Annotated in this window: 101 protein-coding genes, 1 pseudogene and 1 riboswitch (2 of these 103 cut by a window edge); of the genes and pseudogenes, 41 read left to right on the top strand and 61 right to left on the bottom strand. The window is 31.6% G+C overall.

What is annotated here, in order from left to right; all coding sequences use genetic code 11:
• The 7 genes from KA867_RS05630 to KA867_RS13580 form a co-directional block, all read left to right on the top strand.
• Positions 1 to 464 carry the end of an undecaprenyldiphospho-muramoylpentapeptide beta-N-acetylglucosaminyltransferase gene (locus tag KA867_RS05630; RefSeq protein WP_210137303.1) on the top strand. The gene continues 610 nt to the left of window position 1, outside the view, so only the last 464 of its 1,074 coding nucleotides appear in the window; its start codon lies off the left edge, out of view; it ends in the stop codon at positions 462 to 464.
• An 18-nt stretch (positions 465 to 482) separates the two neighbouring features.
• Positions 483 to 1,097, top strand: coding sequence for a phosphatase PAP2 family protein (locus KA867_RS05625; RefSeq protein ID WP_019468963.1), 615 nt, complete (start codon positions 483 to 485; stop codon positions 1,095 to 1,097).
• Positions 1,098 to 1,572: 475 nt separating this feature from the next.
• Positions 1,573 to 2,235 (top strand): response regulator transcription factor, encoded by a 663-nt coding sequence (locus KA867_RS05620; RefSeq protein WP_210137302.1) that lies wholly within the window; start codon positions 1,573 to 1,575, stop codon positions 2,233 to 2,235.
• Positions 2,232 to 3,587, top strand: coding sequence for a HAMP domain-containing sensor histidine kinase (locus KA867_RS05615; protein WP_210137301.1), 1,356 nt, complete (start codon positions 2,232 to 2,234; stop codon positions 3,585 to 3,587). The genes KA867_RS05620 and KA867_RS05615 overlap by 4 nt, the downstream gene beginning before the upstream one ends.
• Positions 3,588 to 3,771: 184 nt before the next feature.
• Positions 3,772 to 6,576, top strand: coding sequence for a 2-oxoglutarate dehydrogenase E1 component (locus KA867_RS05610; protein WP_210137300.1), 2,805 nt, complete (start codon positions 3,772 to 3,774; stop codon positions 6,574 to 6,576).
• Positions 6,577 to 6,589: 13 nt separating this feature from the next.
• Positions 6,590 to 7,873: a dihydrolipoyllysine-residue succinyltransferase gene (gene sucB / locus KA867_RS05605; RefSeq protein WP_210137299.1), complete on the top strand. Its 1,284-nt coding sequence runs from the start codon at positions 6,590 to 6,592 to the stop codon at positions 7,871 to 7,873.
• Between the two features lie 522 nt (positions 7,874 to 8,395).
• Positions 8,396 to 8,509 carry a transposase gene (locus KA867_RS13580; protein WP_210137298.1) on the top strand — a complete coding sequence of 38 codons (114 nt, stop codon included), beginning with the start codon at positions 8,396 to 8,398 and terminating at the stop codon, positions 8,507 to 8,509.
• A 501-nt stretch (positions 8,510 to 9,010) separates the two neighbouring features.
• Here KA867_RS13580 and KA867_RS05595 read toward each other — a convergent pair.
• Complete coding sequence (locus KA867_RS05595; protein ID WP_210137297.1) at positions 9,011 to 9,562, bottom strand: helix-turn-helix domain-containing protein; 552 nt, start codon at positions 9,560 to 9,562, stop codon at positions 9,011 to 9,013.
• Positions 9,563 to 9,674: 112 nt separating this feature from the next.
• On the opposite strand from KA867_RS05595, the gene KA867_RS05590 reads away from it, so the two are divergent.
• Positions 9,675 to 10,262, top strand: coding sequence for a LysE family translocator (locus KA867_RS05590; RefSeq protein WP_210137296.1), 588 nt, complete (start codon positions 9,675 to 9,677; stop codon positions 10,260 to 10,262).
• An 18-nt stretch (positions 10,263 to 10,280) separates the two neighbouring features.
• Here KA867_RS05590 and KA867_RS05585 read toward each other — a convergent pair whose 3' ends face one another.
• The gene (locus KA867_RS05585; protein ID WP_210137295.1) at positions 10,281 to 11,159 is read right to left on the bottom strand and encodes an AraC family transcriptional regulator; all 879 of its coding nucleotides are present in this window, start codon (positions 11,157 to 11,159) and stop codon (positions 10,281 to 10,283) included.
• Positions 11,160 to 11,283: 124 nt separating this feature from the next.
• On the opposite strand from KA867_RS05585, the gene KA867_RS05580 reads away from it, so the two are divergent.
• The 5 genes from KA867_RS05580 to KA867_RS05560 all read left to right on the top strand — a co-directional run bounded on the left by KA867_RS05580 (position 11,284) and on the right by KA867_RS05560 (position 16,064).
• Complete coding sequence (locus tag KA867_RS05580; RefSeq protein ID WP_210137294.1) at positions 11,284 to 12,150, top strand: sugar phosphate isomerase/epimerase family protein; 867 nt, start codon at positions 11,284 to 11,286, stop codon at positions 12,148 to 12,150.
• Between the two features lie 82 nt (positions 12,151 to 12,232).
• Entirely contained in the window at positions 12,233 to 13,126 is an 894-nt protein-coding gene (locus KA867_RS05575) for a sugar phosphate isomerase/epimerase family protein (RefSeq protein ID WP_210137293.1), read from the top strand.
• Positions 13,123 to 14,268, top strand: coding sequence for a Gfo/Idh/MocA family protein (locus KA867_RS05570; RefSeq protein WP_210137292.1), 1,146 nt, complete (start codon positions 13,123 to 13,125; stop codon positions 14,266 to 14,268). The genes KA867_RS05575 and KA867_RS05570 overlap by 4 nt, the downstream gene beginning before the upstream one ends.
• Positions 14,269 to 14,295: 27 nt before the next feature.
• Positions 14,296 to 15,303 (top strand): Gfo/Idh/MocA family protein, encoded by a 1,008-nt coding sequence (locus KA867_RS05565; protein WP_210137291.1) that lies wholly within the window; start codon positions 14,296 to 14,298, stop codon positions 15,301 to 15,303.
• Positions 15,304 to 15,497: 194 nt separating this feature from the next.
• On the top strand, positions 15,498 to 16,064 hold the full coding sequence (locus KA867_RS05560; RefSeq protein WP_210137290.1) for a dihydrofolate reductase family protein: 567 nt from the start codon (positions 15,498 to 15,500) through the stop codon (positions 16,062 to 16,064).
• 133 nt (positions 16,065 to 16,197) lie between these two features.
• On the opposite strand, the gene KA867_RS05555 is transcribed toward KA867_RS05560, so the two are convergent.
• Positions 16,198 to 16,398, bottom strand: a complete 201-nt coding sequence (locus tag KA867_RS05555) for a Mid2-like cell wall stress sensor domain protein (protein WP_210137289.1) — start codon at positions 16,396 to 16,398, stop codon at positions 16,198 to 16,200.
• Positions 16,399 to 16,611: 213 nt separating this feature from the next.
• On the opposite strand from KA867_RS05555, the gene KA867_RS05550 reads away from it, so the two are divergent.
• The 5 genes from KA867_RS05550 (at position 16,612) to brnQ3 (ending at position 21,952) form a co-directional block, all read left to right on the top strand.
• Positions 16,612 to 17,421, top strand: coding sequence for a VOC family protein (locus KA867_RS05550; protein WP_210137288.1), 810 nt, complete (start codon positions 16,612 to 16,614; stop codon positions 17,419 to 17,421).
• Between the two features lie 23 nt (positions 17,422 to 17,444).
• Positions 17,445 to 17,648: a DUF6501 family protein gene (locus KA867_RS05545; protein WP_210137287.1), complete on the top strand. Its 204-nt coding sequence runs from the start codon at positions 17,445 to 17,447 to the stop codon at positions 17,646 to 17,648.
• Between the two features lie 145 nt (positions 17,649 to 17,793).
• The gene (locus tag KA867_RS05540; protein WP_210137286.1) at positions 17,794 to 18,585 is read left to right on the top strand and encodes an ATP-binding protein; all 792 of its coding nucleotides are present in this window, start codon (positions 17,794 to 17,796) and stop codon (positions 18,583 to 18,585) included.
• Between the two features lie 12 nt (positions 18,586 to 18,597).
• Positions 18,598 to 20,487, top strand: a complete 1,890-nt coding sequence (locus KA867_RS05535; protein WP_210137285.1) for a vWA domain-containing protein — start codon at positions 18,598 to 18,600, stop codon at positions 20,485 to 20,487.
• A gap of 121 nt (positions 20,488 to 20,608) precedes the next feature.
• Positions 20,609 to 21,952 carry a branched-chain amino acid-like transporter carrier protein BrnQ3 gene (gene brnQ3 / locus KA867_RS05530; RefSeq protein WP_210137284.1) on the top strand — a complete coding sequence of 448 codons (1,344 nt, stop codon included), beginning with the start codon at positions 20,609 to 20,611 and terminating at the stop codon, positions 21,950 to 21,952.
• A gap of 278 nt (positions 21,953 to 22,230) precedes the next feature.
• On the opposite strand, the gene KA867_RS05525 is transcribed toward brnQ3, so the two are convergent.
• From KA867_RS05525 to KA867_RS05515, 3 genes are read right to left on the bottom strand one after another with little or no spacing between them, the layout of a single operon-like run.
• Positions 22,231 to 23,364 (bottom strand): toxic anion resistance protein, encoded by a 1,134-nt coding sequence (locus tag KA867_RS05525; protein WP_210137283.1) that lies wholly within the window; start codon positions 23,362 to 23,364, stop codon positions 22,231 to 22,233.
• 28 nt (positions 23,365 to 23,392) lie between these two features.
• Positions 23,393 to 24,013: a 5-bromo-4-chloroindolyl phosphate hydrolysis family protein gene (locus KA867_RS05520; RefSeq protein ID WP_210137282.1), complete on the bottom strand. Its 621-nt coding sequence runs from the start codon at positions 24,011 to 24,013 to the stop codon at positions 23,393 to 23,395.
• A 13-nt stretch (positions 24,014 to 24,026) separates the two neighbouring features.
• A complete protein-coding gene (locus KA867_RS05515; RefSeq protein ID WP_210137281.1) occupies positions 24,027 to 24,296 on the bottom strand; it encodes an acylphosphatase in 270 nt (89 codons plus the stop codon).
• A 331-nt stretch (positions 24,297 to 24,627) separates the two neighbouring features.
• On the opposite strand from KA867_RS05515, the gene msaA reads away from it, so the two are divergent.
• Both msaA and cspA read left to right on the top strand, forming a co-directional pair.
• On the top strand, positions 24,628 to 24,933 hold the full coding sequence (gene msaA, locus KA867_RS05510) for a regulatory protein MsaA (RefSeq protein ID WP_210137280.1): 306 nt from the start codon (positions 24,628 to 24,630) through the stop codon (positions 24,931 to 24,933).
• A 184-nt stretch (positions 24,934 to 25,117) separates the two neighbouring features.
• The gene (cspA, locus tag KA867_RS05505; protein WP_001831260.1) at positions 25,118 to 25,318 is read left to right on the top strand and encodes a cold shock protein CspA; all 201 of its coding nucleotides are present in this window, start codon (positions 25,118 to 25,120) and stop codon (positions 25,316 to 25,318) included.
• Positions 25,319 to 25,486: 168 nt separating this feature from the next.
• On the opposite strand, the gene lysA is transcribed toward cspA, so the two are convergent.
• From lysA to KA867_RS05455, 10 genes are all read right to left on the bottom strand, one after another.
• Positions 25,487 to 26,752 (bottom strand): diaminopimelate decarboxylase, encoded by a 1,266-nt coding sequence (gene lysA, locus KA867_RS05500; protein WP_210137279.1) that lies wholly within the window; start codon positions 26,750 to 26,752, stop codon positions 25,487 to 25,489.
• 3 nt (positions 26,753 to 26,755) lie between these two features.
• The gene (locus KA867_RS05495; RefSeq protein WP_210137278.1) at positions 26,756 to 27,829 is read right to left on the bottom strand and encodes an alanine racemase; all 1,074 of its coding nucleotides are present in this window, start codon (positions 27,827 to 27,829) and stop codon (positions 26,756 to 26,758) included.
• Positions 27,826 to 28,983 carry an amidohydrolase gene (locus KA867_RS05490; RefSeq protein WP_210137277.1) on the bottom strand — a complete coding sequence of 386 codons (1,158 nt, stop codon included), beginning with the start codon at positions 28,981 to 28,983 and terminating at the stop codon, positions 27,826 to 27,828. The genes KA867_RS05495 and KA867_RS05490 overlap by 4 nt, the downstream gene beginning before the upstream one ends.
• A gap of 222 nt (positions 28,984 to 29,205) precedes the next feature.
• Positions 29,206 to 29,925, bottom strand: a complete 720-nt coding sequence (dapD, locus tag KA867_RS05485; RefSeq protein ID WP_210137276.1) for a 2,3,4,5-tetrahydropyridine-2,6-dicarboxylate N-acetyltransferase — start codon at positions 29,923 to 29,925, stop codon at positions 29,206 to 29,208.
• Between the two features lie 22 nt (positions 29,926 to 29,947).
• Positions 29,948 to 30,670, bottom strand: coding sequence for a 4-hydroxy-tetrahydrodipicolinate reductase (dapB, locus tag KA867_RS05480; protein WP_210137275.1), 723 nt, complete (start codon positions 30,668 to 30,670; stop codon positions 29,948 to 29,950).
• Complete coding sequence (gene dapA, locus KA867_RS05475; RefSeq protein ID WP_210137274.1) at positions 30,667 to 31,554, bottom strand: 4-hydroxy-tetrahydrodipicolinate synthase; 888 nt, start codon at positions 31,552 to 31,554, stop codon at positions 30,667 to 30,669. Before dapA ends, dapB begins: the two co-directional genes overlap by 4 nt.
• Position 31,555: 1 nt before the next feature.
• Positions 31,556 to 32,545 (bottom strand): aspartate-semialdehyde dehydrogenase, encoded by a 990-nt coding sequence (locus tag KA867_RS05470; protein ID WP_210137273.1) that lies wholly within the window; start codon positions 32,543 to 32,545, stop codon positions 31,556 to 31,558.
• A gap of 60 nt (positions 32,546 to 32,605) precedes the next feature.
• Positions 32,606 to 33,814: an aspartate kinase gene (locus KA867_RS05465; protein ID WP_107383937.1), complete on the bottom strand. Its 1,209-nt coding sequence runs from the start codon at positions 33,812 to 33,814 to the stop codon at positions 32,606 to 32,608.
• A gap of 82 nt (positions 33,815 to 33,896) precedes the next feature.
• Positions 33,897 to 34,075: riboswitch (Lysine riboswitch) on the bottom strand.
• Between the two features lie 180 nt (positions 34,076 to 34,255).
• A complete protein-coding gene (locus KA867_RS05460) occupies positions 34,256 to 35,086 on the bottom strand; it encodes an aldo/keto reductase (protein WP_210137272.1) in 831 nt (276 codons plus the stop codon).
• Between the two features lie 612 nt (positions 35,087 to 35,698).
• Entirely contained in the window at positions 35,699 to 37,303 is a 1,605-nt protein-coding gene (locus KA867_RS05455) for an ABC-F family ATP-binding cassette domain-containing protein (protein WP_019468776.1), read from the bottom strand.
• 143 nt (positions 37,304 to 37,446) lie between these two features.
• Here KA867_RS05455 and KA867_RS05450 point away from each other — a divergent pair, with 143 nt between their 5' ends.
• The 6 genes from KA867_RS05450 to phoU all read left to right on the top strand — a co-directional run bounded on the left by KA867_RS05450 (position 37,447) and on the right by phoU (position 43,298).
• Positions 37,447 to 38,346, top strand: coding sequence for a CvfB family protein (locus KA867_RS05450; protein ID WP_210137271.1), 900 nt, complete (start codon positions 37,447 to 37,449; stop codon positions 38,344 to 38,346).
• Positions 38,347 to 38,673: 327 nt separating this feature from the next.
• A complete protein-coding gene (locus KA867_RS05445; RefSeq protein ID WP_210137270.1) occupies positions 38,674 to 39,633 on the top strand; it encodes a PstS family phosphate ABC transporter substrate-binding protein in 960 nt (319 codons plus the stop codon).
• Positions 39,634 to 39,833: 200 nt separating this feature from the next.
• Positions 39,834 to 40,763 (top strand): phosphate ABC transporter permease subunit PstC, encoded by a 930-nt coding sequence (pstC, locus tag KA867_RS05440; RefSeq protein ID WP_107383941.1) that lies wholly within the window; start codon positions 39,834 to 39,836, stop codon positions 40,761 to 40,763.
• Between the two features lies 1 nt (position 40,764).
• Positions 40,765 to 41,676, top strand: a complete 912-nt coding sequence (pstA, locus tag KA867_RS05435) for a phosphate ABC transporter permease PstA (protein WP_210137269.1) — start codon at positions 40,765 to 40,767, stop codon at positions 41,674 to 41,676.
• Positions 41,677 to 41,768: 92 nt separating this feature from the next.
• Entirely contained in the window at positions 41,769 to 42,650 is an 882-nt protein-coding gene (pstB, locus tag KA867_RS05430; protein WP_210137268.1) for a phosphate ABC transporter ATP-binding protein PstB, read from the top strand.
• A 3-nt stretch (positions 42,651 to 42,653) separates the two neighbouring features.
• Complete coding sequence (gene phoU, locus KA867_RS05425; protein ID WP_019468770.1) at positions 42,654 to 43,298, top strand: phosphate signaling complex protein PhoU; 645 nt, start codon at positions 42,654 to 42,656, stop codon at positions 43,296 to 43,298.
• Between the two features lie 107 nt (positions 43,299 to 43,405).
• Here the strand turns inward: phoU and pepF are convergent, their stop codons facing one another.
• A complete protein-coding gene (gene pepF / locus KA867_RS05420) occupies positions 43,406 to 45,226 on the bottom strand; it encodes an oligoendopeptidase F (protein WP_210137267.1) in 1,821 nt (606 codons plus the stop codon).
• A gap of 258 nt (positions 45,227 to 45,484) precedes the next feature.
• Here pepF and KA867_RS05415 point away from each other — a divergent pair, with 258 nt between their 5' ends.
• Together KA867_RS05415 and KA867_RS05410 are read left to right on the top strand one after the other, a co-directional pair.
• Positions 45,485 to 45,835: a hypothetical protein gene (locus KA867_RS05415; RefSeq protein WP_210137266.1), complete on the top strand. Its 351-nt coding sequence runs from the start codon at positions 45,485 to 45,487 to the stop codon at positions 45,833 to 45,835.
• Positions 45,836 to 46,012: 177 nt separating this feature from the next.
• Complete coding sequence (locus tag KA867_RS05410) at positions 46,013 to 46,768, top strand: MerR family transcriptional regulator (protein ID WP_210137265.1); 756 nt, start codon at positions 46,013 to 46,015, stop codon at positions 46,766 to 46,768.
• Positions 46,769 to 47,709: 941 nt separating this feature from the next.
• On the opposite strand, the pseudogene KA867_RS05405 reads toward KA867_RS05410, so the two are convergent.
• A pseudogene (locus tag KA867_RS05405) lies at positions 47,710 to 48,894 on the bottom strand (class I SAM-dependent methyltransferase).
• A gap of 204 nt (positions 48,895 to 49,098) precedes the next feature.
• On the opposite strand from KA867_RS05405, the gene KA867_RS05400 reads away from it, so the two are divergent.
• Positions 49,099 to 49,620, top strand: coding sequence for a DUF308 domain-containing protein (locus KA867_RS05400; RefSeq protein WP_210137264.1), 522 nt, complete (start codon positions 49,099 to 49,101; stop codon positions 49,618 to 49,620).
• Positions 49,621 to 49,947: 327 nt separating this feature from the next.
• Here KA867_RS05400 and KA867_RS05395 read toward each other — a convergent pair whose 3' ends face one another.
• From KA867_RS05395 to KA867_RS05350, 10 genes are all read right to left on the bottom strand, one after another.
• Complete coding sequence (locus KA867_RS05395) at positions 49,948 to 51,207, bottom strand: aminoacyltransferase (RefSeq protein WP_210137263.1); 1,260 nt, start codon at positions 51,205 to 51,207, stop codon at positions 49,948 to 49,950.
• A 32-nt stretch (positions 51,208 to 51,239) separates the two neighbouring features.
• On the bottom strand, positions 51,240 to 52,499 hold the full coding sequence (locus KA867_RS05390) for an aminoacyltransferase (protein ID WP_210137262.1): 1,260 nt from the start codon (positions 52,497 to 52,499) through the stop codon (positions 51,240 to 51,242).
• A gap of 292 nt (positions 52,500 to 52,791) precedes the next feature.
• On the bottom strand, positions 52,792 to 53,451 hold the full coding sequence (locus tag KA867_RS05385) for a type 1 glutamine amidotransferase domain-containing protein (RefSeq protein ID WP_210137261.1): 660 nt from the start codon (positions 53,449 to 53,451) through the stop codon (positions 52,792 to 52,794).
• A gap of 120 nt (positions 53,452 to 53,571) precedes the next feature.
• Positions 53,572 to 54,315: a tryptophan synthase subunit alpha gene (gene trpA, locus KA867_RS05380; RefSeq protein WP_210137260.1), complete on the bottom strand. Its 744-nt coding sequence runs from the start codon at positions 54,313 to 54,315 to the stop codon at positions 53,572 to 53,574.
• Positions 54,308 to 55,522, bottom strand: a complete 1,215-nt coding sequence (gene trpB / locus KA867_RS05375; protein ID WP_210137259.1) for a tryptophan synthase subunit beta — start codon at positions 55,520 to 55,522, stop codon at positions 54,308 to 54,310. Before trpB ends, trpA begins: the two co-directional genes overlap by 8 nt.
• A gap of 2 nt (positions 55,523 to 55,524) precedes the next feature.
• Positions 55,525 to 56,154: a phosphoribosylanthranilate isomerase gene (locus KA867_RS05370; protein ID WP_210137258.1), complete on the bottom strand. Its 630-nt coding sequence runs from the start codon at positions 56,152 to 56,154 to the stop codon at positions 55,525 to 55,527.
• A complete protein-coding gene (gene trpC / locus KA867_RS05365; RefSeq protein ID WP_107384588.1) occupies positions 56,151 to 56,933 on the bottom strand; it encodes an indole-3-glycerol phosphate synthase TrpC in 783 nt (260 codons plus the stop codon). The genes KA867_RS05370 and trpC overlap by 4 nt, the downstream gene beginning before the upstream one ends.
• Positions 56,917 to 57,933, bottom strand: coding sequence for an anthranilate phosphoribosyltransferase (trpD, locus tag KA867_RS05360; protein ID WP_210137257.1), 1,017 nt, complete (start codon positions 57,931 to 57,933; stop codon positions 56,917 to 56,919). Before trpD ends, trpC begins: the two co-directional genes overlap by 17 nt.
• The gene (locus tag KA867_RS05355; protein WP_210137256.1) at positions 57,902 to 58,498 is read right to left on the bottom strand and encodes an anthranilate synthase component II; all 597 of its coding nucleotides are present in this window, start codon (positions 58,496 to 58,498) and stop codon (positions 57,902 to 57,904) included. Before KA867_RS05355 ends, trpD begins: the two co-directional genes overlap by 32 nt.
• Entirely contained in the window at positions 58,495 to 59,904 is a 1,410-nt protein-coding gene (locus KA867_RS05350; protein ID WP_210137255.1) for an anthranilate synthase component I, read from the bottom strand. The genes KA867_RS05355 and KA867_RS05350 overlap by 4 nt, the downstream gene beginning before the upstream one ends.
• A 689-nt stretch (positions 59,905 to 60,593) precedes the next feature.
• Here KA867_RS05350 and KA867_RS05345 point away from each other — a divergent pair.
• Positions 60,594 to 61,685: a prephenate dehydrogenase gene (locus tag KA867_RS05345; RefSeq protein WP_210137254.1), complete on the top strand. Its 1,092-nt coding sequence runs from the start codon at positions 60,594 to 60,596 to the stop codon at positions 61,683 to 61,685.
• A 291-nt stretch (positions 61,686 to 61,976) separates the two neighbouring features.
• Here the strand turns inward: KA867_RS05345 and panD are convergent, their stop codons facing one another.
• Positions 61,977 to 62,360: an aspartate 1-decarboxylase gene (gene panD, locus KA867_RS05340; protein WP_210137253.1), complete on the bottom strand. Its 384-nt coding sequence runs from the start codon at positions 62,358 to 62,360 to the stop codon at positions 61,977 to 61,979.
• A gap of 125 nt (positions 62,361 to 62,485) precedes the next feature.
• On the opposite strand from panD, the gene KA867_RS05335 reads away from it, so the two are divergent.
• Positions 62,486 to 63,358, top strand: coding sequence for an oxidoreductase (locus tag KA867_RS05335; RefSeq protein ID WP_210137252.1), 873 nt, complete (start codon positions 62,486 to 62,488; stop codon positions 63,356 to 63,358).
• A 288-nt stretch (positions 63,359 to 63,646) separates the two neighbouring features.
• Here the strand turns inward: KA867_RS05335 and KA867_RS05330 are convergent, their stop codons facing one another.
• On the bottom strand, positions 63,647 to 64,918 hold the full coding sequence (locus tag KA867_RS05330) for a Y-family DNA polymerase (RefSeq protein WP_210137251.1): 1,272 nt from the start codon (positions 64,916 to 64,918) through the stop codon (positions 63,647 to 63,649).
• Positions 64,919 to 65,065: 147 nt separating this feature from the next.
• Here KA867_RS05330 and KA867_RS05325 point away from each other — a divergent pair, with 147 nt between their 5' ends.
• Positions 65,066 to 65,254 carry a 2-hydroxymuconate tautomerase gene (locus KA867_RS05325; RefSeq protein WP_107384581.1) on the top strand — a complete coding sequence of 63 codons (189 nt, stop codon included), beginning with the start codon at positions 65,066 to 65,068 and terminating at the stop codon, positions 65,252 to 65,254.
• An 888-nt stretch (positions 65,255 to 66,142) separates the two neighbouring features.
• Here KA867_RS05325 and KA867_RS05320 read toward each other — a convergent pair.
• Positions 66,143 to 67,120, bottom strand: a complete 978-nt coding sequence (locus KA867_RS05320; RefSeq protein WP_210137250.1) for an LCP family protein — start codon at positions 67,118 to 67,120, stop codon at positions 66,143 to 66,145.
• A 140-nt stretch (positions 67,121 to 67,260) separates the two neighbouring features.
• Between KA867_RS05320 and msrA the strand changes: the two genes are divergently transcribed.
• Positions 67,261 to 67,761: a peptide-methionine (S)-S-oxide reductase MsrA gene (gene msrA, locus KA867_RS05315; protein WP_026034773.1), complete on the top strand. Its 501-nt coding sequence runs from the start codon at positions 67,261 to 67,263 to the stop codon at positions 67,759 to 67,761.
• Positions 67,762 to 67,828: 67 nt separating this feature from the next.
• Here msrA and KA867_RS05310 read toward each other — a convergent pair whose 3' ends face one another.
• From KA867_RS05310 to parE, 11 genes are all read right to left on the bottom strand, one after another.
• Positions 67,829 to 68,740 carry a D-ribose ABC transporter substrate-binding protein gene (locus KA867_RS05310; RefSeq protein ID WP_210137249.1) on the bottom strand — a complete coding sequence of 304 codons (912 nt, stop codon included), beginning with the start codon at positions 68,738 to 68,740 and terminating at the stop codon, positions 67,829 to 67,831.
• Between the two features lie 15 nt (positions 68,741 to 68,755).
• On the bottom strand, positions 68,756 to 69,703 hold the full coding sequence (locus KA867_RS05305) for an ABC transporter permease subunit (protein WP_210137248.1): 948 nt from the start codon (positions 69,701 to 69,703) through the stop codon (positions 68,756 to 68,758).
• Positions 69,690 to 71,180 (bottom strand): sugar ABC transporter ATP-binding protein, encoded by a 1,491-nt coding sequence (locus tag KA867_RS05300; RefSeq protein ID WP_210137247.1) that lies wholly within the window; start codon positions 71,178 to 71,180, stop codon positions 69,690 to 69,692. The genes KA867_RS05305 and KA867_RS05300 overlap by 14 nt, the downstream gene beginning before the upstream one ends.
• A gap of 12 nt (positions 71,181 to 71,192) precedes the next feature.
• Positions 71,193 to 71,582 (bottom strand): D-ribose pyranase, encoded by a 390-nt coding sequence (gene rbsD / locus KA867_RS05295; RefSeq protein ID WP_107384575.1) that lies wholly within the window; start codon positions 71,580 to 71,582, stop codon positions 71,193 to 71,195.
• 49 nt (positions 71,583 to 71,631) lie between these two features.
• Positions 71,632 to 72,636, bottom strand: coding sequence for a LacI family DNA-binding transcriptional regulator (locus KA867_RS05290; protein WP_210137246.1), 1,005 nt, complete (start codon positions 72,634 to 72,636; stop codon positions 71,632 to 71,634).
• Positions 72,637 to 73,026: 390 nt separating this feature from the next.
• On the bottom strand, positions 73,027 to 73,593 hold the full coding sequence (locus KA867_RS05285; protein ID WP_210137245.1) for a hypothetical protein: 567 nt from the start codon (positions 73,591 to 73,593) through the stop codon (positions 73,027 to 73,029).
• Between the two features lie 436 nt (positions 73,594 to 74,029).
• On the bottom strand, positions 74,030 to 76,552 hold the full coding sequence (gene mprF, locus KA867_RS05280; protein ID WP_210137244.1) for a bifunctional lysylphosphatidylglycerol flippase/synthetase MprF: 2,523 nt from the start codon (positions 76,550 to 76,552) through the stop codon (positions 74,030 to 74,032).
• A 1,025-nt stretch (positions 76,553 to 77,577) separates the two neighbouring features.
• Positions 77,578 to 78,804 (bottom strand): AI-2E family transporter, encoded by a 1,227-nt coding sequence (locus tag KA867_RS05275; RefSeq protein ID WP_210137243.1) that lies wholly within the window; start codon positions 78,802 to 78,804, stop codon positions 77,578 to 77,580.
• A 387-nt stretch (positions 78,805 to 79,191) separates the two neighbouring features.
• Positions 79,192 to 80,637, bottom strand: coding sequence for a glutamine transporter AlsT (gene alsT, locus KA867_RS05270; RefSeq protein ID WP_210137242.1), 1,446 nt, complete (start codon positions 80,635 to 80,637; stop codon positions 79,192 to 79,194).
• A gap of 250 nt (positions 80,638 to 80,887) precedes the next feature.
• The gene (gene parC, locus KA867_RS05265) at positions 80,888 to 83,290 is read right to left on the bottom strand and encodes a DNA topoisomerase IV subunit A (RefSeq protein ID WP_210137241.1); all 2,403 of its coding nucleotides are present in this window, start codon (positions 83,288 to 83,290) and stop codon (positions 80,888 to 80,890) included.
• Complete coding sequence (parE, locus tag KA867_RS05260) at positions 83,287 to 85,281, bottom strand: DNA topoisomerase IV subunit B (RefSeq protein WP_210137466.1); 1,995 nt, start codon at positions 85,279 to 85,281, stop codon at positions 83,287 to 83,289. The genes parC and parE overlap by 4 nt, the downstream gene beginning before the upstream one ends.
• Positions 85,282 to 85,484: 203 nt before the next feature.
• Between parE and plsY the strand changes: the two genes are divergently transcribed.
• A complete protein-coding gene (gene plsY, locus KA867_RS05255; protein ID WP_026034743.1) occupies positions 85,485 to 86,093 on the top strand; it encodes a glycerol-3-phosphate 1-O-acyltransferase PlsY in 609 nt (202 codons plus the stop codon).
• A 654-nt stretch (positions 86,094 to 86,747) separates the two neighbouring features.
• Positions 86,748 to 87,044, top strand: a complete 297-nt coding sequence (locus KA867_RS05250) for a HesB/YadR/YfhF family protein (protein ID WP_019467977.1) — start codon at positions 86,748 to 86,750, stop codon at positions 87,042 to 87,044.
• A 200-nt stretch (positions 87,045 to 87,244) separates the two neighbouring features.
• On the opposite strand, the gene menI is transcribed toward KA867_RS05250, so the two are convergent.
• From menI to KA867_RS05235, 3 genes are all read right to left on the bottom strand, one after another.
• Entirely contained in the window at positions 87,245 to 87,706 is a 462-nt protein-coding gene (menI, locus tag KA867_RS05245; RefSeq protein WP_210137240.1) for a 1,4-dihydroxy-2-naphthoyl-CoA hydrolase MenI, read from the bottom strand.
• A 226-nt stretch (positions 87,707 to 87,932) separates the two neighbouring features.
• On the bottom strand, positions 87,933 to 90,635 hold the full coding sequence (gene acnA, locus KA867_RS05240) for an aconitate hydratase AcnA (RefSeq protein WP_040030120.1): 2,703 nt from the start codon (positions 90,633 to 90,635) through the stop codon (positions 87,933 to 87,935).
• A 260-nt stretch (positions 90,636 to 90,895) separates the two neighbouring features.
• Positions 90,896 to 92,539 (bottom strand): BCCT family transporter, encoded by a 1,644-nt coding sequence (locus KA867_RS05235; RefSeq protein WP_457313823.1) that lies wholly within the window; start codon positions 92,537 to 92,539, stop codon positions 90,896 to 90,898.
• Positions 92,540 to 92,756: 217 nt separating this feature from the next.
• Between KA867_RS05235 and mscL the strand changes: the two genes are divergently transcribed.
• Positions 92,757 to 93,107 carry a large conductance mechanosensitive channel protein MscL gene (mscL, locus tag KA867_RS05230; protein ID WP_107384942.1) on the top strand — a complete coding sequence of 117 codons (351 nt, stop codon included), beginning with the start codon at positions 92,757 to 92,759 and terminating at the stop codon, positions 93,105 to 93,107.
• Positions 93,108 to 93,544: 437 nt separating this feature from the next.
• On the opposite strand, the gene sbcC is transcribed toward mscL, so the two are convergent.
• The 8 genes from sbcC to sosA form a co-directional block, all read right to left on the bottom strand.
• Positions 93,545 to 96,571 (bottom strand): exonuclease subunit SbcC, encoded by a 3,027-nt coding sequence (sbcC, locus tag KA867_RS05225; protein ID WP_210137239.1) that lies wholly within the window; start codon positions 96,569 to 96,571, stop codon positions 93,545 to 93,547.
• Positions 96,568 to 97,701 carry an exonuclease subunit SbcD gene (gene sbcD, locus KA867_RS05220; RefSeq protein WP_210137238.1) on the bottom strand — a complete coding sequence of 378 codons (1,134 nt, stop codon included), beginning with the start codon at positions 97,699 to 97,701 and terminating at the stop codon, positions 96,568 to 96,570. Before sbcD ends, sbcC begins: the two co-directional genes overlap by 4 nt.
• A gap of 179 nt (positions 97,702 to 97,880) precedes the next feature.
• Positions 97,881 to 98,348 carry a CcdC family protein gene (locus KA867_RS05215; RefSeq protein WP_019467984.1) on the bottom strand — a complete coding sequence of 156 codons (468 nt, stop codon included), beginning with the start codon at positions 98,346 to 98,348 and terminating at the stop codon, positions 97,881 to 97,883.
• A gap of 285 nt (positions 98,349 to 98,633) precedes the next feature.
• Positions 98,634 to 98,792 (bottom strand): hypothetical protein, encoded by a 159-nt coding sequence (locus KA867_RS05210; RefSeq protein ID WP_210137237.1) that lies wholly within the window; start codon positions 98,790 to 98,792, stop codon positions 98,634 to 98,636.
• 314 nt (positions 98,793 to 99,106) lie between these two features.
• A complete protein-coding gene (locus KA867_RS05205; RefSeq protein WP_019467986.1) occupies positions 99,107 to 99,346 on the bottom strand; it encodes a YneF family protein in 240 nt (79 codons plus the stop codon).
• Between the two features lie 212 nt (positions 99,347 to 99,558).
• Positions 99,559 to 101,547 (bottom strand): transketolase, encoded by a 1,989-nt coding sequence (gene tkt, locus KA867_RS05200; protein ID WP_210137236.1) that lies wholly within the window; start codon positions 101,545 to 101,547, stop codon positions 99,559 to 99,561.
• Between the two features lie 76 nt (positions 101,548 to 101,623).
• Positions 101,624 to 101,872 (bottom strand): DUF896 domain-containing protein, encoded by a 249-nt coding sequence (locus tag KA867_RS05195; protein ID WP_019467988.1) that lies wholly within the window; start codon positions 101,870 to 101,872, stop codon positions 101,624 to 101,626.
• Between the two features lie 123 nt (positions 101,873 to 101,995).
• Complete coding sequence (gene sosA / locus KA867_RS05190) at positions 101,996 to 102,229, bottom strand: DNA damage-induced cell division inhibitor SosA (RefSeq protein ID WP_210137235.1); 234 nt, start codon at positions 102,227 to 102,229, stop codon at positions 101,996 to 101,998.
• Positions 102,230 to 102,370: 141 nt separating this feature from the next.
• Here sosA and lexA point away from each other — a divergent pair, with 141 nt between their 5' ends.
• Positions 102,371 to 102,994, top strand: coding sequence for a transcriptional repressor LexA (gene lexA, locus KA867_RS05185; RefSeq protein WP_019467990.1), 624 nt, complete (start codon positions 102,371 to 102,373; stop codon positions 102,992 to 102,994).
• 188 nt (positions 102,995 to 103,182) lie between these two features.
• Here the strand turns inward: lexA and KA867_RS05180 are convergent, their stop codons facing one another.
• The 3 genes from KA867_RS05180 to rpsN form a co-directional block, all read right to left on the bottom strand.
• Positions 103,183 to 104,199 (bottom strand): CAP domain-containing protein, encoded by a 1,017-nt coding sequence (locus tag KA867_RS05180; protein WP_348634802.1) that lies wholly within the window; start codon positions 104,197 to 104,199, stop codon positions 103,183 to 103,185.
• Positions 104,200 to 104,219: 20 nt separating this feature from the next.
• A complete protein-coding gene (gene guaC / locus KA867_RS05175; protein ID WP_210137234.1) occupies positions 104,220 to 105,197 on the bottom strand; it encodes a GMP reductase in 978 nt (325 codons plus the stop codon).
• A 191-nt stretch (positions 105,198 to 105,388) separates the two neighbouring features.
• Complete coding sequence (rpsN, locus tag KA867_RS05170) at positions 105,389 to 105,658, bottom strand: 30S ribosomal protein S14 (protein ID WP_210137233.1); 270 nt, start codon at positions 105,656 to 105,658, stop codon at positions 105,389 to 105,391.
• A gap of 224 nt (positions 105,659 to 105,882) precedes the next feature.
• Between rpsN and rpmG the strand changes: the two genes are divergently transcribed.
• Both rpmG and KA867_RS05160 read left to right on the top strand, forming a co-directional pair.
• The gene (gene rpmG / locus KA867_RS05165) at positions 105,883 to 106,032 is read left to right on the top strand and encodes a 50S ribosomal protein L33 (RefSeq protein WP_017724369.1); all 150 of its coding nucleotides are present in this window, start codon (positions 105,883 to 105,885) and stop codon (positions 106,030 to 106,032) included.
• A gap of 438 nt (positions 106,033 to 106,470) precedes the next feature.
• Positions 106,471 to 106,719, top strand: coding sequence for a hypothetical protein (locus KA867_RS05160; RefSeq protein WP_210137232.1), 249 nt, complete (start codon positions 106,471 to 106,473; stop codon positions 106,717 to 106,719).
• Positions 106,720 to 107,056: 337 nt separating this feature from the next.
• Here the strand turns inward: KA867_RS05160 and KA867_RS05155 are convergent, their stop codons facing one another.
• Positions 107,057 to 108,544 (bottom strand): catalase, encoded by a 1,488-nt coding sequence (locus tag KA867_RS05155; protein WP_210137231.1) that lies wholly within the window; start codon positions 108,542 to 108,544, stop codon positions 107,057 to 107,059.
• A gap of 223 nt (positions 108,545 to 108,767) precedes the next feature.
• Between KA867_RS05155 and KA867_RS05150 the strand changes: the two genes are divergently transcribed.
• Positions 108,768 to 110,213, top strand: coding sequence for an amino acid permease (locus tag KA867_RS05150; protein WP_210137230.1), 1,446 nt, complete (start codon positions 108,768 to 108,770; stop codon positions 110,211 to 110,213).
• A 203-nt stretch (positions 110,214 to 110,416) separates the two neighbouring features.
• Positions 110,417 to 110,731: a hypothetical protein gene (locus KA867_RS05145; protein ID WP_019467809.1), complete on the top strand. Its 315-nt coding sequence runs from the start codon at positions 110,417 to 110,419 to the stop codon at positions 110,729 to 110,731.
• Positions 110,732 to 111,326: 595 nt separating this feature from the next.
• On the opposite strand, the gene KA867_RS05140 is transcribed toward KA867_RS05145, so the two are convergent.
• The 4 genes in view from KA867_RS05140 to KA867_RS05125 are tightly spaced (at most 53 nt apart) and all read right to left on the bottom strand, a layout consistent with a single transcriptional unit that may run on beyond the window.
• On the bottom strand, positions 111,327 to 112,130 hold the full coding sequence (locus tag KA867_RS05140) for a Cof-type HAD-IIB family hydrolase (protein WP_210137229.1): 804 nt from the start codon (positions 112,128 to 112,130) through the stop codon (positions 111,327 to 111,329).
• 53 nt (positions 112,131 to 112,183) lie between these two features.
• On the bottom strand, positions 112,184 to 113,095 hold the full coding sequence (gene thrB / locus KA867_RS05135) for a homoserine kinase (protein WP_210137228.1): 912 nt from the start codon (positions 113,093 to 113,095) through the stop codon (positions 112,184 to 112,186).
• A 1-nt stretch (position 113,096) separates the two neighbouring features.
• Positions 113,097 to 114,158: a threonine synthase gene (gene thrC, locus KA867_RS05130; protein WP_210137227.1), complete on the bottom strand. Its 1,062-nt coding sequence runs from the start codon at positions 114,156 to 114,158 to the stop codon at positions 113,097 to 113,099.
• Between the two features lie 5 nt (positions 114,159 to 114,163).
• Positions 114,164 to 115,343, bottom strand: the 3' portion of a protein-coding gene (locus KA867_RS05125) for a homoserine dehydrogenase (protein ID WP_210137226.1). Its footprint extends 104 nt past the window's final position; 1,180 of the gene's 1,284 nt are visible here — the last part of the coding sequence; its start codon lies beyond the right edge, outside the window; its stop codon occupies positions 114,164 to 114,166.

The raw sequence follows: 115,343 nt of genomic DNA, 5'->3' as shown, positions 1-115,343 counted from the left end.
ATATTATTAGAGATAATTTAGATGCATTATTAAAAAATTATCAAGTCATTCATTTAACTGGTAAAGGATTGCTAGATCAATCCTTTACGAATAAAGAAGGTTATGTGCAGTTTGAATTTGTTAAAGACGATTTAACTGACTTATTAGCGATAACAGATACAGTTATTAGTCGTGCTGGTTCAAACGCTATATATGAGTTCTTAGCATTAAGAATTCCAATGCTCTTAATTCCTTTAGGTCTTGACCAATCTAGAGGAGATCAAATTGACAATGCGAAAAATTTTGAATCTAAAGGTTTTGGAAGAACGATTCCAGAAGACACTTTAACTGAACATAAACTTATCGATCAGTTAAAAGATATTGAAACACATCGTGAATCAATCATCACTCAAATGCAAACATACAAAGAAAGTTTTACACGCCAAGATTTATTTCATAAAATTGTTAAAGATGCAAATAACTAATATTAGGGAGGATACGCAATGAGTCGTTGGAAAAGGATAAGTCTACTCATTATTTTTACATTAATTTTTGGCATTATTGCATCCTTCCATGAATCTAGGTTAGGAAAATGGATAGACAATGAAGTTTACGAATTTATATATTCTTCTGAAAGCTTCATAACTACCACATTTTTCTTAGGAGTAACTAAAATTGGTGAAGTATGGGCAATGGTTTGTTTATCATTATTACTCATCGCCTATTTAATGCTAAAAAAGTTAAATATAGAGGCACTTTTCTTTGCTATTGCTATGAGTTTATCAAGTACTTTAAATCCATTATTAAAAAATATATTTGATAGAGAACGACCTACATTATTACGACTTATAGATATCTCTGGTTTTAGTTTTCCAAGTGGACACGCAATGGGCTCAGCTGCTTTCTTTGGCAGTACCATTTACATTGCTAATCGTGTCTTAAAAGGGAAAACAAAAGGGATAATGATAGGTCTTTCAGCACTATTTATTATTTTAATTTCATCATCAAGAGTGTATCTAGGTGTGCATTATCCTACAGATATCATTGCTGGTATTATTGGTGGTGCTTTTTGCGTCGTTTTATCAACATTGATATTAAGACACAAATTAAAAATATAAATGATAATTATACCTTGAGAAGATAAATCATAATAAAATAGAGTAAAAGGCAATTTCTATACAAAAATAGAAATTGCCTTTTTTAAATTCGTCTGAAATGATTTTATCTCAAACTTAATTTAATTGTGTCAAAAATTATTATAAAAACCGATTTCACACTGCAAAACCGGTTCTTATATATACGTTGTTTTACAACGTTAGTCTTTTACGGGCATATAAAAGGGGATATTTACGAAAATGATCATTCCTACTAAAACAAATATGTGTGGGGGGAATGTCTATGTAGTATTGATAATCATTTTCAATTACATTATACAATACTGAGAATAATTGTCAATTAGATTTTAAAAACTTTTCTAATCTTTTATTTCAACATTGTTACACTTAAACATATTCACCTTCTTATGTATTTTTAATACCCTGTTACTTTCTATAAACTGTTATTTCATATATTATATATTTTGAGGTGTAAGCAATGACAAAAATTTTAATTGTTGAAGATGAACAAAATCTTGCTCGTTTCATCGAACTAGAATTAGAACATGAAAATTATATAGTAGATATTGAATATGATGGCAAACCTGGGTTAGAAAAAGCTTTAACCAATGATTACGATTTAATTTTGTTAGACTTGATGTTACCTAATATTAATGGTTTAGAAATTTGTAGACAAGTAAGACAAAATAAAACCACTCCTATAATCATTATCACAGCTAAAAGTGACACTTACGATAAAGTAGCAGGATTAGATTATGGGGCAGATGATTATATAGTAAAACCATTTGATATTGAGGAATTATTAGCAAGAATTAGGGCAATGTTACGTAGACAGCCACAAAAAAACATCATAGACATGCAAGGCATTATTATAGATAGAGATGGCTTTAAAGTCACTGTAGATGGTAATACTTTAGATTTGACGAAAACAGAATATGATTTATTGACCTTATTAGCTGAAAATCGTAATCATGTATTACAGCGAGAGCAAATTATCGCAGATGTGTGGGGGTATGATTCAGAAGTTGAAACAAATGTTGTTGATGTATATATACGCTATTTAAGAAATAAGCTTAAACCATATGGCAAAGATAAAATTATCGAAACTGTACGCGGTGTGGGATATGTGGTTAGAAAATGAAACAACGTAAATTAAAAACCAAGTGGATGATTATTACAACAACTATTACATTTTCAACAATTTTTATCTTCAGTTTAATTATTATATTCTTTCTAAGTAATGCATTACGTCACAATGAACTTAGCGAAGCAGAAAGAAGTTCATCTGATATCATTCAACTCTTCGAAACTAAACAATTGAATGATATTACGCCATTAGATTTAAATGCATCGTTAGGTAATTTTCAAAAAGTGATTCTTTTTGATAAAAAGGGTAAAAAACAATTAGAAACTTCAAATGATAACAATATCGTTTATTCACCCAATTTTAAACCTAAAGAAATCAATACTGCTTTGATAAAAAAGTATCATAACAACGATTATTTAATTATTACAAATCGAATTAATACACAGCACTTTAAAGGATATAGTGTAATCATTCATTCTTTAGAAAATTATAATGCACTTGTTAATTCACTATATTTTATTGCACTCATATTTGGAGTTATTGCTACCTTTATCACTGCAATGGTAAGTTACTTCTTCTCAGCACAAATTACAAAACCATTAATCTTAATGTCTAATAAAATGCAGCAAATTCGTCGTGATGGTTTCCAAGAAAAAGTTGATCTAGTTACAAATTATGAAGAAACAGATAATTTAATCGTTACCTTTAATGAAATGATGTTTCAATTAGAAGAGTCGTTTAATCAACAGCGACAATTTGTCGAAGATGCCTCTCATGAGCTACGGACACCATTACAAATTATTCAAGGACACTTGAATTTGATACAGCGTTGGGGTAAAAAGGATGCAGCAATTCTTGAAGAATCTCTTGATATATCCTTAGAAGAGATGACTAGAATTACAAAATTAGTTGAAGAATTATTATTATTAACAAAAGATAATAACAACAGTAAAGAAAATGAAACAGAAAGCGTAGAAATTAATCAAGAGATAACTTCTAGAATTAAATCTTTAAAACAGCTACATCAAGATTATATTTTTGAATTTGAACCGTATCATAAACCACTTAATATAAAAATAGATCGTTATCAATTCGAACAAGTATTAGTTATCTTCATTGATAATGCTATGAAATATGATCAAGTTAATAAATATATTCAAATCCAGACAAATCTGCGAAACAAACAAATATCAATAGAAATCACTGACCATGGTGTTGGTATTCCAAAAGAAGATATAGATTTTATTTTCGATAGATTCTATAGAGTAGATAAATCTCGTTCCAGAAAATTAGGAGGAAACGGTTTAGGTTTATCGATTGCTAAAAAAATCATTGAATTAAATCATGGGACGATTCATGTAGAAAGTGAAGTAGGAAAATACACGACATTTAAAATCACATTTTGATTTTTAACCGGTTACTAATTCGACAGAAAATATGTTACGCTATAAAATGAAAATTCAATTAGCAGAACCAAATAAAATCAGGTTCTGCTTTTTTCATATAACTAGTTATTGACACTTTAATTTGGTTATATTTAATGCTATTATTGATTTGTAAGCGTTTTAACTATTTTGTGGAGGGTGTAATATGAGCAACGAAAGTCAGGTTACCCAGGCACCTGTAAATTTCGGGGCAAATCTTGGATACATTTTAGATTTATATGATTTGTATTTGAATGATCCGGCTTCAGTCCCTGAAGATTTACAAGTCCTATTTAGTACAATCAAAAACGGTGAAGCAAACATCGCAACAAATACAGCTGAAGGTCAACAAAATGCGACTAAAGCTGATAGCACGATTAAACGTGTTATGCGTCTCATAGATAACATACGTCAATATGGGCATTTATTGGCAGATATTTACCCAGTTAACAAACCTGTAAGAGAAAATCTTCCCAAATTAAATATTGAAGATTTTAATTTGGATAGAGAAACACTAGAGTCAATCTCAGCAGGTATCGTATCTGAACACTTTAAAGATATTTACGATAATGCATATGAAGCTATTGTTCGTATGGAAAAACGTTATAAAGGTCCTATTGCATTTGAATATACACATATCAATAACAATAGGGAACGTGTATGGTTAAAACGTAGAATAGAAACACCATACAAAGCGACATTAAACGATAATCAAAAGATTGAATTATTTAAAAACTTAGCACATGTAGAAGGCTTCGAAAAATATTTACACAAAAATTTTGTGGGCGCAAAACGTTTCTCCATAGAAGGTGTAGATACACTCGTTCCAATGTTACAACAAACATTAAGACTTGCTAGTGATGAAGGCATTCAAAACATACAAATTGGTATGGCCCACCGTGGTAGATTAAATGTACTCACACATGTGTTAGAAAAACCATATCAAATGATGATTTCAGAATTCATGCATACTGATCCAATGAAGTTCCTACCGAAAGATGGCAGTTTAGAATTAACTTCAGGTTGGTCAGGAGATGTGAAATACCATCTAGGCGGTGTCAAAACTACAGATTCATATGGTAGTGAACAACGTATTTCTCTTGCGAATAATCCAAGTCACCTTGAAATAGTTGCACCAGTTGTTTTAGGTAAAACACGTGCAAATCAAGATGATACTGATAAAGCTGGGGCTGTTCACACTGATTTCCATAAATCTATGCCGATATTAATTCATGGTGATGCTGCATACCCAGGGCAAGGTATTAACTTCGAAGCCATGAATTTGGAAAATTTAGATGGCTATTCAACAGGCGGTACACTTCACATCATCACTAATAATAGAATTGGCTTTACAACTGAGCCAGAAGATGGTCGTTCCACAACGTATTCATCTGATGTTGCGAAGGGGTATGATGTACCTATCATGCATGTTAATGCAGATAATGTTGAAGCAACTATTGAAGCAATTGAAATTGCTATGGCGTTTAGAAAAGAATTCCATAAAGATGTTGTCATTGATTTGGTTGGATATCGTCGATATGGACACAATGAGATGGATGAACCATCCATTACCAATCCGTTACCATACCACAATATTCGAAAACATGATCCTGTTGATGTACTTTATGGTCATCAATTAGTTCAAGATAATATTATTTCTGAGGATCAAATGAATCAAATCTTTGATGAAGTTCAAAAAGAACTCCGTGCCGCTCATGATGAAATAGATAAAAACGACAAGATGGATAATCCTGATATGCAAAAACCTGATAGTCTTGCAGAGCCACTTCAAAGTGTTGATGTAGATGTAAGTTATGAACAACTTAAAGAAATTAATGATGCAATGCTATCATATCCATCTAACTTTAATGTTCTTAAAAAATTAAATAAAGTCTTAGAGAAAAGAAGAGAACCTTTTGAGAGCGAAGAAGGATTAGTTGATTGGGCTCAAGCAGAACAATTAGCTTTCGCAACAATCACACAAAAAGGTACACCAATTCGCTTAACTGGTCAAGATAGTGAACGTGGTACATTCAGTCACCGTCACGCCGTACTTCACGACCCTGATTCAGGTGAAGAATATATCCCACTTCACAATGTTCCAGGACAAAAAGCAACTTTTGAAGTGCGTAACTCGCCACTATCAGAAGCAGCAGTTGTTGGCTTTGAATATGGTTATAATGTGCAAAATAAAGAGTGTATGACAATTTGGGAAGCACAATATGGAGATTTTTCTAATATGGCTCAAATGATATTCGACAACTTCTTATTTAGTGCTAGAGCCAAGTGGGGCGAACGTTCAGGTTTAACACTATTCTTACCTCATTCATTTGAAGGTCAAGGCCCTGAACATTCGTCAGCACGTCTAGAAAGATTTTTACAATTAGCTGGAGAAAATAACGCTACAGTAGTAAACTTATCAAGTTCAAGCAACTACTTCCATTTACTGAGAGCTCAAGCTGCTAGCTTAGGTACACAATCAATGAGACCACTAGTGGTAATGTCACCTAAGAGTCTCTTACGTAATAAAACGGTTGCTGATCCAATCGATAAATTTACATCTGGAAAATTTGAACCAATTTTACCAGAAGAACACGATAAGGATGCTGTTAAAAAAGTTATCCTAGCTTCAGGTAAAATGTTTATTGATTTAAAAGAATATTTAGCAAAAAATCCAAACAATTCAATTTTAGTAGTTGCCGTGGAAAGATTGTATCCATTCCCAGCTGAAGAAATTGAAACATTACTAAATGAACTACCTAATTTAGAAAATGTAGCTTGGGTACAAGAAGAACCTAAGAACCAAGGCGCTTGGTCGTTTGTTTATCCATATCTCAAAGAATTAACAACTGATAAATACGATTTAAGTTATCATGGCCGTATTCAACGTTCAGCTCCTGCTGAAGGTGATGGAGAAATACACAAACTTGTTCAAAATATGATAATCGAACAAAGCACAAAATTTAACTAGGGGGAAGTTAAGCATGCCAGAGGTAAAAGTTCCAGAATTAGCAGAATCCATTACAGAAGGTACCATTGCAGAATGGTTAAAGCAAGTCGGTGATAGTGTAGATAAAGGTGAAGCTATCCTTGAATTAGAAACAGACAAAGTAAACGTCGAAGTTGTTTCTGAAGAAGCTGGCGTATTGCAAGAATTACTTGCAAATGAAGGTGATACTGTAGAAGTTGGTCAATCTATCGCTGTTGTAGGCGAAGGAAGTGGCAATAATAATTCAGAAGCACCAAAACAAGACAATTCTGAATCACAAACATCTGATAGCAAGGAAGAATCAGAGCAACCACAATCAGAATCAGCATCTCAAAAGGATAATGATAGCGCTGCTGACGATTCGCAAGATAAAGGACAACGTGTGAATGCGACACCATCTGCACGTAAATATGCACGTGAAAAAGGCATTGACTTATCAGAAGTAGCAACACAATCAAATGACGTTGTTAGAAAAGAACATGTTGATCAAACACAAAATAATAAAAATGAACAAGCTGCACAATCATCAACTAAAGAAGAACCTAAAAAACAAGCAGCTCAACAAAATCCAACAAAACCAGTTATCAGAGAGAAAATGTCTCGCCGTAAGAAAACAGCTTCTAAAAAATTATTAGAAGTATCTAATAATACAGCAATGTTAACAACATTTAATGAAGTAGACATGACAAATGTGATGAACTTACGTAAACGTAAAAAAGAGCAGTTCATTAAAGATCATGATGGCACAAAACTTGGATTTATGTCATTCTTTACAAAAGCATCAGTAGCAGCTTTGAAAAAATACCCTGAAGTAAACGCTGAAATTGATGGTGAAGACATGATTACTAAGCAATTCTATGATATCGGTGTTGCAGTATCTACAGATGACGGTTTACTAGTACCATTTGTAAGAGATTGTGATAAGAAAAACTTTGCCGAAATTGAAGATGAAATTGCTAATTTAGCTATCAAGGCACGTGATAAAAAATTAGGTTTAGATGACATGGTAAATGGTTCGTTTACTATTACCAATGGCGGTATCTTTGGTTCAATGATGTCTACACCAATTATTAATGGTAGCCAAGCTGCGATTTTAGGTATGCACTCTATTATTACACGTCCAATTGCTATCGATGCAGATACAATTGAAAACCGTCCGATGATGTACATTGCGTTAAGTTATGATCACAGAATCATTGATGGTAAAGAAGCAGTAGGTTTCTTAAAAACTATTAAAGAATTAATTGAAAATCCTGAAGATTTACTATTAGAATCTTAATCCGCAACACAAAATAGTTTACTAACCCTAATACAACGGCGTTTATCGTCGTTGTATTTTTATGTATTTATGCATTTTGGAAAACTTCCCCCAAATTCCCCCCATAACGTAATTATTTTTAGAATCAGGCTACACTATTCATAATCAAAATAAAAAAGCACCTAATCAATATAGGTACTTTCAGATTGCCAACAAAGTCTCCGACTTTGTTGGCATTTTCTTTTATGCGCGCTTTCCACTGCCACTACCTTAGCCTGTAGTCTTCGACTAGTGCTATTCCCGCAGGAGTCGGCATAAATCACTGTCAATACCATATACGATAACTAAAGAAAAAAGTAGTTTTTCAGAACAAAATATTTCATCTATGATGAACATTATGATATTTATATTTGTCCTGAAGTTGAAAGTGTATCTTAATGTATCAAATGATTCAATATGTCTAAGGCGATTTAGATATAGTTGAAGATTTGTGGACACAGAAAAAATCAATATAAATTTTGACGTCAAACAACAGAGAGAAGATTGCGTGATGCAAAAGAACAGCATAGTATACGATGGACGAGATATAGAGGACTTGACAAAATTTCCATGGATACCACATTAATTTGTGTTACCATGAATATTAAAAAATCGTAATACAACTAGTAAAAGTACAAGTTATGGTCTGAAAGACTACTACTATTTTTGAAAAAACTATATAAATAGAAAATAAGACAAGTCTTTCGCAAATTAAAGTGAAAGACTTGTCTTATTTCTTAAAACACACAAATAATTTAGGTACTTTTGTTTTATATGAAAGATAATATTACTAATAATAAAGCACAAGCTAAGCAAATGTAACCAGTGACACTAGAATTTTGTTTTAAAAATATATAACTCAAAATAAAAATAGATAAACTTAGACTTAAGATAGATAGTCGAACAGATACATGAATGATATTAAAGTTTATGAAAATATGAAAAACAAATAATATTGTAGCAATTATTAACAATATTATTTCAAGTGGTTTTAAATCTTTCATTTGAGGATTGCCCATAATATTGTTCTCCCTAAATTTAACAAATTAAGCATATCCATATTATCAAACATGAAAAGTTGTAAAAACAGTCATTTCAATCAATTTATATTATTACATATTAATAATGAATAGTCATATGTAATCGTACAGCTACGTCGTGTTGATTCATATATTGATGGAACATATTTCCATTAAATTTAATAGCTTCATTTTTATGAATAACAAAGGTTTCTCCATCTAATTTAAGTGTTAAAGTACCTTCATAAACTGTGATATATTCCATTGTATTTGATCCATGGGGTGATCCATTCATTCGTCCTTCATCTTCAATAACAACCATATAGCTTTCAAATTTCTTTTCAATATCAAACTTAAAAAGAGGATATACTTTGTATTTATTATCTTCTGAGATTAAAGGTTGTATTTCTTCATTTAAACTTATTTTCTGTATAACATTGCCATTTTCTTGTGTTAATTCTGTGAAAGATATTTTTAAACCATTTGCTATCTTCCATAATGTAGTGATAGATGGAATAGATATCTTACGTTCTATTTGTCCCAACATTGTTTTACTTACACCAGTAGCTTCTGATAATTGTTCTAACGAATATCCATTTTGTTTTCTATATAATTTTAAATTCTCAGCAATAATATCATTTATTTCTCTCATCAATTTTTACACCTCTATTTACAATATAACGTACAAAGCATACACTTTAAAGACCGAAAATTATAACGTAAATTCAGACGTTATAATGTTTTTGTGGATAGGGGGGCTTACAATGTTAACAATATCTATGCTTATATATGCCGTTGTAGCAAGCTTTACACCTGGACCAAATAATATTATGGCATTATTTTTTTCTCAAAATTTTAATTTCAAAAGTAGTTTGCGATTTTCAATTGGTGTAGGATTAGGTTTCCTATTTTTATTATTACTATCTAATATATTTAACACAACAATGCATGCTGTTTTCCCTAAAATTGAATTATTGATGAAAATATTTGCATTTATATATTTACTTTATTTAGCTTTTAAAATTTCCATGAGTTCTATTTATGGGACGAAACAAACTTTTAATCACAAGCTAAGTGGTTTGAAATCTGGTGTAATGCTACAATTCATTAATCCTAAAGGAATCATTTATGCTTTAACAGTGATTTCCACTTTTATTACACCATTTTATACACATTGGCTAGAACAATTACCATTTATTATTTTATTGGCTGTTATTGGATTTTTTGGCACTTTGAGTTGGGGTGTTTTAGGCACCTTATTTAAATCATTTATAGCAACACATGAGCGCTTATTTAATTTTGTCATGGCTGGTTTATTAGTTTATGTTGCTCTGAATATTTTAATGCATTAGATATGAAATGATTTTATATTAATGATTATTATATTGCTGTAAAAATTCACGCGGACTACAACCATATGATGTTTTAAATCTTCTGTAAAAATTCGAATAATCAGTAAAACCACAATTGGTAGCTACTTGTTGTGGATTTTCTCCTTTTTTTAATAATCTTTGCGCATTTCGTAAACGTAAATTTAGTAAATAACGATATGGTGGATAACCAACCAATTTTGTGAATTGTTGTGTTATTTTGTGTCTACTTACAAAGAACTTATTTTCAAGTTGCTCTAATGAAATGACTTCACTGTAATGCAATTCCATATAATCTAATACCTGTCTAACTAAGTGACTAGATGGGTCATCACTATAATCAACGATACCTTCATTTTCTATTGCTGTTCTATTAAGTATGATTAAAAACTGTGTCAGTAAAGATCTAGCTGCTAAATCTTTACCAAAAGCTTGATTATCTTGTTCATTAATTAGACCTTGTAACAAATAATATAATTCTCTTTTTTGATATTCCGATAACTGCAATAGATATTTAAATTTAGATGAATATTTATCAAAACACACGCTCAAATCACAATTTTCTACAGAAAGTTCATTTAATATTTTGGCATCAAATCTCAATCCAATACGCTCAGCATGACCATCCATTTGTTCATCCAAACGATGAAATTCATACGGTGGAATAATAAGCATTGATCCAACCTCTAAATTAAAAGATTGTCCTTCTATGGTATAACGTAAATTTCCAGATAATGAAAAAAATATTTCATAATGATCATGATAGTGTAATTCATTTCCAAAATGGCCATCACTTATTCTGTGCCATGCGGCGTATTTACCTTCAAAAGGTAATGAAATTGTATCAAATTGATGGACAAATTCTTCTCTATTTTTCATGAATATATCCCTCCTGCTCAAAAAACATACTTTTTCCCATGATTTACAATGTTGTTAATTTTCCCTCAAATTATAATTATATTATAACACTAAAATATAAATATTTTTGAAAGGAAGAATGAATATGACATCTACACAAATTGGCGTTCAAATGATGATGCTCAAACAAAAAGTACAAGAAGAAGGATTGTATAACGTACTGAAGAAAGTTAGTGAATTAGGTTATAATGCGGTCGAGATTTCTCAAATCGACATGAATTCACAAAACATTGAAGAAATGCAACAAGCTATTAATGATTTCGGTATGAATATTGCAGCAATGTCCTGTGGTGTAGAAGATATATCTGCTAAACAAAAATATCCTGGTGATACTTTGCAAAATGATTTCGAAAAAATTGTAGCAGACTGTAAAGCTGTAAACTGTTCTATATTGAGAATAGGTATGTTACCAATTAACTATATGGGCTCTAAAGAAAGCACCTTACAATTTGCTGAAATCTGTGAAACTTATGCCAAAAGACTTAAAGAAGAAGGAATAGATTTATACTATCATGCACATAATTTAGAATTTGTTCAATACAATGGACAGTTTATGCTTGATTTAATGAGAGACAATACTCATTATTTAGGTTTCGAGTTAGATGTACATTGGATTTGGAGAGCAGGACTGAATCCCGTAGAGGTCATACCAAAATATGCGAATCGTATTCGTGCTATACATCTTAAAGATTATCGTGTAGGCGAAATAGATATGTCACAATATCCTGGTGAAGGTCATGAAAAAATATATTATATGTTGCATATGATTACTCAATTTGCTGAATTAGGAAAAGGTACTTTACCACTTAAAGATATTATTGAAATTGGACGTGAGAGCGGCAGTGAATATTTCTTTGTTGAACAAGACGAACTATATGGCGAAGATCCATATGATTGTTTAACAATTAGCCGTAACCATTTATATGATCTAGGTTATAAATCTTGGTTTTAACATATGCTTTTAAATAAGAAATATGTACTTATTTATCACCGGATAAGTAAGCGCTACCAAAAATGAAAAGGATGTTGATACGATGCTTAAAAATATTGAGATCTCTGGATTTTCTGATGAAATCGCTTCAGATTTTCAGACACAGTTAAAAACGGTAAATGAGCTAGGCATGAGCTATATTTCCTTGCGTGGTATTAATGATAAAAATATTGGCGATTACTCAGTAGAAATGATTAAGAAAGATGTACTTCCTCGCTTAAAGCAATGGGATATTGGCGTTTCTTCCATAGGTTCACCAATCGGTAAAATTTATATAAACGATGAAGATGCATTTCAAAAACAATTGGCAACGCTCAAAACATTATGTGAAATAAGTCAATTGCTCAATTGTCAGTATATTAGAATATTTAGTTTCTACATTCCTAAGGAGGACAATTTTGATGCTTATAAAGAGGTTGTGATTTCAAAATTAAAAGAATTTGCAAAAATCGCTGAGCAATACAATATTATACTGTTACATGAAAATGAAAAAGATATTTTTGGTGATATTGCTCGTCGATGTAAACTTATTCTTGATGAAGTAAACTCTCCAAATTTCAAGGCGATATTTGACTTTGCGAACTTTGTCCAATGTGGAGAAGATACACAATATTGTTATGACTTACTTTCAGATGACATAGCGTATATCCACATTAAAGATGCAGTATATAAAGATAATTTTAATGTACTTTGTGGTACAGGTGATGGTCAGATTGAAAGTATCTTAATACAATTTTTTGAATCAGGTTATCAAGGTTTCTTAACACTTGAACCTCACCTTGTAGTTTTTGATGCTATTAAAGACTTAGAATTAGAACATTCAACTGAAACAATTCAAAATTCTGCTGCAAAAGATGGCGCAGAAGGATACAAAATGCAATATGAAGCACTTTTAAAAATATTATCTAGTATCAATAAAAAGGAGAATACACAATGAAAAAAATTCGTTTAGGCATTATTGGTTTGGGCGCTCAAGGTAGTACGTATGCTGAATTTATTAACGCTGGTAAAGTACCACAAATTGAAATTGGTGCGATTTGTGACATCAATACTGAAAAGAAAAGTGAAGTAGAAAAACAGTATCCTAATGTACCATTTTATAATGATTATATCGCTATGCTAGAAAGTGGGGATGTTGATGCAATTGTCACAACCGTTCCTCATTATCTGCATACTGATATAGGTAAAGAAGCCTTAAAACGAGATATTCACGCTTTACTTGAAAAGCCGGCTGATATATATGCTGAAAAAGTGAAAGAAATAAGCGAATTAGCAGCATCCAAACCACATTTAACATTTGCTATATTCTTTAATCAACGCACAAATCCACTTTATCAAAAAGTAAAATCACTCATTGACGCAGGTGAAATAGGAAATATTCGTCGCACGAATTGGATTATTACTACTTGGTGGCGTCCTCAAGCTTACTATGATCAAAGTTCATGGAGAGCAACTTGGTCAGAAGAAGGTGGAGGTGTTTTAGTAAACCAAGCACCACACCAAATTGATTTATTACAGTGGCTATGTGGTATGCCAAAATCTGTGTTTTCAAATATTAAATATGGCTATCAGCGTGATTTAGCAGTTGATGATGATGTTACAACCATACTAGATTATGGAAATGGTGCGACAGGGGTGTTCATTACATGTACCCATGACATCATTGGCACCGACCGTTTAGAAATCACAGGTGATAAAGGGAAAATATTAGTTGAAGATAGTAAAACAATAACATTGACCCGTTTGAAAACATCCGAGACACAAATGAATCAAAATATGTCTTGGAAAGAAGCAGCTGAAATTTTTAAAGGCAATGGTTTAGAAAATATTTATGAGCAAGAAACATTTGAATTTGAAAGTGTTTGGGGTCAACAACATATGAATGTATTAGAAAATTTCGCTGCAAATATTATTGATGGTACGCCTCTAATTGCACCTGGAAAAGATGGTATAAACGGCGTAAATCTAGTAAACGCTATTTATTTATCTAGTTGGACAGGTAAAGAAGTAACAGTTCCAGTAAATCCCTCAGAATTTAAAGATGCATTAAATAAACAAATTCAAAACGAAGCACATTAAAAAATGTTGAAAATCGGAGCTGGTAATATGTTGAAAATTGGAATTATAGGACTAGGTGATATTTCAGCAATACATCTAAACGTGATAGAGACAAATTCCAATGTAGAATTAGTAGCTGCATGTGATATAGATAAAGCCTTGCAAGCTAAAGTACCTAACGTTCATTTCTTTACTGATTTTGAAGATATGTTGGATAAAGTGGAGCTAGATTGTGTACATATTTGCTTGCCGCATCATTTGCATGTATCTGCGACGGCTGCTTGTGTAGAAAAAGGTATACATGTGTTGCAAGAAAAACCTTTATCAATCAATGCTAAAGAAGGATTAAAATTAATACAATTAGAACAAAAAAATCCAGATACTAAAATATGTGTTTGTTTTCAAAATAGATTCAATGATACATTTCAAACTTTACAACAAATAGTAAAAAGCAACAAATTTGGTGACATTGTTGGTATAAAAGGAATCGTTACTTGGTTCAGACCCGAAACATATTATACTGACAAACCATGGCGTGGTAAATTAGATACTGCTGGTGGAGGCGTATTAATTAACCAAGCCATTCACACATTGGATTTAATGCAATTACTTTGTGGTCCTGTTGATACAATTAAAGGCAATGTATCACAATTGTTAGATTATCATATCGAAGTCGAAGATACTGCTTCTGCTCATATGAAATTTAAAAATGGCGCAAATGGTATGTTTTTTGCAACTAATGCTAATTTTGGCAATTCAAGTATTGAGCTTCAAGTCATTTTTAAAAATGAAAAATTTACAATTAAAGATAATATACTTACACGTGTCAATAAAGAAGGTTACAAAATCCATATTATTGAGGATAAAAAGCTACCAGGTACAAAATCGTATTATGGACCAAGCCATGGGACACTCATAAATCAATTCTACGAATCAATTTATGAAAACACCCAAAATTATGTACACGTCAATGACGCTTTACCATCTATTGCAATCATTGATGCGATACAAAAATCTTCACAAACAAATGAGACAATTCATTTTACTAGTGTTTAACATACAAATGAAATTTTGATTTATTGTGGAACATGACCATTAGCGATTAAAAACATACTCATTTCAATTTAATTAAAGAACCGGATAGAAATCTTTTGATCTTGATTTCTATCCGATTTTATTATCCTTTGGTTTATTGTAATTTGTAATTCTATAAACTATAATAAACATTACCAAAATAAGGAGTAATCACAATGCCTAATAATAAAATTATCTTAGATTTAGCGATTACATTGGATGGATATATAGAAGGACCAAATGGAGAAGTTGATTGGTGCATCATGGATGAAGAAATGAACTTCAATCATTTTTTAGAGCAAATTGATACCATTATATATGGTAGGAAAAGTTATGATTTATGGGGCGAATTTATGCCGAATTTAAATGACGATCAATTTGGGGAGAAAACGATGTGGGAACAAATTCATAGCAAGCATAAGTTCGTGTTTACTAACCAACATTATAACGATAAAGATCAAACAAAATTTATTAATAGTGACGATATCAGTGGAATGGTTTTTAAAATTAAAAAGCATAGTAATAAAGATATTTGGCTCTATGGCGGCTCAAATATTATTACAACTTTTATAAATCTTAACCTTATTGACGAATATAGACTTTCAATCCACCCAGTCATTTTAGGTTCTGGCAAACCGCTTTTTGAACATATTCAAAATCGTGTAAACATAGCTTTGTGTGACACACATGTTTATAAAAGTGGGGTTGTACAAATGATTTATCAAAAACTAGATGAAAAATAGAGTAGAAATATTAATCTCATGTTCAAAATAAAGGACGCATCCGTAGTAAATGGATACGTCCTTTATCTATTTAAAATTTACGATTTCAACCATCATTGTCATTCTTAATCTTGACTATTTAAACCCTTTTTATTTAAGCAATAAATACAAATAGTTCAATAATCGCAAGAATTAAAAACACTAGAAAAACAATGCCGTAAATATTATTTTTCTTTATACTTTCTTTGCTTGCTTTTCGTTGTTTTGCTTTGTTATTTATATTGGAAAAGAAAGTAATACCTGAATAAACTGCAATAAGTACTGTGACACCAAATAAAATCCATGTACCAATCATATATACAACCTCCTCTAGTAACTAAAATAAATATTTGAACATATAAAATAATTATTCCTATTATATACCTATATTAATACATTTCTGCTAATCCTCCAATGTTTAAAAATTACAATTTTGTAAATACAATCACAATCAGATACTTCATCATACAAATAACATGAAAAATAAGTTATAATGTATTGAAAAGATATGAATAGAGGGGTTAATATAATGAATGGTCTTAGAAGTGTTACTACAGGGACAAATGATTTAAGTAAAACCAAAGAGTTATTCTCAAACATACTTGGATTAAATGTGGCAGATAAAGGACAAGCTTTACGTTTTGGTGATGCTGAATTAAATTCAGGTACACGTATACATTTTGTAGAAGTACCAAACTATATTAACAATAACAACCATATTGAAAATATCGGATTGAGGGTTCCAAGTGATGAAGGAATTGAAGAATATCAATCTATTTTAGAACAACATCAAATTTCTTTCAGTTCGCCTACAGATTTAAATGGCCATAAATACTTCAATTTCCAAGATCAAAATGGTCAAACATTTAATATTTATTCCAATGAACATAATTCTGGCACACCATTAGGTATACCTACATTCGAAAGTAATGTAAACCCATTACATCAGATTCAAGGGCTAGGACCTGTAATCTTAAAAGTTAATGATATTGTACTCACACAATCTATTTTAACTAGAGTATTTGGCCTAGAACATTTTGCAGAATATACGCCTAGTGAAAATGCTGATTTTAAAATACAAGTTTTTCGTATAGGTGATGGTGGTTTAGGTGGTGAGCTACATGTTCACGCATCAAACGAGGAAATTTTAATGCCAGAACATGGTATATTAGAACAAATTGAATTCGGAATAGAATCTAAATCACAATTTCAAAAGACTATTGAAGAACTCGAATCCATAGGAATACCTTATCAAACGTTAGATCAAGAAGGCGAAAGATCACTAAGAATCACTGAAAAAAGTGGTATTACATTCATTTTAACCTTAGAAATTTCATAATAAAAAAGAGAGGATTTTTAGAAATGTTACACGAAACTTGGAAAGATCATACACCCATTAAAAAAGTAGAAGTTACACATACAGATGCACAAAAATTCACAGTCTCTGACATGTTAACTGTAGGAAAACAATATGATGTAATAAATGAAACTGAAGAATATTATCAAATCATCGACAACTCTGGGCTTGTTGGTGGCTACTTTAAAACCTACTTTAAAGAGATATAATTCACAGTATGACGCATGTACTATTGAAAATGTGCTTAAATTAATAAGACTAGGGCTATAATATCAAACATTATTCAAGCCCCAGTCTATTTTTAATGATATGGATTTTTTATAACTTATTTTAATTTTAAAGGAGTAAGAAACAATGACGAAATCACAATATATTAATAAAGATGAAACAGTATTTGATGATGCAAAATCATTGATGGCATTGAATAAGAACATTTTATTAAAAGGACCAACGGGCTCAGGAAAAACAAAGTTAGCTGAGACTTTAAGTGAAACAATACAGCGTCCAATGCATCAAGTCAATTGTTCAGTAGATTTAGATGCTGAAAGTTTATTAGGTTTTAAAACTATACAGACAAATGAAAACGGTACTCAAGAGATTGTATTTATTGATGGACCAGTTATCAAAGCAATGAAAGAAGGCCATATTCTTTATATCGACGAAATCAACATGGCAAAACCAGAAACATTACCAATTTTAAACGGTGTATTAGATTACCGCAGAAAATTAACAAATCCGTTCACTGGCGAAGTGATTAATGCTGCTCCAGGATTCAATGTAATCGCTGCAATAAATGAGGGATATATTGGTACATTGCCGATGAATGAAGCATTAAAAAACCGTTTTATAGTTATTCAAGTAGATTATATTGATGGAGATATTTTAAGTGATGTAATTAAAGATCAAAGCCAATTAGCAGATGATACGACAATACAAAAAATCATTAACTTTAATGAAGATTTACGAACAATGACTAAACAAGGCCAAATATCTGAAGAAGCAGCGAGCATACGTGCTTTAATCGATTTAAGTGACTTGGCTACCGTGATGCCTATAGAACGTGCGATCAAACGTACAATTATTGATAAATTAGAAGACGAACGTGAGCAACAAGCGATATTAAATGCGGTAGAATTAAATTTTTAGTGAGGGATATTTATGAGCGATCGTTTTATATTATTTAATGATGAACAGCTAGATGCAAAGCAAGTGATGATGCTGCAAGATTTAGCTCGATTATTACTTAAAAATGAACAAACACAAGTTAAAATTCAAAAATTCCCATATTACGATCCAATCAATAATATGTTAATAACGAGTTCTTTTTGGTCACATAGAAAAAAAGATATTGAAACAACAGGGCTTAAAACAGATGTTATGCTCGCAGCTTATGGCTACCAATTGATGGATGAAACAGTAGTCAACGAAGTTATTCATAATGATACATTTAACCATCCAAAATTTTTTCAACAACTGTTTAAATTACTAGAAGATAAAAGAATATTGAACGAAATTGTTAAGCAACGACCATCTACTAAAGATGCAATTCACATGCGTAATGAAATTAGATTAAGCTATACACATACTCAAATTAATGTATATAAAACAAAAAAGACATTTACAGATTTGCTCTTTTTATATTTAGAATCTTCGTTTTTAACTGAATACTTTTACGACGTACCTCAAATTGGTCCACAAATTGATGATATTCTGTTAAATATGTATCAATACTTGCCTAATTTTTTCTATAACGCTTCTTCTGAGGATAATATGTACTTAGCTGAACGGATCATGTTTCAAATTGATGATATCTTAAACGAAGATATGCTAAATGAATATTATCATTTACCTAAAAAAGTATATGAAGCAATTCATGAGCTTAATTTTGAAGATTTAAAACGAACAGATGCAAGTAATACTGATAATGCTTCAAACAATGATCATGATGAAGAAAGTGTCAGTGAAGATATTGAATCCAATCATCAAGATAGTGCTTCACAAGGTGGTGCATATTTAGAAATGGAACTTCATGAAGGTGAAAATAGTGATGTTATTGGCGATAATGACACTGCCAGAGAAGGTGACAGTGGTGATGATATGACAGATATGCAAACAAAAAAAGGTAAAGGTTCCACGAACCAAATAGAAAGTGATGAGGGCGGATCAATCGGCAATAATTCTGCTTTTGCATTAAAAGGCATAAATGCAAACGTTGACGTTAAATGGAATGTACCTGAAATACGACCTGAATATCAAAATGAATATCACGATGTTGAAAAAGAAGTACAATTTGAAACAAAAGATTTGATACAAATTATCAAAAAAACAATAGATAGAGAATACCAAGATGAGCGTCGAAATCTAACCAAAGGTCGATTACAAAAAAATTTATTAAATTGGTTTATTGATGATCAATATAAATTATTTTATAAAAAACAAGATTTAAGCCAAACTTTTGATGCAACATTCACATTGTTAGTGGATGCATCGGCAAGTATGCAGGATAAAATGTCTGAAACAATCAAAGGTGTCGTTTTATTTCATGAAACGTTAAAATCTTTAAACGTAAAACACGAAATTTTAGCATTTAATGAAGATGCATTTGATGCTGATGATACAAAACAACCTAATATCATTGATGAAATTATAGCTTATGATCAATCAACTATAAAAAGAGAAGGACCTAGAATAATGGCCTTAGAACCTCAAGATGATAATAGAGACGGTGTGGCAATTAGAATTGGAAGTGAACGTTTAATGCGTAGAGCGCATAATCAGCGTTTTCTAATCGTATTCTCTGATGGTGAGCCATCCGCTTATAATTATAGTCAAGATGGTATTCTTGATACTTATGAAGCTGTAGAAACAGCTCGTAAATTGGGTATTGAAGTTTTTAATGTATTTTTAAGTCAAGATCCAATTACAGAAGAAGTTGAAGAAACAATTCATAATATTTATGGTAACTATGCAATTTTCGTTGAAGGTGTAGAAAATCTACCAAGCCACCTTGCACCATTACTTAAAAAATTATTATTAAAATCTTTTTAGTACGTAATTTATTTATAAAATCACACATAAATTGAAATATTCAGAAATTTATATAGACGCATTCTTATAAATCGTGATAGAATAGTAAATATTATTTTATAGGCAAGAAGGAGAACGATTTATGAATAAAAATACATGGATTATAGGGTTTACACTGTTCGCTATGTTTTTCGGAGCAGGGAATCTTATATTTCCACCAAATTTAGGTTTAGATAGCGGCCAATTCTTTTGGCCTTCTATATTAGCATTTGCTTTGACAGGTATAGGATTACCATTATTAGGGGTAGTCGTTGGTGCTTTAGATAAACAAGGTTATATTGGTTCTTTAAATAAAATTTCGCCAAAATTCTCTGTTATATTCTTAATTATCATATATTTAACAATAGGGCCACTTTTTGCAATACCACGTACTGCATCAACGTCATTTGAAATGACAATTACACCAATTGCCCATACTAATAGCAGTTTAGCATTGTTTATATTTACAATTATTTACTTTTTAGTAGTTTTATATTTATGTATCAATCCAAATAAAATGGTAGATCGCATCGGTTCATTGTTAACACCTTTATTATTGATTACTATTTTAGCGATGATTATCAAAGGGTTTGTTGATTATGGTAGCAATTCACATAGTCAAGCAGCTGAAGCTTTCACTTCTAATTTTGCAGGATTTTCTCAAGGATTTACAAATGGTTATTTAACGATGGATGCTATTGCTGCTATCGCTTTTTCAATGATTGTAGTTAACGCGGTTAAAGCCACTGGTATCACGCATGCTAATAAAATTTTCAGACAAACACTATTAGCTGGTATTATTGCTGCAGTTGCACTTATGTTTATTTATATTTCTTTAGGATTTATAGGTAACCACATGGCTGTACCGCAAGAGAAAGTTGCAAGTTTAATTGCTAATGATCAAAATATTGGTACATATTTACTGACAACAATGGCAAGCACTGGATTTGGCGCTTTTGGGAAGTACTTGCTAGGTATTATCGTGGCACTTGCTTGTTTAACAACTGCTTGTGGATTGATTGTATCTGTTTCAGAGTATTTCAATAGAATATTCCCAAGAATTTCATACAAAACTTATGTTATCATCTTCACATTAGTGAGTTTTATTTTAGCAAACCAAGGATTAAATTCAGTGATTACGATGTCAGTTCCAGTTTTAAGTATTGTATATCCAGTAGCTATCACTTCAGTATTACTTATATTAATTGCACGTTTTGTTCCAACAAAACCAATTGCACAACAAATTCCTGTAGCAGTGGTTTCAATTGTTTCGATCCTTAGTGTGGTACATACACAAGGATGGATTAAATTAGGCCTTATTGATAACTTACCATTGAAAGATTATTCATTAGAATGGTTCCCAATTGCAGTTATCACTACAATTATTGGTTATATTGTAGCGCCATTGTTTAAAAAACAAGAAACGATTGTTTATGAAAAAGAATAATATAATCAAATAGCTAGGATATAGACATCCTTCATTAATAAATAAACGTCAATTTCTATTGAAATAGTAGAGAAATTGACGTTTGCTACATATTGGGATCGATTTATCATGCGAATCTTAGCGTATTAATGATGAGAGAAACGATTTTTGATTACAATTTAAGCCAATGCCACAACATACAAAATAAAATATTCAATTCAAGAAGTAAGCCTGTAAATGAATCATGGAAAGCATTCATTTACAGGCTTATTATGATGGACTTATATTTTAAATACTTTTTACTTTTCCTGTTTCATACCTAATAATTGATTCTTCATTTCTGTTTCTAATTGGTTTAATTCAGTTTCTGCTTGTCTACGTTTATTTCGACCTTGTTCTTGAATTTGGAGCGTTTGTTCAATCGTATCAATAATATCTTGTTGTGTTGTTTTTAAAGTTTCAATATCAACGACACCACGTTCATTTTCAGTAGCTGTAGCAACTGCATTTTGTTTTAATAGTTCTGAATTTTTGAGTAACAAATTATTTGTTGTATCTGTTACAGCTTTCTGGGCAGAAACTGCATTGCGTTGTCTCATTAACGTCAAAGCAATTGACATTTGATTTTTCCATAAAGGAATGCTCGTTAAAATGGAACTTTGAATCTTTTCTGCTAATGCATGGTTTACATTTTGAATCATTCGAATTTGAGGTGCTGTTTGTATAGCAATTTGTCTGGATAGTTGTAAGTCATAAATGCGTTTATCTAATCTATCTATAAACTGTTCCATATCTGATACAGCTTGAACATCCATTTGATTACCTGTAGATTCAGCTTGTGCGTTTAATTTAGGCACATCTTCCTGCTGTAGCATTTGTTGCTTTCTTTTAGCCGCTTCAATATACAGTGTTAATTCATCAAAATACGCTTTATTTAAATTATACAATTCATCTAGCATTCCTATATCTTTATTTAAATTATTTTTATGTTTGTCTAATTCAATAGAAATACGATCAATTTGAGAACCAACAGATTGCATTTTTGAAAAAATTTCATTTACTGATGCTTTTGTTCTTCTAAAAATACGTTTTAATTTCGATTGATTTTCTGGATTTAACTCATCAGGGTTTACAGATTTAAGTTTACTCATCAATCCATTTAAGGACTCTCCAACAGGACCAACATCTGTAGTTTTCACCTCATTAAGAATACGGTGAGAGAATTGAGACATATCAGATTGTGCAGTAGTACCATAATTTAATAAGCTATCATTATCCATTGGTTTTATTTGTTTACTCAATTCATCAATTTTCTGTTGATCTTCTTGAGTAAATTGTTTTGAGCTGTTGATAATTTCTGATTCATTTGCTGATTGTTCATCTATATATTTATCCAATGGATGCGAATTTAAAAAGTCTTGTTCTCTTACCATTTAATTTCACTCCATTTCTTCATGTAATTTACTTATGCCTTTTTTGTTCAATTTTATTTAATTCCATTTCTATATCTAGTTGACTATAATCTTCTTCATTAATTCTCTTTAAGTCCGCTACTAAAGTTCGTTTAACTTCATCTAATGTGATGCGAGTTTGTGCTAACTTTTGCTTTTCTTCTTCAGATTTTTTTGGAGATTTTGCTAATCTCGTATAAGCTTCAATGAGATTCAATGCATTATCAATATGAGAATAGAAAAAACTTTCTACTTTAAAAAACATTCTCGGTTGTTGTTTAACAGCAAAGTAAATAGCTCGAGATAATCTATATATTTCATTTACTTGTCTAAAATCTTTGATTGATCTCACATTAACAAAAGATTTTAAAATTCTTCTTATCTTGTCTTGAGCATTGTTTAATTGGCTATTTACAAAATGATAATCTCTTCGTGTTAAGCCAATTTCATTTAAATATTTTCTAGAAGTTAAACGCTGCGTAGGGAAGTAGAATGCTATAAACGCTAATGCAGAAATAAGAAAATCAAAAATAAAATTTAATTCTAATGCAAATATACTAGAAATCCACGCGATAACTGCTATTGGAAAAGCAATAATGGTCCCATAAATTCGCGAAATATTATATCTCAAACTTCATCTTCCTTTATAATGTACTAAATTTTTTCCATGATGGGTTCGTTTCTATTTCTTCAATTTCATAATCTTCAACTTGAGAAGCAGGTGAAGCACCCTCAATGATAGCGTTAATAAATGAAGTTAGTGATGACTCATCACTTTGGGCGTAAATTTCTACATAATCAGATATATTTTGAACAGTACCCACAACATTATATTTTCTCGCTATCTTCTCGGTATAATAGCGAAAACCAACGCCTTGAACTATACCGAATACTTTAATGTGTTTGCATTGCATATAATCACCTCTTATTATCATTATACGAAATTTTGTCATACAAAACTAATATTTTTGTCTGAACACCAATTGTCTATCCGTCAAAAGTATGAAACAGATAACTTGATTTTGTGTATGATACAGTTAAAATATTACACATAGCTATTTTGCAATATCATTTGATTATCGATGAATAACTGTATTTTTTAATATATTACTTACATATAGCTAATATGTGCAAATAAATCAAAATGAACATAATAAATCAAACTTAATATAATGTTGAGAATGAACGAAAACTGTGTTTGACGAAGTTAAAATATGAAGTTGAAAGTGAAAGGGTGTAATTTACATGTGGACAGTTGCAAAGATTCGAGCTGATTACGAAGGCTGGTGGTTATTTAGTGACTGGACTGATCATATCGTAGAACAATATCATTTTGAAAACTATGAGAAAATGCTAAATTACTATCAATCAATCATTGAAAATAGTAAAAAGCATTATGATAATTTCCTCGTTGGTAAATACAATATTCATGCATTTTATAATAATTGTGAATTAGGATTTTGTGAAGATTGTGATGAAGATTTACAGATTTTTTATAGTTATATTGTTTTAAATAATAATGATGTTTATTATAAATTACCGATTGTTTAATAAATTGTTTTTTCATAATTGCATTGCATTTTCAGCTATTATGGCTTATAATATGAGTCAAGCAATTGTTTTATTCCATATTGCAAAGAATATTGTAAGACAGATTTACACTGTGAAATTGTATTTTTTGTAATATGCGAATAATGCATATTGAATGAATATTAGTCTTGGAGGTTTCACATTTATGAAACAAGGTACAGTAAAATGGTTTAACGCTGAAAAAGGATTTGGTTTTATCGAAGTAGAAGGAGAAAACGATGTATTCGTACACTTCTCAGCGATTAACCAAGAAGGTTACAAATCATTAGAAGAAGGTCAATCAGTTGAATTTGAAGTAGTTGAAGGCGACCGCGGTCCTCAAGCTGCAAACGTTGTAAAACTATAATATAGATTGCAATATTGACTATAAAAAGAACCTTGTTAAAGGTTCTTTTTTAATATATAAATTAATAAATTGTAACTTAAAAAGCTCTTTTTAAAGTGAATACTCGTAAATCGGGTACTTTAAAAAGAGCTTTTATACATATGATTGGTTCTTTATAACACTAACAAGTTATTTTGTATCATTTATGATTAATTGTCGCAATGATTGTCGTTTTATAACTTCTCTCGCTTTACTATCTTTTAAAAAGAATACTGATGGTTTTTGCATTTGGTTATAATTAGAAGCCATGGAATAATGATAGGCACCAGTTGATAATACTGCTAGATAGTCACCACACTTAACTGTACTAGGTAACTTAGCATCTTTAATTATTATATCCCCAGACTCACAAAGTTTACCTGCAATTGTTACAGTCTCATCTTTAGGCTCATTCCTATTAACTAACAACGCTTCATACTGTGCATCATATAACGCAGTACGGATATGATCACTCATACCACCATCTACCGATACATATTTATTAACATTGGGAATCTCTTTGATTGTGCCAACTTCATATAATGTTATACCAGCTTCTCCAACAATGGATCTTCCAGGCTCTATTCCAATTTCAGGAAGAGGGTAGTCAAATTCAGTTGAAAATTGTTTAATTGCATCAGAAATTTCAGTAATACCTGTTTCGATAGGGAAACTAACATCACCCTCAACATACTTAATACTGAAGCCACCACCCAAGTTAATCAGCTCAACATTTATAGCATTTTCTTTTAACCATTGAATTACTATTTTTGCAGTTTTAATCATTGCTTCTGTGCCTTCAATTTGTGATCCTACATGAAAGTGAACGCCTTTTAATTTTAAATGTTTAGTGTTTTTTACTTTTTCAACTGCTTGTATTGCTAACCCATGTTTAATGGACAGACCAAATTTACTATCTTCCTGACCAGTTTGAATAAATTCATGGGTATGTGCTTCAACACCAGGGTTTAAACGTAATACAACATTAACCGTTTCACTCGCATACTTATCGATGAGTTCTATTTCTTCTAATGCATCAATAACGATGTAACCAACTTTACTTTCCAATGCATACTGTATCTCATGTTTTGTCTTGTTGTTACCATGAAAGTGTATATGCTGTGGATCAAAACCTGCCTCCAATGCTGTATACAGTTCTCCTTCAGATACTACATCAAGTTCAAGACCTTCTTCTTGTACTAATTTCACCATTTGTAGACAGGTAAATGCTTTAGAAGCATATGAAATGTTATAGTTCAATCCACTTTTCTGAAAAGCAGAGTGAAATCGTTGCATTTGTGTTCTGATTTGCTCTTCATCATAAACAATCGTAGGGGTACCGAAACTTTGTGCTATTGTTTTAAGACTTGTACCTCCCATTGTTAATTCGCCACGATCATTATATTCTACTACCATAATTTATCTATACTCCTTTATTAGTGAGTCATGATTCATTGCACTTAATTGTTCAGAATTCGCGCCAACACCTTTAAATGTAAACTCATCAACACGAATATCATTATTATATAATATTACTTCGTCTTGTGCATGCACGTTGTGATCAACTTCAACAAACATATGACTCATCATCAACGCACGAATAGGGTAACGCTTGCCATTGATAAGTGCCTCATGTTTTGCTCTTGATTTAAGAATACCATCTCCATAGCCAATATCAACTACTGCTAATTTTGTATGATTATATTTAGCTTCAAATGCAAAACTATAGCCACAATAATCTCCTTTATTTACTTCACGAATTTGGATGACATTACCTTTTACAGTCAAAGATTGTTCAATAGCATTTACATCAATCGATTGATAAGGTCTAGAGCCGTAAAGCGCAATACCGACTCGCGCATGTGTATGATTTTCAAGTACACCGTGTTCTCTATAATAGCTTGCACTGTTTTGTGCATGTATCATATCAAAGTGATAACCTTCGTCTATTAATGTGCTAACAACATCTAACCAAGCCTGACGCTCTACGTTATATTCAGATACATCAAATTCATCAGCATATCCAAAGTGGGTCCATAAACCAGTGATATGCATTTTATTTTTATTTGCATTTTTCATATGATGATGTATCACTTCTCTTATTTCATCAATATTTTTCAAACCTGAGCGGTGAAGTAAATTTTCAAATTCTAAATGCACTCGAATACCTTGTAAATCTTCAATATGTTCATAATAGAAGTTTAATGAGGGCAGGGTCATTTGAATCTGATAATCTCGCACTTTATCAAATTCATATACCGCATTCATTAAGAAAATTGTTGCATCAGGGGCTAATTGTCTAATGCGAACTGCTTCTCTTAAAGATGTCGTACTAAAGGTATTAATACCTGCTTTTAAAAATTGCTGTACAGCAAATTCCAATCCATAATGATAAGCATTATTTTTAACTACTGCCATAATTTGATTATTTTGGATTACTTTAAGCGCATTATTGTAAAATCGTTGAGCATCAACAGACCATATTGCTGTCATTGTGTTTCCACCTCACTATAGGATTTTAAAATCGCTTCATAATAATCTACAATTTTAATTAACATATGTTCATTAAAATTTAAATGGGCAGTATGCAAACCTGTTACAAAACCATTTGACTCGTCTCGTACACCGACAAAAATAAAATAACTAGGTGCAAGTTGACTATAAAAGCTAAAATCTTCGCCAAATAAATACGGTGTAGGCTTGTCTACTATTGTTAAGTCGGCAATATTCAGACCATTTTCAACATGTTTACGTAATTCAGGTGAATTATATGTTGGTGGATAGCCTTCTTCAAATTTCACTTCACAATCAACATCAAACAATAATTTTACACTTTCGGCAATTTTGTTCATTTGCTGTTTAACAGTTTCCAAATCATAGACATCATAAGTTCTAATTGTACCTTCTAAATAGCCATTGCTAGGAACTGTATTTATGGCTTCTCCAGCTTCAAAATGACCCATGTGTACAATATTTCTCTTTAACCCATTTAAATGGAATTGTTGTATCTGACCAACTTGACTTAAAACATGCTGCAGTGCTTCTCCTGCAGAATGTCCTTGCTCTTTGTCCGCAACATGACTTGATAGACCAGTTAAATAAAAACGATATTCTGTGGCACTTGCTGTAATTTCTTCATCACGAATCACAACTCGACCTTCATCTTCAAAAGGCATTACGTGAATACCAAATATAGCTTCGATAGGGTATTTATCAAAAGCGCCTGCACGAATTAAACGGTTTGCGCCACCTCCAGTTTCTTCTGCTGGCTGAAAGATAAATACAATATTTTGAGGTAGTGTACCTTGATCTGCCATAGATTTACATCGTTTAACAAATAGCATTAATGCAGTTGTATGTCCATCATGCCCACATGCGTGCATAACATTATCAGTTTTACTACGATACGGGACGTCATTCTCTTCATAAATAGGTAAGGCATCTATGTCCGCACGATAAGCAATCGTATGATTACCATTACCAGGAAGATAGGCAATCAAACCCGTTTCCAGTGGGCGATGATATTCAATACCAAGATCATCTAAAAATGTTGCAATATATTTAGTCGTTTCAAATTCATGGAGGCTTAATTCTGGATGTTGATGTAAGTGACGTCTGTGGGTTGTAACAAATTCTAACTCATTCATTAAAATCAAATCCTTTTAGTTATTGTAATATGTATAGGTATAAAATAATGCTCAATTAAGACGATTTATGTATAAAAAGGAGGTTAGACGATTTGCATAGTTACATATTGATATTCACATTAAAATAAATGTGTATATATCAATAATTACATGTTATTTCGTCTAAAACCTCCTATAAATATTAAAATTTCAGTTTTTATTAATTATCTATTTAATTTGAAATTAATCATTTAATTTTCTTAGTGCTGAAACAATTTCTCTTTTTGAATCTTCAACTTCACTTGTTTGCTTAATCACTTTTGCTGGTGTTCCAGCAACTACAGAACCAGCAGGAACATCTTGTGTAACGATTGCACCAGCTGCAACAATAGAACCTTCTCCAACACGAACACCTTCAAGTATCACTGCATTTGCACCAATGAGTACGTCATCTTCAATGACCACTGGTGATGCACTAGGTGGTTCAATCACGCCAGCTAATACTGCACCAGCTCCAACATGGACGTTTTTACCTGTAGTAGCACGACCGCCAAGTGTTGCGTTCATGTCTACCATAGTTCCTTCACCAACAACAGCACCGATATTGATAGTAGCACCCATCATAATCACTGCGCCATCTTCAATCGTAGCTTGTTCACGAATAAATGCACCAGGTTCTATACGTGCATTCGTATTGGTTAAGTCTTTTAATGGAATTGCTGAATTACGACGGTCCATCTCAACTTCTAATTCATCAATCACTGATTGATGATTTTCATAAAATTGCTTCCAATCATCTGCTTCACAAAAAATTACCTTAGAATCAGAACCACCAAACACTTTAAAGCTGTCAGGTAAGGTTACATTGTCAAACTGCCCATTCACATAAACTTTAAGTGGTGTAGATTTCTTTGCATCACTTATATATTGAATGATTTCTTCTGCCGTTAAATGTTGTACCATAATTTAATTCGCTCCTTAAAAGTTATAAATTATCAAACGTATAAAATGCATTTGATTTATTAATTAATTTTTCTGCTGCACCAATCGCTCCATTAGCAAAAATATCTTTTGATTGAGCACGGTGGGTGATTTCTATTGTTTCATCAGTACCTGCAAATAAAACATCATGTTCTCCAACAATCGTACCACCACGTATTGAGTGAATACCAATTTCATCTTGTGAACGCTTTTCATTTATTTCATGTCTGTCGTAAACTGGTGTTGTCTTTTCACGTAAGGACTCAATTACATCATAAAGTTTTACTAATGTACCACTAGGTGCATCCACTTTTTTATTATGATGTGCTTCTGTAAGTTCAATGTCAAAATCTTGAAGTAGGGGAACAGCAGCCTCCAAAATTTTAGTTAGTGCGTGAACCCCATAACTCATATTTGCACTGAAAAATACTGGCATTTCACTACTTAATTCTTTTAATTTTGCAATAATTTTTTCTTTTTCCCCAGTTGTTGCGATAACTAATGGCAAATTAAATTCATCATTTAACAAAGGCAACAATAACTCTGGATTTGAAAAATCGATTGCGACATCAGCATCTTTAACGTCTGAAATACGTTGGAACGTTGGATAAGGGTATGATTTTGATGGGTTAGGTACAATCACACCTTCAATTTGATGTCCTTTTTCTTCAGCTAATCTTGCTACCCTTTGATTCATGGCTCCATAGCCTATTAACACAATCTTCATGTATTGTCACCTGCTTTAAATTGTTCGTATGCTTGCTCTAACGTTTGACGTTCTGCATCTTGAAGCTTCACTAATGGAAGGCGTACTTCATAATTACCAAACCCTTCAACCGCTGTTAATGCTTTGATTGGAATAGGATTGACATCAACAGCTAGTGCATCTAATAGGGTTTGAATTGGTTGAAATTGTGAATTGATATCTTTTCCACTTTGCTTTGCATCGAATAAAGACTGAAACGCATTAGGAATGACATTTGCTGCAACAGAAATGACACCGTGACCACCTTTTTCAAAATATTCAACCACATTATCATCATTACCGCTGTACAAAGCAAAGTTATTTAAATCTAAACGTTTTTTCAATTCATCCATATATTCAAAATCATTAGTAGCATCTTTTAGCGCTACAATATATTCATTATTACTTAATGTTTCAACTGTTTCTGGATTAATAGTCATATTCGTACGCGAAGGTACATTATACAAAATGACAGGTAATTTTACTGCGTTAGCTATTGTTGTAAAATGTTCAATCAATCCACGCTGATTTGTTTTATTATAGTAGGGCGTAATCAACATAATACCATCTGCGCCAATTTCTCTCGCACGTACTGAAGCTTGGATAGATTTTTGAGTATTATTTGTACCCGTTCCAGCAATAACTGGTACTTTACCATCTACATAATTCACAACTGTCTCCAACACTTGATCTTTTTCTTCATCTGTTAAAGTAGGATTTTCAGCTGTTGTACCATTAACCACGATACATTTCGCATTATTTTCTAATAAATATTTCACATGTCTTCTAAGCGCATTTAAATCAACTTCATTATGTGTAAACGGTGTTGTTAGAGCAACACCTACACCTTCAAAAATATGTCCCATTTTATTTTACTCCTTTCAAACTCATTACTTGTTCTAGAATTTGTACTGCATTTAAAGCTGCACCTTTTAGTAAATTGTCTGAAGTACACCAAACATGGAAAGTATTATCTAATGAATCATCTCGACGAATTCTACCAACAAAAATTTCATCTTTGCCAGTAGCATTAACCGCTAATGGATATTCATTTTGTTCTGGATTATCAATAAGAACAACGCGTTGATCATTGTCAAAGAGTTGCTGAATCGCTTGAACTGAACTTTCACTTTCAAGCGTAACGCCCATATGCACACTGTGACTATCTTGAACAGGCACACGTACACAAGTTGCTGTTACTTTTAAATCATCATCTTTTAAAATTTTTCTAGTCTCATCAATCATTTTTTGCTCTTCTTTTGTATACCCATTTTCTAAAAAACTATCAATATGTGGTAACACGTTATTATAGATAGGGTGAGGATATGCTTCCGGCGCTTTGCCATTCGCACCTTCAGATAAGTCTTGTCTACCTTTTACACCAGATCCTGAAACTGCTTGATATGTTGTATAAGCTACACGATCTAAACCAAATGCTTCTTGTAATACCTTTAAAGGTACAACCGATTGAATAGTAGAGCAATTGGGATTAGCGATAATTTTTCTGTTTAAAACAGGTTCATTAACTTCAGGTACAATTAAATCAATGTCATCTGCCATTCTCCATTGACTAGAATTATCAATAACAATGGCACCAGCTTGTTCAAAAATAGGGGAGAAGTGGGCACTTGTACTTCCACCGGCACTCATTAAAACATAATCATAATGTTCACTTGCAGCCTCTTCAGTTAATTCTTTAACAATATACGTTTTGCCTTGGAATTCAATTGCTTCTCCTGCTGAACGTGCTGAAGAAAATAATACTAATTCATCAAACGGTATATTTTTACGATCTAATGTTTCCAACATTTTTCTTCCTACTAAACCAGTTGCGCCTGCTATTGCTAATTTTGTCATAGAATATACACTCCATTTTCATTTTTATAAAGTTTTTAAAATTAATTATTTTTAGAAAATTCAGATATCAAAAGTTTGATATAAAGCATGAACTGCACGTTCACCATTTTCGGAATCTATTACACATGAAATACTAATTTCTGATGTGGTGGTTTGATAAAAAGCAATATCATTTTCAATCAATGTAATAAATGCTTTTGAAGCAACACCAGACATATCTCGCATACCAGAACCGATTAATGAAAGTTTAACGTATCCTTCGTTAATCTTGAAGTCTAATGCATTAAACCTTTCTTTTAATACATCTAAGATGTTTGTTATTTGAACAGCGTCTGTATCTTTTATCGTAAAAGACATTTGCAATCCTTCCAAATTAATGATTTGAGAAATCATATCCACATTGACTGAGCCTTCTTCTAAATGATTGAATAAATCCGTCAATAATCTATTGTCCGGTAGGGGATAACTAATTGTAACATGTAACATGTGTGTATCTAATGCTACACCAGTAACTGCTTTTTTTTCTAATAATTCTGCTTGTGACATAATCCATGTTCCTTTCACATTTGATAAAGTTCTTCCTAAATACAGTGGGATGTTATAATTATTTGCTAATTCCACGCTTCTAGTTTCAAGTACACCTGCACCTAAAGCGCTCATTTCCATCATTTCCTCGTAAGATACATATGCTAATCGTTTCGCATCTTTGTAAACCCTTGGATCTGTCGCATACACACCGTCTACATCGGTATATATCTCACAAGTCGTTTGATTACTTGCAGCTAAAGCTACAGCAGTCGTGTCTGAGCCACCACGACCTAAGGTGGTTATTTCTAATTCATCATTAATACCTTGAAAACCTGCTATCACTAGTACATCATTGTTTTCAAAAGCTTGTTCAAATGTACTAGGATTGATTTCAGCAATTTTACTTTTCAAATGATGACCAACCGTTTTAATTCCTGCTTGATATCCAGTCATCGCTTTTGCGTTTACGCCGATATCGTTTAATACCATCGACAAATAGGAAACGGTCTGTTGTTCACCGGTTGTTAATAGCAAGGCCAATTCTTGATCTTTGGGTGTCGTAGTAAGCGTTGAAACATTAGCCATAAGCTCATCTGTTGTTTTTCCCATTGCACTAACGACAACGATAAGTTGTTCGCCTTCATCAACTCTTGTTTTTAACATGCCTGCTATATTTTTAATTTTAGTAAAATCACTTACAGATGAACCTCCAAATTTCAAAACACTTCTTTCCAATTCCATATCCTCCTCATTTGATAGGGGAGAATCACAGTGATATAAAAAAAGAACAAGTCCGGAATGCGAACCTGTTCTATAATTTATATACAAGTGATGCACTCCATTATTTTAAAATAATGACAGACTCTTAGCTCTTAACCATAAAGTCCAACTTGTTATAAGCTGCTATTATAACTGTTTCGGCATCTCACCCTTTCAAAATTAGCTGCTAGCAGACAGGTTCTTCTAAAATTTACTCATGATTGATGCGCCTCATCAAAACTTATTTAATTTTGTTTATGAATCATATTATACATATGCTTATATATACTGTAAACCGCTTTTACAAAGTTTTTTAAATTTACTGAAAAATCAAACTGTTTTATTAACGTTTTGCTAAATAAGTGTAATTGTATATTTTTAAAAATTTAAATATTAATATATCCAAATGTATGAACTATTAATTTAAAATTCTTCATAAGTGGCTGGATCTTGGTCTTTACGTCTGCCATCTGTACGTGTTAGTGCATTGATTTGCTCAATATCATTACTATCAAGATAAAAGTCAAAAATATCTATGTTTTGCAGTTGTCTTGATACAGTTGTAGATTTCGGAATAGGTACAACACCATTTTGAATATGCCATTTTAATATAACTTGAGGAATGGTTTTGTTATGTTTTGTAGCAATTTCGACAAGATTTTCATCATCAATAACACTAGAAGCACGACCTAATGGGCTCCATGCTTGAGTAACAATTCCTTTGGATGTGTTGTACTGAACTAATGCTTCTTGATTGAAATACGGATGTAATTCAATTTGGTTTACAGCTGGCAAAACACCCGTTTCTTGTTGTAGTGTTTCAATATGTTCTGGTAAAAAATTACACACACCTATTGATTTTATTAAGCCTGCTTTTTGTGCTGCAATCATTGCTTGCCAAGCTTCAACATATTTACCTTGTTTAGGATTAGGCCAGTGAATTAAATATAAATCAAGATAATCAACACCTAAGCGATAAATTGATTCCTGAATTGCAGTCAGTGCATCATCGTAAGATTGATAACGTCCAGGCAATTTTGAAGTAATCATAATTTGATCTCGTGAAACACTGCTCATCTCGATTGCTTTACCAACTGTTCCTTCATTTTCATAATTATAAGCTGTATCTAATAAACGATAACCTTGTTCTAATGCATTCACAATCGCATGTGCACCATGAGCACCATTTAACTTATATGTACCAAACCCAATTTGAGGAATCACTTGTCCATCTAACATATTTAACTGTTCCATTTACATACCTCCATAACGATATATGCTTTTGATTATATAATGCATAACCATTTATGACTAATATTTAGACTTCATAGTGAAGACAAATAAACTGATATATATCAATATCTCAGTTTCAGAACGTAGACAAACCTTTTGCGCCGATTTGCGAAGGGTTTATCTATTGTCTATTTATATAGCTTTTTCAAAATAGTAGGGGGATTTCAGACCATTATTGGCCATTTTACTAACCATATTGCCATTTTTAAAAGATTCATGGCAACACAAATTAGCATGGTATCCATAGAAACTTTGTCATTCAGAGACTATATTTAGTGTGATATTGGCAGTGATTTGGGCCGACTCCTGTGGGAAGCGCACTAGCCGAAGACTACAAGCTACGGCAGCGGTCGCGGAAAGCGTGCACAAAAAAACTGTCGACAAAGTCGGAGACTTTGTCGACAGCCTGAGCTAAGATATATTAATATCTCAGCTTCAACATATAATTTCATCCACTGATGATAATTTTCATATATGCTTAATAATGCTATTTGCAATCTAAGATCCACCATTGAAATATCCAATACTTTTAATCTAGGTGATGACTAATATAGTTCTATATTTTTAATGGTCTTATTTATTTAAAACGCCAGTTTCTTGTAAATAAGCTTCATATGATATTTCTTTTGATAAACCACCAGTAGGATTTAAGTCAATTACTCGATTCGCGATTGTGTTGATAAATTCAAAGTCATACGATGTGAAAATCATTGAACCTTTGAAATTTTTCAAACCATCGTTCACTGCAGTAATACTTTCTAAATCTAAATGGTTCGTTGGTTCATCTAGTAATAGAACATTCGCACTAGATAACATCATTTTGCTTAACATACAACGCACTTTTTCTCCACCAGATAAAACACTCGCTTTTTTCTTAACTTCTTCACCGCTAAATAACATGCGGCCTAAGAAACCTCTTAAGAATGTTTCAGTTTGTTCGTCTTCAGGCGCATATTGACGTAACCAATCAACAAGGTTCATATTTACACCTTCGAAGTATTCAGAGTTATCTTTAGGGAAGTAACTACGTGAAGTCGTAACACCCCATTTTACAGTTCCTTCATCTGGCGTCATTTCACCAGCTAATATTTTGAGTAATGTCGTTTTCGCAATTTCACTATCTCCAATTAAAACTGCTTTATCATTAGGATTCATTGTAAATGAAATATTATCTAACACTTTATTACCATCTATCGTTTTTGATACATTTTCTACAAATAGTAAATCATTACCGATTTCACGTTCTGGTGTGAATTTCACATATGGGTAACGACGTGAAGAAGGTTGAATATCATCTAGTTCAATTTTTTCTAGTTGCTTTTTACGGCTTGTTGCTTGTTTAGATTTAGATGCATTTGCAGAGAAACGAGCAACGAAATCTTGCAATTCTTTAATCTTTTCTTCTTTTTTCTTGTTTTGCTCTTGTGCCATTTTCATTGCTAATTGACTTGATTGATACCAAAAATCATAGTTACCTACGTATACTTTTATTTTTCCATAATCTAAGTCTGCAATATGTGTACATACATTATTTAAAAAGTGTCGATCATGCGATACTACAATCACTGTATTTTCAAAATTGATTAAGAAATCTTCTAACCAACTTATCGCAGGGATATCTAAACCATTGGTCGGTTCATCAAGTAGAAGTACATCAGGTTTACCAAACAAACTTTGTGCTAATAATACTTTTACTTTTTGGTTATTTTCTAATTCAGCCATTTTTTTATCTTGTAAATCTGCAGATATACCTAAACCAGATAATAAAGAACCTGCATCTGCTTCGGCATTCCAGCCGTCCATTTCAGCAAATTCACCTTCTAATTCTGCAGCTCTGATACCATCTTCATCACTGAAATCCGGTTTCATATAAATTTCATCTTTTTCTTTCATCACTTCATATAGACGTTCATGTCCTTTTATTACAACATCAATTACACGTTCTTCTTCATATGCAAAGTGATCCTGTTTTAAGATTGCTAAACGTTCGTCTTTCCCCATAGATACATGACCTGATTGTGCATCCAACTCACCAGATAAAATCTTTAAAAATGTCGATTTCCCAGCACCATTAGCTCCAATCAAACCATAACAATTTCCTTCTGTAAATTTAATATTTACATCCTCGAATAATTTACGATCACCAAATCGTAAACTCACATCAGTAACTTGTAACATGCATTTGCTCCTTTACGTTAATCTACCGGACAAATTATAACACACTTAAGAGGTAGTTTCGACCATTCACAATGAGTTGATGCTTGTTTCTTTATAGCATGTTATAATAGATAAGAATAAATTTAAGTACGAAGGAGAACAGTATGGCCCAAGAAGAGAAAAATATTGTAGGTTCCATTGAATTCCTTGAAGTTGTGGGATTAGAAGGATCTACTTACAAGTTACAAGGACCAAACGGAGAAGAAGTTAAACTCAATCAATCAGAAGTTAATGAAGAAGATGATTTAATCATAGGCGAGGAATATAGCTTTTTCATTTATCCTAATAGATCAGGCGCATTGTTTGCTACACAAAATATGCCAGACATTACTACTAGCAAATATGATTTTGTGAAAGTTTTAAAAACCGATCGAGATGGTGCACATGTTGACGTAGGTCTTCCAAGAGAAGTTTTAATTCCGTGGATTGATTTACCAAAAGTAAAAGATGTATGGCCAATACAAGGTGATGAATTATTAGTTACTTTACGTATTGATAGCGAAAACAACATGTTTGCTCGTCTAGCAACTGAAACAATTGTTGATTCAATGTACACACCAGTAAACGATGATACATTACAAAATAAAGTTATCGAAGCAAGACCATACAGAGTTTTGAGAATTGGAAGCTTCATGCTATCCAAAGATGGTCACAAAATATTCGTACATGAGTCTGAACGTAAATCTGAACCTCGCTTAGGTGAAAAGCTAGAAGTTCGAATTATCGGGCATAATGAAAAAGGGGAACTCAACGGTTCTTTTTTACCATTCGCACATGAAAGACTTGACGAAGATGGTCAACATATTTTTAATTTACTTGTAGAATATGATGGTGAACTTCCTTTTTGGGATAAATCAAGCCCTGAAGCCATTAAAGAAGTATTTAATATGAGTAAAGGCGCATTTAAACGTGCGATTGGTCATTTATATAAAAACAAAATTATAACAATTGAAACTGGTAAAATCACGTTAACTAATAAAGGTTGGAGCAGAGTTGAAGACTAGTTCTTTCTATATTAAATAGTGTGTAAATATTTATAATTTTATCCTGTACTACATAAATCAACATGTAGCACAGGATTTTTTTGTTTTTATATTACAAATCATGCGCTTTTTGTAATATTCATATTGTCACAAACGTTGTCATATCAAGGTTTAATTAAAAATATACGTTATAGATCTTATCATTGTGAATTTTGTAAACAAGGTCAATAAATACTTAACAAAACATTTACATTAACTATATTTGTATTTAATAAAAGGTGTGTAGTATAGGAACTGTAAGAAATACATATAACTTTTGGGTTATTCACTTATTAGGAGGATGTTTCAATGAAAAAATGGCAATTATTTGGTACTACTGTAATCGGTGCTTCACTTTTATTAGGAGCTTGTGGCGGCGGAAATAGCGATTCTGGTAAAGGAAGTGGAGAAGTTAAAGGTGATGGTTCATCTACTGTAGGTCCAATCATTGAAAAATTAAATGAAAAATTTGCTAAAGATAATTCAGATGTAACTGTATCAAATGGTACATCGGGAACTGGTGGTGGATTTGAAAAATTCATTTCAGGCAGCACTGATTTCTCAAATGCATCTAGACCTATAAAAGATGAAGAAAAGAAAAAATTAGATGATAAAGGCATTAAATATGATGAATTTAAAGTTGCACAAGATGGTGTAACAATTACAGTAAATAAAGAAAATGACTTTGTAGATGAACTTACGAAAGAGCAATTAAGCGAAATCTACTCAGGTAAAGCAAAAACATGGAAAGATGTTAATTCAAAATGGCCAGATAAAGAAATTAAAGCATTCTCTCCTGACCAATCACACGGTACTTACGATTTCTTCTCTGAAGAAATTATGGACAAAAAAGATATCAAAGCAGAGAAAAATGCTGACACAAATACAATTGTCCAATCAGTAGAGAAAAACAAAGACAGTGTTGGTTACTTTGGTTATAACTTCTATAAACAAAATAAAGACAAATTAAAAGAAGTTAAAATCAAAGATGAGAATGGCCAATTAACAGAACCAACTAAGAAAACAATCCAAGATGGTTCTTACGCATTAAGCAGACCACTTTATATCTACACTAACGAGAAAAAATTAAAAGATAATGAAGGATTCCAAGACTTCATGAAATTTGTCATGAAGGATAAAGGAAAATCAGCTGAGGAAGCAGGATTCGTTGCTTTACCTGAAAAAGATTACACAGAACAACAAAGTAAATTAAAAGACATCATTGGTAAAGATAGCGACAAAAAAGACAGCAAAAAAGAAGATAAATAAACATAATAGCAATTTTTAAAGTTGGGATTCCGGAAGTAGATAGACAAAACATATTATTAAAATTATCTATCTACTTCCAAGTTCAATTTATCTAGCGTTTAACAATATAGTGAAAATCGCTATGTTGCTAAACGCTAGATGAAGAACAGTCCCAACTTTATTTTAAATATTGGGAGTCTATACGAAAGAAGGGTATTTACATGGCTAATCAGAATACTTCTGTTAGTGAAATGATTGCTAAAAATAACGGCAAGAAAAAAGGTATTAGCGATAAAATTGTACCGATCATTCTGGGAATCATTGCAATTTGCTCAATTTTAGCAACAGTAGGGATTATCGTTACATTATTAACAGAAACCATTACATTTTTTACACGTGTTCCAATAACTGAATTTTTATTTTCTAAAGAATGGAATCCATTCTCATCAACACCACAATATGGTATTTGGGCATTAATTTTAGGTACGCTTAAAATTACAGCTATTGCAACAATCGTTGCTGTTCCTCTTGGTTTAGGAGCTGCTTTATATTTAAGTGAATATGCTTCTACAAGAGTGAGAAAAATAATAAAACCTATATTAGAAATATTGTCTGGGATACCAACAATTGTTTTCGGCTTTTTCGCTTTAACATTTGTTACACCTGTTCTCCGTTCAATATTTCCTGAGCTAGGCAGCTTTAACTCAATTAGTCCTGGTATTGTCGTAGGCGTTATGATTATTCCATTGATTTCAAGTATGAGTGAAGATGCTATGTCATCAGTGCCAAACAAAATACGTGAAGGTGCACTTGGTCTAGGCGCAACAAAATTTGAAGTTGCAACAAAAGTAATATTACCAGCCGCTACTTCAGGTATTATGGCGTCTATCGTATTAGCTATTTCACGTGCAATTGGAGAAACGATGATTGTATCACTTGCTGCAGGTAGTACACCTAGTTCCTCATTAGATTTAACTGGGTCAATCCAAACTATGACAGGATATATTGTACAAGTAGCAACAGGAGATGCGACATTTGGCTCTGATATCTATTACAGTATCTATGCTGTTGGTTTCACATTATTCTTATTCACACTTGTGATGAATTTAATTTCACAATGGATTACGAAACGCTTTAGAGAGGAGTATTAATATGGCAGAGACAAATACTAAAGCGCTTGTTAATCAACAAAAAGTTGAAAAAAAACTTTCCAGTAGGTTAGCAACAAATAAATTCAATAAATGGGCATTTTTTACATGTACTTTAGTTGCCTTACTTTTTCTAGCAGCTTTAATTATAGACACATTCATTAAAGGCGCGGGGCATTTAACACCGTCATTCTTCAGTAATTTCTCATCTTCAACGCCTTCTATGTCAGGTGTAAAAGGTGGTTTGATCGGTACAATTTGGTTGATGATTACAATCATACCCATTTCAATTGTATTAGGTGTAGGTACAGCAATTTATTTAGAGGAATATGCCAAAGATAATGCACTTACAAGCTTTATTAAAGTCAGTATTTCAAACTTAGCCGGTGTACCTTCAGTAGTTTTTGGTTTGCTTGGACTCACTATTTTTGTAAGAGGTATGGGGATAGAAGCACTTGCTTTAAGTAACTCTGTACTTGCAGCAGCATTAACTATGTCGTTACTAATCTTACCAGTGATTATTGTTGCAAGCCAGGAAGCTATCAGATCTGTGCCAAGTTCTGTTAGAGAAGCTTCATATGGTTTAGGTGGAAATAAATGGCAAACAATACGCCGAGTTGTCTTACCAGCAGCTATTCCAGGTATACTAACAGGTTTCATTCTAGCATTATCACGTGCATTAGGTGAAACTGCACCACTCATATTAATCGGTATACCGACCGTATTATTAAGTTTACCTTCAAGTGTATTCGACCAATTCCAAGCATTACCTATGGCGATTTACAATTGGGCTAAACTTCCACAAGATGAATTCCAAAATGTTGCGTCTGCCGGTATCATTGTCTTGCTTGTCATTTTACTACTAATGAACGCAATTGCGATATTCTTGAGAAACAAATACAGTAAAAAATATTAATGTTATTTCAAAATCAAATTTAATTAAATGGTTATTTTGGGGAGAAATTATAATTTTATAGTTTAAAAATAACCGTAAAAGGAGTTTTAATTATGACTAAAGATACAATTAAAGAGGAAAAAACAAAAATAGCGGAACATACGAATCAAAATTCAGTTCCAATTGCATCGATTGATAGAGACACAGATAACAAAGAACATAAAATTCCTGATAGTGAGAAAAAAATCGTCTATTCTACAAAAAATTTAGATTTATGGTACGGCGATAATCATGCTTTAAAAAACATAAATCTTGATATCTTAGAAAATAATGTCACTGCCATTATAGGGCCATCAGGTTGTGGTAAATCTACTTATATCAAAACATTAAATAGAATGGTAGAACTTGTGCCATCTGTTAAAACAGCAGGTAAAATCATTTACCGTGATCAAAATATTTTCGACGAAAAATATTCAGTTGAAAAATTAAGAACAAATGTCGGAATGGTATTCCAACAACCCAACCCATTTCCAAAATCAATATATGATAATATCACATACGGACCTAAAATACATGGTATTAAAAACAAAAAGATTCTTGATGAGATTGTAGAAAAATCTTTACGTGGCGCTGCAATATGGGATGAATTAAAAGATCGCTTAGATACAAACGCATATAGCTTATCAGGTGGTCAACAACAGCGTGTTTGTATTGCACGTACATTAGCAATTGAACCAGATGTTATCTTAATGGATGAACCAACATCTGCGTTAGATCCAATTTCAACATTAAAAGTAGAAGAACTCGTACAAGAACTAAAAGAAAAATATTCAATCATTATCGTTACACATAATATGCAACAAGCTGCGCGTGTTTCTGATAAAACAGCATTCTTCCTTAACGGTTATGTAAATGAATACGACGACACTGATAAAATCTTCTCTAACCCATCTGATAAACAAACCGAAGATTATATCTCTGGTCGTTTCGGTTAATATATGGTTATTAGAGAGAAATATGAAGGCCAATTAGACGCATTAATGAAAGATTTGCGTCGACTTGGCCTTCACGTATATTATAATATTGAATATGGATTAAAATCGTTAAGTGAAGAGGATAGAAATTATGCACGGGAAACAATTGCGAATGATAAAGACATCAATGCTTTAGAAACAGAAATAAATGAAAAAGTAATTATGTTAATTACTAAACAACAGCCCATCGCTACTGATTTAAGGTTGATGATGGCTGCATTAAAAATCGCTTCTGATTTTGAAAGAATTGGTGATAATGCTGCAAATATTGCAGAAATTAGATTACGAGCCAAAATCACCGATGAATACGTGCTTACAAGATTGAACACAATGGGTAAACTTGCATTATTAATGTTAAAAGATTTAGATGATGCGGTAAAAAGAGACGATGTTACCTTGATTAAGGAAATTATTGAACGTGACGAAGATATTGATGATTTATATAAAAATATTGTTAATACAACTTATTTGATAGATAATGATCCTTTTGTTGCAGGACAAGCACATCTAGCAGCCAGACATTTGGAACGCATCGGTGACCACATCAGTAATGTTGCAGAAAGTATTTTTTACTTTGTCACAGGTGAACGTTACGAATCATATGACTAAAAAACAAAAAGCACGATGTCGAAGATAAGCTACAGCCAGTTGTAAAACAGGACTTGCTTATTTTATTGACATCGTGCTTTTTAAGAATATGTCTTTATTTATATTTATTAGTGTTGATGATTATCTACTTCAATTTCATCTGTAAGCTGCTCCAACTCATCTACCAATTTACCTATATATGCAATTGTAGATTTTAATGGCTGATCAGTGCGAATATCAATACCAGCTAATTGAGCTAATTCAGTAGGCGATTGGCTGCCACCTGCTTGCAATGTTTTTAACCAATCATTCACAGCAGGTTGTCCTTCTTGCTGAATACGTTGTGACATAACTGTACCTATTGTTAAGCCAGCAGAATAAGTATACGAATATAATCCCATATAATAATGTGGTTGTCTCATCCATGTAAGCTCTGAACCTTTAGTAAATTTAACACTTTCTCCAAAGAATTGAGTGTACATATCCAACATAATTCGATTTAATACTGGTGCAGTCAGCGATTCACCATTATCAACCTTTTTATATACTTCGCGTTGATACGCTGCTTCCAGTAAATGCGTTACCATATTGTGATAATATGTTCTAGAAACGATAGAACCAATAACCCAACGCTTAAATTGAGCATCGTTACTATTTTCGAATAAATAATTTGCCATTAACATCTCATTCATTGTCGATGGTGCCTCTACAAAATACATGGATGGTTCTGATTCCAAATAATTTTGATGACTTTGTCCTAACGTAAAATGGCCAGCGTGTCCTAACTCATGTGCTAAAACAAAAGTCTCAGTCATTTTACCAGTCCAAGAAATAAATATATATGAATGTGTAGCATATGGACTAGCACAATACGCTCCAGTATCTTTGCCTTTGTTTTGAGCAAAATCTATCCATCTATCTTGATAAGCTGTTTCAACCATATTCAAATAATTTTCACCTAATACATTTAATGCGCCATAAATATATTTTTTAGAATCTTCAATAGAGATATCTGGTTCGTAATTAGGATCTATAGATATCTTTAAATCTTCAAAGTGCATAACTTCTAAGCCATGAACACGCTTAATCAATCTCGCATATTTTTGCATAATAGGCGCTAAATCACTCATAATAACATCAATTTGACGGTCAAACATATCTCGCGTAATTTCTTGATCTTGTAATAGGTAATCAATTACAGAATCATATCCACGTAGATCTGCTTCAATTTTTTCTTGTTGTACTTGCATATTATATGTAGCAGCAGTTGTATGTTGGTACTTATTTAATGCATCGCTAAATTTCTTGAAACTAATTCTTCTAAATGCTTCTTCTGGATGATCTTCATATTCATTTTCAAAGGTAGCATAGTCTAAAGGATATGTTTTACCGTTATATTCAAATGAATCAAAATCTATATCTAACATCTTCGTTATACCATATAGTTCAAAAGGGCGTTCAAACACTGATGATAAACTTGCTAATGTTTTTTCGACTTCAGGACTAAGTTGATACGGTTTACTTTTTTTTAATTTTTTTAAAAAATGTGGGTATTTAGATGTTGAAATAAAATGATTTAATACATCATCAGAAAGTTCCAATATTTCTGATTCAACAAATGATAGCTCGCTCGCAATTTTTCCATAAGTATTTGAAAATTTAGCACTTAATGTTTGTGCTTGTTCATTCGCCGTATCTACACTTAATCTCAATTCTGCATAATTTGCCATTTTATCTAATTGGACCAAGATATCAGAATATATAGCTAATGCTTTTTCAATAATAGTAGGATTATCCAATTGATGAACATAATTTTCATTAAATGTTTTAGCAGCTGCTTTGGTGTTATCTAAAGTTTGATAAAATGCTTCATCTGATGAAAATAAAGCTGAAATATCCCAAGTTGTTTCAGCTGGAACTTCATTTCTAAGTGGTAAAGTATCTGCCATTTAATCACTCCTAAGCATATATAATAATTTCATGTTTAATTATACATGAAATTACCTAGTAAGATACAATTGTGCGTTTATAGACCACATACGCGCAAGTAAAGGGGTTATCTAATTGTATAAAGAATGGTAATTTGACGTGGTTAATGCAATATTTTAATATGTTATTATACTACTTAAGATGGATATGATATATAATGTCATTTAGTATAATTGTTATAATGACTAATATGTCGATTTTTATAAGGAGCGCTATAAATGACTATTTTTGATTTACCTAATTTTTTATGGATTACAGTAGTGGCTGTTATAGTAGTTACATTATTCTGTACACTTGTTTTAAATAAATGGTTTGCAGCTGCTATTTTAACATTTGTTATATTAGCTATTGCTGCATTCTTAATACCTAATTTTGAAAATATTACTTACGAGCCTTTATTAGGTTTTGCTGCATTTATGGCGGTATTAAGTTTAATCATGAGCTTTTTAATTTGGTACTTTACACGTGACTTCAGACGTAAACGTCGAGAAAAAAAGGCATTAAAAGAAATGAAAAAACGTGGTATCTCACCTGAAGACGAAACACACGAATTTAAAAGAAAAAAATAATTGTTAAAGGTAACGTCGAAATAAAAATGCAAAGATCATTTATTAATATCGAAAGTCCCCAGACATTTTTTGTCTCAGGGACTTTTTATTTTTATTATATTGCTAATAAAACAAAATTTATTATTGACCCTGACGTTCCGTTAAGCATTATAGTCATTATATGAGGAGGTAAGATAAATGCAAATGACGGTCAAACAAATAGCCAATTTAGTAGGTATTAGTGTGCGGACGTTACATTACTATGATGAAATTAATTTATTAAATCCAACAAAACTGTCCAAGTCAGGATATCGGCTATATTCAGAAGCAGACCTAGATAAACTACAGCAAATTTTATTTTTTAGAGAACTCGACTTTTCTCTTAAAAAAATAAAATCAATCATTGATAGCCCGTCTTTCGATAGACAAGAAGCGTTAAAAATACACAAGCAATTACTAATTGAAAGAAAAAATCGTACTGATCAAATGATTCAAACAATCGATCAAACATTACGTCACATGAGAGGAGAAATAACAATGACAAATGAAGAAAAATTCGAAGGTTTTAATTTTGATAATTCACCTAAAAGCTATGATGAAGAAGCACGTAAAAAGTGGGGTGATAGCATGATTATAAAAGCTAACCAACCTATTAACTCATGGTCAGATAAAGAAAAAGATGTAAAATCAAAAGAAATGAATGATATCTTTTCAACTTTCGCTAATTTAAAAAGTCAGCCACCAGAATCTGTTGAAGTCCAGTCAAACGTACAAAAATGGTATGATTATTTAAATTCAAACTTAAATTTTAATTACACATTAGATATTTTTGAGTCCTTAGGTAATATGTATATCGAAGACGAGCGATTCAAAGTAAATCTTGATAAATTTGGCACAGGCACTGCTCAATTCATTAAAGACTCCATAGATGTTTATGTAAAAAACAAGCAATGATGATATGCCTTTATTAAATCAAAAAAATTACGATTTGATAAAGGCATATATTTTATGTAAATTTATCAACTATATTTCAATATCAATGATTAAAACTGTAATCTTCATATAATGTTTAATAGATTTTAGTAAATAATTAATAGATACGTATCGCTACATAATTTAAAATGCAATACAAATCACTATATAGAGTGATTCCTTAGCAACTTAATAATTACAGTTATTAAAGTAGATAACGAATAATCTAATTTAAACTACAACTAGAATATGAAATTGGTTATTCAAAAAGCTAACGAAAATAAATTAGAACAAACGTAAATAACATAATAATTATAAGATAGGTCCCTTATATCATAATATACATAACTTCCTATAATATATATTATGTAAACTAAAATGTTAATTCATATATGTATGCTGATTTATCTATGAGATTTCATCATATAATATGTCCTTAATTAATTTAACCAAAACTTAAACTACAAATACAAAATTGATTTAAACTGACAAGCACATCATATTTCATTCGTGTGAACATCACTAATTGGATGTTACTTTTTCTTAACCATCCGCAACGTGTATTTACAGTAATCTAAATGACAATAACATTATCACAAATCAATTTATCGCTCAGTTGCAATCACATTTACATAGATACACAAAAACAAAGTTCAACGTTCAAAAATCAACTTCTCAGCGTTTCAATTGAGATATTTCATTTAAAAAGTAATTATACTTACTATTAATTATAAGAGTATTACTATCAAATAATATTTATAACAATCCTTACTTAACTTGTGGTTTAAAAATTAGCATATACAATTATAAGTTTACATAATATAAATAACGTTAATTAAATGTTTATGTTACTGTATCATATAAAAATCAATAGTGTTGAGACTAAAAGTAAAATTTCAACACTATTGATCAAAAATTTTATTTTAATTATCTTTGTATAAATAAGCTCTTGTCATTGGCAGTTCGTTATTGACGCCTTTTGTGATTAAAAATTAGTGCAAATCGGAAACACCACATGTGAAGTTTGCTGCACATGCATTCAAATACAAACGCCACATTCTTATAAACCTCTCATCAAATTGTTCTCGTACTTTATCTATATTTGCTTCAAAATTTTCTGCCCAGTTGCGTAAAGTTAACGTGTAATGCCTTCTTAAACTTTCTACATCTACAATTTTCAAGTTATTTTGTGACATATTGTCAACTAACGCTCTTATAGAAGGAATTGCACCTCCAGGAAAAATATATTTAGTGAGAAAGTCGTTACCTTCTACTTCTACAAGTCCAGTAATACAATGCAATAAGGCCACACCGCCATCGTTCAATAGCTTATGTGTATTTTCCATGAATATAGGAATATGATCATGGCCAACATGTTCTAACATGCCTACGCTTACAATGCGATCAAATGTTCTCTTTTCATTAATAAGTTCTCTATAATCCATTAACTTAACATCCACTTGACCGATCAAACCTTCAGCTTTAATGCGCTCTTTTGTTTTAATATATTGTTCTTCACTTAATGTAATACCTAACGTTTGGACATTATATTGTTTTGCAGCTTCAATAATAAGATGTCCCCATCCAGATCCAATATCTAATAAATTTTGTCCAGATTGTAAATTAAGCTTTTTTAATATATGGTTAATCTTGTTAACTTGAGCTGTATATAACGAATCTTCTTTCGTTTTAAAATATGCACAAGAATAATTCATTGTTTCATCTAACCATAAGCGATAAAAATCGTTGCCTAAATCATAATGAAATGAAGCATTTTCTTTCGCAGTTTTTTTATTGTTTTTATATTTTTTACGAGAGTGCACATATTTTTGCTTAGGTTTATTAATAAAACTTTTTTGTTGTGAAAAGATGGACTCCATAATAAATTCTAAATCACCACTGACTTCAATATACTTATCCATATAGCCTTCTGCTAATGCAATCATCGGATTTGCTTTTAACAATTTTTTATTTAATGGCTTATTGAAAGTTAAATGAAATTTAGCAATTCCATCGTTATAATGTACGGTTGAACCATCCCAAAATGTTACACTAAACGGCTCAGTCGCTAAATTTTTTAATAGTTTTTTATAAATTGATTTTTGAATCGAAATTCCCACTGATCATACACTCCTAAAACGAATACTTAATTTTAAAACCATACATATTATAGAGTGAACCTAAATATTTATTAAATCAAACAAAACAGGTTACTTTGTTATTCAATTTTGTTAACATAATAATATTATTATTTACTAAAGTGTTGAATACTTTCATTTTGGGTAAATATTATTGAGATTGGAGTGAAAAACATGCAACAAAAATCAGGTATCAAATGGTCCAGTTTATTAATAGGTGTTTTCTTCTTGATTATAGGCGTTTTTATCATTAGTTTTCCTGAAGAAAATTTATTTGCCATTACTTGGTTAATAGGTATTTTATTTATAATTAATGGCTTTATTGAAATTTTTGTAAGACGTATTATGAAACAAGCCACGCAGAATGGTTCAAATTTACTGATTATCTTAGGTATTATCAACATTATTATTGGTATACTTATACTATTTAATGTAGTAACAAGTACAACATTTATTGTTTATTTATTTGCTATATGGTTTATTATTAATGCACTTTTGAATATGTTTACGATTACACCAGCAGAAGGCGCAAACAAACGATTTCATATAGTATCTATTATATTAAACATTATAGAAATTATATTTGGTATCATTTTATTGTTTAATCCATTGATAGCTGCCGTTGTTATCGCAGTATTTATGAGCGCAGTTTTCTTTATTATTGGAATAACTTATCTCATAGATGCTTTACGTTAATTATTTTTAAAAAAGTATTTCTAATATATTAGAAATACTTTTTTAACCTAAAATTTTTGAATAATATTATTTATTAATTTACTATTCTGTTTATATAATAAAATGATATTGCACTTCTGATTAGTGAGATATATACTAAAAATGTGGAAAACAACCAGAGTTGACATCGCATGAAAATCCACACAAAAGGAGTGGGACGAAATCTAATTTTATTAAAATGATTTCTTCCTACATGAAATGAGGCTGTAGGAATCCATTATGTCTCAGCCTCTTTTGAACATAAGAAAGCATACTGGCTTAGGGCTTATATACCAGTATGCTTTCTTTTTATTTTTTAATTTTTTTTCTAATATTGTTAAGCGTATTGAATAACTTATACTTCGTTTTTTTGATTGGTTTATAAAAATCACCAATTAATTCTTCGATTTGTACGCTGAAACCTCGTTTGAATCGATAAACACCATAATCTTCACTATTTTCAGTGAAGTCACCAGATAAGCCATAGAAATTATAACGGCCATATCCATGATCAAAACAATAGTTAATCATAAACCAATGCATCATATAAGGCCCCATATATTGATTGTATTTTTCAGATGATCCACCTGAGAAATAATTCACTTCATACGCATTAGCGAAATATACGCCTGCTGCAAGGTTTAAGATTGAGCCATCTGTCTGTCTTAATTCACTCGCATGTAATAATTCTTTTTTATCATGTTCAATTTGTTTATCGATTTCAGCAATTTTTTTCAATTGCTTATCAGATTTATTTTCATTTTGCATCATTTGATCTCTACGCGCTTCTTTTTCATTTATACTTTCTTGCGTATTCGTAATATATTCATCTAGATCAATATAAGCTAGAGGAATCAAAGCTTTATCGCCATAATTATCTATGAAATTATAGAAATATTCATCAGTTTTTGATACAAAACCAGCTCGTTTTTCAGTTTCACGATAAAGTGATAAAAAGATGTCAAATTCATCTCTTTCTAAAAATCTTACTTTCACACCAAAATTAATTGCTTTATTAATATTTCGTTTTCTTTGACTATCAAACTGTTTTTTTAATGACGCTGGTGATTTACCATCTAAATTAAGTACGCCCATCCATCTAACTTGACTTGATGTATCATATTCTGTTGTAAAACCATGATGTGTATATCCATGTGATTTAAATAAATTAACAAGTGCATCATTTTCTTGATAATCAGGCATTGGATTAATATCTTTATCATAAATTTGGTATATCCAATAAGGATCCATTTTCACATATAAACAATTTTGTTTTTGAAGGTAAGTATCTAATTCACGTAAATAGAAATCAACTAAACCTAAATCATTATAATCCATGACTGGACCGCGGTTTGAATAATATACATAGCTACCCATAGTTGGGATTTTAGAGAAAAGACTAGCTGCGATAACTTGATTATCATCATCTTTTAAGCCTAATAAAACAACTTGAAAACCATCTTCTTCTCTAGTAGCTATATTTTCCTTTACTTGAAAGTAATGACTCTCTAATGCTGGATTTTGTACAAAATTGTCATATTCTTTGACAGTTAACTCTGTAAATTTCATTATAGCTAGTTCCTTTCTAAATATAATACGTGTTACTTTTTATCTTTTAATCTCTTTAACATTGTATAAATTTTGTACATTGGTTTATTTATTGGTTTTATAAAATCACCAACATATTCAACTACATCAGCGTTAAAGCCTTTTTTAAATTTAACAACACCTGCATCTTCTGCATGTTCTGAAAAATCACCACTTATGCCATAGAAGTTATATCTATCAATATTATTATCGATTGCATAATTTATCATTTTCCATTGTATTGCATAGCTTCCCGCAAAGTGTCTAAATTCGTTAGATGTTCCTCCAGCGTAATACACTACCTCGTACGGATTAACAATAAAGAATGCTGCTGAAATTGGTAATTCATTACCGTGTTGTTCTTGTAATGACTTAGCTTCATCAATTTTTTGTTGATTTGCAATAAGTTGTTTTTCTAAATTTTCTTTTTTATTATATGCTTTTTTATTTTCAGGACGTTTTTCTATATCTTTCAGCGCTTTGTTGATATCTTTACTTAACACTTCACGCTCTGACTTGAGTTCATCGATATATGCTTCAAAATCCATATAAGCTAATGGCACCAATACACGATTCTTATAATACTTTAACCTATTGTAATAGAAACTGTCTTCTCTATCATCGAAATCTTTAGATTCTGAAGTATCTTCCATAAACGAACGGAAAATAGGTAATTCATCTTCGCCTAAAAATCTGACTTTCACGCCATTTTTTTGAACTTTTTTCGTATTACGTTTACGTAAACTATCCATATCATTTAGTACATCTTTTGCTGTCTTATCTTTTAAATCTAATACAGAATGGAATCTTATTTGAATAATTGGATCAAAACCAGTTAAAAATCCTTGATGTTTATAACCAAGTTGTTTCATTTTATCGAAGATCCAATCATGACCTGCATTTTCTAATACATCTCCATCGTGATTTCGATATTGATATGCCAAGTATGGATCTACTCTTAAATATAATGCATTATGTTTTTTTACATATTTAGCTAATTCATTGAAAAAATAATGGACGAGTTCTTTATTTTCGAAATCAATCACTGGTCCACGATTTGTATAAAAATATTTAAATATTTTCATAACTGGTACAGCCGTCAATAAACATGCTGCTATAACTTCATTTTCATTATTTTTAACGCCTACTAAATGTGTTTCTGTGCCTTCTGCAATTTTTAACTCATAATTCCCTACCATCTGTGTGAAATGACTGTTGGGCATGTGATCAACAAATGCACCAAACTCTTTTGCAGTTAAATTCGTAAATTTCATTTTATATACTCCTATTTGTCTATAGTACTTTATTTCGAGTTTAAACTTTAATCTTAATTATTATACAATATTCAATTATAAAACAAAATCGATACCCTAGTTAGAATTACTAAATGCTACAATTTACTTATAATTTATGTATTGTTTTATTATAGCATTACTTTTATTCTAACAAAGAATAACTATTTAAACACAAATCTTAATTTATTTATGTAAATATAAAAACTACTAACAAGTTTTTTACTTGTTAGTAGTTCGTGTTACCCAATATAACTTATTTTTAAAATCCCACCTATTTTAAAGCATCTTTTAATGCTTCACCGATTGCTACACTTGATTGAGGATTTTGACCAGTGATGAATTGACGATCTGTTTCAACATGTTCGGTAAAGTTATCTTTGGTAACGAATTTAGCGCCTTGTTGCTCTAATTCTGTTTGTGTTAAGAATGGTACTTTATTCTCTAGTCCCATCGTACGCTCTTCATCATCTGTAAATGATGTTAAAGTAACACCTTCTACGAGATATTTACCATTTTTATCTTTTGCACCGACAAATGCACTTGGTCCATGACATACAGAACTTATAAACTTGCCTTCATCTTTAAAATCAGCTAAGATAGTAGCTAATTTTTGATTGTGAGCAAAATCAAATACTGTACCGTGTCCACCTGGTAGATAAACTGCATCATAATCTGAAACATTAATGTTATCTATACTTGGTACATCACTTATTTTCCCTACAAATTGTGCATATTTCGTTAATTCGTCATTTTGAGTTGAATTTGGATCTAAAGGAATTTCTCCACCTTCAATTGAAACGATATCTACGTCGATACCTGATTCTGTTAAAATATGATATGGTTCACTTGCCTCCTCCAACCATAATCCAGTTGGTGTGCCATCTTCATATTGTGCTCTACTTGTTATAATGAATAAAACTTTTTTATTCACGATTGTCACCTCTTCATTTATTTAGGTTATTATCTACTTGAAATCACATCGAATACATTTCGATGTTTCAATTTTGACTATCTATTTCAAATAATACCCACCTAAAATAAACATTACACATCATTCATTAATTTGTACATCATCTAGGGTTGTTCTAATCGAATTTAGATACGCGATTGTCGTTTCTTTTTGGTCATGTTCAAACCGTTTAACGATTTCACTACCGATGACTACGCCATCAGCTACTTCGCTAATGTCATTAACATGCGTTTTAGTACGAATACCAAAACCGGCCACTACAGGTACATGTGCTTTGTTTTTAATTTTTTCAATTTTTCGTTTTAGTTCTGGATGAAACTTTCCATTTTCTCCAGTTGTTGCATTCATTGTAACTGTATAGATAAACCCTTCCGCATTTTCAGAAATTTGATCGATGCGTTCATCAGATGTTGTCATAGCAATTAATGAAATAATATTAACTTTACGATGAGGATGTCTATCTTTTAATTGTTGGACAAGTTCATGTGGCAAATCAGGTATAATTAATCCATATACACCAGCTTTTTCACATGCATCAAAAAATGCATCTTCTCCATAGTGATTAATAATATTGATATACGTCATAAGTACATATTGACTGTTTATAGAATCACGATGTGCAGTCAGTTCATCAAAAATATATGCGATATTCACGCCTTGTTGTATTGCTTTATTTCCAGCTTCCATAATCACTGGCCCATCAGCTACTGGATCTGAAAATGGAACGCCTACTTCAATAATATCCGCGCCTGATTCACTTAATATTTTCATATTTTCAATAAAATTTTTGTTCCCCATGATATAGGGAATAAATAATTTATGCATTACTTTCGCCACCTTGTCTCATGTAGTTTCTAATCGTTTCCATATCTTTATCACCACGTCCTGACACAGTTACGACAATGATTTGATCTTTATCCATAGATGGTGCTAGCTCTTCAACAAAACTTAATGCATGTGCACTTTCTATCGCTGGTATAATTCCTTCTGCCTGGGTAAATTTCACCAATGCATCCATCGCTTGTCTATCATTAGCAGTTGCATATTTAACTCTACCAATATCATGATAATACGAATGCTCAGGTCCTACGCCCGGATAATCTAATCCAGCTGAGATTGAATGCGCTAATTCTATCTGTCCATTGTCATCTTGTATTAAATACATTTTTGTACCATGTAAAATACCTTCATGCCCTTTATTTATTGCGAGCGCATGTTTATCACTGTCAATGCCCTCTCCTGCTGCTTCTACACCATATAGTGCAACATCATCTTGGATAAATGGATAAAATGTACCAATAGCATTTGATCCTCCACCTACGCATGCAATTAACGCATCTGGTAAACACCCTTCCTTCTCTATGATTTGATCTTTGATTTCAGTACCTATAACTTTTTGGAAATCTCTCACTATAGTCGGGAATGGATCTGGTCCTAAAGCAGACCCTAATAAATAATGTGTATCGTCTACATGACTCACCCAATATTGTAACGCCTTATTTACTGCATCAGATAATGTACCTTGTCCTTCAGTCACGGGTTCAACTTTTGCACCAAGTAATTCCATTCTAAATACATTTAACTCTTGTCGCTTGATATCTTCTTCGCCCATAAACACCACGAGCTCCATATCAAATAATGCTGCTGCTGTCGCGCTAGCAACTCCATGTTGTCCTGCACCTGTTTCTGCAACTAATTTATTTTTGCCCATTCTTTTAGCTAAAAGTGCTTGACCTAGGGCATTATTAATTTTGTGGGCACCAGTATGATTTAAATCTTCTCTTTTTAAATATATTTTTGCCCCGCCTAGCGCTTCTGTATATGATGCCGCATATGTTAATGGTGTCTCTCTTCCTACATAATCTTTTAAATAATTCTTCAGTTCATTTTGAAACTTAGGATCTATTTTAGCTTTTGCATAAGCTTGTTTAAGTTCTTGAATTGCTGGCATTAATGTTTCTGGGACATATTGCCCACCAAAATTACCGAAAAATCCAAATTCATCTGCTTCTGTCTGTATGTTTTTAACCATATTTAATTAACTCCTTTTACAAGTTCTATGATTGCTTGCATTTTTTCGCTATCTTTTACACCATTTGTTTCGATACCACTAGCAATATCATAACCATTATGATTTAAATTAAGTTTACTCACTCTTTGAATATTTTTATAATCCATACCGCCAGCTATTAAAAAATCCACATCTTCTATATCTTTTAAGATTTCCCAATCATAGGATTGGCCAGTACCACCATAAGCAATTGATGGTGTATCAATAATAAATTGATCTACAAAACCTTTATAATATTGAATGTGCTTCGCTAATGTATTAGCGTTTTGTGCAGGCAATGCTTTAATAATTTTTACATTGTCTTTTTTTTGACGTATAAAATGAATGGTCTCTAAATTTTCCAATCCGTGTAATTGGATAGTAGTTATATTTGTATTATCTATGAGATTACTGATTGTTTGATAATCTGGATTCACTACAATTACTACTTTGTCTTTATCTTCTGGTATTATGTTAGCAAATGCTTCTATCTTATCGATATCCACATAACGTTTGCTTTTGGGGTAATGAATAAAACCAATTGCATCAATATCTAAATCTTTTGCTTTATATACATCTTCAATTGTTTTAAAACCACAAAATTTCAATTTCATACCTTCACCTTATCTAACTTTAGACTTGGTAAAAATTGACTTAAATCATCACATTTCATTAACGATTCACCGATAAGTAAACCATCAATACCTGCGTTTATAATACTTGCAACATCTTGTTTGTTGCGAATACCACTTTCAGAAATATAATAATAACCTGCTTTTTTATTCTCTAATATTTCATTTGTATGCAAAACATCTGTTACAAACCGTTTTAAATCTCTATTGTTCACACCAATAATTTTGGGATCTAGCTTGTAAGCACGTTCCAATTCTTCTTTATCATGTACTTCTACTAATACTTCTAAATTTTTTGATATCGCATAATCATATAAGGCTTTCAACTGTTGATCAGTCAATACATTTACAATAAGTAAGATAATAGACGCTCCTGCCTTTTTAGCAACATCAATTTGAATAGGATCAACTACAAAATCTTTACACAATACTGGTAAATCAGTTACTTGTGTCAAAGTTTGTAATCGTTCGTAACTCCCTCCAAAATAATGTTCATCCGTTAAGATTGAAACTGCGTTGGCACCATATGCTTCATACGCCTTAACCTGTTGTTTCAAATCTCTCCCTGGAAGTTCAGATAATGTCGGACTTTTCGATTTAATCTCAGCGATAACCGATAATTGATCAGCTTGTGCTAACTGTGACTCAAACGTTTGTTTATGCGTAATGTCTACCTCATCAAGGTCTGATAATTTTTTTGTATAATAGCCATCCTTCAATAATTCCTTTTTATAAGCTACGATTTCATCCAATATAGTCATACGTTTTGCCTCCCATTTTGTTATATTGTTTGAGTGCATCTCCATTTTCAATTAATATTTTTGCTTTATGAACACCTTCTTGAATAGTGGCTGTTTTTTCAGCAACATATAAGGCAATGCCTGCATTCAATAGCACCACATCTCTTTTAGCGCTTTGATCTTTACCATTTAATATTTGTTTTGTAATTTCTAAATTTTCTTGAGGTGTGCCACCTTTTAAATCCGTATTTGGTGCATAATCTAACCCTAAATCTGTTGCATTTATAGAATAAGATTTAATGTGTTTGTCTTCCGTCACTTCATATAGTGTGTTATTGCCAGATAATGTTGCTTCGTCCATACCATTTGCACCATGTAAGACGATTGCTCTTTTTCTACCTAAATCTGCTAATGTTTGCGCAATTTTATTTAATTGAGACGGTTCATAGACACCCATAACTTGATAATCTAATTTGAATGGATTAATTAATGGTCCAGTAATATTAAAAATAGTTGGATTACTAATGGCTTTTCTTAACGGTTGAATATGCTTCATAATTGGATACGTTTCAGTCGCATTTAAAAAAACAAGCCCCTGTGTTTTTAAATGTGTTGATGTTTCCTCAACACTTCGCGTTGGAATACGCATAGCATTTAATAAATCAGTACTACCTGATGCTGATGTAACACTTCTATTACCATGTTTAATAACTGGTACACCTGCACTTGCCAGTACAAAAGAAACAGTTGTTGAAATATTAAAACTATTAGATTTATCTCCGCCAGTACCACAAACACACATACTATTAGGAAAAGTTGGCTGTGTAGGATACATAGACCCTATTAAGCTTTTTGAAATATATGTTAATTCCGCTTGACTAGTCTCTCTTTCCGAAAAGGCTTCTAACAGCTCTCGTTTTGTATCATCTTCTAGTTGATCTGTGATTAATAATTCTATAAATTCGTTCATTTGTGTTTGATTAAGTGGCTTATACTGTTTTATATGATTTTGTAGACTCATTATAATTGACCTCCTCTACTATATTTAAAAAGTTACTTATGATTGCTTCACCGTATTCCGTAGCAAAAGATTCTGGGTGATATTGTATGCCAAAATGTAAATCATTAATATGCTCAAATGATTGAATACTATCTTTTGTTTGAGCAGTTATTTTTAATGTATCAGGTAACGTTTTTGGGTCACTAATTAAGGAATGATAGCGCATTATTTCAGAATATTCTGTAATATTTCGGTATAGTTTGGATTCATTTACAATCTGCATCATATCTTTTTTACCGTGACATATTTTTTCACCTTGGATAACATCACCTCCGTGGTAACATGTCAATGCTTGTGAGCCCAGACATACACCTAATATAGGTTTATGTTTATAATGTTCAATAATATTGACTAAATAGCTAGTATCTAACGGATGCCCAGGTCCTGGCGATATAATCAAACCATCTATTTTTAAATCAAATATTTCAGGATCATCTGGATACTTAATAATTACATCAGAAGTCTTTCCTACAATATTGACTAAGTTATACGTAAAAGAATCGTAATTATCCACTACTAAAATCATGGTGATACCTCCAATAAACTTTTGGCTTTTAATTTTGTTTCTTCTAATTCTTTTTCAGGTATTGAATCATAAACGACACCACATCCTGCTTCTACATTGATGTATGTATCATCAATCATCATTGTACGAATCGCCAAAGCAAAATCTAGGTCATGATTACAGTTGATATATCCTATCCCTCCACTGTATACACCTCGTTTTTGAGGTTGGGCTTCATAAATTCTTTGTATTGCTCTTAATTTAGGTGCTCCTGACACGGTGCCTGTAGGTAATAAACTTGCAATTACAGTCATTGGTGAATAATTTGATTTCAGTTTTCCTGTTACCTCACTAACAATATGCATAACATGTTCATAGCGCTCAATTGACATTAACTTTTCAATTTTAGAACTAGCAATTTCACTCACTCTATGAATATCATTTCTACCTAAATCAACAAGCATGCTATGTTCACTTATCTCTTTTTCATCGTTGATTAGCTGCTTTTCATTTTCAAGATCTTCTTTGTCAGTCGCGCCTCGTTTAATTGTTCCAGCTATAGGATTTGTGACTACAGTTTGCCCTTTCACTTTGACAAAACTTTCAGGTGAACTACCTACAATAATCGGTTCATCAAAATTCAAATAATACATGTAAGGACTTGGGTTTTGTCTCTTTAAATTCTGATAAAGCTGATACGATAACTGTTGTAAATTCATTCCAAAATCATGTTTATACTTATATATAATTGAGGGTACAACTTGAAACATGTCTCCTTGTTGTATCAATGATTTCATTTCACTTACAGTTTTTTTAAATTGATTTGGTGTAATGTTCGATTCAATTGCTTTGTCTTTTATGTCATTTTTTATAGGCGAAGGATATATACTTATATTTTGCAACTCATCAACATGTCTTTTGACACGTAATGCTAATTGCTCTTCATTTTCATTTGAAAACAAGTTTGTGGATATAACATATAGATGCTCTTTGTAATGATCAAACACGTATACATCTTCTACCATGTAAAATTTAGCATCGTGTTGTTTATGGTCAGCTAAGTCGATTTGCTTTAATACAGGAAATTCATGTCTTACCAAATCAAAACTGCATGATCCAACAAATCCTGAGATAAATGGTAATTGTGCTAAATCTTCGTCTTCTATTTCTACTTTATATTGATCTATAAAAGCTTTCAGTTTTTCATATGGTGCTTCGTTTTCTATCTCTGTATGCTTATCATTATATTGAATGACCATATTTTCATTATCTAAAGTCACCGAGCCGTATACATCAAATATTACAATTGAATAACGCCCTTTCACTTTAGACTGTTCTGTACTTTCCAATACTATTTTTTGTTTTTTCAATCTTGCCAATGCTTCTGGTGTTACTTCAGCGTTTACTTTTTGATATTGCACCTTCATTTTTACTCCTCCTTATAAAAAAATCAGCATCCTTAAATATTAATTAAGGACGCTGATGCGCGGTACCACCTAAATTAGTAGATCATATCAGTCTCATCTACTCACTCATTTAATTATGCAATTTTAATCCAACAAAACCCAATTTCAGTATGTGTAGGTGTTAGTTTTCATCTACCACTAACTTTCTGCTTGCTACCATTCACAACTTACTACATTTTGTTTTTTTATATAAAAAAACACCACACTAACGCATGCTGTAAGGACGCGTTACCGTGGTGCCACCTTAGTTAACAATTTCATTGTTCACTTTAAAAATTATTATATTATACTTACGTTTAAAAGCCCAATTCACAATATATGTTGTGCTAATTTTCATCTACCATTAGCTTTCTACTTGCTACAAATCATATATGTTACTTTACCTTTCAAACGGCAACTGTCGTTGCAAAATGAATTAACTAGAATAATACAAGCTTCATTCTTTCTTGTCAACTCTTATTTTTAAATTCTTCTACTTATTTAAAGTAATCTGATAACTTAATGTTTTAATTATATTGAAATTGTTTAAGCTAATGATCTTATAAATGCGTTCTGCTTATGAAGTAGAAAATAAAACATGTATTGCGAATTAACTACTCCTACTATACAATGTTACTATTCTGAAAATTTTGATAGAGGTGGTCAGCAAAATGAAACAAATACTTTTCGTAGGTTTAGGCTTAATTGGTGGTAGCTTGGCAAGTAATCTAAGATATTATCACAATGAAATTGAAATCACTGCATATGATGCAGATCGCTCCCAATTAGAAAAAGCTTTATCTATTGGAATTATTGATTATCAATCTACTGATTATAAAACCTGTGTGGAAAATGCAGATATCATTATTTATGCCACACCTGTGCAACAAACAATCAAATACTTACAAGAACTACCAAACTATCAAACAAAGTCTGACGTCATAGTTACCGATACTGGCAGTACTAAATTGACGATTTTGCAATATGAACAATATCTTTTAAATCACAATATTCACCTAATTGGTGGTCACCCGATGGCAGGTAGTCATAAATCTGGCGTACTCAATGCAAAGAAACATTTATTTGAAAATGCTTTTTATGTTTTGGTTCACGACGAACCTGCAAATGATAAAGCTTTTGATGAAATACGCTCATTACTTAGTACAACAAATGCAAAATTTATTGCTACTAATCCACAAGAACATGATTTTGTGACAGGCATCGTTAGTCATGTCCCTCATATCATTGCGTCGAGTCTCGTGCATTTAAATGCAAACCACGCATCTCACTCTTCATTAGTTAAAACACTTGCTGCTGGAGGCTTTAGAGACATTACAAGAATTGCAAGTGGCAGTCCAATCATGTGGCGTGATATTACTATTGAAAATAAAAATACTATTGTTGATATATTAAAAGAATGGAAATCACAAATGGAGGATGTCATTACACTCGTTGAAGAAAATAAACCCGATGCGTTATATCATTTTTATAATGATGCAAAAGTATATAGAGATGAACTCCCCCTTAAATCACAAGGTGCACTATCTATAGAGTATGATCTTTATGTAGATATTCCGGATAAACCGGGTATGATTAGCCAAGTAACACACACCCTTAGTTTACATAATATTTCTATAAGCAACTTAAGAATATTAGAAGTCCGTGAAGATATTTATGGTGCGTTACGTATTAGCTTTAAAAATCCAGAAGACCGTAAAAAAGGTGCTGAAGCATTAAGTGATTTTGATACTTATATTGAATAGATTTTTTCTTTTTTAAAAAGTTTAATTACTTAATTGTTATTGCTTTATTTAGTTTTTGTTTGCATAAATCGTAAATAATATATTTAAGCCAATCACTCATTTCTGTAGTAATAATTGTTGTTTTTTACAACGCTAAATTTAAAAGTATTTTCAATATATTACCAAATATAAATATGAGCCTAGCGCAGTTTTCTTTTGTTAGAAAGCTACGCTAGGCTCATATCGTTTCATTCTCGTATATCGATATAATTTGGATGGGACTGTTTATATTTCAAATGTTATTTTACATAACTAGTTTAGCAATTTTCCTTCTTCTTCTTGTATCATCTCTATAATTTCATTTTTTTCATTCATAAGCGCGACTTTTGGATTGTGATTTAATGCTTCTTCTGCAGTAACTTGTACATAAGACATAATAATAATAATATCATTTACTTGAACAAGCCTAGCAGCTGCACCATTCAGGCATATCTTTCCACTATTACGTTCTCCTTCAATCACATAGGTCTCTAATCTTTCTCCATTGTTATTATTAACAATTGCAACTTTCTCATTAGGTAATATATCTACTGCATCTAAAATATTACGATCTATCGTGATACTACCAACATAATCAAGGTTAGCTTCTGTTACACGTGCACGATGTATTTTTCCATTCATCATAGTTTTTATCATTTGATTTATGCTCCTGTTCAAAATATATTTTTACATTTTTAGTTGATTAACACTTCATTATTGATTACTATCATAAACATATCTATTATAATTTTATTTTCTAAATAAACGGAGGTCAACTATAAATGAAAAAGATAGGTATTATTGGTCCTGGTGCTGTTGGTAGTTGCATCACAGTTCAACTTTTAGCAACAGAACATAAAGTATATTTAATTGGTCGACGTAATGAGCACATTACCTATCAAGATGCTTCGAATAATTTAAATATAGTACTTAATGTTGTTAAAGCATCAGATATTACTGAACCATTAGATATTATATTCATCGCTGTTAAAATTCCACATTTAGAGGGATTATATGAACAAATCAAGCATTTATCACAAGATACTACTATTGTTATACTAGCTCAAAATGGATATGGACAACACTTAAAACTTCCTTTCCCACACATATATCAAGCTGTAACTTATATTAGTGGTCAAAAAACCGCTCAACATGTGATTCATTTTAGAGATGAAATACTGCATTTACAACAAGATGATAACACTATATCATTGAAAAAATTATTAGCTTCAAGTGGACTTTCACTTGTGTTACATAAAAATATTGAAGTGGAAATCTGGTATAAACTATTAGTTAATTTAGCAATCAATACAGTTACAGCTCTTGGAATACAGCCTGCATCTATTCTCAAGCAACCCCATATTAAATCATTATGCATATCGTTATTAAATGAGGGTTATATGATAGCTAAACATTCTGGTATCAACCTTTCTGATAACGTTATTGAAGAAATAATGACAATTTATCAAGGTTATCCAGACGATATGGGAACAAGCATGTATTATGATGTGCTTTCAAATACCCCATTAGAAATCGATGGAATACAAGGTTTTCTATATCGACAAGCTCGAAAGTATAAATTAACAACACCTCATCTAGATACAATTTATGCTTTATTACTATCTAGACATCATACTTTTTTAAATAACTCATAATAGTAATGTAAAGTCTATGATATTTTCTTCTTATCATGCCAATATTATATTTACATGTTTAATAGATGTGCGTTAGTTTTTTTACTTACCTAGCATAGACAAATCATATATTATGTTATAAATACGTTATTTAAATTGTATTTGTTAAAAAGCTAACTAATTTTGATTCAACAGCTACTTTAGGGACGGGCTGCACCGTATAAACTTACTTAAAATTATCCCCGTTCCATATATTACTAATGAAATTGATTTATGACATATTAAACGTTCAGTTTATCATTTTAATTTTTACATTTTATGCCCTGCCATAAGTCCTAAACGCCCATGTTTTGTGCCTGCATCTGTATAGGAAATTGCTTTAGATACGATACCTTTACCAAATTTTTGATGTAGCGCATCAATCGTTTTGGCCAATTTTTCATTCCTTTTTCTTTCGTATTCATCTATAAATAAATTCAACTGTGTATTTCGCTCATCTATAAACTGTGTGAGTGAAATGCTCACCGTTCTGTACAACATTGTTGGATCACATAATTTATCTGCTAAATATTCAACCACCTTAAAAATAGTACCATCTAAATTTGTTGGGTCTTCTAATGTGTATTGTTTCTGCACCCCTCCTTGGTCACTATAACCAAATGAAAAGTGTATCGTCTTAGCTAATTTATTTCTTGCTCTAACACGACTCGCTACGTCTTCAATTAATTCCTGCATCACTATTTTAGCTTCATCATAATGGTAATCACGCATCAATATTTGACTCTTACAAATTGAAGGATTAACTACACTATATTTGTCTCTTATTCTACTTTGATCAATACCATTTGCATGCAAATGTAAATCCACACCTACAGTACCAAAATCCCTTTTTAAATATTGATATGGATAATGAGCTAAATCACCTATAGTAAAGATACCTCTTTTATTCATTTTTGCTTCTGTTTTTCTACTAATACCCCAAAATTTACTCAATGGTGAAATAGGCCAAAGTTTGTGCGACACATCTTGATATCTCCATTCAGCAATGAAATCATCAGTATGTTTTGCTTCTACATCCATTGCAACTTTACTCAATAACATATTTGATCCAATACCTATTGAACACTGTATACCTGTTTCTTCTAGAATTTCATATTGTAATTTTTTACAAAAAGATTGAATTGTACTACTAAATCTGTGATAACTATTTGTTACATCCATAAAAAATTCATCAATACTATATTGGTGTAAATCTTCTGGAGCAACATAACGTAAAGCGATTTTAGAGATTGCTACTGAAACTTCCAAATATTTTCTCATGCTTGGATTGATAATATATATATCATTTCTATGAGGGATTTCGAATAATCTTGACCCTGTTTTAATGCCTATAGATTTTAGTGGACCCGTAGCAGCCAATACAACCGATCCCTGTCTCTTAGTATCCGCAACAACTGCTAACTTTTCTTTCATTGGGTCTAATCCTTTTTGTATACAAGAAACACTTGCAAAAAAACTTTTTTGATCAATACACAATATATCTCTTTCCTCTAACAGATTGTAATCATAAAATTCATACATATAACATTCCTCCCTTAATCACTTACATTATATAAGAACACACGTTCTATTTCAATATAAATGAGAACAAATGTTCTTATTTATATTTTTATAATTTTGTGAATTTTCATGCTATAATGTATAAAAATAGCTTTAGGAGGAATTTAAATGCCAATAGTAAATGTAAAACTGTTAGAAGGTCGTTCTGATGAACAACTAAAAAATTTAGTCACAGAAGTTACTAATGCAGTAGAGAAAACAACAGGTGCTAACAAAGACGCTATACAAGTTGTAATAGAAGAAATGAAAGCTTCTCATTATGGTGTTGCTGGAATTAGAAAATCAGATCAACAATAAATTACATATCAAAAAGCTAGAACATAAACATCAATATCTATTACAAACATATAGAGATTGATGTTTTTTTACTATTCAAAGGTTTATTCATTGATCAATGATATGACCAAAGAAACGAATAATGCATATAGACATATAAAACTATTTTCAACAACATCACTTATAGAGGTTTTGCATCGTGCGGACGCCCGGGGTAATGATATGAGTGAGAGACTACAGGCTCGAATCATATCCCCAGGCAAGCATGCACGATCAAAATCGTAAGTTTTTTATATAAAATGGACGCTTCCATCATGTATATTCATATTAAATTATATCTTTTGTTTAATTAAAAATATGAACTTCTATTAGTTCTATAAGTTAAATAATACGAAGTTATTTCTTTTGTATTAAAACACATCTCTTATAGAGATTTTGCATCGTGCGGACGCCCGGGGTAATGATATGAGTGAGAGACTACAGACTCGAACCATATCCCCAAGCAAGCATGCACGATCAAAATCGTAAGTTTTTTATATAAAATGGACGCTTCCATCATGTGTACTCATATTAAGTTATATCTTTTGGTTGATTAAAAATATGACCTTCTATTAGTTCTATAAGTTAAATAATACGAAGTTATTTCTTTTGTATTAAAACACATCTCTTATAGAGATTTTGCATCGTGCGGACGCCCGGGGTAATGATATGAGTGAGAGACTACAGGCTCGAATCATATCCCCAGGCAAGCATGCACGATCAAAATCGTAAATTTTCAAATAAAAAAAAGCTCCCTTCAAAGTTTACATTTTTAAGTGTCTACTTTGAAGGGAGCATATCAAAATGGATTAGCCCTTTTTAAGTATGAGATTTATATTTCATTCACATTTAAATGAATGCTTTTAATCATCATTCATTCAAAAATTTCTGTACTTCTTCTTTGTTTTTTGCTTTATCGATTTCTAGCGCACTACCATCCATTGGTGACTGAATATCTTGATAAGTGTTTGGTACAGGTAAAGTGATAGAGTCTACTTTTTTATCACCACGTATTCCAAAATTCAAACCAGTTTGAATGAGCGCAGAATCTGGCATATTCGTATTTAAATAACCTCTTAAAATACCTGCAACTCTAGGCAATTTAGGTAGCGTATCTAAACTAGCCAATTCTTGTTTAAGTGATTGCATGACTTGTTGTTGACGTCTTACACGTCCAAAATCGCCTTCTTCATCATGTCTAAATCTAGCATAACCCAATAATTCTTTACCATTTAATCGATGATGACCTTTTTTCAGTGATACGCCTATATTTTTAGACATATCTTTTTCAACATCAATCGGTACACCGTTTGGTTCCAGTTCATCAATCATTTTTTCAAAACCGGTAAAATCAAGTATTGCATAATACTCAGGGTCTATACCTAAGTTTTTCTTTAATGTTTGTCGTAATAATTCAGGTCCACCGATAGAATAAGCTGAATTAATTTTATGTTGCCCATTGCCTGGTATATCTGCATAAATATCTCGCATTACAGACATCATCTTCATCTTTTTATGAATATAATCATATTGTGCAATCATAATCGAGTCGGTTCTAGAAATACCACCTTGCTCTTTATCTGCACCTAAGACCATAATCGTAATTTTTCCATCATTTTTTTTAGCACCATTAAATTTATGTTGCTTGAGCGTTTTACCATGATCTTTTGCGTATTCAATACCTGATTTATAACCATGAACAGAATAACCAATAATAATGGCTAAAATAATTACAATGATTAAAATTACAATCGGAAATTTTTTTAATTTCCTCTTTTTTGTCCTACGCATCGTTGGTTGTTCTTCTGTGTTTGCACTTTCTTTACTACTGTGTTTGTGTTCATTCATATGTAATCAACCTTATATCTTCAAAATTGCACTGCTATGTACTATAATTAACATATATTAAAGTTATATAAAAACTGAATAAAAATCAAGTGATATCTTAATATATGGTACTAAGGTCTAATATGGAAAGGATGTTAAACATGAATATAAACAAAGCATACTTCGCTGGAGGTTGCTTTTGGTGTATGGTCAAGCCTTTCGACACATTTGAAGGGATTGAGAAAGTGACTTCTGGTTACATGGGAGGTCATACAGATAATCCGTCGTATGAAGAAGTTAAAACGGGTGACACCGGGCATTACGAAACAGTTGAAATAGAGTATGATGTTGCTCTATTTTCCTACAATAAATTATTAGAAATATTCTTTTCTGTAATAGATCCAACTGATGAAGGTGGACAATTCCAAGACAGAGGGTCACAATATAAAACAGCAATTTTTTATACAAATGAAGACCAAAAAGCGGTAGCTGAAGATTATGTAGAACAATTAAAACAAAGTATAGATAAAGAAAAAGCTATTGCTACAAAAATATTACCCGCTTCTACATTTTATGAAGCTGAAGCGGAGCATCAAAATTTTTATAAGAAAAACCCTGAACGATATGCTCAAGAACAACAAGAGCGACAAAAATTTAAGTAAACACATAAATAAAAACCGGTGCCTTATGCATCCGGTTTTTTATTTATTACTCAAACTTCAAAATGATTTATTGTCGTTTCATTTCTAAAGGTATTTTATTCTTTTTCTCAACCTTTTTACCATTATATAAATTCATTATTGTTTTAATACTTTCTTCTCCCATCAAATTAGGTTGTTGCGCAACTGTAGCAAACAACTTACCCTTTTCAACAGATTTTATCGCATCTTCATTACCATCAAAACCAATGACTTTAATATCCTTATCTCCTATCGCTTCTACTGCTCCTAAAGCCATTTCATCATTTTGAGCAAAAATAGCTTTGATGTCAGGATGAGCTTGAATAATATTTTGTGTTACATTTAAACCTTCTGTTCTATTAAACTTAGCACTTTGTTTGGAAACTACATCAAGTGATTTATCTGCGACATTATGGAAACCTTTACCACGTTCACGTGTAGCACTGGCACCGGGAACGCCCTCAAGTTCTGCTACTTTCGCGTCTTCACCCAATTCATCGACAATGAGTTCACCACCCATTTCACCGCCTTTAATATTATCAGAAGCAATAAATGAAGCAACATCCCCTTTAGCTACATCACGGTCTAACGTAATAACTGGTATTGCCTCATCATTCGCGATTTGAATACTACCTGATATCGCATCTGAATCTGTTGGATTTACAATCAAGTAATCTACCTTTTGTTGTATTAAATCATCAATATCATTAGCTTGTTTCGCTGCATCATCTTGAGCATCTGCAAACTTAACTTTGACACCTTGTTTCTTTGCCTCTTTCTCAATACCATCTTTAATTTTCACAAAGAAAGGGTTATTTAAAGTAGAAATACTCACACCAATAACAACATCAGATTTTTTCTTATCTACCTTACCATTATCATTTTTTTCTATAGGTGATTCTAGCGAACAACCTGTTAAAAATAGTAAAATAGCTACTGTAGTTATAAAAAGCTTTTTCAATATCAACACCTCCAATTATTTATTTTTTCTATCTATCAGTACTGCAATGATAATAACGACACCTTTAACCACTTGTTGGTAAAATGAAGATACACCTAGTAAATTCAAACCATTGTTCAAAACACCAATAATTAACACACCAATCAATGTTCCAACTATACGACCTTTACCACCAGTTAAAGAAGTTCCGCCTAGTACAACTGCTGCAATGGCATCCAATTCATAGGACATCCCTGCTGTGGGTTGTGCTGAATTTAAACGTGAAGTTAAAATTGATCCTGCCATAGCTGACATTAAACCGGCTAAACTATAAATCATTATTTTAATTTTATTAACTTTAATTCCTGAAATAAATGCTGCTTTTTCATTACCACCCATAGCATAGGTCTGTCTACCAAATACGGTTTTATGTAGCACAATATATAATATGATAAATGTAATAAACATTGTGACAGCTGGTACTGGAATACCTAAAAAATAGCCCCTACCAAATAATTGAAATGCGTAACTGCCATTTAAATTTGTAATGGGATTTCCATCTGTAATAACAAGTGTTAATCCTCTAAATACAGTCATTGTAGCTAGCGTTGCAATGAAAGGTGCCATTTTACCTATCGTGATAAGTAAGCCGTTCACAACTCCCAAAATCGCACCAAATATACAACCCACGAATAGAGCTACAATAGAATCCATACCTGAAACCATTAAAATCGCTACAAAAGCACTAGATAATGCTAACGTTGAACCTACTGATAAATCAATGCCTCCAGTCAATATTACGAAAGTCATGCCAAATGCAATCAAACCATTAATAGAAACTTGTCTTAACAAATTAAATAAGTTAGAAGGTTCTAGAAAAGCACTATTTAAGACACTAATAATAACAACTAATAGTATTAACCCAATAAAAGGTATAATTTTTTCCAAATATGAATATGAAAATGATAATTTAGACTGTTTCATTTAATTTTCCTCCTGTAGCTAAAGTCATAATACGTTCTTCTGTGATAGCTGAACCCTCTAATGTTCCTGCAATAGATCCCTCATGTACAACCGCAACTCTATCACTCATACCTATAATTTCTGGTAGTTCTGATGAAATCATAATAATAGACATACCTCGATCAGTTAATTCATGCATCAATTGGTATATCTCACGTTTGGCGCCTACATCTATGCCTCGTGTTGGTTCATCTAGTATTAACACATGTGGTGCAGTCGCAATCCATTTAGCCAAAACTACTTTCTGTTGATTACCACCCGATAAGTTGCCACAAGTATCTCCTATTTTGCCTTTAATATTTAAACGCTGAACCATTTGTTCTGAATATTGTTCCATAGCATGTTGCGTTAAAAACCCAGAACTTGAAAAACTTTTCAAAGCAGGTAATGTAATATTTTCTAAAATTGAATCCTGTAAAACTAAACCTTCTTCTTTTCTATTTTCAGTGATAAAAGCCAGACCTTGCGAAATGGATTGATTAGGACTTTGAATCTGCAATTGCTGATTGTTAAGTTCCACTGATTTATTCCCTTTATCTAAGCCAAAAAGTACTCTCATAATTTCTGAACGACCGGCACCCATCAAACCACTAAAACCAAGTATTTCACCTTTATGTAAATCAAAATGAATATGTTTTAAATGATGTTCAGCCGAATCTAAATTTTCAACAGAAAGCACAACATCACCTTGATGATATTGTCTAACAGGGTATTGATTATCTAAATCTCTACCAATCATAGATTTTACTATCTCAGCATGCGTCGTATTTTGAGTTTCTTTAGTTAATATCGAACGACCATCCCTCATTACTGTAATACGATCTGAGATTGCAAAAATTTCTTCCATTCTATGCGATATATATATAAAAGAAACGCCTTCTTTTTTTAAATTTTTGATTTGTTCAAACAACGTATTTATTTCGTTATTTGTCAGAGCTGCAGTAGGCTCATCCATGATAATGATTTTCGATTTTTCCATTAATGCTTTACTGATTTCGAGCATCTGTTGCATACCGACTGATAAAGTACCTGCCATGCGATTTAAATCAATATCAATATTTAATTTTTTAAAAATAGCCAAAGCACGTTGTTTCATTTTTTTATTATCAACAATGCCAAAAACTTTTGTTTCTTCTTTTCCTAAAAATAAATTTTCAAGCACTGTAAGATTTGGCCAAATATTTAATTCTTGTTGTATAAATGACACACCGTTTTGTTCAGCATCCATCGTATTTTTAAAATGAATAGGTTGGCCATTTTCTAAAACATTACCGCTATCAGCGTTATATACACCTGTTAATATTTTCATGAGCGTACTCTTACCTGCACCATTTTCACCCATTAAGGCATGTATTTCTGCATCATTGATTTCAAAATCAACACCTCTTAAGACATCATTTTGACCAAATGATTTATGAATTTGATTCATCGTTATCATATTTTTCACCCCTTAAAATAAAACACCACTTGATAAAATTGCATTTGCGTAAGGTGTCGCTTCACCTGTTCTTATAATTGCTTTAACATCCTTACTATACATTTTTAATTTTTCATGGGATTCCGTGACCATATCAATATTTTCAGCTAATAATTTCACATATAACTCACTATTTTGTTTTATCATTTCATTTGCAATGGTAAGCTGTTCAATTTTCATATGTGCTTTAACTAAATTAAATACTTCTTCAAATGATGGGTGCCCAAAAGTTAATGCTAAATCTATTTTTTTTACACCATCTGGTACTGGTAATCCACAATCAGCAATGATAATTGTATCTGTATGCCCTAAATCACTTAATACCTTAGAAATTTCGCTGTTCAAAATACCTGTTTTATACATCTAAATCCCCTTTCGTTAAATCATATTTTATGTAACCCGTTACACATTATTACTCAAATCTAATACTACCTCTGCGTTTAGTAGATAACTTTAACGAATGATCTTGTTGATCCACTACACAATTTTTATTTAGTTTTAATAAAATTGATACCGCTTGTTGTCCTAAAAAATATGCGGACTGGTCAATAGTTGCAATTTGAGGAAACGTCATTGTAGAAAAAGGTATATTGTCATAACCCACAATTTGAATATCTTCAGGAACTTTTAATTGAAATTGCTGAACAAGTCCCATTGTTTCAATTGCAAGTACATCATTGCTGCATATAATGCTATCAATATGTAAATCTTTAACTAATGAAATAAATGCATTTTTATTTTTTAAAGTCTCGGCTGAACAATCGTAATAACTTACATCATAATTGTTCAATTCTTGTTTAATGCCATCTATTCTCAATTTAAATGCACCAATATTCAAATCTAAATGAAGGATCAAAATATTTTTTGGTTTACCTTCTAACACAAGTCGAGCTTGTAATTGTCCGCCCTCAAAATGATTCATAGAGATACCATTACCTTCATCTTTAACACGATCTACAAAAACATAATGAATACCTTGTGATACTAATAACTTTTCGATTTGATCATCAGCAAATGCTGTAGCAATCACACCTACACAATTATAAGCATTGAAAGTAGACAGATAATCTTTAGCCTTATCAACATCATTGTCGCTATTTCCAATTAAAACTTGAAAACCATGCGCAAGCGCTATATCTTCAACACCTCTCGCTATCAATGTAAAAAAAGGATTACTGATATCTGGCAATAATAAACCAATCATCTTTGACTTACGTTTATATAAAGTACGTGCAGCTTCATTAGGTTGATAATTAAGCTCACGAATCGCACGTTCAATTTGTATTTTTGTTTGATCTTTTACATATCCATTATTGTTTATAACTCTAGATACCGTTGCTACAGAACAACCAGCTAATTTAGCCACCTCTTTAATCGTTACTATAAAAATCACCTCTATTTGTGTAACCGTTTTCATATTATCATAATAATTTATATTTTGGTAGTTTATTTGGAATTTTAATTTTCATATTACTTTATATTTCATATTTTTATTAATTTATTTATATAGCGCAAGAACATTGGTTTATACTAATCGGACCAAAAATATAAATATCTTACCATTTTATTACTAAAAAGCTGACACTTGCTTACTTTAAATGTATTTTATAAACTATTGCGCCATTAGTTATATTAAATAAAGTCGTATTCAAACCTTCATTTATTTTTATTAAATGATAATTTCATCATTTTCTTAAAAACCGCAATTCTTTCACCTCATATAAATTTAAATAAAAAAGACTCATCCTGTTAATTCGGATAAGTCTTTGAAGTTGATAATGAATATTATATTCATGCTCATTCATAGCTATTCTATAGTAGCTATTTGATCTATATTCTCTATTGCCGTCACTTTTTCATTTGAATCAAAATATACTTTAACAGAAAAATGATTAGATGGATTATCATCATATATTATCGTGCGATTATGACTATTAAATGCTCTGTGACCATGTACTTGAGCAAACGATTCAACAGTAACATTATCAGGAACAACAAAAATTCGTTGAACTTTATCATTTTTAAATGAAACTGCGATGTTACCATATTTATGTGCTTTCACATTAGCAATTTGTATTATATTTTCACTATCACCAAAATATGTTTCAACTTTACGCTTGTGCATACCTTTTGAAATATGCATATAGTGATTTCGTACATCACTATTCATGAAATTTTCACTGAATTGTTGTGATAACACATTAATCTTAGGTATTTTATACTTAGGGTTTTTTTCCTTTTTAAACTTTTCATTTTGAGCAGATTGGTTCGAACCTCTGTAATTTGTGTGTATAGTATCATATAACGACTTAATTGATAACGTTAAAGCAACTAAAAGCATTATTAATACCAAACAAACGATAACTTTTTTCATTTTTTCACCCCATTGCACACACTGCAAGCATTAATATTTACATGTTACTACATAATCTTAAAATATTGAATTTATTTTAATAATATAACAAATGATAATAATTCAAATTGCAAATATTAACATTAATCTGATGTAAAAATACATTTAAGTTTCAAAATGAAATTAACTATATAAAATGTCAATTTTTATTCAAATGAGATGATATTATAGTATTGAAAGCGTTTTCTATTGATGATATATTATATATACACCTTGGACAAAGGGGTAACTAGAAATTCATAAATATAGTTAGAGTCAAAATGATATTTAGAAAGTATATAGTTAGTTTATTAAAAAGTAGTTAATAACTTCTCCGGCATTGACTACAAAAACCATTAAAAGCTATAACTCCAAAAAACAACCAACAATCATTAACGGGATTGTTGGTTGTTTTTTATTATTTTTTTCTAATTACACGCATGACTTTTGTCATACTTATCCATAATGAATTTCCTTTACGATATACTAAAAATCTTGGTTGCCAGTTGGGATTGAACTTTTCTTTATAACGTCTTAAACCTTGAAATCTATATAAGCCATTGAAATGCTCAAATATTCTACCAGCAAGTCTTTCTCTGTAAAAAGAAAACGGTACTTTACCTACATTAGACAGTGTAGCCATGCCCATATTAAAGTATTGATAATGATTTACTTTCGCCCATAATAGCATATGCAGATATAAACTATCCATTAATGGTAAGGAAGCATCTGATTTCCAACGAATTAAGTCAATAGATAATGTCGAATTATCATTCACAGGCATAAATGTACAAAAACCAATAATAGCTTTTTCTTTATCTTTAATGACTCCAATCGGCGCCTGCGATATATAATGTTCACTAAAATGTCCTACTGAAAATTGCATTTCTGTAGATCCTAATAACCAATCATCACTTATTTGTTTCAATTCATCAAATATATTTTGTGAAAAAGGCGGTTCTAACATCTCAAAATTACAACCCAAATCTTCTAGTTTGTTCAAGGTAGCACGTAAACCACGCTTCTTTTTTCCTGAAGTAGTAAAAGTTGATAAATCAATAATGGCTTCTTCACCTAATTTAAAAAATTGATTTCCAAAATCATGATAAATTGACATATATTTGTCAGTCACTTGATAGAAAATAATATCATAACCTAAATAGTGTGCTTCATTATAAAATGCTTCAAGCAACTCATGGAACGATGCACTATTTCCTATGGGATCACCCAAAACAATATATGCATTTCGTTTATAACGATACATCACAAATGCATCTTGCTGTTCATTAAAGAAAAACTTCTTATCACCACTATAAATGAGATGACTTAAATAATTCCCACCAAATTTTTGAATGATTCTTTCACATTGCTCTAGATTGTGATCACTACCTGCAGATTTAAATCTTGCTTCAAACCACCACACAATAACACTTACTATAATAACTACCGTAATAATTGTGAACCAAAAATAATATCTTAAAAGAGAGGTATCTACTTCTAAATGATAAATATCTAAAGTATAAAATGTATTCTTTATAAACACATGGTTAATGAACAACACTAGTGCGCCTATGATTACACTAGACAATAGTTTCGTATATCTAAATGGACGCTTTATGACGCGTGCGCTTCTATAAAATAAAACAAGCATTACGAACATAGTTATTAACCAACTCAAAAGAATCAAAGAAGGATAAGTATATACTGTGACACTAAATATGATGATAATTGAACAGATAGCAAATAAAAGTGCTCTCTTAGATAAATGATATACACCAATCACATTTAACAATAATAATAGACATGCACAAGTATGGATAGACGCTATAATATAATAAAACGCATGATTGTTACTATATAGTCCATCATAAATAATTGTAATGTTATTAAAGAAAAATAAAACACTCGTAAATAAAAGTAATAATGCAATAGAAAACGCTGGAATTCTTGTTAAAATATCTTTTTGATAAGATGCTAGAAGTGATGACATATCTTTGACAGGTATCATAATTTTAGAGTCATCCCAATAACGTTTTGCAGTATTTCTGAATTCAAATGTTGAGAGAATAAGTGCAATTAAAACAGGAAATAGGTAATAAGCTAACCTGTAGAGTAATAAAGCTAAAACAATTTTCTCTTCTGGAATGTTTAAGCTTTTCAATCCTAGTAATAGAACCAAATCAAATGTACCAAATCCTCCGGGAATGAAACTCATTAACCCAGATAAAGCGCCAATGATAAATATCCCCATGAATACAGGGAAATGCACATGTATACCAACAATTAATAGCGCCATGTATAACACTAAAGCAGCCATCATCCATTCAATACTAGAAACAATAGTGCAATATATCCCAGTCAGTTTACTGTTTTTATTGACTGGTTTCCAAATTGTAAAGAAAATAAAGATTGGCAAAAATAATGCTACAATATACATTAACCATCTAACCCAAGGGAATGGACTAAATACGTGCCTAACATCAAATACATGAAACACTACTAAAATGGAAAGCATACTCAAACCAGTCAACATAGAGATTAAAACAATAGAAATAGTGTGTAGTAATTCTTTTTTATCTTCTGTAGTATCTTTATATAATAAAAATCTTACGCTCGCTCCTATAAACCCTCCAAAACCCAATACTGCATTCAAAGCATTTACGATATATCCTATACGTATGGTTTTAAATAAAGAAATTTTTAAATGTAATACTTTAGCTAAAATCACATCATACATCGATAATATCAATATGGCTAGACCGCCACTCATAAACAACACAACCAACCATACACTATTAATATCTTTTATAGAATGAATCGTTTCTTTTAAATTTATATTCGCTAGTTCTTTATATAACGTAAAAGCAACAAATAGAAATAATGAAAGTGCAAATATAACTTTCATTATTGTTAATATTTTATTTCCTAACTTTTTTGACATGTGTTCACATCACTTTTCTATATTCATATAATATTTAAAATATAGCACAATTCTTATTTTTAATAAATAATTCTTATACATGTTATATATTACAATATTGTTAGACCTATATACTTCGTTTTAAAAGTTTACATATGCAATCATCTTACAAACAAAATAAAAAATAGCAGATCAGGAAACTCATTCACTTAAAATGAATACACATGATAGATACGTTCATTTTATTTAAAATCTTATGATTTTGATCGTGCATGCTTGCCTGGGGATATGGTTCGAGCCTGTAGTCTCTCGCTCATATCATTCCCCTAGGCGTCAGCACGATGCAAAATCTCTATAAGCGATGTGTTTTAATACAATAGAAAAAGCTTCGTATTATTTAACTCATACAACTAATAAAAAGTCATGTTTTTAATTAACCAAAAGATATAACTAAATATGAATATACATGATGAATGCGTTCATTTTATTTAAAATCTTATGATTTTGATCGTGCATACTTGCCTGGGGATATGGCTCGAGCCTGTAGTCTCTCGCTCATATCATTCCCCTAGGCGTCAGCACGTTTCAATATCACGATGTTAGATATTTAGTTCAAATAGAAATACTTTGACTTAATTCCATTCGAGCTAATTGTTTCAAGTTGTAGTTATTTTATTTCTTTTAATATATTTTGAACGTGCATGTTTGCCTGGTATATGGCTCGAGCCTGTAGTCTCTCGCTCATATCATTTTCCCGGGCGTCCACACGGTACAAAAATCTCTATAAGAGATGTGTCACGACATGTGAATGAAAGCGTTGAAACAATCCCTGAAAATGTATTCGGTTAAGAAAGCAAACACGTCAAAAAAACTTGCCTTTATATTAATGGCACTTAATATAAGAAAAGTAATAATTCAATAAGCTAACAATAATCAAAACAGTAATGAAAAAGGCAATTTCTATCTTATTTCAATAGAAATTGCCTTTTTTCACTTGACCAAGCACTTTATGTCTCAGCCTTTTAATACATTGTATAAATTTTAAATCAACGAATTTCTTCATCAGAAGTAATTTCATATTCTCCTGCATCATCACCATAATATTTATTATAACGACGTTTGTACATGGTAAACAAATGCGAAACTAATACTTTCAATATCGCATAAGCAGGAATACCTAAAATAACACCAACAACACCTAATAAATTACCCGCACTTAATAAGATAAATATAATTGTCAGTGGATGAATTTTCAATGTTTTACCCATGATATTCGGAGAAATGAAATGCCCTTCAATAAATTGAACAGCTGTCCAAACAACCACTAACTTCAGCAACATAATCGGTGAAGTAATCAAAGCAATTATAATTGCTGGTGAAATCGCAATCGTCGGACCAATATATGGAACAACACTTGTGACTGCAGCGATTGAAGCTAAAATTAAACTGTAGTCTAAACCGATGATACTATACCCAATAAATAATAATATACCAATACAGAACGATACGATAATTTGTCCTTGGATATAAGAACCAACTTGTAGACTCATTTTATCTAATAAATCATGAAAATCTTTTCTAAATTTAGGCGGCATTAAGTTTGTTGAAAATTCTTTGAAGCGATGCCCATCTTTTAGCATAAAGAATAAAACAAATGGTGTTGTAGCAATTACAACGCCAACATTTACTAAAGCTTCAGCAAAATTTTTAACTTTAGAACCAAAACCATTAAAATAATCAGACACCATTGAAGGTAACTTTTTCGCCAATGAATCTAATTGATCTTGAATTTGTCCATAAAAATTAGAAATTAAAGAGTATTTCGTTACACTATCTATAAATTTATTAACCTTGTCTACATAGTATGGGAAGTTATTTCCAAAACTTTTAAACTGAGCCCCAATCACAGGTATTAATAAATTAATAGCTAACGCAATCACACCAATAATGACTAAAAATAATATAATCACACCCCAAAGTCTTGATATATTATATCGTTCCATCAAATTAACTAATGGGTTAAATAAATAATATAATATAATCGATACAATGATCGGTGCTACAATTGTATTAAAGACAATAATAAATGGTTTAAAAATATAAGAGACTTGATCAAATATAAAAATCGCACAGCCAACAAATATTAATATAAGTAAAGCAAAAACTAAATCTTTGCCCCCTAAAAACTTCATAAAACGCGTTTCGGGGAAACTTAGTTTTAACTTACTTTTCTTAGATTCCGTTTCTTGCTTTAAATTATCTTCATTTGACATAACATCACCAAACCTTATTTTTCAAAATATATTGATCTTTTAGTGCATAATAAAAAATTATGCATTTTTGTGACACAATACATAACGTTTAATATTTAAAATAACTAATGTTAATCATAACACAATGACCATTTCCCAAACATTTATTTTGCCATGTTTTATTAAAAATAAACTAAACACGCATAATTCATAATAATAACTACGAATTAAATGTATTGATGGTGTATAAATATATTAGACTAAAACATTACAGTGTATATTAAAAAGCAGTAATATAAAATCAAATGTTTAAGATGACTTTATATTACTGCCTATATATAAATTAATATTAAAGAAAATATGATAATGAAGAAACATTTAAATCTTTACACTAATATTTAAACAAGATTATTTTTTCTTCATTCCCCAACTTTCAATACCAAACAAGTTGATTTCTAACTCTTCAGGTTTAAATACAGGCTTTTTGCCAGCTTTACGTTGACGTTGGTAATCATTCATTACTGCAAAAGCAATGTTAGATAAACCAATAATAGCTACTAAGTTGACAATCGCCATTAGACCCATAAATACATCTGCCGTACTCCATACCGTTTCAGTTTTCACAACTGCGCCAACGAAGACAAGTACAACAACTAAACATCTGAAAATAAATAATACAGTTTTATTTTCCCATAAAAATTCCATGTTCGATTGACCATAATAATAATTACCGATAACGGAAGAAAATGCAAATAAAGTAATCGCAATCGTTAAGAAAATACCACCTGCACTACCTAAATGTTCATTTAATGCAGATTGTGTAACTGCAACGCCTTGTGCTGCATTCTCTCCAAATTCCAACCCAGTATATAATAAAATCATTATCGCCGTTGCCGTACATACTAACATCGTATCAAAGAATACGCCTAATGATTGAATCAAACCTTGTTTAACTGGGTGTGGCGCAGCAGCTGTAGCAGCAGCATTTGGCGCAGAACCCATACCAGCTTCGTTTGAGAACAAACCACGTTTAATACCTTGAAGAACGGCTGCACCAACAGCACCTCCAGTTGCTTGTTCAAATCCAAAAGCATTTTTAATTATAGTTGCAATCATTGGTATGATTTGATCATAATTGAATATTAATATTACAGCAACTAAACCTATATAAATAATTGCCATCACAGGCACAATTATAGAAGATAATGTTGCAATACTTCTTACGCCTCCAAATATAATAATAGCAGTAACAATAGCTAAGATTATACCAGTAACAATAGGACTTACATTATATTGTGTTTTTAATGATTCAGCTATTGTGTTTGATTGTACTGTATTAAAAACAAAAGCAAATGTCACTGTAATTAATACCGCAAAAACAACCCCCAACCATTTTTGATTGAGTCCTTTAGTTATGTAATAAGCTGGTCCACCACGATAACCACCTTCTTCATCAGGCACCTTATACACTTGCGCAAGCGTCGCTTCAATAAATGCACTGGCTGCTCCGATAAAAGCAATAATCCACATCCAAAAAACTGCACCAGGGCCTCCTAACACAATTGCTGTCGCAACACCGGCAATATTACCAGTACCAACACGAGAACCTGCACTAATTGCAAATGCTTGGAATGGTGAAATACCTTTCTTACCATTTTCTAATGTTTCAGGTTTTTCTCCAATTGCTCGAAACATTTCCGGTATCCATCTTAATTGTACGAACTTAGATCCAATGGTAAAAAATATACCTGCTGTAATTAAAAGTCCAATTAAGTATTGTGACCAGATTAAATCATTCCCGACTTGAACAAATCCTTTGAACCAATCCGGAATCAAACTATCAAAATTGCTCAATTTAATCCCTCTCATCTATACAAATTAATTTTCATAGTAAAATCAAGAGATTTATAGTTTCATTCATGTTTATAAATAAAATCCAATGCTTATGTAGACATGAAAATAAATGAATCGGTAAAGTACTTATCATCAGCTTTGCACAGCACCTTTTCACATTACTATAAATCTCTTGCTTCATTTTTGTTACACCTTATAGGTATTTTATCATTATATTGTTGTATTTACTAACAAAATTTTAAAACTAATGTTATTTAACGCTCATATTAACAACTTCACCAAATTCTTTAACATCTACTACAAAGCTACCATTGGTATATTGTTCCGATAAATGAATATCTTTAATATTGCCGCTTTCTTCATGTTGTTTTGAATATACTGTATAAGTTGTATGATCCGGCTGAACAACGTTAGCTGCTACGATGCGATGTGGTGATTTTTTAAGCTCTTTTAATAATGTGATACCGCGTTGTGCACGTTTAGCTTTTTGTAAAATATTAAATCTTATGCGCTTTAATGAACCACGTTGTGTCGCCATCAAGATCGTGTTATTTTCATTAACGATTTGTGTTAACACAACATAGTCCTCACTTTTAAGGTTAATCGATTTAACACCAGCGGCTCTTAGTCCAGTATCTGATAACTCTTCACTACTGTAAGTTAATGACATACCTTTGTGTGTTAAAACAGTAATGGTTTGTGGTTCATCTAATCTCATTACATTGATCACTTCGTCATTATCTTTTAGTTTCATAGAGACAAGTGGTTTATTGTATCTTGATGTTTTAAACATAGAGACATTACTTTTCTTAATCATGCCATTTCGCGTAGCTAAAATATAAAATACATCTGGTTTAAAATCACTTTCACAATAAACATCTATAACATGCTCGCCTTCATCAATAGGCACAATCTGTGATACATGTTGTCCTAATTCTTTCCACTTAATCTCTGAAAGTTTATGAACTGGTATATAAAGATGTCTGCCTTTATTAGTAAATACTAATGCTGTATCTAATGTATTTACTTCTTGGTATTTGAGCATTGTATCCCCATCTTTTACTCCTAGCTCTTCTACACCACTGGCATTAAAGCTACGTAACGATGTTCGTTTTATGTAACCATGTTTCGTAATACTCATAATCACATTTTCGCTTGGTACCATGACCTCTTTGTCAATCTTGATTTCACTGATTTCAGCTTCTATAGTAGATAAACGTTGTTGTTTATATTTATTTTTTATTTCGCCTAATTCTTCTTTGATAACATTCAATAAAGCATCATGGTTATCTAAAATATTTTTTAAATATGCAATTTTAGCTTTTAATTCATCATGTTCTTCTTGTAATTGTACTATATCTGTATTTGTCAGACGATATAGTTGCAACGTAACAATAGCTTCAGCTTGTGCTTCTGTAAAATCAAACTCAGAAACCAAATTATCTTTAGCGTCTTTTTTATTTTTTGAATTTCGAATGAGTTTAATGACTTCATCTAAAATTGACAAAGCCTTCATTAGACCTTCTACAATATGCATTCTACCTTCTGCATTATCTAATTCAAAACGTGTACGCTTAGTAACTACATCAATCTGATGATTGAGATAACTGTCTATAAATTGACGAATCCCCATAAGAAGTGGACGACCGTCACTGATTGCTACCATATTAAAATTATATGCAACTTGTAAGTCTGTGTTTTTATATAAAAAATTAGCAACCGCTTCGCTATTGACATCTTTCTTTAATTCAATGGCAATTCGCAGCCCGGTACGGTCTGTTTCGTCACGTACTTCTACGATACCATCAACTTTTTTATCTGCACGCAGTTCATCCATCTTTTTAACAAGTGAACTTTTGTTAACTTCATAAGGTAATTCAGTAACGATGAGTTCTTTTCTACCATTTCTTAATTCTTCAACATCGACTTTAGAGCGAACAACAATTTTACCTTTTCCTGTTTCATAAGCTTTCTTAATACCATCAATCCCTTGAATAATACCACCTGTAGGAAAATCGGGACCTTTGATATACTTCATCAACTGACTGACAGTGATGTTTGGGTTATCTATATACTTCAATGTTGCTTGAATAACTTCAGCGAGATTATGCGGGGGTATATCCGTAGCATAACCTGAAGATATACCTGTACTTCCATTGATTAACAAATGTGGCAGTCTAGCAGGTAATACCATTGGTTCCATTGTTGTATCATCGTAGTTAGGCATAAATGGTACAGTTTCTTTATTAATATCTCTTAATAATTCTTCTGAAATTCTGCTTAATTTCGCTTCAGTATAACGCATAGCAGCTGCTGGATCGTTATCAATACTACCATTATTACCTTGCATTTCTATCAGAACATGTCGCAGTTTCCAATCTTGACTCAAACGAACCATCGCATTATATACAGATGAATCACCATGAGGGTGATATTGTCCGATAACATCACCGACAGTTTTTGCACTTTTACGGAAATTTTTATCAAATGTATTACCACTAGAATACATAGCGTATAAAATACGTCTTTGAACAGGTTTAAGCCCATCACGAACATCTGGTAATGCACGCTCTTGAATGATGTATTTACTATATCTACCAAATCGGTCGCCAATAACATCTTCCAGCGACAAATCTTGAATTATTTCACTCAATTCATTTCCTCCTCATCAGAATAATCCTGCTCTAGTATTTGAATTTCATTGTTATCCAGAATGCTTTGATCTTCTTGAAGACCAAATTCAACATGTTTTTCAATCCACTCACGTCTAGGAGCTACTTTGTCTCCCATTAAAGTTGTTACGCGTTTCGATGAACGTAATTCATCATCAACTTGTACTCGAATCAGCGTTCTTGTATCTGGATTCATTGTTGTTTCCCATAATTGATCAGCGTTCATTTCTCCTAAACCTTTATAACGCTGTAAACTAAATCCTTTGCCTAATTTCTTTTGTAATTTTTCTAATTCTTCATCTGTCCATGCATATTCTATTTTTTTAGAAGCACCCTTACCTTTTTCCAATTTGTATAATGGAGGTAATGCTATAAATACTCTACCTGCTTCTACTAAAGGTTTCATATATTTAAAGAAGAATGTTAATAAAAGCACTTGAATATGTGCACCATCCGTATCCGCATCTGTCATTATAATTACACGATTGTAATTGCTATCTTCTAATTTAAATTCATTACCTACACCAGCACCTATTGTGTGAATAATCGTATTGATCTCTTCATTTTTAAAAATATCTTCTAAGCGTGCTTTTTCAGTGTTAATAACTTTACCTCTTAACGGTAAAATTGCTTGATATTTCCGGTCACGCCCCAATTTTGCAGAACCACCAGCTGAATCACCCTCAACTAAATACAATTCTTTTTTCTCTGTATTCTTACTTTGCGCAGGTGTTAACTTCCCGGATAATAATGTATCTTTTCGTTTGTTTTTCTTACCTGATCGCGCATCTTCTCTTGCTTTACGTGCTGCTTCTCTTGCTTGTTGGGCTTTTAATGCTTTTTTTACGAGGGTTTTTGACAATTGTCCTTTTTCTTCCAGATAATATGGTAATTTTTCAGATACAACAGAATCTACTGCACTTCTGGCTTCAGGTGTACCCAATTTAGATTTAGTTTGTCCTTCGAATTGTAATAATTCTTCAGGTATACGAATTGAAATAATCGCAGTCAAACCTTCTCTTATATCATTACCATCTAGGTTCTTATCTTTTTCTTTTAATTCATTAATACGTCTAGCATAATCATTAAACACTCTCGTCATTGCTGTTTTAAAGCCAACTTCATGAGTGCCGCCATCTTTAGTACGCACATTATTGACAAAACTCAAGATGCTTTCCGAATATTGATCATTATACTGAAATGCAACCTCTACTTCTATATCATTAGCAGTGCCAGCAAAGTTTGCTACATCGTGTAACACTTCTTTACCTTCATTTACATAACTCACAAATTCTTTTATACCATCTTCATAATGGAAAACATCTTCTCTTTCTTTGCCAGCTCTCAAATCTTTAAGTGTAATTCTAAGGTTTTTAAGCAAAAATGCTGATTCTTGTAAACGTTCGCTCAACACATCATAGTTAAAAGATGTTGCTGATTTGAAAATTTCAGCATCTGGTTTAAAGGTAACTTTAGTACCTGTTTTTCTAGTTTTACCTTGTTTTTCTAATCCAGTAGCTGGTATACCACCATGACTAAATAGCTGTTTATAGATAGCACCATCTCTGTATATTTCTACTTCTAACCATTCACTTAATGCATTTACTACTGATGCACCTACACCGTGTAGACCGCCTGAAGTTTTATATCCACCTTGTCCAAATTTACCGCCTGCATGAAGTACTGTAAATATTACTTGAACAGTAGGTTTGCCCGATGTATGAATTCCGGTTGGCATTCCACGTCCATCATCTTCTATAGTAATACTTTCGTCCTTATTTATTGTAACTAATATTTCATTACCAAAACCGTTCAATACTTCATCGACGGAATTATCGACAACTTCATACACTAAATGATGTAATCCTCTTTTATCGGTAGAACCAATATACATACCAGGTCTTTTTCTTACGGCTTCTAACCCTTCCAAAACCTGAATGGAATCATCCGAATATTTATTTTGTTTGTTCATTGCCAATCGTTTCGCCCTCCTACAAACGTACGTTCGTTTTTAAAACTATACATTAGTTATTCTTATATAAATCTTGATAAATTGCAAGTATCAAATTAATATTTAAACCGTGTTTTACTACAGTTATAAATTTTTATTCGTCTAACCGAGGTCATATATGGTAAAATAATTTTAATGTCATTAAAGGATGTGGATTATGTATGGTGATGATAATTATCATGTTAATTTTAAGTTATCTCATTGGTGCTTTCCCAAGTGGCTATGTAATAGGTAAATTATTTTTCAAAAAAGATATTAGACAATTTGGTAGTGGGAATACAGGCGCAACAAACAGTTTTAGAGTATTAGGAAAACCTGCAGGATTCCTAGTTACATTTTTAGATATATTTAAAGGGTTTATTGTTGTGTTCTTACCACTATGGTTACCAGTGCATGCAGACGGTGCTATTAGTACATTTTTCACAAATGGACTCATCGTAGGCGCATTCGCTATTCTGGGCCATGTTTATCCAGTTTACCTTGGATTTAAAGGTGGAAAAGCGGTTGCCACAAGTGCTGGTGTTATACTCGGAATCAATCCTATATTATTACTCATTTTAGCAGCGATTTTCTTCGGCATACTTTATTTAACAAAGTATGTATCATTATCGAGTATCATAGCATCAATCTGTTGTGTTATCGGTGCACTATTAATTCGAGATTATATCTTATTAGTCGTGAGTTTCGGTGTAGGAGTTTTATTAATATTTAGACACCGAACAAATATCGTTAGAATATTTAAAGGCGAAGAACCCAAAATTAAATGGATGTAACTATTACAAAAGTCATTAGCAATCAATAACAAAAATAGCAAACATACTCAGACTGGGACAATCTAATGCCTCAGCTGCTGATAAGTAAAAGCGAATATTTGGCTAATAGAAAATGATGGAACATAAACCTATTCATTAGTCAGTTTTCCCTTATAGTGAAGCAGAAATCTTTAAAATAGACTTCTGCTTCACTATTTTTTATTCATTAAACTAATGATTTATAGCTCAGACTATCATTGTATTATTAATTTTTACTTATTATAATCCAAGTAAACCGTATGAATTAGATCTTCTATCAAAACGAGTATTTCAGAACATTATATATAAAATATAACTTAACATTTGTGGAATAAATGCACTTCTCTTAATTCTACGTTTATAAACAATAGCATCTACGTTATTTACTATTATTTAAATTATAATCCTTATATGCTTGTTAATTCATTATGTCACACTAATCCATAACATGACTAAATATCTTCGTTTTCACTTTGAAACACGATTGATCAATTTGAATTCAAAGAAAATTATACTTAAATATGATATACTACTTTTATTATTACTCAAAATTGGGTAATAACTATAGTACTAATTTAAAAATTAGTAACCAATGGTCACAAGCTATAACTTGTGAAATGAGAGGGGACTTTTATTATGGATATAAAACTTTCAGATAACGCTGTATCTTGGTTTAAAGATGAACTTGATTTACCTGAAGATAACAAAGTCTTACAATTTTTCGTTCGCTATGGTGGAGAATTCCAATTAAAACAAGGATTTAGCCCTGCATTTAGTGTTGATCAAAAAGATGATGTAGAAATTGGTTACGAAAACCATTTCGACGGCTTAGATGTAGTGATTGCCGAAAAAGACTTATGGTATTTTGAAGATCATGATTTATTCATAGACGTTAATGATAGTGTCGATGAAATTGCTTATTCTGCTAAATAATAATAGAACTCAAAACACATAACACAATTTATAATTCATATATTAATATATACTTAAAAAGAGCCTGGTTTCATTCCAGGCTCTTTTTATCAATCATTTTTGTCATGCTTTTGTACGCTTCAAAAATACATAGCAAATGAATTGATGTATATAAATACAAATGCCATACATTGAATTATGCATTTATACATCTAACTAAATTAAAGCATGCCATTTTTTACTTCAAATGTTTCTCCAGCTTGATTTCTTTTATCTACTTCTGCATACATAGCATGCCATTCCGGAAAATATCTATCTAATCTAATAGGCTTAAAGTTATCCTTTCTAATACAAGTCAAAACAGTTGAACCTGTAGTAGCTAAATCACCAGCCTCGTTGTATACTTCATAACGATAAATTGATCTTAAACGTGTATATTTTTCAACCCATGTCTTAATTTTAACAGTTTCAGGATACTGTATTGTTTTTATATATTTAATATCTAAATCTGTAACGGGAGAAATAATACCAGATTCTTCCATTGCTTTATAGCTAAAACCTAATTTTGATATATAATCTGTGCGTGCAACCTCAAACCATGTTGGATAATTACCGTGATAAATAACACCCATTTGATCTGTTTCTGCATAACGTGAAGGAATTTCTGTAATACTATAAATCATTATAAACGTCCTCTTTTCAATTGTTCGAATTACTTATATCTAAATATTAACATAAAAATGAAAGCAAGGCAGAAAACACATTTTAAAATCATTTCTACAGACTCACCTAGCAATAGTTAAAACTTTTAAAATTTTAACAATATATGTTTAGCGTTCACAAAATAAAATAAAATAAGACTGAGACACAAAAGATTGTCTCAGTCTTAACTATATTCATAATGAACAGTTAATTTGCTAATTTATTTCTTAATACTAATTGTAAAATACCACCATTACGATAGTAATCAATTTCTACATGTGAGTCGAAACGTGCAACTGCTTCGAAGTCAATAACTTCTCCATTTTCTTTTTCAGCAGTTACTTTGACTAAATCATGTGGTTTTACACTTTCATCGATGTCTACTGAAATCGTTTCTGTACCATCTAAGCCTAAACTATCAGCAGATTCGCCATCTTTAAACTGTAAAGGTAGCACACCCATCATAACTAAGTTAGAACGGTGAATACGTTCATAACTCTGAGCGATTACAGTTTTAACACCTAGTAAATTTGTACCTTTAGCTGCCCAGTCACGAGAAGAGCCCATTCCGTAATCATTACCAGCTAATACTACTAAACCAGTACCATCTTCTTTATATTTCATCGCTGCATCATATATAGGCATTTGTTCACCAGTAGGCCAATAAGTTGTGAAACCACCCTCTGTACCTGGCGCTAATTGGTTTTTAATACGAATATTAGCAAAAGTACCACGAACCATTACCTCATGGTTACCACGACGAGAACCATAAGAGTTAAATTGACGAATAGGAACGTCATGATCTAATAAATATTTACCCGCTGGTGTATCTTTACCGATAGCACCTGCTGGAGAAATATGGTCAGTCGTAACTGAATCTCCAAATTTACCCATAATACGTAAATTATTTAATGATTTAATATCATCAGGTTCTTTAGATAAGTTTTGGAAGAATGATGGATTTTGAATATAAGTTGACTCTGGATCGAAATCATATAACGGTTGGTCTGTTACATCGATTTCATTCCACATTTCATTATTATTATAAACAGTTTCATATTCTTCTTTAAACAATTCAGGAGTAACAACACTGTCTACAGTATCTGCTACTTCTTTAATTGTTGGCCAAATATCTTTTAGGTAGATATCTTCACCATTTTTTCCTTTACCTAATGGCTCATTTTGTAAATCAATATCAACTGTACCTGCAAGTGCATATGCAACTACTAATTGAGGTGATGCCAAATAGTTAGCTTTTACTAACGGATGAATACGTCCTTCAAAGTTACGGTTACCTGATAAAACAGATGTTACAAGTAAATCTTCTTCAGCAATCGCTTTTTCGATTTCTTCTAATAATGGGCCTGAGTTACCGATACATGTTGTACAACCGTACCCTACTAAATTAAATCCTAAGTCATCTAAATATTCTTGTAATCCAGAATCTCTTAAATAACCTGTAACAACTTTAGAACCTGGAGCTAATGAAGTTTTAACATATTCAGGTACTTTTAAGCCTTTTTCAACTGCATTTCTAGCTACCAAGCCAGCACCCAACATAACATATGGATTTGACGTATTCGTACATGATGTAATTGCTGCAATAGCAAGGTCACCCGTAGTCATTTGTGTTTTAGATCCATCTTTAAATTCAATTGTTGCCGTCTTATCAAATTCACTTTCATCAAAACCATGACCTTGGTTACCAGCAGGTGCAGTAACAGATTTTTCAAATTCTTCTTTCATATCACTTAAGAAGATTAAATCTTGAGGTCGTTTAGGACCTGAAAGTGAAGCTTCAACTGTAGCTAAATCTAATTCAACCACATCTGTATAATCTGGTTCATCTTTATCAGCAGTAAAGAACATATTGTTTTCTTCTAAATATTTTTCAACTAATTCAATTTGTTCTTCTGAACGACCAGTTAAACGTAAATATTTTAAAGATTCTTTATCTACAGGGAAGAAACCACAAGTTGCACCATATTCAGGCGCCATATTTGCGATTGTAGCTCTATCTGCTAATGGTAGCTGTTCTACACCTGGGCCAAAGAATTCAACAAATTTACCAACAACGCCTTTTTTACGTAATTCTTGAGTTACACGTAAGGCTAAATCCGTTGCAGTAGCACCTTGAGGTAACGCATTAGATAATCTTACACCAATTACTTCAGGAATTGGGAAATAAGAAGGTTGGCCAAGCATACCAGCTTCGGCTTCAATACCACCTACACCCCAACCTAATACACCTAGACCATTAATCATAGTTGTATGTGAGTCAGTTCCCACTAATGTATCAGGAAAAGCAACTGTTTCTCCGTCTACTTCACGTGCGTGAACAACGTTTGCTAAGTACTCTAGGTTTACTTGGTGTACAATACCAGTTGCTGGTGGAACAGCACTATAGTTAGCAAATGCTTTAGTAGCCCAATTTAAGAATTGATAACGTTCGTAGTTTCTTTCAAATTCTAATTTCATATTTCTTTCTAGCGCATCTGGATTCGCATAGCTATCTACTTGAACTGAGTGATCAATAACTAAATCCACTGGCACTTCTGGATTAATTTTATTTAAGTCTCCCCCAACATCATTCATAGCTTTACGTAATGACGCTAAGTCAACAACTGCAGGTACACCAGTGAAATCTTGTAAAATTACACGAGATGGTTTGAAAGGCACTTCACCTACTGTACCTTTATTGAATTCAGACAATGCTTTAATGTGATCTTCAGAAATAACAAATCCATCTTCTTGTCTCAATTCAGATTCTAATAAAACTCTAATCGAATATGGCAATTTGGATATTTTAGTTAAACCTTGTTCTTCTAAAGTTTTTAAATCATAGTATGTGTATGATTTCCCATTTAGCTCGAATGACTTTTTCGCTTGCTCTTTTAAATTAGAAGCCATATAAATCCCCCTTGAAATTTTTAGTAATTATATGCCGTTAATTAAATTGTATAATTATATGTAACTTAAAACAACTACCTACCATTATAAACATCTATAATTTAGATTTGAATTTACAATCAGTATGTATAAGCAAAACTTATCGTAAGTACATCGTGTAATAAGTTATTATTATTAATTGAGAATCATTATCACTAATTAAGTGCAATTAAACTTAAACAAAAAAACTGAGAGCCTTTATCGGCCCTCAGTTTTTAAGCTTATTTCTCTGATTTTTCAGCGTCTCTTAACGGCGCTCTTCGATTGATTATATCATCTTCAAAATCTTCTTGTTGATATTGTACATAATCTTGTAGTCTATGTTTGTTCGGCGTTAAAGTTAAGCCTAAGAATTTACGTTCTTTATTCGCATCTTTATAGAATGAAATCATCATCATTATAACTACAAAGGAGAATGGTAACGCACTGATTATGGCAGCACTTTGAATTGCATTTAAAGCATCTGCACCATTTCCTCCACCTGCAAATAATAATACGAAGGCAATTAATGACTGAGCAATACCCCAAGTCACTTTAACAACATTTGAAGGTTCTAATGAACCAAATGTCGTTTGCATACCTAATACAAATGTTGCAGAGTCTGCAGATGTAATAAAGAATGATGCAATAAGTACTAGCGCTATCAACGATAATATAATGCCAAATGGTATTTCATTAAACACACCAAATAATTGAGTTTCAGCTGTCATATTAAACAGTTCAGGATTTTTCTTACCAGTTTCAATACCTAGTACACCAAATACGCTGAACCATACAAAACTTACTAAAGCAGGTACTAAAAGTACACCACCAATAAATTCACGTACTGAACGACCTTTAGAAACACGTGCTATAAAGATACCTACGAATGGACTCCAGCTTAACCACCAGCCCCAATAGTAAAGTGTCCAGCTAGACATCCATTCACGTTTTTGTGGATTTTGAGCCGCTGTATCAAAAGTATTAAATAGGAATGAATTTAATAAACTACCTGTTGAACTTGTCATCATATTTAATATCAACACAGTTGGTCCAATAATCAAGACTGCAATCATTAGAACCGCGCCCAAACTAATATTTAAATTACTTAAGTATTGGATACCTCTACTTAAGCCTGACCATGCACTCATTATGAATAGAATCGTAACGATCACAATAATGATTGCTTGTACCCAAATAGTATTTGGTACACCAAATAGGTAATTCAAACCACCATTGATTTGTAATGCACCCATACCTAATGAAACAGCAACACCGACAACTGTAGCAAATACTGCTAACACGTCAATGATTGTTCCAATTGGACCTTCTACTTTATTGCCTAAGATAGGGCGTAACGTTCTTGAGATAAGTCCTGGTTCTCCTTTTCTAAACTGTGCGTAAGCAAGTGCTAATGCAACGACACCGTAAATAGACCACGCATGGAATCCCCAATGGAAGAATGTAGAACGTAATGCTTCAGTATATGCTGCAGTAGTTTTAGGTTCCGCATTTGGCGGTGCAGCAAAATCTGCCATAGGTTCAGCAGCACCGTAGAATACAAGTCCTATACCCATACCAGCACTGAATAGCATCGCAAACCAAGATATAGTATTAAACTCTGGTTTATCATTTGGTTTACCGAGCTTTAATTTTCCAATAGGGCTAAAAATTAGGAAAATACAGAAGAAAACAATAAACGTTGTAAGAATTAAGTAATACCAACCCAATTTATCAGTAATCCATAGTTTGATTGTGTTCGTAACATTGTCAAATTGTTCTGGAACAATTGCCCCGATTAAAACAACTATACCAACAATAATCGCACTATAAATAAATACTGGGGATATCTTCTTACCGTTTGGTTGATTTTCAGAAGAATTCACAATTAATTACTCCCTTTCATATTCATATTAAATTTTTAAATCTAAATAGAAAATTTGCAAAAACAAATTTATTTCTATTTTTTAGTTTTAACATTCATAAGAATAACAAACATCTATGTTAATATCAAATTCACTTTTAAAAAGTATTTTCTTAATTTAATAAATATTGTATAATAACATTTATATTAAAAAAATTTAATTAAGAGAGGTTATTAATATGCTACAAGAATTTAAAGATTTTGCATTAAAAGGGAATGTCTTAGATTTAGCAGTAGCTGTAGTTATGGGTGCAGCTTTCAACAAAATTGTAACAGCTTTGGTTTCATATATTATCATGCCATTAATCGGTTTAATATTCGGTACTGTTGATTTTGCCAAAAGTTGGTCCTTTATGGGTATCAAATACGGTATGTTTGTACAGTCGATTATAGACTTTATTATTATTGCATTTGCATTATTTATATTTGTTAAAATTGCAAATACATTAATTAAACAAGAAGAAGAAGAAATTGAAGAAAATACAGTATTATTAACAGAAATTCGTGATTTATTACGTGAGAAACAATAAGTAGCAACAAAAACATTATTTAGTTATCTCATATTAGTGTAAGCGATAAGAATATATATCCTTATATGATAGATTCATAAATGAATTTTGAAAATTCATTTATGGGTCTATTTTTATCTATAATTCCTAATTTTGTTTTCTTATACATATCACTGTGTAATCTATCTCTTTTGACTAGGCTTGTATCTGCGGAAACTTTGTCCTAAATATTCAGTTGAGCATTACTTGTGTTAGTTATTTACTATAAAATCAATACACAACCATATTATTAATAAAACTCATAAATTAAATCTACGTATCATAATTTTTATTATGCTTATTACAATGGTCAAAGTAATCGAATATACACCACCTATGCATTTAAATACTTATAGCTTTAAGTTTTTTAAAAAAAGTGAACTTACTTTGTCAAAAAGTAGTTCACTGTTTTTTTGTTTTTATTGTTTTATAAAATTTGTTGTACTTTGGTATTGCTCAGTTTGTACTTCTAAAATAAGCGGAATACGTTGTTTTAGTTCACTAACATGAGAAATAATTCCAACCATTCTTCCAGAAGATTTTAAACTAAGTAGTGTATCCAAAGCAGTTTCCAACGTTTCCTGATCTAAGGTACCAAATCCTTCGTCTATAAACATAGAATCTAATGCAATCCCACCAGATTCTTGTTGCACCACTTCACTCAAACCTAATGCTAGCGCTAAAGACGCTTGGAAGGTTTCCCCTCCTGATAACGAGGTGATATGTCTTTTTTTATTAGAGTGAGAATCAAATACATCTATTTCTAAACCACTATACCCTTTTGAAGTTTGTTCTCTTCTAACTAATTGATACCTTTCACCCGTCATCAATGATAAGCGTTGGTTCGCATGAGCAAGTATTCGTTCTAAATAATATATTAATACAAAATTTTCCAATGTTAATTTTTGTTCATTTTTTCCAGATAATACTTCTGCTAAATGAAAAACTTCTTGTTGTTCTTGTAATTCTTTTTCTAAATGATTTATAACAGCATAAATATTATCGATTTTCTTATTGTTAAATTCAAGTTTATAATTATGTTGACTTAACATCGATTTAGCTTGATCTACTTGTATTTTTTCTTGTTCATAATCTTTTTTCAATTGAGAAATATCAAGTAATGTTTGGTTATTAATTTCAGTCTCTAGTTGATTAATGATAATTTCAAATTGTTGTTTCTCTTGATTGAACTTATTTATTTCTGCTTCTATTTTTGCTTTATTAGGAATTTCATTAATGGTGTGTTCTACGTCTTTCAATGATGTAAAGCCAATCCTATTCATTTCATGATCAATTTTATGATTTGCTTCTTTAATATCCTTTTGCAAACTCTTTATAGTATTTTCTAGATGTGTTTTATTATTCATTTCAAGTGCCAATTCGTTATTATATTTTTGAATTTGCTGTACCAAACATTCATATTTCTTTTGATATTCATTTACTTTCTCTAATGATTTATCGTAAGCAGTAATAAACTTATTCACATCTTTATAATGTGTGGTATTTTCAAAGTCATTAATCATCTGTGTGCTTTCATCTAATTTGAATTGTTTTGTTTTTAAATCCAATTCTAATTTATGTGATTCTTGCCTTAAATTTAAAATTTTCTCTTTAAGGTTTCTAATTTCTTCATTTTCCTCTTCTATTAATCTTTTTTCTTTCAAAAGGTTATCCTTAGTTAATTCAAGCTCTGTATAGTTAACTTTTTCTAAATCATCTAAATTAAATCTATGTAATTGTTCTAAGATGTGCTGTAATTCACTATCATATTTTATTTTTTGTTCTTTTAACTTTAGGCGTTGTTGTTCAATATTATTGATTTGGTCATGTCTTTTGGTAAGTTCATCAAAATCAATATGATGTTCAATTTCATGAATCTCATTCCCACAAAGTGGACATTTGTCACCTTTAGAAAGCACTGATTGTAATTTAATAATCATATCTTGTTTATTATTTAAATCTATATTTGTTTTATCAATAGCTTTATATTTATCATCTAATGCATTTATTTCAGATTTAATATGTTCATTTTTCGTTGTTATGTCAGTTTGTCGCTTTTGCAACGTTTGATATTCTTTTTTATTTAACTCATTTTGTTTTTTAATTTTAATTTCATTATCCAACTGATGTATTTTTTCATTAAATTGTTCATTTCTTTTATAATCTGGCTCTCTGTCATTTAATTTTTCAATATAGTGATTAAGTTGTTGCTTTTGTTTTTCGTACTGTGATTTAAACTCAACGTATGTGTTTTTTAAATTTTCAATTTGCTGGTATAGCTCTTTATATTTATCAATTTTTTTATAAAATATTTTACAATTTTCTATAAATGCTTTCGATTTATCTATTGTCTCAGATAAGTCTTTATGTTTTGCTAATTGTTCCTCACAATCTTCTAACTGCTCCTGTAACTTTGATATGCTTGTTATTGTTTCTACTTTATCTTTTTCTATCTCTTTATGCTTTTTTAAAAGTTTTTCTTTTGAGTCTAGTAAATTGGAGAGCGGTCTTACCTCATTGATTTCATTTAATAATTTTATTTGATTTTTTATATAATTTTGATTGGATAACAAAGCTTCTTGCTTTTGTTTATTTTGTTCTAGGCTTGTCATTGCATCTTGAAGTTTCAAATTACGATTTAATAAATTTTCAGCTTGCTCAAATTTTTCAATACTTCTTTTTTTAACTGCTAATAAGTCATTTTGAATAGATTCGCCTATGCTTTTGAATTGTGGTATTAATGCTTTGATTTTATCAGTTTGTCTTGAACTTATTTCTTTATACTCATTTAATAGGGGCTCATCAAAAGTCTCTAAATCCATCCAATCCGTTTCAAGTGTATGATATCGCTTTTCAATATTCGCCCTTACTTCTTTAACATCATCATTTAACAATTTTTGTATTTCTTCAAATCTTTGACTATTAAACAATGTTCTTAATATTTCTTGTTTTTCTATGCTTTTAGATAATAAGAAACGTTTAAATTCACCCTGAGGAAGGATAAATAATTGTCTAAATTGTTCTGAATTAACACCAAGTAACGTTCTAATAAATTGATTTCCAGCATTCACTTTACTTTCACGTAATTCAAATGTATCTTCAAGTTGATAAATTGAAAGTTGTCCAAGTGTTTTATTTTTATTTCCTTCTTTTACAAATGCACCTTGTCGATTAATTTTATAAATACTATCTCTCAATTTAAACTCGAACTCAACGACCATTGGTGATTTACCGTCTGCAAAGTGACTACGTAAATCACCTTCATTCCTATCTTTTGTTGATGCCTCTCCAAATAAGGCGAATACAATTGCATCAAATATCATTGTTTTTCCTGAACCCGTTTTTCCACTAATTAAAAACAATTGATCATTATTTACTTGTTGAAAATCAATGGTTTCGTCTAAAAATGGGCCGAAATTTGTTAATTTTAATGTTAAAGGTCTCATTTAGTCTCATCTCCTTCAAGTAAATGATTTAATACTTTACCAATTTTATTATTTTGAATGCTTGTTAATGATTGATCCGTCATATTCTCAAAAAATTTATTAATAATTGTTGTATCATCTAATTTTTGTATTTCTATATTTTCATGATGTAACGGTGTATTAAATTCAAAAGAACTATTGGTAAGCGCCAACGTGTTTGGGTATATTTGTTTCAAATGCATCATAGGGTCACTAACATGCGACATATGTTTTAACTTGAAATGTAAATAGTTGTTTTTATCTTTTATGCTTAATTTTTCTTGAATAGCGTCTTCATAATCCCCTTCAATTACTTCTAATTGTCTTAAGGGCGTTAATGGCCTAAATATATTTTTCAATTTATGATCTATTATTTCAATTACTCTATAACCTTTAGGTTGTGTACTTTCTGAAAAAGAGTATTGTAATAATGAACCACTATAATGAATAAAATCCGAATCTATACTAAATGGATGATGTAAATGGCCTAGTAACACTGCATCAAATTGCTGAAATGAATTTGCTGTAACTGATTCAACAGTGCCAATCGTCAATGCTCTCTCAGATTCAGTGCGAATACCACCTTGAACAGTAAGGTGACCTATTAGTATATTGACTCTATTTTGATTAATATTCTGCGTCATAAATTCTATTGATTTACGCACGGCTTGTTGATGTGTTTCTATCGTTTTATCATTAAAGAAATAACTTGTTTCATTCACTGTAGAAAATGGTAATGTATAAAAATCAATATTTCCAATAGAAATAGGGTCACACATATCCTCAAGTGAGGTTCTGATATAAAGTTGAGATTTTTCAAACCACTTCGAACCATAATTTAACCGTTCTTTACTATCATGGTTTCCACTTATCATCACCAACGGAATATTCATTTCTAAATTTAATGTATTAATTGTATTTTCCAATAACTGTATTGCAGCTTTGTTGGGATAACTAGTATCATATAAATCACCTGCAATTACGATTACATCTGGTTTTTCGTCGCTCATTTTTTTAATAAATTGATCTAATATATGTGCTTGGTCTTCTAGCAATGATTTTCCGTTCAAAATCCGCCCTAAATGCCAATCAGCTGTATGTACAATTTTCATTCTATCACTCCTAATAGAACATCCGTTCGATTTTATGATATAATACTCCTACTTAATACTCAAGTAAATTTTCAAAATATAAAAGAGGCTACTTAAATTCCATGATTTTTAAGGAAATTTAGTAGCCCTTGAGTATTAAGCATATTCAATTACTCAAATATAATTATTACTTCTTTTGCTTATTTAATTAATGTTTTCTTAACTTTTTTATATTGATATAACATAGCCAATCTCCAAGGTACAATCATACAAAAAGCAAGTAAGAAAAACATGCCCCCAATTTCACCTGGATCTATTTTATTACTTATAAATATTTTCAAAATTGTTCTGATTAACAACAGTGAAATTAAGATAATAGGAAAAGCTTTAGACCGCTTCATGTATACTTCGCTACCGGATGTTTCAAATCGAGAAGTCCAAATTAATATCGTTGAGAAAAGAACACCTAATACGATGCACTCTATTATTTCCATACCCGTTAACCTGAAATAAGGTACCACATACATTAATGCACCTGTTGCCATGAAAAATGGCGGTAAAATAATTTTCTTTTCATTTACTGGATATTGCTGCGCTTTCATTCTTACAACGATTACCCCAATACCCATTAAAAAAGCTACAACTATAGAAAAAACTAAATATAACATGCTTACACCTTCTTTATGTTACTGGCTTAATCTCCACCTCAAATAGTATATCATTTTACTATTTAACATTCAGTAATTTTAATATGTTTTCATTTGTTGTGTATAGCATGTTATTTAGCCTTTTCTGCATATTTCAAAAATTCAATTATGTATAGGTGATATAGCGTCAAAAGATTAATGTCAACGTCGGGAGGTATTGATAGAAAATTACTCAAAATAAAATAAGCCTTGTTTCAGACTTATCTTATTCATTGCTATTTAAATAGCGCGTGTTGTATCACAAGCTCACAATGCATTTTCTAAAGTATATCTAAGATAATTCATATCATGAATTTGCATCGCGTTATGATATTCTTTGAAAGCTTCATCAGTAGAAAAGTTAATATGCATATTTGCTAATCGATCTAAAACTTCTTTGTCTTCCATGTCATAAGCACTCTTCACTTATTAATACCTCCCTTATATATACAAATTATAACAAATATGATTTTACAATCAAATATTTACTGAATATTTAAAAAATAAATTACATTCACTATCACTTTAATTATTTTAATGTCCATTTAAAAAAACATAATCCATCTATAAAATTTCGAATCATTAAAGTATGATTTGCAAATGACAAAATTAAGTAGCATCACATTTATATGATCGAACCAGGGTTATATTCTCATTTTTTAAATATAATAGGCATTTGTCCAAACCAAAAAAGCTGACGACTTACTAGTAGGTAGTAATCATCAGCTTTTCACAAGACGTTATTTCTTCTTCTTGAATGCGTCGTCTTGATTTTTATTCATCATTGTCATCATTTGATTTATTTTCTTTTGAGATGGTTTTTGACCCATTTGCATCATCATCATTCGTAGCATTTCTTCATTAATTGGTGGGTTCTTTTTCAGATAATCCATCATATATTTTCTCGCAAGGAAAAATCCACCGACTAGACCTAGAATTAGTGCTAACACGATTAATAAAATTGCTAACCAAGTTGCCATTGTTTCACCCACTTTCCTATCCTAATGCATTTTACTAAAATAACCACTCCTTTTCAAGAGTGACTCATTTAATTTATATTTCCAACCTTATGTATTATATCAATTATAATTTCAGTTTGTAAATATAATCCAATCTTTATTTATAATTAAAAATTGGTATGAGAACAAAAGCTCTCATACCAAAAATATTAACTATCTTTTTTTCTTAATAATTAGAACGTTTGAATTTGATTTAAAACATTTTCTTTAGTGAAACCATATTTTTCAACTACTAAATCGCCAGGCGCACTTGCACCAAATCCATCAATACCAATCACTTTACCTTCAGTACCTACATATTTATGCCAACCTAATGATGATGCCATTTCAATAGCAATACGTTTTGTAATTGAAGCAGGTAAGATAGATGCTTTATATTCATCGGATTGTTGATCAAATGCATTCCAGTTAGGCATTGATACAACACGTACACCTTTACCTTGTCCTTCTAAATCTTTAGCAGCTTCAATAGCTAAATTAACTTCTGAACCTGTAGCTAATAGTAAGTACTCTGGATCTTTATCTGATTCAAACACTACATAAGCACCTTTACGCACACCTTCTTCAACAGTTTCTTTAGGTAAGTCCATTGTTGTTAGGTTTTGACGTGTTAATACTAAAGATGTAGGCGTATTTTCTGATTCCATTGCTACTTCCCAAGCTACACGTGTTTCATTACCGTCTGCAGGACGAATAACATTCATATTTGGAATTGCACGTAAACCAGATAATTGCTCGATTGGTTCATGTGTAGGGCCATCTTCACCAACTGCAATTGAATCATGCGTAAAAATAAATGTTGAATTTAATCCCATGATTGCTGATAAACGAAGTGCTGGTTTTAAATAGTCACTAAATACGAAGAAAGTTGCACCATATGGGTGTAAACCACCGTGAGCTGCCATACCATTTACTGCAGCACCCATTGCAAATTCACGTACACCAAACCAAATATTTTTACCTTCAGGTGTATCTTTATCAAAGTCAACCGCATCTTTAACGTTAGATTTGTTTGAACCTGCTAAGTCAGCTGAACCACCAAAGAATGAAGGGACTGTTTTACTTAGCGCTTGTATTACTTCACCAGAATCTGCACGTGAAGCACCACTATGGCCAGCTTCAAATTCTGGTAATTCGTTTGAGTAGTTCGTTGGTAATTTACCACTGATAGCTAATTTGAATTCTTCAGCTAATTCTGGATATTTTTTACTGTATGTTTCAACAAGTTTATTCCAGTTTTCTTCTTTTTCATTAGCACGTTTTAACATTGTTTGTTGGAAAATTTCATATACTTCATCCGGTACGTTAAAGCGTTTTTCAGGATCCAAACCATAGTTTTCTAAAGCTAATTTTCTTTCTTCTTCACCTAATGGAGCACCGTGTACGCCATGAGAAGCTTGTTTGTTAGGCGCGCCATAACCAATGATTGTTTTCACTTCAATGATTGTTGGTACATCTGCAGTTTTAGCTTCGTTAATAGCATTATCAATAGCATCTATATCATTACCATCTTTAACTAAAATGTGTTTCCAACCATATGATTCAAAACGCGTTTTAACATCTTCAGAAAATGCTTTGTTTAAATCTCCATCTAAAGAAATGTCATTTGAGTCATATAATACAATAAGTTTATCTAATTGTGTATGACCAGCTAATGATGCTGCTTCATGTGAAATACCTTCCATTAAATCTCCATCAGATGCTATCACGTAAGTATGATGATCTATTACATTAGCATCTTCTTTATTAAACTTACCAGCGAGATGTTTTTCAGCCATTGCCATACCTACAGACATAGCAAAACCTTGTCCTAATGGTCCAGTTGTTACTTCAACACCATCTGTATGTCTAAACTCTGGATGACCTGGAGTTTTTGAACCCCATTGTCTAAATTGTTTTAATTCATCCAATTCTAAGCTACCTGAAACGTGTAATAAACTGTATAACAATGCAGAACCATGGCCTGCAGATAATACAAAACGATCTCTATCGAAGAAATCTTTTGATTGGGGGTTGAAATTTAAGTGGCGTGTCCATAATGTATATGCCATTGGAGCTGCGCCCATTGGTAATCCAGGGTGACCTGAGTTTGCTTGTTCAACAGCATCGATACTTAAGGCTCTTATCGTATCTATTGCTAATTGATCTTTTTCTTTATTCATCTAAATGACTTCCTTTCTTATAGCAAGTTTCATTACTATTATACCTTATTTAGTAATTATTTAACAAAAAATTGATTTAGTTATTATCTTTTTTATCTTTAGAATCTAATATTTTTTTCACCTTTTCAGGCGTTACATCATTGCCCTCAGGATCAATAACTCTTGTACTTTCAATTTGTTTTTTAAAGCTTTGTCGGAAGGAATCTAAATATGCTTTTCTTAATTTCGATTGTTCTTTTGATTCAGATTCAGTCAATCCTTGTTCTTTTTTCTTTTTTGCTAACTCATTTATACGCTTAATATCTACGGCATCATTTTTCGCCATAATAAACCTCCGTAATTCATAATATAGAAAATATAACAAAAAAATAAGCGAAACTAAATAGTTACGCTTACTTTACCATTCTACTAAATAAATTCACTTTCACAATACAGTTGGCTTAATATTTTATTTGGCTTTTGCTAAAAATTGATTGAGCGTCCGTTCGCTTTTTTCATCTGAATTCATTTGGTACTGTTCGTCTTTTGTAGAAATATTTGTGATTTGATGATCTGTCATTTCGTACGTTTGTTCTGATTTTGTATTATAATAAGCACTTAATATAAATACAGTACTTAAAATCATTGTAACTAGCAATACTGTAATATAAGGTTTAATTTGATATATAGATAGTTTAAACATATAAGTCACTCCTAGAACGTTTGTTTGTACTTAAACTTTATCAGAACATCTGTTCTCTGTCAACACAAAAACGAACAAACGTTTGTAAACATTAATAATACATGCTATAATAAAAACAAATTAACGTAGGGAGTGCCTATTATGAGAGAATTAACTAAGCGACAAAATGAGATTTTTGAGTATATTAAACAGACTGTTCATTCAAAGGGTTATCCGCCAAGTGTTCGAGAAATTGGTGAAGCTGTTGGTTTAGCATCTAGCTCAACTGTGCATGGACATCTATCTAGACTAGAAGAAAAAGGTTATATAAAAAGAGATCCAACTAAACCACGTGCAATTGAAATTGTTACCGAACAATTAGGTGAAACCGTGAATATGGAATCTACAATTCACGTGCCAGTCATTGGAAAAGTAACAGCAGGTATACCTATTACTGCTGTTGAAAATGTTGAAGAGTATTTTCCGTTACCCGAACATTTCACCTCAACGCATAACAGCGATATTTTCATCTTAAATGTTGTTGGTGATAGCATGATTGAAGCGGGAATATTAGATGGAGATAAAGTTATCGTAAGAAGCCAAACTATTGCTGAAAATGGTGATATTATTGTAGCAATGACTGAGGACAATGAAGCTACAGTCAAGCGTTTTTACAAAGAAAAAACGCGATACCGTTTACAGCCGGAAAATAGTACAATGTCGCCAATCTATTTAGATCAAGTTGCTGTTTTAGGTAAAGTTGTCGGCCTATTTAGAGAAATTTAATTTTATAGATAAAGACACTCTCAATAAATAAGAGGCTACGCTTATAGCGTAGCCTCTTATTTATTGTCATTTTTTTCTAAGACATCTTTCCCTTTTTCTAGTATATCTTCTGTTTGATCTTTTTTATTTGTTGTCATAATACCTCATCCTCACAGAATATAGATACCCTTTTCAACAATGCATAAACACTATCCCGTATAATTTTCAGTCCAATAAGGTTGTTTATGTTCATTAAAGTCAACGCCGACACCTAAAGTATTAAATTCTTTTTTAAGAATATTTTTTCTATGACCTAAAGAGTTCATTAATCCTTGGTGAGCATAAATGCTACTTGGTTGACCATAAGCTAAATTCTCGCCAGCTGTATTAAAATCATGTCCATCTTGTTCTAATCTATCAAATGGTGAATCCCCAGATTGATTATTATGGTCAAAATAATTATTCTCTGCCATATCATTACTGTGTTTGCGTGCTGTATCAGAGATAGATTCAGAATAATCTAATGTATTTAACCCATGTTGTACTCTTTCAGCATTGACCAAATCAAAATTTTGGAGTTCAAAACTTTTTGCTAAATTACGCGAAGGCGTTGCATATTGATTTTGAAGTCGATTCTCCATTTTTTCACTTACTAATAATAGCGCAGTGAGATTGTTGTCATTATGCTTATCATAAAAAGCTGTCGTGTAAATATTGTCTTTTTTAAAATTATCAAATTCATTATCGCGAACGTCTATACTCAAATGACCTTTACGTTTTGTAGTTATCGGATCACCTAATCGTTCTCTAACTATATCTTTAGGAGTACTATATTTAATTTTAGATTTTGAAGAAATAACATTTTGATTACTGTATAGTCCGTTCACTTTACCTTTAATATAACTTACCATAATAAAGCTTCTATAATTCTCCGAATAATACGCATACCATTGTGTACCAAATTCATTTGAAGTAACGCGTTTTGCTTTACCTAGTTTTCTTTCAACTTCAGCCTTCGACATATTCATTTGAATATTATTCAAAGCAAATTCTTGCTCATCAGGTACTTTCAAAGCATTTTGAGTTTGTGACTGTTCGGATGATGTCCAACTATCTACTTTTGCTTTAAATTGTTGTTGCAAATTTTCTAAAGGTGTAAATTCTTTGATTGGAACAATTAAAACGATACAAAGAAGTACAATTACATATAATAAAAATCGTTTAATTTTTTACACCTACTAGTTTATTAGTCTCTGTCTCCATTAAAAATGGAGTTTCTTACTATAACATAATCTACTTTAGTCAATGAATTTAAATCATCGCCACCCGCATATGAAATAGAACTTTGTAAATCTTGTTGCATTTCATTTAATGTATCTTTCAATAAACCTTTATGTTCAACAAACATTTTTTTACCTTCAACGTTTTTGTGTTCACCTTTTTGGAACTCAGACGCACTACCAAAATATTCTTTATACATTTTTCCATCTAATTCAACAGTTTCACCAGGAGATTCTTCATGTGCTGCAAATAAAGAGCCTACCATAACCATTGATGCACCAAATCGAATTGATTTAGCAATATCACCGTGCGTTCTGATACCTCCATCAGCTATTATCGGTTTTCTTGCAGCTTTACTACAATGGTTCAACGCAGCTAATTGCCAACCACCTGTGCCAAATCCTGTCTTAATTTTTGTAATACAAACGCGACCTGGTCCAATACCAACTTTAGTTGCATCTGCACCAGCATTTTCCAATTCACGAACACCTTCTGGCGTTCCAACATTACCTGCAATAACAAATGCTTCAGGAATGTGGTTTTTAATATGTTTGATCATATTAATAACGGCATCAGAATGCCCGTGTGCAATATCAATTGTAATATACTCAGGAATCACATTATCCTGTGCTAATTTTTCTACAAAATCAAATTCACGGTCTTTAATACCAACTGAAATTGAAGCAAATAACCCTTTATCATGCATTTTCTTTACAAATGGTATACGTGCTTCTTCATCGAATCTATGCATGATATAGAAGTAATCATTTTCAGCGAACCATTCTGCTAATGTTTCATTCATTACTGTTTGCATGTTTGCAGGTACCACTGGTAATTTAAATGATTTTGGACCAAATTTTACAGTAGTATCACATTCTGAACGGCTATTAACAATACATTTATTTGGAATAAGCTGTATATCTTCGTAATCAAATATCTTCATAATTAGATAAACCCCTAACATTTATTAATAAAATAGTATTTAAAGGTAAGATTTTCAAATAAAATTCATAACTCTAAATAGAAATGCTTAAACATATGATAGTTATTTCCGAACAATGACATTTTATTTATCTTTACCAATAGTTAATATACATGCTTTTTCCCTAAATGTAAATGAACTAAAGTCCTAAATTACCAACTTGATTTTTTCACGCCAGGAATTTGTCCTTTATGTGCATGTTCTCTAAACGCAATACGTGACATTTCAAACTTTCTCAGCACACCTCTTGGACGCCCCGTTACTTTACATCTACGTGTCAGTCTTGTTGGTGAAGCATCTCTTGGTAATTTTCTTAATGCTTCATAATCACCATTTTCTTTTAACGTTTTTCTTAATTCATAATATTGTGCTACTAAACGTTCTCTTTTTTGTTCCTTAGCAATTTTAGATTTTTTTGCCATAATGTTCTCTCCTTTTACAAATCGTAATTATTACGTTTTGTATAATAACACATTCTTCTTATTTATCAAACTAAAATATTTAAATTACTGACATTCACATAATGATTAGAAATTTAACATTCATTAACTACTGATTTTTCAAAGATCACTCTTATTGAAATTAATGAAAGAATATGATATTATTTTAAAACGTAATGATTCCTGTTAAGAAAGAGGTGTTAACTTTGCGCGTAAATATAACATTAGCTTGTACTGAGTGTGGTGATCGTAATTATATTAGCACTAAAAACAAGCGTAATAACCCAGAACGAATTGAACTTAAAAAATTCTGTCCACGATTAAATAAATACACTTTACATCGTGAAACAAAATAATTCTGTGCTTTCATTATCTTTTTAATACGACATTCAAACTAATTGTCTGGGATATAAACATCTTAGACTTAGTATTAACGTCAATTCTATCTCTTTACTATAGAATTGACGTTTTTTATATTTTAAATGGTAAAAAACGCCGAACATATATCATATTTGTAAGAAAATGATAAGTTTATTATTTTGATCATGAGAATTTTGTAGCCTATTTTAATATTTTAATGTTAATTGAAACATTGGAGATGAATTGTGATTTAAAATCTTTACATGCACAAAAATACTATAATTTATTTCAAATTATAATTTATTAATCAAAATTAATAGTTATTTAACAATAAAGTACTTAATTAACACTTTTAAATAGGTTTAGAGACTACTAATAAAGGTTGTTAAGCCTTATAATAGATAGAGTATATTAAATTTGTGGAGGCGTTTCATATGGAAAATCGTCATATTACAAAGGAGCAAAAAAAGCACATTATAGATTCAATAACGGAGAAAACAAAAGATAAAAGTATATGTAACTGTGGACATCCAAATATTGAAATATTAAACGGACATTATTTCCTACCATTGTTAACTGCTTCTTTAGGCAATGACCCAACACCTACGATAACTTTATTATGTAATAATTGTGGTAAAATGCATTTCTATTCACAAAATTTCTTAGGTATCAAAACTCGATAATTATTTTTGAGCGATTGAGAAATAAATGACTGTTCATCACTCACTCTCATCATATGATGAGAGTGATAGTTAACAACCTTTGACAACCTACAAAGACTCTGACTTTGTAGTTTTTTATATGTGGAAAATTAATAAAACCAAAGCAATACTTATTACATTGACTTAGTATAAACAATTATAAAAACGGATGATTTTTACTTTATATCGTAAAAATCATCCGCTTAAAATCATACACGTACTACATATATATCAATTTATTGTCATAAATTAATTATTTTATATAATTCCTTACAACGTTAAAGCGTAAATATGCGTGTGTATAATAAGGTATATTTTATTAATCGGCAATTTCTAAATCTACATCATTAATGTCGATGCCTAGTGCTTTTGCAACACCTTTACCATATTCGCTATCCGCTTTATAACAGTGACGAATATGACGATGTTGTACTTCTAAAGTAGTACCTTGCATTTCATTAGCTGTATTTTCAAAAATACGTTCTTGTTGTTCTTTTGATTGTAATCTGAATAAGCGACCTGGTTGTTCGAAGTAGTTATCATCATCTTTTCTTAAATCATATTCATATGCTTCACCTTCAATTTTTAGACCAGGTTTTTTAAATTCAGGTTGATCTTCAAATGAACCATCACTATTTGGATAATAATGAGTACTGCCACCTTGATTATTATCAATAATTCTCATTTGGCCATCGCGACTGAATGGACAAATATTTTCCATACCTACACCTTTAGGTTGATTAACTGGGATTTGCCAATGATTCACACCTAATCTATAACGTTGTGCATCACCATATGAGAATAGTCTACCTTGTAGCATTCTGTCTGGAGAGAAATCTATACCAGGTACAATATTTGTAGGTGCGAAAGCAGCTTGTTCAACATCTTGGAAATAGTTGTCTGGATTACGATTTAATTCGAATTCTCCAACTTCTATTAGTGGGTAGTCTCCTTTATACCAAACTTTTGTTAAATCAAACGGATTATCTTTATGGTTACGCGCTTGTTCTTCCGTCATAACTTGGATATACATTTTCCATTTTGGATAGTCTTTATTTTCAATTGCTTCAAATAAATCACGTTGTGATGATTCTCTGTCTTCAGCAATTACGCTAGCTGCTTCATCAGGTTGTAAATTTTCAATACCTTGTTGCGTTCTGTGGTGGAATTTTACCCAAACACGTTCACCTTTATCATTGTACATAGAATAAGTATGAGAGCCAAATCCGTGCATGTTTCTAAAGCCCTTAGGAATACCACGGTCTGACATTAAAATTGTTACTTGGTGCAATGCTTCAGGTAAAGATGTCCAGAAATCCCAGTTGTTTTGTGCACTTCTCATATTTGTTCTTGGATCACGTTTCACTGCGTGGTTTAAACTTGCAAATAATTTCGGATCTCTAAAGAAGAACACTGGTGTATTATTTCCTACTAAATCCCAGTTCCCTTCATCTGTATAAAATTTCAATGCAAATCCACGAATATCACGTTCAGCATCAGCTGCACCTCTTTCACCTGCTACTGTTGAAAAACGTGCAAACATTTCTGTTTGTTTACCTACTTCAGAAAAAATGCTTGCTGAAGTATATTGCGTAATATCATTTGTAACTGTAAATGTACCAAATGCACCTGAACCTTTTGCATGCATACGTCTTTCTGGAATAACTTCTCTATCAAAATGAGCCATTTGCTCTAAAAAGTACCAATCTTGCATTAATAGTGGTCCTCTAGGGCCTGCTGTCATACTATTTTCTCTATCTGAAATTGGTGCGCCAAATAGGCTCGTCAACTTTTTCTTGTTACTCATAATATTTCCCCCGCTTTTTCTTATTAATAATAATTATTACCTAGTATTTATTTTAATCTATAATATTTGTAAAAGCAACTCACAATACATCTATAAAATAACAATTTTCAAAATATTTGAATATTTTATGGCTTTAAAGTCATAAAAAGCATTGCTCTTAAATCACAAAACCATTAAAATGGAGAATATATTTAAAATTCAATAGACTATAGGAGACTGTATTATGGCACAAAACAATATGAACCGTGGTCTTAATTCTAGACACATTTCTATGATAGCAATTGGTGGTGCAATTGGCACAGGCTTGTTTGTAGCTACTGGAAGTGTAATATCACAAGCAGGACCAGGTGGTGCAATATTAGCTTACTTGATTATTGGCGTGATGTTATATTTCTTAATGTCTTCAATCGGTGAACTTGCCACCTTTTATCCGGTTTCAGGTTCTTTTAGTTCTTATTCAACCCGTTTTGTTGATAGTTCCCTAGGTTTCACCATGGGATGGCTATATTGGGCAATTTGGCTACTAGTTACCAGCGTTGATATTATTATCTCTTCAAGTGTAATTTATTATTGGGATTTCTTCCAATTTTTCAGTCCAGTTACTTGGAGTATTATCTTCCTTGCCATACTTTTCTTACTTAATATTTTCTCTGTAAAAGCTTTCGGTGAAACAGAATTTTGGTTATCACTTATCAAAGTTGCAACAATAATTATTTTCATCGTAATTGGTGTATTGACGATTATAGGAATCTTAGGTGGAAAGACGTATGGTTTAGGCAACTACGTAACAGGAGAAGCTCCTTTTGTAGGAGGCATCTCCGGCTTCTTGGGTGTTTTGCTTGTGGCTGGATTCTCTGTCGGCGGTACCGAAGTGGTGGCCGTAACAGCAGGAGAATCTTCAAATCCAAGTCATTCAATGCCAAAAGCAATTAAACAAGTGTTTTGGAGAATATTATTGTTCTATGTTTTATCAATTGCTGTTATTTCAGCTATTATTCCTTACACTGACCCATTGTTATTAAACAAAAGTGAATCTGTATCACAGAGTCCTTTTACAATCGTATTTGATCGTGTAGGTATTGCCTTTGCCGCTTCGGTTATTAATGCTGTTATTTTAACTTCATTATTATCTGCTGCGAATTCAGGTATTTATACTACAAGTAGAATGCTTTTCTCAATGGCAGAAGATAAACAAGCACCTAAATTTTTGGGTAAATTAAATAAAACTACAAAGTTACCTTTGGTATCATTGTTCGTAACTTTTATCATTGTTTTATTTATAATTATAATTGCTCAGTTTAAATCAGATATCGTCTTTTCACTATTAAATATTATTGGTTCTTTAGTCATCGTTGTTTGGGCTTCTAGTATCGTAGCGCAAATCAGGCTGCGTTCAGCGATTAAAAAGCAAAAATTGAACCCTGATGAGGTACTACCTTATAAAGCTCCCTTCTATCCTTTAGGGCCAATCATAGTCATCATTGCATTATTATTCTTATTCATAGGTAATTCAATTGGTGCGATTTTAGCTGGTGACATGAGCGTTTTAATTAGAAACCTATCGCCGATGATTATTTTAGCTATCATTTACTTTGTTCATAAATTAATACGACAAACTAAAATTGTTAAACTCGAAGACATTGATTTAAAAGAACATGATTATAATTAATGAATTGCACTGTAAAAGTATTTTAAAATACTTTTACAGTGCTTTTTTTAATATTACAAACCTTACATTTATTTATTACCTACTTGTTCAAAAATAAACCTTAATCATGAGAATTTATAATAATTAAAAGCATATCATATTTTCAGATACCTAAAACTAAGGTATAATGAAGTTAATAATTTAATGACTTAGAGGTGGAAATTATGATTGGACAAACAAACCTATTTGACGATATTTTAGAAACTGACGAGCGTTTCGTTATTGTTGTACAATCACTTGAAGAAAGACATGATCAATTAATCAAACGCACATTAAGAGAGTATCCAAGTTTAGATCACTCACAAATGGAAAGTCTTTTTAGCCATCTTAAAGAATTATTTTCAGAAGAAGAATTTGAAGAAAATCAGTCAGCGTTTTCAATTACAGTTTATACTAATTTAAACTATGCTGCAGATAATGTTTATGCTCATGTTAAAAGACATAGAGGTAAAAATGAGTGGACTCATACTGCTAAATAATAACCTACAAAAATGGCAATTTCTAATTTTTATATAGAAATTGCCATTTTCTTTGCTTTTAGTTGTAATTTTTACTGCAGTTGCATTTTTTCTACTAATTCTATGCAAACAGAATATTTTAGTTAAAAATTTCTAATGTATCAGCTTAGTCAGATACTGCATATTGATGATTTAGCATTACTTATAAATGGTATATTAATTTAAGTTGTCCACATTTCTTATAATCATTTGCGTTCTTAAAAAATAATATCATGTACTATTTCGCTTTCGTTTAATTTAATATTTTTATTTAGTATATATAATGCGCTTATTTTCATACTAAAATACATACTTGATAACGACTTTGTACCGTGCTGATGCCTGGGGGTAGTATGAGAGAGAGACTACAGGCTCGAGCCATACCCCAGGCAAACATGCACGGTAAAAATCGGAAGATTTTAAATATAAAGAGGACAAATCCATTGTTAATGATTTGTCCTCTTATTTTGAGAATAGGGATTTATGTCCTAACTTCTTATATGTGAGCATTTCGAATCAAACTATCAATCATTTGCATGACCAATATTTTAAAAATAAAAGTTAAGTAATAAATATGTTAGTTAAGTAAAGCTTTTAGTGTATGTGGGATGCCATCATTATCATTTGTTAAAGTAACTTCATCAGCAACAGCTTTGACATCATCATTTGCATTGCCCATAGCAACAGCTTTACCAACTACTTTTAACATCGATATATCATTTGAACTATCACCGAAACCAATAACTTGAGATAATTTTATATCTAATTTTTGACACAATTCAGTGATAGCATTTCCTTTGGATACACCTTGTGCCATAAATTCTAAGAAAAACGGTTTACTTGTAGTAACGTCAATATTTTCATTAAAATGACCGTCTAAATCACTTCTTATACTTGTAATATTTGGGACATAATCAATCCCCATAACTTTAGGTACGTCCTCTTGAATATATGCTTTTAAATCATCCACTTGTTTCATTGGCAAGCCTGTGAGTTCTGATTCAATATTCATATATTCATGTTCACCTTCATATACGATATAACCATCTTGGTAAGTCAAAACAAATAATTTTTGATCCCTACAAAAGTCTACAATACTATCAAAATCAGACTTCGACACAGTGCGACTCACTTCCACTTTTTCATCAGAAACTTTAACTGTTTTTCCACCATTGTAACTTATGACATAACTGTCATGTTGGTCTAATTTCAAATGTTTTGCTGTAGGCATCATACCATCTGTTGGTCTACCCGAAGCGAGTACGACTTTATAACCTTGCGCTTGTATATCTATTAAATACTGGGATGTTTCAACACTAACTTCGTTATCAGAAGTCATTAATGTATCATCCATATCCATCACTATTAATTTATATCCCATCTTGCTATCTCCTTTCAACCTCTACAAGACTATATTATAACAAATAAATCAAACTAATATACTACTTCAGATTCCACTCCAGTGATATTAACTGTAACGAGTTCTGATCGACAATTCGTAAATTCACGTTTAAGTTCTCTCACTAATTCGCCGCTTCGTTCAGGTGCTATCAAGGTTAAAACAGTTGGGCCTGCACCACTAATAACTGTAGCATAAGATTTATATTGTTTTGCAATTTGTTTAATGGTTTGAAATTCTGGGATTAGATGTTGACGAAATGGTTCATGAAAACCGTCTTGTTCCATCATCTTGCCTGCAAGTTCATAATTTTGTTGTATTAAAGCACTAATCATTGTATTACTGATGGCACTATTTCTAACAGCATTTTTATGTGAAAATGTTTCCGGAAGTACATTCCTTGAAAGTGTCGTACTTAATTCATTTGATGGTATTGTTATGATAATATCAGCTTTTGGGGGATCAATATATGATACATCCGTCACTTTTGTTTCGGGATCATAGTACCCTAAGACAAGTCCACCGTAAATTGTAGGTGCTACATTGTCGGGATGTCCTTCAAATTCAGTTGCCAATTGCAATAATTCATATTTAGATAGCTCTATATCACCAAAATAATTAGCTATGTATAACCCCCCTACTAGCGCAGAAGCAGAGGAACCTAAGCCTCTTGCTAGTGGGATTTCACTTCTCATTTCTATAGATAAAGACGGTAAAGTCACATCATATTTATTAGCTACTTGTTGTGCAATTTGATAAATATAGTGTGATTCGTCTGTAGGTAATGATTCAACATTTGGCCCGATATGTTTAAATGACCAACTATCACTATGATTAGTTCGCACATCAAGATATAAAAATTTATTTAAAGCCATTCCAATAGAATCAAATCCGACACCTAAATTAGCAGTAGATGCCGGTATTTTTAAATGTAAACGTACACTCATGCTAAAGTGCTCCTTTAATATATTCTAAAATGCTTTCTCTATCATTTGGTAGTGGTTTAATTGGATTATCTAATAATGAGATAGCTGTATCTGGATCTTTTAAACCATTACCTGTCAACACTGACACGACGCGTTTGCCTTTTGGTAACCTACCAGCACGGTGTAACTTAATTAAACCAGCAATGGAGGCATTGCTTGCAGGTTCACTAAATATACCTTCTTTTCGAGCCATCAGCTGATATGCTTCTAAAATTTCTTCGTCTGTTACGCTATCAATAAGACCTTCTGATTCTTTTAAAGCACGATTAGCTTTATCCCAACTTGCGGGGTTACCAATTCTAATTGCAGTAGCTACTGTATCTGGATGCTTCACTACTTTATTTTGAACGATAGGGGATGCACCTGCAGCTTGGAACCCATATAAATTAGGAAGTTGCGTATCATTCGCGTCATGATACTCTTTAAATCCTTTCCAATATGCTGAAATATTACCAGCATTTCCAACCGGAATGGATAATATATCTGGTGCTTGTCCATTCAATTGTTGAATCACTTCAAAAGCACTTGTTTTTTGACCTTCAATACGATAAGGATTAACTGAGTTCACAAGCGCAATTTCACCATTTTTTGCCACTTCTTGTACAATTTCAAGTGCTTCATCAAAATTTCCTTCTATAGAAACAATTTCCGCACCGTTCATAACTGCTTGCGACAATTTTCCTAAAGCAATTTTCCCTTCCGGAATAACAACAATCGCTTTTAAACCAGCTCTTGCAGCATACGCTGCCGCGGAAGCTGAAGTGTTACCAGTTGAAGCACAAATCACTATTTTCTTGCCTTCTTCTTTAGCTTTAGCCATTGCCATTACCATGCCTCTATCTTTAAATGAACCTGTTGGATTTGCACCTTCATATTTAACATGTAATTCAATACCAAGCATTTCAGACATGTTTTCACAGTATATCAAAGGCGTATGACCTTCATTTAAACTTACTTTAGGTGTATCAGCTGTTACTGGTAAATATTCCTTGAATTCTTCTACAAGCCCTTGCCAATTTTTCATAAACATTAAACTCCTTCAACTGGGTAAATTTTCTGTACAACATAACCTGATTCTTGAATTGTTGCTATCGGGGATTCATCAATACCTATGATTACTACACCAGCAGTATGTGCATCACGTTCAGTAACTGCTAATGATTTATGAACAGGCAATTCCCCTTTCAATAAAGTTTCAACTTGATTTACATCTTCTCCATCTGTTTGTACCACGACATAATAACTTTCTTTCCCTTTGATAACAATCGTATCTTCTTCTTCGTTCATCATTTCTTTGGTTTCTTCAGTTTTCAATTCAAAATGCGGTGGTAGCGTATGCAAATTAGTATCAAAATTAAATGTAACATTTAATAAATCACTTACAACGGCACTCCCTGTAGCTAAACTACCTGCACCTTTACCATAAAACATTGTTTCTCCAACAGCATCACCTATAACATAAATCGCATTAAATTCATCTTCTACTGACGCTAACTGATGGCTTTTATCAATCAAAGTTGGTGCGACTGATGCATTAACCTGAGCATTTTCATATGTACCTTTACCAATTAACTTAATTTTATATCCAAGTTTATCAGCTACTTTAATATCTGATAGCGTGACATCGCTAATACCGTATTTATCAACCTCATCTAAATTAATCACCTGATTAAATGATAAATACGATGTAATAACAACTTTTCGTGCTGCATCTATCCCCTCAACATCATCGGTTGGGTCTGCTTCAGCAAACCCTAGACGTTGTGCTTCTGCCAATGCTTCTTCAAAAGATGTTTCTTCTTGTGTCATCTTACTTAATATAAAGTTAGATGTGCCATTTAAAATCCCCATAAACTTACTTATATTATTGGCGTTCAAACCGTTATTTATAGCATTTACAATCGGAATACCACCTGCGACACTAGCTTCATATTTTAAAGCAACATCATTTTCTTGCGCTAAATGCTCTAGCTCTCTTAAATTTTCAGCTAGAAGATCTTTGTTTGCAGTAATCACGTGTTTTTTCTCACTCAATGCGCGTTTTAACCACTTTACTGTGGGCTCAACTCCACCAAGCACTTCGACAACGATATCAATGGATTCATCTTCAAAAATATCTTCTATATTCTCTGTTAAATTATATTTAGATGTATTAATAGGACGCTTTCTAGACTTGTCACGTACTAATATATGTCTGATATTAATATCT

The sequence above is a fragment of the Staphylococcus sp. GDH8C109P genome, from assembly GCF_017893405.1.
Classification (GTDB): domain Bacteria; phylum Bacillota; class Bacilli; order Staphylococcales; family Staphylococcaceae; genus Staphylococcus; species Staphylococcus cohnii.
The sequence above is the reverse complement of the archived record's forward strand: the minus strand, read 5'-3'. Positions and strand labels throughout refer to the sequence as shown.

What these genes read in the sequence shown, in the direction of transcription:
- lysA (WP_210137279.1), bottom strand. Translation starts at nt 26,752, where the DNA reads ATGGTAGTAGAATATAATGATCGTGGCGAATTAACAATGGGAGGTACA.
- KA867_RS05300 (WP_210137247.1), bottom strand. Translation starts at nt 71,180, where the DNA reads ATGATAACGATGAATCAAATTCATAAATCATTTGGTCAAAATGATGTC.
- KA867_RS05495 (WP_210137278.1), bottom strand. Translation starts at nt 27,829, where the DNA reads ATGACAGCAATATGGTCTGTTGATGCTCAACGATTTTACAATAATGCG.
- KA867_RS05525 (WP_210137283.1), bottom strand. Translation starts at nt 23,364, where the DNA reads ATGGTAAGAGAACAAGACTTTTTAAATTCGCATCCATTGGATAAATAT.
- trpD (WP_210137257.1), bottom strand. Translation starts at nt 57,933, where the DNA reads ATGAGTCTACAAAATCATATAAAACAGTATAAGCCACTTAATCAAACA.
- msrA (WP_026034773.1), top strand. Translation starts at nt 67,261, where the DNA reads ATGAATATAAACAAAGCATACTTCGCTGGAGGTTGCTTTTGGTGTATG.
- KA867_RS05160 (WP_210137232.1), top strand. Translation starts at nt 106,471, where the DNA reads ATGGAAAATCGTCATATTACAAAGGAGCAAAAAAAGCACATTATAGAT.
- KA867_RS05515 (WP_210137281.1), bottom strand. Translation starts at nt 24,296, where the DNA reads ATGCAATGCAAACACATTAAAGTATTCGGTATAGTTCAAGGCGTTGGT.
- brnQ3 (WP_210137284.1), top strand. Translation starts at nt 20,609, where the DNA reads ATGAATAAAAATACATGGATTATAGGGTTTACACTGTTCGCTATGTTT.
- KA867_RS05305 (WP_210137248.1), bottom strand. Translation starts at nt 69,703, where the DNA reads ATGAAACAGTCTAAATTATCATTTTCATATTCATATTTGGAAAAAATT.
- KA867_RS05215 (WP_019467984.1), bottom strand. Translation starts at nt 98,348, where the DNA reads ATGTTATATTTAGTTTTTTCTATAGTTGTAGCTTTTTTAATGGGTATT.
- menI (WP_210137240.1), bottom strand. Translation starts at nt 87,706, where the DNA reads ATGATTTATAGTATTACAGAAATTCCTTCACGTTATGCAGAAACAGAT.
- acnA (WP_040030120.1), bottom strand. Translation starts at nt 90,635, where the DNA reads ATGGCTTCTAATTTAAAAGAGCAAGCGAAAAAGTCATTCGAGCTAAAT.
- KA867_RS05590 (WP_210137296.1), top strand. Translation starts at nt 9,675, where the DNA reads ATGTTAACAATATCTATGCTTATATATGCCGTTGTAGCAAGCTTTACA.
- KA867_RS05610 (WP_210137300.1), top strand. Translation starts at nt 3,772, where the DNA reads ATGAGCAACGAAAGTCAGGTTACCCAGGCACCTGTAAATTTCGGGGCA.
- sbcC (WP_210137239.1), bottom strand. Translation starts at nt 96,571, where the DNA reads ATGAGACCTTTAACATTAAAATTAACAAATTTCGGCCCATTTTTAGAC.
- KA867_RS05325 (WP_107384581.1), top strand. Translation starts at nt 65,066, where the DNA reads ATGCCAATAGTAAATGTAAAACTGTTAGAAGGTCGTTCTGATGAACAA.
- dapD (WP_210137276.1), bottom strand. Translation starts at nt 29,925, where the DNA reads ATGGTACAACATTTAACGGCAGAAGAAATCATTCAATATATAAGTGAT.
- rbsD (WP_107384575.1), bottom strand. Translation starts at nt 71,582, where the DNA reads ATGTATAAAACAGGTATTTTGAACAGCGAAATTTCTAAGGTATTAAGT.
- KA867_RS05355 (WP_210137256.1), bottom strand. Translation starts at nt 58,498, where the DNA reads ATGATTTTAGTAGTGGATAATTACGATTCTTTTACGTATAACTTAGTC.
- KA867_RS05470 (WP_210137273.1), bottom strand. Translation starts at nt 32,545, where the DNA reads ATGACAAAATTAGCAATAGCAGGCGCAACTGGTTTAGTAGGAAGAAAA.
- trpB (WP_210137259.1), bottom strand. Translation starts at nt 55,522, where the DNA reads ATGGTTAAAAACATACAGACAGAAGCAGATGAATTTGGATTTTTCGGT.
- KA867_RS05540 (WP_210137286.1), top strand. Translation starts at nt 17,794, where the DNA reads ATGACGAAATCACAATATATTAATAAAGATGAAACAGTATTTGATGAT.
- KA867_RS05535 (WP_210137285.1), top strand. Translation starts at nt 18,598, where the DNA reads ATGAGCGATCGTTTTATATTATTTAATGATGAACAGCTAGATGCAAAG.
- KA867_RS05595 (WP_210137297.1), bottom strand. Translation starts at nt 9,562, where the DNA reads ATGAGAGAAATAAATGATATTATTGCTGAGAATTTAAAATTATATAGA.
- KA867_RS05555 (WP_210137289.1), bottom strand. Translation starts at nt 16,398, where the DNA reads ATGATTGGTACATGGATTTTATTTGGTGTCACAGTACTTATTGCAGTT.
- KA867_RS05575 (WP_210137293.1), top strand. Translation starts at nt 12,233, where the DNA reads ATGCTTAAAAATATTGAGATCTCTGGATTTTCTGATGAAATCGCTTCA.
- tkt (WP_210137236.1), bottom strand. Translation starts at nt 101,547, where the DNA reads ATGAATAAAGAAAAAGATCAATTAGCAATAGATACGATAAGAGCCTTA.
- KA867_RS05145 (WP_019467809.1), top strand. Translation starts at nt 110,417, where the DNA reads ATGATTGGACAAACAAACCTATTTGACGATATTTTAGAAACTGACGAG.
- KA867_RS05570 (WP_210137292.1), top strand. Translation starts at nt 13,123, where the DNA reads ATGAAAAAAATTCGTTTAGGCATTATTGGTTTGGGCGCTCAAGGTAGT.
- KA867_RS05345 (WP_210137254.1), top strand. Translation starts at nt 60,594, where the DNA reads ATGAAACAAATACTTTTCGTAGGTTTAGGCTTAATTGGTGGTAGCTTG.
- KA867_RS05320 (WP_210137250.1), bottom strand. Translation starts at nt 67,120, where the DNA reads ATGAATGAACACAAACACAGTAGTAAAGAAAGTGCAAACACAGAAGAA.
- panD (WP_210137253.1), bottom strand. Translation starts at nt 62,360, where the DNA reads ATGATAAAAACTATGATGAATGGAAAAATACATCGTGCACGTGTAACA.
- KA867_RS05195 (WP_019467988.1), bottom strand. Translation starts at nt 101,872, where the DNA reads ATGGCGAAAAATGATGCCGTAGATATTAAGCGTATAAATGAGTTAGCA.
- KA867_RS05450 (WP_210137271.1), top strand. Translation starts at nt 37,447, where the DNA reads ATGGCCCAAGAAGAGAAAAATATTGTAGGTTCCATTGAATTCCTTGAA.
- KA867_RS05560 (WP_210137290.1), top strand. Translation starts at nt 15,498, where the DNA reads ATGCCTAATAATAAAATTATCTTAGATTTAGCGATTACATTGGATGGA.
- pstC (WP_107383941.1), top strand. Translation starts at nt 39,834, where the DNA reads ATGGCTAATCAGAATACTTCTGTTAGTGAAATGATTGCTAAAAATAAC.
- parE (WP_210137466.1), bottom strand. Translation starts at nt 85,281, where the DNA reads ATGAACAAACAAAATAAATATTCGGATGATTCCATTCAGGTTTTGGAA.
- lexA (WP_019467990.1), top strand. Translation starts at nt 102,371, where the DNA reads ATGAGAGAATTAACTAAGCGACAAAATGAGATTTTTGAGTATATTAAA.
- KA867_RS05565 (WP_210137291.1), top strand. Translation starts at nt 14,296, where the DNA reads ATGTTGAAAATTGGAATTATAGGACTAGGTGATATTTCAGCAATACAT.
- cspA (WP_001831260.1), top strand. Translation starts at nt 25,118, where the DNA reads ATGAAACAAGGTACAGTAAAATGGTTTAACGCTGAAAAAGGATTTGGT.
- trpC (WP_107384588.1), bottom strand. Translation starts at nt 56,933, where the DNA reads ATGACTATATTGGATGAAATCGTAGCTTATAAAAAGGAATTATTGAAG.
- KA867_RS05445 (WP_210137270.1), top strand. Translation starts at nt 38,674, where the DNA reads ATGAAAAAATGGCAATTATTTGGTACTACTGTAATCGGTGCTTCACTT.
- KA867_RS05415 (WP_210137266.1), top strand. Translation starts at nt 45,485, where the DNA reads ATGACTATTTTTGATTTACCTAATTTTTTATGGATTACAGTAGTGGCT.
- KA867_RS05290 (WP_210137246.1), bottom strand. Translation starts at nt 72,636, where the DNA reads ATGAAAACGGTTACACAAATAGAGGTGATTTTTATAGTAACGATTAAA.
- KA867_RS05490 (WP_210137277.1), bottom strand. Translation starts at nt 28,983, where the DNA reads ATGAATGAGTTAGAATTTGTTACAACCCACAGACGTCACTTACATCAA.
- KA867_RS05410 (WP_210137265.1), top strand. Translation starts at nt 46,013, where the DNA reads ATGCAAATGACGGTCAAACAAATAGCCAATTTAGTAGGTATTAGTGTG.
- mprF (WP_210137244.1), bottom strand. Translation starts at nt 76,552, where the DNA reads ATGTCAAAAAAGTTAGGAAATAAAATATTAACAATAATGAAAGTTATA.
- thrB (WP_210137228.1), bottom strand. Translation starts at nt 113,095, where the DNA reads ATGAGTGTACGTTTACATTTAAAAATACCGGCATCTACTGCTAATTTA.
- KA867_RS05455 (WP_019468776.1), bottom strand. Translation starts at nt 37,303, where the DNA reads ATGTTACAAGTTACTGATGTGAGTTTACGATTTGGTGATCGTAAATTA.
- KA867_RS05625 (WP_019468963.1), top strand. Translation starts at nt 483, where the DNA reads ATGAGTCGTTGGAAAAGGATAAGTCTACTCATTATTTTTACATTAATT.
- pstB (WP_210137268.1), top strand. Translation starts at nt 41,769, where the DNA reads ATGACTAAAGATACAATTAAAGAGGAAAAAACAAAAATAGCGGAACAT.
- KA867_RS05285 (WP_210137245.1), bottom strand. Translation starts at nt 73,593, where the DNA reads ATGAAAAAAGTTATCGTTTGTTTGGTATTAATAATGCTTTTAGTTGCT.
- trpA (WP_210137260.1), bottom strand. Translation starts at nt 54,315, where the DNA reads ATGCATAAATTATTTATTCCCTATATCATGGGGAACAAAAATTTTATT.
- KA867_RS05350 (WP_210137255.1), bottom strand. Translation starts at nt 59,904, where the DNA reads ATGAAGGTGCAATATCAAAAAGTAAACGCTGAAGTAACACCAGAAGCA.
- thrC (WP_210137227.1), bottom strand. Translation starts at nt 114,158, where the DNA reads ATGAAAAATTGGCAAGGGCTTGTAGAAGAATTCAAGGAATATTTACCA.
- KA867_RS05465 (WP_107383937.1), bottom strand. Translation starts at nt 33,814, where the DNA reads ATGGAATTGGAAAGAAGTGTTTTGAAATTTGGAGGTTCATCTGTAAGT.
- sbcD (WP_210137238.1), bottom strand. Translation starts at nt 97,701, where the DNA reads ATGAAAATTGTACATACAGCTGATTGGCATTTAGGGCGGATTTTGAAC.
- KA867_RS05205 (WP_019467986.1), bottom strand. Translation starts at nt 99,346, where the DNA reads ATGGCAACTTGGTTAGCAATTTTATTAATCGTGTTAGCACTAATTCTA.
- sucB (WP_210137299.1), top strand. Translation starts at nt 6,590, where the DNA reads ATGCCAGAGGTAAAAGTTCCAGAATTAGCAGAATCCATTACAGAAGGT.
- mscL (WP_107384942.1), top strand. Translation starts at nt 92,757, where the DNA reads ATGCTACAAGAATTTAAAGATTTTGCATTAAAAGGGAATGTCTTAGAT.
- KA867_RS05615 (WP_210137301.1), top strand. Translation starts at nt 2,232, where the DNA reads ATGAAACAACGTAAATTAAAAACCAAGTGGATGATTATTACAACAACT.
- KA867_RS05330 (WP_210137251.1), bottom strand. Translation starts at nt 64,918, where the DNA reads ATGTATGAATTTTATGATTACAATCTGTTAGAGGAAAGAGATATATTG.
- KA867_RS05550 (WP_210137288.1), top strand. Translation starts at nt 16,612, where the DNA reads ATGAATGGTCTTAGAAGTGTTACTACAGGGACAAATGATTTAAGTAAA.
- dapA (WP_210137274.1), bottom strand. Translation starts at nt 31,554, where the DNA reads ATGGGACATATTTTTGAAGGTGTAGGTGTTGCTCTAACAACACCGTTT.
- KA867_RS05275 (WP_210137243.1), bottom strand. Translation starts at nt 78,804, where the DNA reads ATGTCAAATGAAGATAATTTAAAGCAAGAAACGGAATCTAAGAAAAGT.
- KA867_RS05150 (WP_210137230.1), top strand. Translation starts at nt 108,768, where the DNA reads ATGGCACAAAACAATATGAACCGTGGTCTTAATTCTAGACACATTTCT.
- KA867_RS05400 (WP_210137264.1), top strand. Translation starts at nt 49,099, where the DNA reads ATGCAACAAAAATCAGGTATCAAATGGTCCAGTTTATTAATAGGTGTT.
- phoU (WP_019468770.1), top strand. Translation starts at nt 42,654, where the DNA reads ATGGTTATTAGAGAGAAATATGAAGGCCAATTAGACGCATTAATGAAA.
- KA867_RS05585 (WP_210137295.1), bottom strand. Translation starts at nt 11,159, where the DNA reads ATGAAAAATAGAGAAGAATTTGTCCATCAATTTGATACAATTTCATTA.
- KA867_RS05580 (WP_210137294.1), top strand. Translation starts at nt 11,284, where the DNA reads ATGACATCTACACAAATTGGCGTTCAAATGATGATGCTCAAACAAAAA.
- KA867_RS05140 (WP_210137229.1), bottom strand. Translation starts at nt 112,130, where the DNA reads ATGGGATATAAATTAATAGTGATGGATATGGATGATACATTAATGACT.
- msaA (WP_210137280.1), top strand. Translation starts at nt 24,628, where the DNA reads ATGTGGACAGTTGCAAAGATTCGAGCTGATTACGAAGGCTGGTGGTTA.
- rpsN (WP_210137233.1), bottom strand. Translation starts at nt 105,658, where the DNA reads ATGGCAAAAAAATCTAAAATTGCTAAGGAACAAAAAAGAGAACGTTTA.
- dapB (WP_210137275.1), bottom strand. Translation starts at nt 30,670, where the DNA reads ATGAAGATTGTGTTAATAGGCTATGGAGCCATGAATCAAAGGGTAGCA.
- KA867_RS05545 (WP_210137287.1), top strand. Translation starts at nt 17,445, where the DNA reads ATGTTACACGAAACTTGGAAAGATCATACACCCATTAAAAAAGTAGAA.
- guaC (WP_210137234.1), bottom strand. Translation starts at nt 105,197, where the DNA reads ATGAAGATATTTGATTACGAAGATATACAGCTTATTCCAAATAAATGT.
- KA867_RS05370 (WP_210137258.1), bottom strand. Translation starts at nt 56,154, where the DNA reads ATGAAATTGAAATTTTGTGGTTTTAAAACAATTGAAGATGTATATAAA.
- KA867_RS05335 (WP_210137252.1), top strand. Translation starts at nt 62,486, where the DNA reads ATGAAAAAGATAGGTATTATTGGTCCTGGTGCTGTTGGTAGTTGCATC.
- KA867_RS05390 (WP_210137262.1), bottom strand. Translation starts at nt 52,499, where the DNA reads ATGAAATTTACGAATTTAACTGCAAAAGAGTTTGGTGCATTTGTTGAT.
- pepF (WP_210137267.1), bottom strand. Translation starts at nt 45,226, where the DNA reads ATGGCAGATACTTTACCACTTAGAAATGAAGTTCCAGCTGAAACAACT.
- KA867_RS05395 (WP_210137263.1), bottom strand. Translation starts at nt 51,207, where the DNA reads ATGAAATTTACAGAGTTAACTGTCAAAGAATATGACAATTTTGTACAA.
- KA867_RS05620 (WP_210137302.1), top strand. Translation starts at nt 1,573, where the DNA reads ATGACAAAAATTTTAATTGTTGAAGATGAACAAAATCTTGCTCGTTTC.
- KA867_RS05155 (WP_210137231.1), bottom strand. Translation starts at nt 108,544, where the DNA reads ATGAGTAACAAGAAAAAGTTGACGAGCCTATTTGGCGCACCAATTTCA.
- KA867_RS05250 (WP_019467977.1), top strand. Translation starts at nt 86,748, where the DNA reads ATGGATATAAAACTTTCAGATAACGCTGTATCTTGGTTTAAAGATGAA.
- pstA (WP_210137269.1), top strand. Translation starts at nt 40,765, where the DNA reads ATGGCAGAGACAAATACTAAAGCGCTTGTTAATCAACAAAAAGTTGAA.
- KA867_RS05460 (WP_210137272.1), bottom strand. Translation starts at nt 35,086, where the DNA reads ATGGAACAGTTAAATATGTTAGATGGACAAGTGATTCCTCAAATTGGG.
- sosA (WP_210137235.1), bottom strand. Translation starts at nt 102,229, where the DNA reads ATGTTTAAACTATCTATATATCAAATTAAACCTTATATTACAGTATTG.